The 115343-nt window shown below is 63.9% G+C and carries 100 protein-coding genes, 3 tRNA genes and 1 riboswitch (2 of these 104 cut by a window edge); of the genes, 59 read left to right on the top strand and 44 right to left on the bottom strand.

What is annotated here, in order from left to right; genetic code table 11:
• The 4 genes from J2D77_RS12715 to J2D77_RS12700 all read right to left on the bottom strand — a co-directional run.
• Window positions 1-484, bottom strand: part of the annotated coding region (locus tag J2D77_RS12715; protein WP_207846678.1) for a hypothetical protein (this coding region is incomplete at its 3' end). 218 nt of the annotated region lie to the left of the window's left edge; 484 of its 702 annotated nt are in view.
• Entirely contained in the window at window positions 481-1338 is an 858-nt protein-coding gene (locus J2D77_RS12710) for a hypothetical protein (protein ID WP_207846677.1), read from the bottom strand. The genes J2D77_RS12710 and J2D77_RS12715, both read right to left, overlap by 4 nt.
• Window positions 1338-1667, bottom strand: coding sequence for a hypothetical protein (locus J2D77_RS12705; protein WP_207846676.1), 330 nt, complete (start codon window positions 1665-1667; stop codon window positions 1338-1340). The genes J2D77_RS12710 and J2D77_RS12705 overlap by 1 nt, the downstream gene beginning before the upstream one ends.
• 338 nt (window positions 1668-2005) lie before the next feature.
• Window positions 2006-2614: a TetR/AcrR family transcriptional regulator gene (locus tag J2D77_RS12700; RefSeq protein WP_207846675.1), complete on the bottom strand. Its 609-nt coding sequence runs from the start codon at window positions 2612-2614 to the stop codon at window positions 2006-2008.
• Window positions 2615-2702: 88 nt separating this feature from the next.
• Between J2D77_RS12700 and J2D77_RS12695 the strand changes: the two genes are divergently transcribed.
• Complete coding sequence (locus tag J2D77_RS12695; protein WP_207846674.1) at window positions 2703-4121, top strand: coniferyl aldehyde dehydrogenase; 1419 nt, start codon at window positions 2703-2705, stop codon at window positions 4119-4121.
• Window positions 4118-4825, top strand: coding sequence for an NAD(P)H-binding protein (locus J2D77_RS12690; RefSeq protein WP_207846673.1), 708 nt, complete (start codon window positions 4118-4120; stop codon window positions 4823-4825). The genes J2D77_RS12695 and J2D77_RS12690 overlap by 4 nt, the downstream gene beginning before the upstream one ends.
• An 86-nt stretch (window positions 4826-4911) precedes the next feature.
• Here J2D77_RS12690 and J2D77_RS12685 read toward each other — a convergent pair whose 3' ends face one another.
• On the bottom strand, window positions 4912-5493 hold the full coding sequence (locus J2D77_RS12685; RefSeq protein WP_207846672.1) for a TetR/AcrR family transcriptional regulator: 582 nt from the start codon (window positions 5491-5493) through the stop codon (window positions 4912-4914).
• Between the two features lie 121 nt (window positions 5494-5614).
• Here J2D77_RS12685 and J2D77_RS12680 point away from each other — a divergent pair, with 121 nt between their 5' ends.
• The 3 genes from J2D77_RS12680 to J2D77_RS12670 all read left to right on the top strand — a co-directional run bounded on the left by J2D77_RS12680 (window position 5615) and on the right by J2D77_RS12670 (window position 8336).
• Window positions 5615-6595: an SDR family NAD(P)-dependent oxidoreductase gene (locus J2D77_RS12680; RefSeq protein WP_207846671.1), complete on the top strand. Its 981-nt coding sequence runs from the start codon at window positions 5615-5617 to the stop codon at window positions 6593-6595.
• A gap of 74 nt (window positions 6596-6669) precedes the next feature.
• Window positions 6670-7803 (top strand): metallophosphoesterase, encoded by a 1134-nt coding sequence (locus J2D77_RS12675; protein ID WP_230975769.1) that lies wholly within the window; start codon window positions 6670-6672, stop codon window positions 7801-7803.
• 191 nt (window positions 7804-7994) lie between these two features.
• Window positions 7995-8336, top strand: a complete 342-nt coding sequence (locus tag J2D77_RS12670; RefSeq protein ID WP_207846706.1) for a hypothetical protein — start codon at window positions 7995-7997, stop codon at window positions 8334-8336.
• A 537-nt stretch (window positions 8337-8873) separates the two neighbouring features.
• Here J2D77_RS12670 and J2D77_RS12665 read toward each other — a convergent pair.
• The 7 genes from J2D77_RS12665 to J2D77_RS12635 form a co-directional block, all read right to left on the bottom strand.
• On the bottom strand, window positions 8874-10133 hold the full coding sequence (locus J2D77_RS12665; protein ID WP_207846670.1) for an NAD(P)/FAD-dependent oxidoreductase: 1260 nt from the start codon (window positions 10131-10133) through the stop codon (window positions 8874-8876).
• Window positions 10134-10257: 124 nt separating this feature from the next.
• Window positions 10258-10497 carry a DUF3297 family protein gene (locus J2D77_RS12660; RefSeq protein ID WP_207846669.1) on the bottom strand — a complete coding sequence of 80 codons (240 nt, stop codon included), beginning with the start codon at window positions 10495-10497 and terminating at the stop codon, window positions 10258-10260.
• A gap of 101 nt (window positions 10498-10598) precedes the next feature.
• Window positions 10599-13940: an efflux RND transporter permease subunit gene (locus tag J2D77_RS12655; protein WP_207846668.1), complete on the bottom strand. Its 3342-nt coding sequence runs from the start codon at window positions 13938-13940 to the stop codon at window positions 10599-10601.
• A 286-nt stretch (window positions 13941-14226) separates the two neighbouring features.
• Complete coding sequence (locus J2D77_RS12650) at window positions 14227-15129, bottom strand: hypothetical protein (protein ID WP_207846667.1); 903 nt, start codon at window positions 15127-15129, stop codon at window positions 14227-14229.
• A 199-nt stretch (window positions 15130-15328) separates the two neighbouring features.
• Window positions 15329-16345, bottom strand: coding sequence for an efflux RND transporter periplasmic adaptor subunit (locus tag J2D77_RS12645; RefSeq protein WP_207846666.1), 1017 nt, complete (start codon window positions 16343-16345; stop codon window positions 15329-15331).
• Between the two features lie 16 nt (window positions 16346-16361).
• Window positions 16362-16562, bottom strand: a complete 201-nt coding sequence (locus J2D77_RS12640; protein WP_207846705.1) for a DUF1656 domain-containing protein — start codon at window positions 16560-16562, stop codon at window positions 16362-16364.
• Window positions 16563-16569: 7 nt separating this feature from the next.
• Window positions 16570-18654: an FUSC family protein gene (locus J2D77_RS12635; protein ID WP_207846665.1), complete on the bottom strand. Its 2085-nt coding sequence runs from the start codon at window positions 18652-18654 to the stop codon at window positions 16570-16572.
• Between the two features lie 308 nt (window positions 18655-18962).
• Between J2D77_RS12635 and J2D77_RS12630 the strand changes: the two genes are divergently transcribed.
• From J2D77_RS12630 to J2D77_RS12615, 4 genes are all read left to right on the top strand, one after another.
• Window positions 18963-20111, top strand: a complete 1149-nt coding sequence (locus J2D77_RS12630; protein WP_207846664.1) for a metallophosphoesterase family protein — start codon at window positions 18963-18965, stop codon at window positions 20109-20111.
• Complete coding sequence (locus tag J2D77_RS12625) at window positions 20108-22804, top strand: AAA family ATPase (protein ID WP_207846663.1); 2697 nt, start codon at window positions 20108-20110, stop codon at window positions 22802-22804. The genes J2D77_RS12630 and J2D77_RS12625 overlap by 4 nt, the downstream gene beginning before the upstream one ends.
• Before the next feature lie 156 nt (window positions 22805-22960).
• Window positions 22961-23515, top strand: a complete 555-nt coding sequence (gene moaB / locus J2D77_RS12620) for a molybdenum cofactor biosynthesis protein B (protein ID WP_207846662.1) — start codon at window positions 22961-22963, stop codon at window positions 23513-23515.
• Window positions 23508-24086 carry a DJ-1/PfpI family protein gene (locus J2D77_RS12615; protein WP_207846661.1) on the top strand — a complete coding sequence of 193 codons (579 nt, stop codon included), beginning with the start codon at window positions 23508-23510 and terminating at the stop codon, window positions 24084-24086. Before moaB ends, J2D77_RS12615 begins: the two co-directional genes overlap by 8 nt.
• 118 nt (window positions 24087-24204) lie before the next feature.
• Here the strand turns inward: J2D77_RS12615 and folE are convergent, their stop codons facing one another.
• From folE to J2D77_RS12585, 6 genes are all read right to left on the bottom strand, one after another.
• On the bottom strand, window positions 24205-24930 hold the full coding sequence (gene folE / locus J2D77_RS12610; RefSeq protein ID WP_207846660.1) for a GTP cyclohydrolase I FolE: 726 nt from the start codon (window positions 24928-24930) through the stop codon (window positions 24205-24207).
• 195 nt (window positions 24931-25125) lie between these two features.
• The gene (gene apaG, locus J2D77_RS12605; RefSeq protein WP_207846659.1) at window positions 25126-25596 is read right to left on the bottom strand and encodes a Co2+/Mg2+ efflux protein ApaG; all 471 of its coding nucleotides are present in this window, start codon (window positions 25594-25596) and stop codon (window positions 25126-25128) included.
• Window positions 25597-25931: 335 nt separating this feature from the next.
• On the bottom strand, window positions 25932-27137 hold the full coding sequence (metZ, locus tag J2D77_RS12600; protein WP_207846658.1) for an O-succinylhomoserine sulfhydrylase: 1206 nt from the start codon (window positions 27135-27137) through the stop codon (window positions 25932-25934).
• Window positions 27138-27239: 102 nt separating this feature from the next.
• Window positions 27240-27319, bottom strand: a riboswitch (SAM riboswitch).
• Window positions 27320-27444: 125 nt separating this feature from the next.
• Window positions 27445-28446 carry an 8-oxo-dGTP diphosphatase MutT gene (mutT, locus tag J2D77_RS17535; RefSeq protein ID WP_207846657.1) on the bottom strand — a complete coding sequence of 334 codons (1002 nt, stop codon included), beginning with the start codon at window positions 28444-28446 and terminating at the stop codon, window positions 27445-27447.
• On the bottom strand, window positions 28439-29557 hold the full coding sequence (locus J2D77_RS12590) for an aromatic ring-hydroxylating oxygenase subunit alpha (protein ID WP_207846656.1): 1119 nt from the start codon (window positions 29555-29557) through the stop codon (window positions 28439-28441). The genes mutT and J2D77_RS12590 overlap by 8 nt, the downstream gene beginning before the upstream one ends.
• Before the next feature lie 118 nt (window positions 29558-29675).
• Window positions 29676-30545 (bottom strand): ATP-binding protein, encoded by an 870-nt coding sequence (locus J2D77_RS12585; RefSeq protein ID WP_207846655.1) that lies wholly within the window; start codon window positions 30543-30545, stop codon window positions 29676-29678.
• Window positions 30546-30682: 137 nt separating this feature from the next.
• Here J2D77_RS12585 and yajC point away from each other — a divergent pair, with 137 nt between their 5' ends.
• Entirely contained in the window at window positions 30683-31042 is a 360-nt protein-coding gene (gene yajC / locus J2D77_RS12580; protein ID WP_207846654.1) for a preprotein translocase subunit YajC, read from the top strand.
• Window positions 31043-31082: 40 nt separating this feature from the next.
• Here yajC and J2D77_RS12575 read toward each other — a convergent pair whose 3' ends face one another.
• A complete protein-coding gene (locus J2D77_RS12575; RefSeq protein ID WP_207846704.1) occupies window positions 31083-33329 on the bottom strand; it encodes a primosomal protein N' in 2247 nt (748 codons plus the stop codon).
• A gap of 34 nt (window positions 33330-33363) precedes the next feature.
• Window positions 33364-33495, bottom strand: a complete 132-nt coding sequence (locus J2D77_RS17450; protein ID WP_269142554.1) for a hypothetical protein — start codon at window positions 33493-33495, stop codon at window positions 33364-33366.
• Here J2D77_RS17450 and J2D77_RS12570 point away from each other — a divergent pair.
• The 3 genes from J2D77_RS12570 (at window position 33494) to J2D77_RS17320 (ending at window position 36752) form a co-directional block, all read left to right on the top strand.
• Complete coding sequence (locus J2D77_RS12570; protein ID WP_207846653.1) at window positions 33494-34546, top strand: tyrosine recombinase XerC; 1053 nt, start codon at window positions 33494-33496, stop codon at window positions 34544-34546. The genes J2D77_RS17450 and J2D77_RS12570 overlap by 2 nt on opposite strands.
• 8 nt (window positions 34547-34554) lie before the next feature.
• Window positions 34555-35529 (top strand): prolyl aminopeptidase, encoded by a 975-nt coding sequence (gene pip, locus J2D77_RS12565; RefSeq protein WP_207846652.1) that lies wholly within the window; start codon window positions 34555-34557, stop codon window positions 35527-35529.
• Between the two features lie 209 nt (window positions 35530-35738).
• Entirely contained in the window at window positions 35739-36752 is a 1014-nt protein-coding gene (locus tag J2D77_RS17320; protein WP_230975767.1) for an aspartyl protease family protein, read from the top strand.
• 118 nt (window positions 36753-36870) lie between these two features.
• Here J2D77_RS17320 and J2D77_RS12555 read toward each other — a convergent pair whose 3' ends face one another.
• Window positions 36871-37344: a hypothetical protein gene (locus J2D77_RS12555; RefSeq protein WP_207846651.1), complete on the bottom strand. Its 474-nt coding sequence runs from the start codon at window positions 37342-37344 to the stop codon at window positions 36871-36873.
• A 418-nt stretch (window positions 37345-37762) separates the two neighbouring features.
• Between J2D77_RS12555 and J2D77_RS12550 the strand changes: the two genes are divergently transcribed.
• Window positions 37763-39076 carry an ammonium transporter gene (locus tag J2D77_RS12550; protein WP_207846702.1) on the top strand — a complete coding sequence of 438 codons (1314 nt, stop codon included), beginning with the start codon at window positions 37763-37765 and terminating at the stop codon, window positions 39074-39076.
• Window positions 39077-39230: 154 nt separating this feature from the next.
• Window positions 39231-40724 carry a galactose-binding domain-containing protein gene (locus J2D77_RS12545; protein WP_207846650.1) on the top strand — a complete coding sequence of 498 codons (1494 nt, stop codon included), beginning with the start codon at window positions 39231-39233 and terminating at the stop codon, window positions 40722-40724.
• Between the two features lie 7 nt (window positions 40725-40731).
• On the opposite strand, the gene J2D77_RS12540 is transcribed toward J2D77_RS12545, so the two are convergent.
• The 3 genes from J2D77_RS12540 to J2D77_RS12530 form a co-directional block, all read right to left on the bottom strand.
• Window positions 40732-41814: a glycosyltransferase gene (locus tag J2D77_RS12540; RefSeq protein ID WP_207846649.1), complete on the bottom strand. Its 1083-nt coding sequence runs from the start codon at window positions 41812-41814 to the stop codon at window positions 40732-40734.
• Window positions 41815-41887: 73 nt separating this feature from the next.
• On the bottom strand, window positions 41888-44143 hold the full coding sequence (locus J2D77_RS12535; protein WP_207846648.1) for an HAD-IIIC family phosphatase: 2256 nt from the start codon (window positions 44141-44143) through the stop codon (window positions 41888-41890).
• A gap of 329 nt (window positions 44144-44472) precedes the next feature.
• The gene (locus J2D77_RS12530) at window positions 44473-44811 is read right to left on the bottom strand and encodes a P-II family nitrogen regulator (RefSeq protein WP_207846647.1); all 339 of its coding nucleotides are present in this window, start codon (window positions 44809-44811) and stop codon (window positions 44473-44475) included.
• Between the two features lie 215 nt (window positions 44812-45026).
• On the opposite strand from J2D77_RS12530, the gene J2D77_RS12525 reads away from it, so the two are divergent.
• Together J2D77_RS12525 and cysE are read left to right on the top strand one after the other, a co-directional pair.
• Window positions 45027-46289, top strand: a complete 1263-nt coding sequence (locus J2D77_RS12525; RefSeq protein WP_207846646.1) for a UbiH/UbiF/VisC/COQ6 family ubiquinone biosynthesis hydroxylase — start codon at window positions 45027-45029, stop codon at window positions 46287-46289.
• 14 nt (window positions 46290-46303) lie between these two features.
• Window positions 46304-47161 carry a serine O-acetyltransferase gene (gene cysE, locus J2D77_RS12520; RefSeq protein WP_207846645.1) on the top strand — a complete coding sequence of 286 codons (858 nt, stop codon included), beginning with the start codon at window positions 46304-46306 and terminating at the stop codon, window positions 47159-47161.
• A gap of 145 nt (window positions 47162-47306) precedes the next feature.
• On the opposite strand, the gene J2D77_RS12515 is transcribed toward cysE, so the two are convergent.
• From J2D77_RS12515 to groES, 3 genes are all read right to left on the bottom strand, one after another.
• A complete protein-coding gene (locus tag J2D77_RS12515; RefSeq protein ID WP_207846644.1) occupies window positions 47307-48851 on the bottom strand; it encodes a hypothetical protein in 1545 nt (514 codons plus the stop codon).
• Window positions 48852-49045: 194 nt separating this feature from the next.
• The gene (gene groL, locus J2D77_RS12510) at window positions 49046-50695 is read right to left on the bottom strand and encodes a chaperonin GroEL (protein ID WP_207846643.1); all 1650 of its coding nucleotides are present in this window, start codon (window positions 50693-50695) and stop codon (window positions 49046-49048) included.
• Between the two features lie 52 nt (window positions 50696-50747).
• On the bottom strand, window positions 50748-51041 hold the full coding sequence (gene groES / locus J2D77_RS12505) for a co-chaperone GroES (RefSeq protein WP_207846642.1): 294 nt from the start codon (window positions 51039-51041) through the stop codon (window positions 50748-50750).
• Window positions 51042-51431: 390 nt separating this feature from the next.
• Between groES and J2D77_RS12500 the strand changes: the two genes are divergently transcribed.
• Window positions 51432-52100 carry a dienelactone hydrolase family protein gene (locus J2D77_RS12500; protein ID WP_207846641.1) on the top strand — a complete coding sequence of 223 codons (669 nt, stop codon included), beginning with the start codon at window positions 51432-51434 and terminating at the stop codon, window positions 52098-52100.
• A 167-nt stretch (window positions 52101-52267) separates the two neighbouring features.
• A complete protein-coding gene (locus J2D77_RS12495) occupies window positions 52268-52471 on the top strand; it encodes a cold-shock protein (protein WP_207846640.1) in 204 nt (67 codons plus the stop codon).
• Window positions 52472-52786: 315 nt separating this feature from the next.
• Here J2D77_RS12495 and J2D77_RS17315 read toward each other — a convergent pair whose 3' ends face one another.
• The 3 genes from J2D77_RS17315 to efp all read right to left on the bottom strand — a co-directional run bounded on the left by J2D77_RS17315 (window position 52787) and on the right by efp (window position 57508).
• Window positions 52787-55972, bottom strand: coding sequence for an ATP-dependent DNA helicase (locus tag J2D77_RS17315; RefSeq protein ID WP_230975766.1), 3186 nt, complete (start codon window positions 55970-55972; stop codon window positions 52787-52789).
• Between the two features lie 93 nt (window positions 55973-56065).
• Window positions 56066-56896, bottom strand: a complete 831-nt coding sequence (locus J2D77_RS12480; RefSeq protein WP_207846639.1) for an inositol monophosphatase family protein — start codon at window positions 56894-56896, stop codon at window positions 56066-56068.
• A 45-nt stretch (window positions 56897-56941) separates the two neighbouring features.
• Window positions 56942-57508, bottom strand: a complete 567-nt coding sequence (gene efp, locus J2D77_RS12475) for an elongation factor P (protein WP_207846638.1) — start codon at window positions 57506-57508, stop codon at window positions 56942-56944.
• 151 nt (window positions 57509-57659) lie between these two features.
• Between efp and J2D77_RS12470 the strand changes: the two genes are divergently transcribed.
• Together J2D77_RS12470 and J2D77_RS12465 are read left to right on the top strand one after the other, a co-directional pair.
• A tRNA-Ser gene (locus J2D77_RS12470) sits at window positions 57660-57749 on the top strand.
• 160 nt (window positions 57750-57909) lie between these two features.
• On the top strand, window positions 57910-59892 hold the full coding sequence (locus tag J2D77_RS12465; protein ID WP_331000112.1) for a DUF2075 domain-containing protein: 1983 nt from the start codon (window positions 57910-57912) through the stop codon (window positions 59890-59892).
• Between the two features lie 97 nt (window positions 59893-59989).
• Here J2D77_RS12465 and J2D77_RS12460 read toward each other — a convergent pair whose 3' ends face one another.
• A complete protein-coding gene (locus J2D77_RS12460) occupies window positions 59990-60130 on the bottom strand; it encodes a hypothetical protein (protein WP_207846637.1) in 141 nt (46 codons plus the stop codon).
• A gap of 301 nt (window positions 60131-60431) precedes the next feature.
• Between J2D77_RS12460 and J2D77_RS12455 the strand changes: the two genes are divergently transcribed.
• From J2D77_RS12455 to hflX, 14 genes are all read left to right on the top strand, one after another.
• Window positions 60432-61772: a UDP-glucose dehydrogenase family protein gene (locus tag J2D77_RS12455; protein ID WP_230975765.1), complete on the top strand. Its 1341-nt coding sequence runs from the start codon at window positions 60432-60434 to the stop codon at window positions 61770-61772.
• 131 nt (window positions 61773-61903) lie between these two features.
• On the top strand, window positions 61904-62389 hold the full coding sequence (gene gpt / locus J2D77_RS12450) for a xanthine phosphoribosyltransferase (RefSeq protein WP_207846636.1): 486 nt from the start codon (window positions 61904-61906) through the stop codon (window positions 62387-62389).
• Window positions 62390-62447: 58 nt separating this feature from the next.
• Window positions 62448-62524, top strand: a tRNA-Pro gene (locus J2D77_RS12445).
• Between the two features lie 22 nt (window positions 62525-62546).
• Complete coding sequence (locus J2D77_RS12440; RefSeq protein WP_207846635.1) at window positions 62547-62852, top strand: ETC complex I subunit; 306 nt, start codon at window positions 62547-62549, stop codon at window positions 62850-62852.
• Between the two features lie 37 nt (window positions 62853-62889).
• Window positions 62890-62966 (top strand) — tRNA-Arg (locus J2D77_RS12435).
• 197 nt (window positions 62967-63163) lie between these two features.
• Window positions 63164-64315, top strand: coding sequence for a UDP-galactopyranose mutase (gene glf, locus J2D77_RS12430; RefSeq protein ID WP_207846634.1), 1152 nt, complete (start codon window positions 63164-63166; stop codon window positions 64313-64315).
• 145 nt (window positions 64316-64460) lie between these two features.
• Window positions 64461-65615 carry a 2-C-methyl-D-erythritol 2,4-cyclodiphosphate synthase gene (gene ispF / locus J2D77_RS12425; RefSeq protein ID WP_207846633.1) on the top strand — a complete coding sequence of 385 codons (1155 nt, stop codon included), beginning with the start codon at window positions 64461-64463 and terminating at the stop codon, window positions 65613-65615.
• A 102-nt stretch (window positions 65616-65717) separates the two neighbouring features.
• Window positions 65718-66785 carry a tRNA dihydrouridine synthase DusB gene (gene dusB / locus J2D77_RS12420; RefSeq protein ID WP_207846632.1) on the top strand — a complete coding sequence of 356 codons (1068 nt, stop codon included), beginning with the start codon at window positions 65718-65720 and terminating at the stop codon, window positions 66783-66785.
• Window positions 66782-67906, top strand: coding sequence for a two-component system sensor histidine kinase NtrB (locus tag J2D77_RS12415; RefSeq protein WP_331000111.1), 1125 nt, complete (start codon window positions 66782-66784; stop codon window positions 67904-67906). Before dusB ends, J2D77_RS12415 begins: the two co-directional genes overlap by 4 nt.
• A 97-nt stretch (window positions 67907-68003) precedes the next feature.
• Entirely contained in the window at window positions 68004-69452 is a 1449-nt protein-coding gene (gene ntrC / locus J2D77_RS12410) for a nitrogen regulation protein NR(I) (RefSeq protein WP_207846631.1), read from the top strand.
• Window positions 69453-69478: 26 nt separating this feature from the next.
• A complete protein-coding gene (locus J2D77_RS12405) occupies window positions 69479-71725 on the top strand; it encodes a sensor histidine kinase NtrY-like (RefSeq protein ID WP_230975764.1) in 2247 nt (748 codons plus the stop codon).
• Window positions 71715-73106: a nitrogen assimilation response regulator NtrX gene (ntrX, locus tag J2D77_RS12400; protein WP_207846629.1), complete on the top strand. Its 1392-nt coding sequence runs from the start codon at window positions 71715-71717 to the stop codon at window positions 73104-73106. The genes J2D77_RS12405 and ntrX overlap by 11 nt, the downstream gene beginning before the upstream one ends.
• A 78-nt stretch (window positions 73107-73184) precedes the next feature.
• The gene (gene hfq, locus J2D77_RS12395; RefSeq protein WP_331000110.1) at window positions 73185-73469 is read left to right on the top strand and encodes an RNA chaperone Hfq; all 285 of its coding nucleotides are present in this window, start codon (window positions 73185-73187) and stop codon (window positions 73467-73469) included.
• On the top strand, window positions 73450-74769 hold the full coding sequence (hflX, locus tag J2D77_RS12390) for a GTPase HflX (protein ID WP_207846627.1): 1320 nt from the start codon (window positions 73450-73452) through the stop codon (window positions 74767-74769). The genes hfq and hflX overlap by 20 nt, the downstream gene beginning before the upstream one ends.
• Window positions 74770-74977: 208 nt before the next feature.
• On the opposite strand, the gene J2D77_RS12385 is transcribed toward hflX, so the two are convergent.
• The 3 genes from J2D77_RS12385 to J2D77_RS12375 all read right to left on the bottom strand — a co-directional run bounded on the left by J2D77_RS12385 (window position 74978) and on the right by J2D77_RS12375 (window position 79188).
• Entirely contained in the window at window positions 74978-75610 is a 633-nt protein-coding gene (locus tag J2D77_RS12385; RefSeq protein WP_207846626.1) for an NUDIX hydrolase, read from the bottom strand.
• A 100-nt stretch (window positions 75611-75710) separates the two neighbouring features.
• On the bottom strand, window positions 75711-78326 hold the full coding sequence (gene clpB / locus J2D77_RS12380; protein ID WP_207846625.1) for an ATP-dependent chaperone ClpB: 2616 nt from the start codon (window positions 78324-78326) through the stop codon (window positions 75711-75713).
• Window positions 78327-78579: 253 nt separating this feature from the next.
• Window positions 78580-79188 carry a superoxide dismutase gene (locus tag J2D77_RS12375; protein WP_207846624.1) on the bottom strand — a complete coding sequence of 203 codons (609 nt, stop codon included), beginning with the start codon at window positions 79186-79188 and terminating at the stop codon, window positions 78580-78582.
• A gap of 249 nt (window positions 79189-79437) precedes the next feature.
• Between J2D77_RS12375 and J2D77_RS12370 the strand changes: the two genes are divergently transcribed.
• The gene (locus J2D77_RS12370; RefSeq protein WP_207846623.1) at window positions 79438-80238 is read left to right on the top strand and encodes a squalene/phytoene synthase family protein; all 801 of its coding nucleotides are present in this window, start codon (window positions 79438-79440) and stop codon (window positions 80236-80238) included.
• A 44-nt stretch (window positions 80239-80282) separates the two neighbouring features.
• Here the strand turns inward: J2D77_RS12370 and J2D77_RS12365 are convergent, their stop codons facing one another.
• Window positions 80283-81158: an NAD(P)-dependent oxidoreductase gene (locus J2D77_RS12365; RefSeq protein WP_207846622.1), complete on the bottom strand. Its 876-nt coding sequence runs from the start codon at window positions 81156-81158 to the stop codon at window positions 80283-80285.
• 177 nt (window positions 81159-81335) lie between these two features.
• Between J2D77_RS12365 and J2D77_RS12360 the strand changes: the two genes are divergently transcribed.
• Window positions 81336-82055: a protein-methionine-sulfoxide reductase heme-binding subunit MsrQ gene (locus J2D77_RS12360; RefSeq protein ID WP_207846621.1), complete on the top strand. Its 720-nt coding sequence runs from the start codon at window positions 81336-81338 to the stop codon at window positions 82053-82055.
• Window positions 82056-82073: 18 nt separating this feature from the next.
• Here the strand turns inward: J2D77_RS12360 and J2D77_RS12355 are convergent, their stop codons facing one another.
• Window positions 82074-83531, bottom strand: coding sequence for a SulP family inorganic anion transporter (locus J2D77_RS12355; protein WP_207846620.1), 1458 nt, complete (start codon window positions 83529-83531; stop codon window positions 82074-82076).
• Between the two features lie 160 nt (window positions 83532-83691).
• Between J2D77_RS12355 and lpxB the strand changes: the two genes are divergently transcribed.
• Window positions 83692-84873 carry a lipid-A-disaccharide synthase gene (lpxB, locus tag J2D77_RS12350; RefSeq protein ID WP_207846619.1) on the top strand — a complete coding sequence of 394 codons (1182 nt, stop codon included), beginning with the start codon at window positions 83692-83694 and terminating at the stop codon, window positions 84871-84873.
• Window positions 84874-85024: 151 nt separating this feature from the next.
• Here the strand turns inward: lpxB and hisI are convergent, their stop codons facing one another.
• The 5 genes from hisI to J2D77_RS12325 form a co-directional block, all read right to left on the bottom strand.
• On the bottom strand, window positions 85025-85444 hold the full coding sequence (hisI, locus tag J2D77_RS12345) for a phosphoribosyl-AMP cyclohydrolase (protein WP_207846618.1): 420 nt from the start codon (window positions 85442-85444) through the stop codon (window positions 85025-85027).
• 2 nt (window positions 85445-85446) lie between these two features.
• Window positions 85447-86340: a CAF17-like 4Fe-4S cluster assembly/insertion protein YgfZ gene (gene ygfZ, locus J2D77_RS12340; protein WP_207846616.1), complete on the bottom strand. Its 894-nt coding sequence runs from the start codon at window positions 86338-86340 to the stop codon at window positions 85447-85449.
• A gap of 235 nt (window positions 86341-86575) precedes the next feature.
• Window positions 86576-88354 (bottom strand): asparagine synthase (glutamine-hydrolyzing), encoded by a 1779-nt coding sequence (gene asnB, locus J2D77_RS12335; RefSeq protein ID WP_207846614.1) that lies wholly within the window; start codon window positions 88352-88354, stop codon window positions 86576-86578.
• Window positions 88355-88358: 4 nt separating this feature from the next.
• Complete coding sequence (locus tag J2D77_RS12330) at window positions 88359-89426, bottom strand: glycosyltransferase (protein ID WP_230975763.1); 1068 nt, start codon at window positions 89424-89426, stop codon at window positions 88359-88361.
• Window positions 89423-90328, bottom strand: coding sequence for a glycosyltransferase family 9 protein (locus J2D77_RS12325; RefSeq protein ID WP_207846612.1), 906 nt, complete (start codon window positions 90326-90328; stop codon window positions 89423-89425). The genes J2D77_RS12330 and J2D77_RS12325 overlap by 4 nt, the downstream gene beginning before the upstream one ends.
• Before the next feature lie 299 nt (window positions 90329-90627).
• Between J2D77_RS12325 and J2D77_RS12320 the strand changes: the two genes are divergently transcribed.
• From J2D77_RS12320 to J2D77_RS12300, 5 genes are all read left to right on the top strand, one after another.
• Window positions 90628-91113 carry a hypothetical protein gene (locus tag J2D77_RS12320; RefSeq protein WP_230975762.1) on the top strand — a complete coding sequence of 162 codons (486 nt, stop codon included), beginning with the start codon at window positions 90628-90630 and terminating at the stop codon, window positions 91111-91113.
• Between the two features lie 253 nt (window positions 91114-91366).
• Window positions 91367-92065 (top strand): tetratricopeptide repeat protein, encoded by a 699-nt coding sequence (locus tag J2D77_RS12315; protein ID WP_207846610.1) that lies wholly within the window; start codon window positions 91367-91369, stop codon window positions 92063-92065.
• A gap of 4 nt (window positions 92066-92069) precedes the next feature.
• Entirely contained in the window at window positions 92070-93464 is a 1395-nt protein-coding gene (locus tag J2D77_RS12310; protein ID WP_207846602.1) for an outer membrane protein assembly factor BamB family protein, read from the top strand.
• Window positions 93465-93477: 13 nt separating this feature from the next.
• Window positions 93478-94884, top strand: coding sequence for a ribosome biogenesis GTPase Der (der, locus tag J2D77_RS12305; RefSeq protein ID WP_207846696.1), 1407 nt, complete (start codon window positions 93478-93480; stop codon window positions 94882-94884).
• 7 nt (window positions 94885-94891) lie between these two features.
• Window positions 94892-96421: an MFS transporter gene (locus J2D77_RS12300; protein ID WP_230975761.1), complete on the top strand. Its 1530-nt coding sequence runs from the start codon at window positions 94892-94894 to the stop codon at window positions 96419-96421.
• Window positions 96422-96715: 294 nt separating this feature from the next.
• Here J2D77_RS12300 and J2D77_RS12295 read toward each other — a convergent pair whose 3' ends face one another.
• Entirely contained in the window at window positions 96716-98152 is a 1437-nt protein-coding gene (locus J2D77_RS12295) for a glutamate--cysteine ligase (protein WP_207846601.1), read from the bottom strand.
• A gap of 62 nt (window positions 98153-98214) precedes the next feature.
• Window positions 98215-98991 carry a 16S rRNA (uracil(1498)-N(3))-methyltransferase gene (locus J2D77_RS12290; protein WP_207846594.1) on the bottom strand — a complete coding sequence of 259 codons (777 nt, stop codon included), beginning with the start codon at window positions 98989-98991 and terminating at the stop codon, window positions 98215-98217.
• Window positions 98992-99309: 318 nt separating this feature from the next.
• On the opposite strand from J2D77_RS12290, the gene ubiA reads away from it, so the two are divergent.
• The 14 genes from ubiA to leuB all read left to right on the top strand — a co-directional run bounded on the left by ubiA (window position 99310) and on the right by leuB (window position 113566).
• Entirely contained in the window at window positions 99310-100218 is a 909-nt protein-coding gene (gene ubiA, locus J2D77_RS12285; protein WP_207846592.1) for a 4-hydroxybenzoate octaprenyltransferase, read from the top strand.
• Window positions 100219-100335: 117 nt separating this feature from the next.
• A complete protein-coding gene (locus J2D77_RS12280) occupies window positions 100336-101031 on the top strand; it encodes a LolA family protein (RefSeq protein ID WP_207846590.1) in 696 nt (231 codons plus the stop codon).
• A gap of 123 nt (window positions 101032-101154) precedes the next feature.
• Window positions 101155-102525, top strand: a complete 1371-nt coding sequence (locus J2D77_RS12275; RefSeq protein WP_207846588.1) for a replication-associated recombination protein A — start codon at window positions 101155-101157, stop codon at window positions 102523-102525.
• A 10-nt stretch (window positions 102526-102535) separates the two neighbouring features.
• On the top strand, window positions 102536-103519 hold the full coding sequence (locus J2D77_RS12270) for an RluA family pseudouridine synthase (protein ID WP_207846586.1): 984 nt from the start codon (window positions 102536-102538) through the stop codon (window positions 103517-103519).
• A 28-nt stretch (window positions 103520-103547) separates the two neighbouring features.
• Complete coding sequence (locus J2D77_RS12265) at window positions 103548-105773, top strand: AsmA family protein (protein ID WP_207846585.1); 2226 nt, start codon at window positions 103548-103550, stop codon at window positions 105771-105773.
• Window positions 105770-106564, top strand: coding sequence for an ATP12 family chaperone protein (locus J2D77_RS12260; RefSeq protein ID WP_207846577.1), 795 nt, complete (start codon window positions 105770-105772; stop codon window positions 106562-106564). The genes J2D77_RS12265 and J2D77_RS12260 overlap by 4 nt, the downstream gene beginning before the upstream one ends.
• A 167-nt stretch (window positions 106565-106731) precedes the next feature.
• The gene (ffh, locus tag J2D77_RS12255) at window positions 106732-108132 is read left to right on the top strand and encodes a signal recognition particle protein (RefSeq protein WP_207846694.1); all 1401 of its coding nucleotides are present in this window, start codon (window positions 106732-106734) and stop codon (window positions 108130-108132) included.
• Window positions 108133-108192: 60 nt separating this feature from the next.
• Complete coding sequence (rpsP, locus tag J2D77_RS12250) at window positions 108193-108543, top strand: 30S ribosomal protein S16 (RefSeq protein ID WP_207846575.1); 351 nt, start codon at window positions 108193-108195, stop codon at window positions 108541-108543.
• A gap of 16 nt (window positions 108544-108559) precedes the next feature.
• Window positions 108560-109096: a ribosome maturation factor RimM gene (gene rimM / locus J2D77_RS12245; protein ID WP_207846570.1), complete on the top strand. Its 537-nt coding sequence runs from the start codon at window positions 108560-108562 to the stop codon at window positions 109094-109096.
• A complete protein-coding gene (trmD, locus tag J2D77_RS12240) occupies window positions 109093-109836 on the top strand; it encodes a tRNA (guanosine(37)-N1)-methyltransferase TrmD (protein WP_207846568.1) in 744 nt (247 codons plus the stop codon). The genes rimM and trmD overlap by 4 nt, the downstream gene beginning before the upstream one ends.
• 22 nt (window positions 109837-109858) lie before the next feature.
• Window positions 109859-110242, top strand: a complete 384-nt coding sequence (gene rplS / locus J2D77_RS12235) for a 50S ribosomal protein L19 (protein ID WP_207846563.1) — start codon at window positions 109859-109861, stop codon at window positions 110240-110242.
• Between the two features lie 153 nt (window positions 110243-110395).
• Window positions 110396-111799, top strand: a complete 1404-nt coding sequence (gene leuC / locus J2D77_RS12230) for a 3-isopropylmalate dehydratase large subunit (RefSeq protein ID WP_207846561.1) — start codon at window positions 110396-110398, stop codon at window positions 111797-111799.
• Window positions 111799-112422: a 3-isopropylmalate dehydratase small subunit gene (gene leuD / locus J2D77_RS12225; RefSeq protein ID WP_207846560.1), complete on the top strand. Its 624-nt coding sequence runs from the start codon at window positions 111799-111801 to the stop codon at window positions 112420-112422. Before leuC ends, leuD begins: the two co-directional genes overlap by 1 nt.
• Window positions 112423-112444: 22 nt before the next feature.
• Window positions 112445-113566, top strand: a complete 1122-nt coding sequence (leuB, locus tag J2D77_RS12220) for a 3-isopropylmalate dehydrogenase (protein WP_207846558.1) — start codon at window positions 112445-112447, stop codon at window positions 113564-113566.
• Between the two features lie 172 nt (window positions 113567-113738).
• Here the strand turns inward: leuB and rpsU are convergent, their stop codons facing one another.
• A complete protein-coding gene (rpsU, locus tag J2D77_RS12215; protein WP_003623949.1) occupies window positions 113739-113942 on the bottom strand; it encodes a 30S ribosomal protein S21 in 204 nt (67 codons plus the stop codon).
• 214 nt (window positions 113943-114156) lie between these two features.
• Between rpsU and def the strand changes: the two genes are divergently transcribed.
• A complete protein-coding gene (gene def / locus J2D77_RS12210) occupies window positions 114157-114687 on the top strand; it encodes a peptide deformylase (protein WP_207846556.1) in 531 nt (176 codons plus the stop codon).
• Window positions 114684-115343, top strand: the 5' portion of a protein-coding gene (locus tag J2D77_RS12205; RefSeq protein ID WP_207846555.1) for a ubiquinone biosynthesis protein COQ9. 9 nt of this gene lie beyond the right edge of the window; 660 of the gene's 669 nt are visible here — the first part of the coding sequence; its start codon is at window positions 114684-114686; its stop codon lies beyond the right edge, outside the window. The genes def and J2D77_RS12205 overlap by 4 nt, the downstream gene beginning before the upstream one ends.

Raw genomic sequence — 115343 nt, 5'->3', positions numbered from 1 at the left:
GCTCTGCCGCCAGCTTCGCGCCAAGCCATTGAGCGCCATTGAATGGTCCCCTTGATGCTGCGCTATAATGTTCAAGCGCGGCCTGAACTGCGCCTGTTCCGGCGAAATGATAGGCCTGTCCGGCCTCGGTAAACAGGTAAGAGGGTATCTCTGTACCTGCCCGCTGCCGATTTGCCTCGACCTGCCCGAGCGCGAGCAGATCCTTATGAATCTCCTCGCCTGTGGCTTTAGGCAGAAGTCTCTTCTTTCCGACAAGCTCTTCTCTCAGCGCCGGCAAGAGGTTCCATTCACTGTTTCGAGGCTCGGTCAGGCCGGAATACTTAAAACCCGCAATAAACTTTTCAGCGCTTAGACCTGGAACAGGAACCTTCTGGTAGATGGCAAGCGCCACGGCATCGGTCAGACTCTCGGCGCAGGCGAGTGCAGCAAGCGTCGTCGCTGTTCCCTCCGGCGTTCCATCGAGAAAGGAGGATAGGCGGCTCAAGCCTCCCCCCTGTCTGACCTGGCTTGCAGCCTCCAGAACAGCTTTGCGAGTCCTTCCTGGACGGCCAGAACCGAGTGGCCGTGGCTGGAGATTATGCCGTCTGCGGCCACACCCACTTCCTCCCGCATGTATCCGGCCTCTTCGAACAGACCAAGAATGTCATCATACACACAGTTCTCTCTGACCTCGTCACCTTCGATTGCCGTCGGCAGTGTCAGGCGCAAGCTTGGAGGCGGCGCATCAGCATGCGGACGATTGCCACATTTCGGGCCAACAAAATAAATGAGAAGCAGGCTTTGGCCGCCCGCCCTTTCTAGTCCGGCATACCAGAACTGCTTCCAGAACCTCGCCTGTTCGCCCTGCGTCATATCGTTCACGACCACCATGAAATGGCCACCGTCATTCACAAAGCGGCGCACCCCATCACAGACGGCCTCTATTCTTTTTCCTTGGGCGTAAGGCGATTGGTCGAATCCGTTTACAATCGTCAGCCCAGCTACGCTGATTGTAAGATCACCGCTCGCGCTGTTTTGTGACAAAACGTTTCCATCATAGGGCGCAACCTTGGGAAAATCGACAACAACCCCTCCTTCGCCCAGCTTCCTCGCGAATGCGTTGATCTGGTCGTCGACCGTATATGTCGTGCTCCATGCGTCATCTATGCGGAGTGACAGGCAACTCCCATTGCCAGGTGCCCGAAAATCTTCCTTCAGAATATGATTGAATTTTGAGGGAGCTGCATCCTCTGAGGTGAAATTGATCTGAACAACCCCTCCTTTTCCTTCGAGAAAGGGACGCAATCTCTTGAACTCGGACTCCCAATCGACACGAAAGACATTTGCCGCCGGAAACATCAAAACTTGCTGTCCGAAATATTAATCTTGACTTTACCTTCAGCCTTGTTTTCGGCAAGAACGGCCCCTTGGCTGCCAGTCGCGTCTACGTTATTTGCGATGATCTCCATATCTTCCCCGGCGTTATTCCCAGTGAGAATCTGCCGTGCTTTTTCGGAAGAATCCGGCTTGGCTCGCCTGAGCAGGTGGGCAATTACACCAGCACCAATAAGCACCGCCACAGCGGAGGCCCACTTCCACGGCGGCGCTAATCCCAACAGATAGGGTTCCAGTAGGGCAAAAAGGAATGCTGACGCCAGTCCGATAAGTAAGTCAGCAATAACACTCATTCTATTGTCTTTGGCATTTAAAAGGTAAAATACATATCTTTCCTTTTGCTACAAAATCGCAAGTCCTGTCAATATCGCGTCCTCCGTTGAATTTCCGTCGGATATTGTGCCGTTGCGTATCTGGCAAGCCTGTTTGACCAGCACCTAGGCGGACAGTGGCCGTCACACGCAGTTTAATGAACGGCAGAAAACATCGTCTAGCCGCTCCAAACCGGACATTCCGCTTCCCCCCCCTTAACTGCTTGTCGGAAACAGAGCAGACAGGCAGAAACGCCTGCATGCTGGTCATCAAGGAAAGCATTACTAGTTCCGAAAAGCGGACGGTGTGCGGTAGTCTATCACTTGCTGCAGCACATGCCGTCCAGCAACACATCCAGCGCGGCCGGAACCGGCGCTGATCCGACCTTATCTTCAAGCAACTGGTTACTGATCGCCAGCATGGCCAGTCCGTGCACCTGCGCCCAGCTTGCCGCCGCCAGGGCGCTGACGGCAACCGGCCGGAAGCTTTTATCGCGTTGTCCCCTTTCCAGAAGACCCAGAAGAATCCCGTAGGTACTCATGGCCGCGTCATGGAGTTGCGGATCTATCGTCTTGTCGGCATCGGAACTGAACATCAGGCGATAAAGACCGGGGTTTTGACAGGCAAACCCGATACAGGCCTGCGCCGTAGCCATGAATTGCGCGCGCGTGGAAGGAAGATCCGGGCACATGGCCTCGGTCATGCTCTCCCCAAGCCTGACGAAACCAATCCGGGCCAGTTCCCGAAGCAACTCCTCCCTGTCGCGGAAATGCTTGTAAGGGGCAGCGTGACTGACCCCCGTGCGTCGCGCCACTTCCCGCAGGGTGAAGGTCCAGTTCTGGTCCGCGGCCAGCATGGCAAGTGCTGTGCGGGTCAGGGCGCGGCGCAGGTCACCATGATGGTAGGGGCGGTCCTTGGTTTCACTCATTCGTGAGGTCCATGTTTACAGAAGAAACTTTTATTGACGCCAGATCGTCATACTCCATATTCTGCCAGCACAAGTTTCTTCTGTAAACATGGAGGCTGCAATGCCCGATGTTACGCCTGCCGACCTGCACCATATTCTTGACCGCCAGCGCGCCGCGTTCCTGCATGCCGGACCACCCGGTCTGAAACAGCGGCGGGCCGATCTGCGTCTCCTGAAAGCGGAAATCCTGAAACGGCGCATCGATATCGTACGTGCCCTGAAAACGGATTTCGGCCAGCGGTCGGAGCGGGAAAGTGCGATTGTGGAACTGATCCCGCTGGTGCAGTCGATCAATTACATGATCGCGCATGTGGGATGCTGGATGAAACCGGAACGTCGCCACGTATCGGCCTATTTCCAGTGCGGTCGCGCCTGGGTGGTCCGGCAACCGGTGGGCGTTGTGGGCATCATCGCTCCGTGGAATTACCCGCTCTCCCTCGCCCTTGTACCACTCGCGACGGCCATTGCCGCTGGCAACCGGGCCATGCTCAAACCATCAGAATTCACACCCGCCACATCAGCGATGATTGGCGAGATCGTTCAGGCCATCTTTCCGCCAGAACAGGTTTCTGTCGTGACCGGTGGTGGCGAGGTAGGGGCCGCGTTCTCAGCCCTGCCGTTCGATCATATCCTGTTCACCGGCAGTACGGCGGTGGGAAAAAAGGTGGCGGAGGCGGCGGCACGCAATCTCACCCCCGTCACACTCGAACTGGGCGGCAAGTCTCCCGTGGTGATCGAACCCGGCTTTTCCATGCGGCGGGTGGCGGACCGTGTGGCGTTCGGCAAGCTGACCAATGCCGGGCAGACCTGCATCGCGCCGGATTATGTGCTGGTTCATGAAAACGACAGGGAAGCGTTTGCCACGGCTTATCAGGCGGCCGTGAAAAAGCTGCATCCGGGCGGTTATGTGGCGTCTTCCGATTATACGGCCATCCTCAACCAGCATCACTATGAGCGGCTGAACGGTCTGATCCGTGATGCTGAGGAGCATGGCGCGCAGGTCATCCGGATGGGCAGCGATTCAGCCGCCAGCCATGTCCTTGCGCCGGTTCTCATCCTGAACGTCAAACCTGAAATGGCGGTCATGCAGGAGGAAATTTTCGGGCCTGTGCTGCCTGTGCTGACCTACGGGAACCTTGATGAAGCAATTGCCTTCATCAATGCCCGTCCCCGCCCTCTGGCCCTGTATTATTTTGGCGACAACCGTGCTGACCGCGACAGGCTTCTGAAGCGCACGGTTTCGGGAAACGTGACGATCAACGGCACATTGATGCATTATGTGCAGGACGATCTGCCCTTTGGCGGCGTGGGGGACAGCGGCATCGGGGCGTATCATGGAAAGGAAGGCTTCATGGCGCTCACCCATGCCCGTGGCGTGTACCGACAGGGGCGTTTCAATGCGGCAACGCTGCTTAAGCCGCCGTTTGGCAAGTTCACCGACACCATCACAAATCTGCTCCTGCGATGACAACGCGCGTTCTGCTTGTCGGGGGCACCGGCCTTATCGGGCGTCTCGTCGATGCGGACCTCGCCATGCGGCCCGATATTGTTGTGACCAGCCTGACGCGTCGGACCTCATCCGGCTCCGATCATGTCATTGATTTCGAGTACCTGTGCGCGGCACCCGAAACGACGTTGCGGGCTGTGGCCCCAACTGGCGCTGACGTGGCAATTTCCTGCCTGGGCACGACATTGCGTGCCGCAGGATCGCAGGCGGCGATGTTTCGCGTCGATCACGACTACGTCCTCGCTTTCGCCACAGCGGCACATGCGTCTGGCGCGCGCCAGTTCATTCTCGTATCCTCCGTAGGCGCGGGCGGTCCCGGTTTTTACCTCAGGACCAAGGGCGTGATCGAGCGCGACATCCGGGCGCTCGGTTTCAGCCGTGTGGACATCCTGCGCCCCGGAATGCTGCTGGGCCACCGTGCACAGGCACGCCCGATGGAGGCGATCGGTCAGCGCCTGGCGACGGCACTGGCACCGCTCATGGTTGGCAGACTTGCCAGATATGGCGCGATTGATGCGAAAACCGTCGCGAAGGCGATTGTCGGGCTCGTGGGGCAGGCGGCAGACGGATGCCAGACATATGACAATGCGGACCTGTGTCGCATCGCCAGTCAAACTGCCCGTTCACGAGATTATCCAGGTGGGAACAGCGGGATCACGAATTAAGCAGACAGGCAGCACTCGCCTTCCCATCCGACGTCGGGAACACACATGCGATGTGCAAAGCGGATAAACTCGTGGCGCGTGCGTCTTTACGATACCGACGAGCGCGAACCCGCGATGAGAATGTCGACGAGGCGCTTCGCACTGTTCTCCCAGCCGGGACCGGCGGAAAAATTCGAAACGCCCGCCAGAGCACGAAGCAGATCCAGGGGCTCGATATCGGCGCGTAAGTCACCGGATGCGATGGCAGCGGAGACAAGGCTGTTGACCGCGGCTTTGAGAATATCGCCGGAATGCGCGTAGAGAGCCCCCGTCCCCCCGACAAGCCCGTTGAGCGCAGGGGCGATGACCTGCTTGGCGGCGATGTAATCCACGAACAGACGCATCCATGCGCGCAGCGCCTCCACCGGCGGATGTTGCGCGGCCAGAACCGGGGCCGCTTCGGCAAGGCGGTCCAGTTCAGCGCGATAGACCGCCTCGATCAGAGCATCACGACTGGGAAAGTGACGATAGAGCGTGCCAATGCCCACACCCGCGCGCCGTGCGACTTCATCCAACGGAATGTCCACTTCGCCCATCGTAAACGCGGTTTTGGCCACTTCCAGAAGATGCTCCCTGTTGCGCCGTCCGTCGCTGCGCGGTCGGCGGCGAGGCTTTTTCACGTCAGTCACCTTTCCTCCCCTTGTTAAACGGAGTAATCCTCCGTATATATAAAACGGAGCGATACTCCACATAAGACATCCAATGCCGTTTCGGCAAGGAACGGATGCACCATTTCAGGGAGGTCCACCCATGACTCAGATTTTTGACGCAACCTCGACGACTGACGATGTTCTCTCCGGCGTGTCTCTGACGGGCAAGCGCGTTCTCGTGACCGGCGTTTCCGCCGGATTGGGTGTTGAAACGGCCCGGGCGCTGGCGGCTCATGGCGCGCATGTCGTGGGTGCGGTGCGCGATCTTGCAAAAGCGGAGCGCGCCACCGATCAGGTCCGCGCAGCCGCGGCGCAAGGAGGCGGTGCGTTCGAACTCACCGCGCTGGACCTTGCGGACCTGGCGAGCGTGCGCGCCTGCGCCGACCGTCTGAACGCACAAGGCGCGCCCTTCGACCTGGTTATTGCCAATGCGGGCGTGATGGCGACGCCGTTCGGGCATACGAAAGACGGGTTCGAGACGCAGTTCGGCACCAACCACCTAGGACATTTCGTCCTGGTCAACCGGATTGCCGGACTGCTGCGTGAAGGCGCGCGGCTGGTCAACGTGTCTTCGGCCGGACATCGCTTTGCCGACGTTGATCTGGATGATCCGAATTTCGAACATACGCCTTACGCACCGTTCGTGGCCTATGGGCGCTCAAAGACCGCCAACATTCTCTTCGCCGTCGCATTCGACGCGCGGCATCGATCACGCGGCGTGCGGGCGACGGCGGTTCACCCCGGCGGGATCATGACGGAACTGGTGCGGCACATGGCGCCTGGTGAGATCGAAGCCATGGTGAGCCAGATCAACGACCAGGCCGTTGCCGAGGGGCAGAAGCCCTTCCAGTTCAAGAGCATCCCGCAGGGTGCTGCAACCGCGGTATGGGCCGGCGTCGTGGCTGAAGCCGATCCGGTGGGCGCCCATTACTGCGAGGATTGCCACGTCAGCGATGTGATCCCGGACGGCCAGTCGATCGGTCTGGGCAGTGCGGGCGTACGCGCCTATGCTCTTGATCCCGCACGTGCCCAGGCCCTGTGGGCAAAGAGCGAGGAGATGGTCGGGGAACGCTTCGCCTGACGCGTTCGCGCGACCAATACTTCGGCACGGCCACTCTTACGGCTGTGCCGTGACGCTGACGGTTCCACCTATCCATGAGGGTGTCCATACTCGTGCGCATTATCGTATTCGGCCTGCTCCTGTCGATCGTGATCCTGAACTGGTTATGGCCGCTCCCTCTTCCGGGCGCCGTGAAACTCCTGGTGGCCGCCTTCGTCATCGTGGCGTCGCAGTACCAGTTCTGGAGCAGGCTTTCCTCCGGATCGGTGTTCGCGCCGGAATTCCCGAAACCGCTCATCATCCTGTTCAACTGGGCAGTCGGGACGATCCTGTTTCTCACGCTGCTTCAGCTCGCGCTCGATCTTGGCGCGCTGGTGGTCGCGTTGGTCGCATGGCAGCCGGTTCATATCGGCACCGAAGCCCGTGTCGCGGTGGCGGGGCTGGCCGGGGTGCTCGCGGCCATCGGCGTCACCAATGCGCTGCGGGTACCCCGTGTCAGGGACGTGACCGTCGCCATACGCGGATTATCCCCGCTGTTCGATGGATACCGACTGCTCCAGTTGAGTGATCTGCATATCTCGCGGCTCTTCTCTGCAGGATGGGCCGCTCGTGTCGTGGCGCGAGCCAACGCGGCGGGTGCCGATCTGATCGTCGTGACGGGGGATTTCATCGACGGGTCGGTGGAGATGCGCCGCGCCGATATCGCACCGCTTGCGGGGCTGCGCGCGCCTGACGGCGTAATGGCCGCTCCGGGCAACCATGAATATTTCTTCGATTATGCGGACTGGATGCGCCACCTGTCGGCACTGGGTTTCGATGTGCTGGAAAACCAGCACAGGATCATCACGCGCGGCGCGGCCCATCTGGTGATCGCGGGCGTGACGGATCGCTCGGCACGCAGACACGGTCAGGTCGCACCGGATCTTGACGCCGCGTTGGCGGACTGCCCAGCCGGTGCCGCGGTTGTTCTGCTCGATCATCAACCGGGTGACGCCCGGGCCGCGGCGGCTCGGGGCGTGGCGCTTCAGCTCTCGGGTCATACGCATGGCGGGATGATCCGCGGCCTCGATCATCTCGTCGCGCGGGGCAATAACGGCTTCGTCTCCGGACGCTACCAGGTGGGCGGCATGACGCTGTATGTCAGCAACGGCACAGGTCTATGGCCCGGCTTCGCGTTGCGCCTGGGCGTGCCAGCCGAAATCACGCGGTTTCATCTGCGGGCCGGATAGGGGGCGAGGGCGGAGCACAATTTCTTCCCGGCCCCCGACCCTTTCTGGGAAGGGGGCTATTCTCATTCTGCAGGCAGATCGGAAACGCAGGGCTGCACGAGATATCGAAATTACAATTATTAAAAAAGAACATAATGGGATGACTTACTATGTCCATACCGTTAAATTGTACTGATCATGAGTATCATGAAATGTTTCCGCGCTTGGGTAATCTCGGCACAGGCCCGTTCGGCGAAGACGCCGATACTTTTGGAGATACCCTAGCGGAAGTCATTCAGGATGAGCCGCAGACTCGTGGTCTTCCGTTCAAAATAGAAACGATCCAGGAATTAAGAACTTTACTTGCCGGCAGTGATGAAGAAATCGACCGTGTAACTCGGGCTTTGATTCGTATAGATCCCACGGCGGATGTTGAAGAACCACCCAACTGGGGACGATTTCCAAGCTTGCGGGCATTCTGGTCCGCTGTCCTGCACGTTTTTGAAAATGACCCCGAGGTGCAGGCGGGAAGAGAGATTGACCCCAACGCGTAGGGGCAGGTCGTTCGCCAATACGGATATCTGTTTTCATGCGCTGGCGTTCCTGAAGCGGGCTTTCCGCTATTCCGCCGAAACTGTCTGTCGGCATGACGGAAAGGGAGCGGCAGGCGACAGGCGTCCCCATTTCGGTCGTTTTAAAGTATTGTATCAGTGTCGGTTCGCAGATGCTTTTCTGACCTGATAAGCAAAGGTTTGGATAGAGATAAGATACTGCATATGCTGCGGTGACGCATAATCTTATTCATGAAATCTGGATGGACCCAGATAAAAATGGCCAGATGCTTCCGGGTCTCTGTCTTGCGGGACCAAGGGACATAGCCACGTAGTATATTTTTATTACAGCCGAGCAGATTGGAATGCCGAGAAACAATTTTTTTTGAATTACGGACTTGCTGCTTTCCCTATCCAGAACTGCTGAGGATACGTAGGAATACTCATGGAAAAAGAGCCGTCTCCATTAAAGGGGAAGGCTCTTTTGTATCGGGCGACTTGAGGGCAGGCCCACGCCGGTGGGCCATACCGAGGTTTTGGTCAGTTTTTTGCCCATTGTGGGTGGTGCGGCAGGTCGATATCGCGGCCCTTTAGCATCATGTCCCAATAGACACGGGGGAAAACCGTGGTTTTCAGGAACCAGGCGAAGCGGCTGGGCTTGCGCTGGTCGTAGGGGAAGCTGGGGGCGGGTTTGCCGCCGTACAGGAATTCCGCCAGCACGATCTTGCCGTATCCGACCGTAAGCGGGCATGCACCATAGCCGTCATACGTGCCGGACAGGGGCTTGCCATCCAGCGAGGCCAGGAGATTGGCCGTGACCACCGGCGTCTGCGCGCGGGCGGCGGCCATGGTCTTGGCGTTGGTGGTGTTCATGACATCGCCCGCGCCGAAAATGAACGGATAGCGCGTGTGCTGTAGCGTGGCGGGGTTGACTTCCAGCCAGCCACCGGCATCGGCCAGCGGGCTTTTCTTGATGAAATCGGGCGCACTTTGCGGCGGCGTGACATGCAGCATGTCGAATGTCCGCACCTCGTGCGTGACGGTGCCGTCGGGCGCTGTCACCGCGAAGGTGGCCTTGCGTTCGGGGCCGTTCACGGCAATCAGGTTGTGCTTGTAGCGCAGGTTGATGCCGTAATAATCCACCGCTTCCTGCAAGGACGGGCGGAAATAGGCAACGCCGAACAGCGCATCGCCTGCAAGGCAGAAATCCACATGGGTGCGGTTGAGCGTGCCCTGCTTGCGCCAGTAATCGGCGGCCAGATAGGCGATTTTCTGCGGGGCACCAGCGCATTTGATCGGCATGGGCGGCTGGGTGAACAGGGCCGTGCCGCCCGATACGGACTGAATGCAGGTCCAGGTATATTCCACCGTGTCCTTGGAATAGTTGGAGCACACGCCGTTGCGGCCCAGCGTTTCCTTCAGCCCTTCAATCTTGTCCCAGTCCAGTTGCAGGCCCGGGCAGACCACCAGCCGGTTATAGGCGATCACACGCCCGTCTTCCAGCGTCAGGGTATTGTCGTCGGGCTGGAAGCTGGCGGCGGCCGCGCGCAGCCATGTGCAGCCGGTGGGAATAACCCCGCCTTCCTGCTCCAGCGTGGAGCGCAGCTTCATGGCCCCGGCCCCCACCAGCGTCCAGCCCGGCTGGTAGGCATGGGTTGTGGCGGGTTCGATAATGGCGATGTCGAGCGATGGGCGTTCCCGCTTGAGGCGGGCGGCAACGGCAATCCCTGCTGAACCGCCCCCCACGATCACGACGGTAAACCGCAGATCGGGGGTCGCGCTGTCTTGTGTCTGGGTCATGGAGTATCTCCCTTTCCTGTCACGACGTTGTGCGCATTATCCTCAATATAAACAATTAAATAAAGTATTTAATTGTCTGCGTGGCATGTGCTGGGGGCAGGTCAGTCCCTGGGGCGGTCCCCATTCAGTCTTTCAGCCAGACCTCGACCGGGCCGGTCAGCTTCATGGTCAGCGGGTTGCCACGGCGGTCGACGGTCTTGCCCACCGCCACGCGCACCCAGCCTTCGCTGACGCAGTATTCTTCCACATTGGTTTTTTCCACGCCCTTGAAACGCACGCCAATGCCGCGCGACAGCAGGGCTTCGTTGTAAAAGGGGCTTTCGGGGTTAACGGACAGGCGGTCGGGCAGGGTATCGTCGGACATTTCGGTTCTCCTGTAGTGCCGGGCCGTATCCGTGCCCGGCTTCCTGGCCAGTCTCTTAGAATCTTTTGGCACGAAAGGCCATGTGGCGCGCGATCATGCGCCTAGCGGGGCTTGCAGGTGCTTTCGCGCCCGGGGCGGGGGCCGGGCAGGCGGCGGCGCAACGCGGCCCAGCCCCGCCGGGTTCGGGCGGAAAGCCGGTGCATGAGCACATAGACAGCCGGGGTGGAATACAGGGTCAGCAACTGGCTTGTCGCAAGGCCGCCCAGAATGGCAATGCCCAGCGGCAGGCGCAGTTCCGCCCCGTAGCCCCGGCCGAAAATAATGGGGGCGGCCCCGAAGGCGGCGGCCAGCGTGGTCATCAGGATAGGGCGAAAGCGCGTCAGGCAGGCGCTGCGGATGGCCTGGGTGGGCGAAAGGTTCTGCCCGCGTTCGACATCGAGCGCGAAATCGACCATCAGGATGGCGTTTTTCTTGACGATCCCCACCAGCAGGATCACCGCGATCATGGAGATCAGCGAAAAGGCCTGCCCGCACAGCCACAGCGTGAAAATGGCCCCCACGGCGGCCGAGGGCAGGGTGGACAGAATGGTTAAGGGCTGGACGTAACTTTCATACAGCATGCCCAGCGTCACATACATGGTCACGATCGCCAGCACGAACACCAGCAGTTCATTGACCAGGTCCTTGTGCAGGTCTCCCGCCTCGCCCGAAAACTTGCCGCGAATGCTCTCGGGCGCGTGCAGGTCGGCCAGGGCCTGGGTAATGGCGCGTTCGGCATCCCCCAGCGCCGCGCCCTTGGCCAGGTCGAAAGATATGGCCGCGGATATGGACCCGTCCTCATGGCTGACCTCAAGCGGGGCGGGCGTTGTCGCCAGATGCACCAGCGTGCTGAGCGGGACCATGGTTTCCGTGCTGGCGGAAACGGCAGACCCGTTGGAAGCCCCGTTGCCCCCACCCGCCAGCCTGTTGGCCGTGGCGTTGCGGAAGGACTGCTCGTTCAGGCTCGCGACACTGGAGGTACTGGTCTGCGTGCCGTCGCGCACGCGGATGGTGTTCGACGCCGCAGCCCCCGACGCCGTGCCCCCGGCGGTGGAAACCCGCAGGGTCTGCAGCGCCTGGGGCGTGTCGCGGAACGGCAGGGCCACCGACATGGTGACGTAATAGGTGGTGAAGGGCGTGGAAATGGTCGAGGCCACCCGCTGGCCATAGGCATCGTAGACCGAATTGCCGATCAACTGTGGGGTTATCAGGAAGCGCGCGGCCATGTCGCGGGCGATCTGCACATGCAGGGCGGTGGAGCCCCCGCTCAGATGGCTGCTGACCCCGCTCAGCACCGGGCTTGTGCGCAGGGCCTCGGTTATGCGGGGCACCCAGGTTTCGATCTCTCCATCCCGATCGCTGGTGAACACATAGCTGTACGTGCCTTCATGCTGTCTCTGCCCGCCGCCGTTGATATCCCCCGCGTTCGAAAGGCTGACATCCAGCCCCGCAATGCCCGACACGCGCTGGCCGATGCGCGCGGCAATGCTTTCGGGGGTGGCGGTGCGGTCGGCCTTGTCCTTCAACTGCGCGAAAATCTCGGCCTCGTTGGCGGTTTCCTCCCCCGTAAAGCCGATGACGTCGGCCACGTCCGGATCGGTCATGGCGGCCTGGATCACCGCGCGCGTCTTGTGCGCCATCACGCTGAAGGAGGTCGTCTGGTCCGTGCGCAGGGCACCCTGGACCAGGGCGATATCCTCGGCGGGCAGGACCTCCTTGGGCATGATGACCAGCAGCCCGATGGTGGCGGTAACGCTCAGCGGCAGGGATGTCACCATCAGCCACGGGCGGCGCAGGCTCCAGTCCAGCGTGCGGGCATAAATGGTCACCGCGCGGGCCAGCAGCCAGTCCGTGCCGTCGGCCAGCCAGTGCGCGGCACGCACGAACGGGTTGGTGGACGGCGTGGGCGGCGCATCGTGGTGGGCATGTACGCTCAGCAGGCGTGCGCACATCATGGGGGTGAGCGATATGGCTAGGAAAAACGAGAGCGAGACCGCAATGCTCAGCGTCATGGCGAATTCGAAGAACACCTTGCCCGGCACCCCGCCCATCAGCAGCATGGGCAGGAAGACCGCGATCAGCGATATGGTGATGGACAGGATGGTAAAGGTGATTTCGCGTGCGCCAAGCAGCGTGGCCTCCATCCGATCCATGCCGCCTTCCATGTGGCGGGCAATGTTTTCCACCACCACGATGGCGTCATCCACCACAAAGCCGGTGGCGATGGTCAGCGCCAGCAGGGAAAGCGTGTCCAGCGAAAACCCCATCATCCCCATGATGGCGACCGACCCGGCGAGAGAGACAGGCACGGTCACGGCGGGGATGAAGGTCGAACGCCAGCTTCGCAGAAAGGCTAGCACCACCACGACCACCAGCAGGACCGAGACAAGCAGCGTCTCCTGCGTGTCGGCCAGGGCCCCGCGAATGGAAATGGAACGGTCCGACACCAGCGTGAAGCTGACATCGGCAGGCAGGGTGTTGCGCAACTGGGCCGCGCGCGCGCGTATGGCGTCCGTCACCTCGATCACGTTGCTGCCGGGCTGGGCGCGGATAATGGCCAGCACTGCGGGCTTGTCGTTCAGCCACCCGGCCTTGCGTTCGTTCTGCGGGCCGGTGCGCACCTGCGCCACGCTGGCAAGCCGCACGGGCCTGTTGTCGCGATAGGCAATGACAAGGTTGCGGTACTGTTCGGGCGTGCGTGCCTGATCGTTGGTCTGCAGAACCATGCGCTGGCCGCCGGAATCGATGAACCCCTTGGGCGTATTGGCGTTGGCCGAAGCCAGGGCGGAGCGGATATCTTCGAACCCGATGCCGAAATGGTAGAGAAGATGGGGGTTCATTTCCACCTGCACGGCGGGCTTGTCCGACCCCACGACTTCCACCCAGCCAACACCCTTCACCCCGGCCAGTTGCGGCTTGAGCTGGGTCTCGGCCAGGTCGCGCAGCACGTAGGGCGGCCGCAGGGGCGATGTCAGGGCCGCTACCATGACCGGGCTGTCGGCCGGATTGGCCTTGTAGTATTGCGGCGGCATCAGCAGCGTCGTGGGCATGTCGGCACGGGCGGCGCGCAGCCCGGCCTCCACATCGCGCGCGGCCCCGTTGATATCGCGCGCGTTATCGAAGAACAGCAGGATGAAGACGCTCGAATCCGTGGTGGTGGAGCGCATGCTGGTCACCCCGGCAATGGAGCCCAGCCTGCGTTCGAGCGGGGTGGTGACCGCACTGGCCAGTTGCTGGGGCGAACTGCCCGGCTGCGTGGCGATGATATAGATGACCGGCACCGAGATATTGGGCAGGTCGGCCACGGGCATGGTGCGGTAGGCGAACAGCCCCGCAACCATGAAAGCCAGGGCCATCAGGGTGGTGCCGACCGGGCGCATGATGAACAGCCGACTGAATAACACCCTGTATTCTCCTTGCATTGGGGGCAGGAAGGGCAGCCTTCCTCTCTGGGGTCATGCCCCGGCCATGGCAGGGCATGTCACGCATGGGCGGGTGGTGCAACATGCGCGCTGCCCGCCTGGACGTTCGAGCCCGGCCCCGTCGGGGCCCCCGGCTAACGGTTAGTGGCCATCAAGCCCAGGCCATGGGGCCAGCCCGTCAGGCTCCGGTTCCACCATCAGGCCCGAACCGCTGCTCCATATACCGGCCCCTTGCTGCCAGCATCGCGCGGGGCAGTTCCTTTTTGCGTCAGTGGGCCGCGGTATGCAGTGTTGGGGCCTGCCCGCTCCCCGCCGGGTTTTCCGCCTGCGCATCATGTTCGGGGCTGGATGGTTCCGCGGGTTCGTTCACCTCGATCCGTCCCGGCCCGTCGCGTTCCGTAGCCAGCGTGCCGGTGGCCCTGTCCACCACTATGGCCCCGCCTGCCTGCACATGCAGGGCCGCAAGATCCGTCGTGCCGTGGAAAATCGCGTCATGCGTGCTGGCTGTGGTTATCTGCAACGCCTTGAGCGTGCCCGAACGCACGACAAAACTGGATGTCCCCCCCAGCGAGAGCATGAGCGCATCCGCCTTGACCTGCCCGATTTCAATGGGGGCGGAGCCCGTTGCATTCACCCGGGCCGAACCCGTCACCGCCCCGATGGTGATGGGCCCCGAACTGGTGGAGCCCAGGTCAAGCCCTCCCACAGCCCCGACCTGCACCGGGCCGGTTCCTCCCGCAAGCAGGGAGAGCGTGCCTTTGCGGTCCCCCACATGCAGGCTGGCGGCACTGGTGCTGTTGATGGCAAGCGGCATGTCCGGCGGGGTGCTGACGGCCAGAACGGTATTGCCCGCGCATGTCCGCTGGGCAATGCGAATGGTGCCGTCAGGGTCCGTGCCGTGGCTGACCCCTTGCGGCCATGGGCCCTGTATGTCCACCTGCCTGTCCAGCCCCGGGCGCACACTGACATCGAGCGAGCCGGGGCAGACAAGGCTGATTTCCACCCGCTGGCCCGCAAGGCTTGTGGTCTCCGCAGCCATTGCGCCAGCCGGCAGCAGGGCGAGGCTTATGCCAAATGCGGCGGCAAGGGGAGCAAGGGCAAAGGGGGCGGGCGGCCGGGCGGGCAGGGACCGCAGCACGGCCCCTATGCGGAAGGGAAGCGTATGGTGCATGCCCCGATCTTGCCAGCCAGTGACAGGCGCGTCTACCGCCACAATCCGGCTTACAATCCCCGCATGACACGGGCCGCAGTCAGGACCATAATCCGGGCGGCCATCACGGCCCCATCCGGGCAATTCTCGCTGCAGTTCCCGCCGCCGCAGTTCCATCACGGCTTCATTTTGCACGGGGCCAAGCGGCCAGGGCAGGGCCTTATTCGTGGGATTCCCGGGGTGGTTGTGGGGCGGCGACCGGGTGGGCGGTGTGGTCCTGATGTGTGCCGCTGCCGCCAGCACCGCCCAGCAGGGCGTCATGCAGCCGGTCGAACACTTCGGTCATGGTGTCGTGCATGCGCTTGCCGTCGCTACCGACAACGGTGACCGTGGTCGTCATGCCCGCGCTCAACTGCGCACCGGGGGGAATGCTGTCGATCTGTACGCGCACGGGCAGGCGTTGCGCCAGCCGCACCCAGGTGTAAACCGGATTGACCGAAGGCAGCCCCTGGGTGGATGGCGTGGCATTGGCGGTGGCGATGCCGCGCGTGATGCTGACCACATGCCCCCACATGGGTTTCGAATAGCCCATCAGATCAAGGCGGACCTTGTCGCCCAGATGCACGGCGTGGATCTTCGTTTCCTCGAAATAGCCGTCCACCCAGTAGGATGAGGCATCGATCACCCGTATGTTGGGCGCACCCGTGGTCGCATAGTCACCCACGCGCATGATCAGGTTGGTGACATAACCGGTCACCGTGCTGCGGACCTGCGTTCGCTCCAGGTTGATACGTGCCTGCGAAAGCTCCGCCAGGGCTTGCGCGTACTGGGCTTTCGACATTTCCGCCGTGACCCGGTAGACCTGTTTTTCCTCCTGCGATGCAGCGGCTTCGGTCAGGTTGTTGCGCCGTGTTTCCTGGGTGGTTTTCAGTGCCAGGTCGGCCTGGCGTTCATTGACCTTGGCGGTGGCGACAGCCAGGGCGACCTTGAAGTCGAACGGGTCGATTTCGTACAGCACATCCCCTGCGCGGACGAACTGGTTGTCCTGCACCTTCACGGCAATGATCTGCCCGGATACGCGCGGGGCGATATCGGCCACCTGCACGCGCACCTGCCCGTTCCGTGTCCAGGGGGCGGCGGTGTAATAATCCCACAGCACCAGCCAGACTATGGCGGCAATGGCCAGGATGATGCCGGTGGTCACATATTGCAGCAAGCGGCGTGCGCGCTCAAACACAGTCCAGAAATCCTTGTTACAAAAGAATGGTGTAAAGGCCGATCAGCCCCACCAGGATGCCGAACTCGGCCAAAGGCAGGTTCCAGATCACGCGGCGCGCGCGGATCTTGGCCAGAAGCGGGTTGATGGCCAGCAGGGTGGCAATGGCCATGCCCGCATGCACCACGAAGGAGGAGACAAGCAGGCCGCCCACGTCCAGGACCGGTTGCAGGTGCATCATCATGTCAGTAGGCCTTCCATCTGTTGGCGGGCGTGGGCAGCAGGTCGTACAGATGCAGGGCCGAACGGTTATGTTCGAGCAGGTGGATCGCCCCCACCATGGCGGAGACGGCGGCAAGGGCGGTGGCCATTTCCCCGTGCGGCAGGTTGATGGAATGGTCGAGCAGGATACGCGCCTTGTGCTTCATGTCGTACAGGGCCGAATCCACGTTGTAGATCCGGGTGGCGCGGTTGGCGGCATGGGCGTCGGGGCGTATGGCGGGAATGGTGGCGGCGCGCGACAGGTGGCGGTGGGCGCGGGCCAGTTCCAGGTTGAGCGAATCAAGGCTTGCCATGCGTGAGAACACGCGCTGGCGGGCCAGTGTGGCGGGCAGGTAGCGGTTCCATTCCAGAATGCGGTTCAGCCGGTCGTAATGGCGGCTGATCAGGGCCGAGCCCACCTGTTCGCCATGCCCTTCGAACTGGTTGCGCAGGTCGTGCCCGATGCTGATCCCCACGCGAAAGCGCCTGCGCGAGGCCGAGGGCGGCAGCAGCAGCACCAGCGAGATGAAGATGATGACAGCCGAGAACAAGTACAGCACGTTGCGGTCGATAAAGACCGAAGGTTCGTAGTTCTGGACGTTGTCCACCCCCATGATGACGAAAAAGAACACCCCGGCGTTGAAGCCCACCGCACTGGTCTTGGCGTTCATCAGCAGCAGGCAGCCGCCAAAAATGACGGGGATGATCACCATGGACAGGAACGGCATGTCCGCCCCTTTGACCAGCACGCCAAAATCCAGGAAGGCGGCGACCGCAATGGCCAGCGGCGTGCCGATCAGCGCCCCCATGCCAAAGCCGCGCGCGTTGTAGGTGGTGGCGGCAAGGGTCAGGATAATGGCCACCTGCGACAGGGCGGAATAGGTGGCGGGAATGTTCGAGATCACGCACAGCCCGGCCGCGACCGAAAAGCCGACAAGCATGCGCAGCCCGTTCAACAGCGCGGCGATCACGTCGTGATGCTGGTCGATCTTGAGTTCGGGCGCCTGCGTGCGGGCGCGCTGGCCGTGCTCGAACGCGTCCAGCCCGTCCTCGATCCAGCGGGCATCGGACAGAAGGGCCATGGAACGCTCGATCAGCCAGGCCTCGTCCAGTGTGGGGCCCATGCCCGCTTCGGCCGTATGGGCTTCGCGCGCCAGGTCTTCGAGGTCATGCACCGCCTGCTGGGGGGATGCCACGGCGGTGCCATCGCCAAAGGCTGCGCGAATACGCTCCAGCACGGTGTCCGAAATGGTGCTCCTGTGCAGCACCTGCGCAATGGCCTGGCTGCAATTGAGCATTTCCAGCAAGGACACCATGGCCGAGCGCGCCCCGGCCAGGCGCAGCCGCGCATCGGGCAGTTCGGTCCGGGCGTAGGAAACCTGGGTGGTCAGGGCGATGATCTCCCCCGCCAGGCCCGCGCAGGTCGTGTCGTCGGGAATGGAATGGCCCGCCATGGCGTCGCGCGCGATGCGGCGCACCATCTGGGCACAGTGGCGCAGGCTGGCGGTCAGTTTCTCGAACGCGGTGGGGGAGCCGAAAATATCGTTCACCGCCGCCGTGGCCGCGATCCCCACCACAATGCCCGACACGCGGTTGACCGTGACATCGAAAATGGTGTCCGGCGCGTCGATACAGTTGATGCCCACAATGGCCACCGTATAGCCCGACAGCATGGCGGCATAGGCGCGAAAGTCGCGCTCCAGCGTGCCCATGACGGTGCATAAGGTCAGCCACAGCGCCACCCCGCCCAGAAACACGCCGCGTTCCTGATTGAAGCACGCCGTCAGGAAAATGGCGACAAACGCCCCGATGATCGTGCCCGCCAGGCGGTACAGCGCCTTGGACAGCACCTGCCCGCGCAGGGGCTGGGCCAGGATCATGACCGTGACCGCCGCCGTGCCGGGGGATGAGAGCTGGAGCCAGAACGCGGTGGTGAGTGCGAGAACGGTCGACAGCCATGTGCGCAGGCAGAACGACAGCCAGCCCGGTGGGGCCACGCTGCGCGGCGGTGTAAGAAACCACCCGTGCCAGGCCGCCTTGTGGGGGGCTGCCGGGTTGTCTGCGGTCATAGTCTTCGGTGCTTTCTTCGTACGATGAACCTGAGGGAACCCCGCGGACTCCTTCCCCGGAGCCTGATATTAAAATAAAATATAATATTTGAAAGGCATTCTGCGCATAAACCCCTTGCCCCCAGCGCGTGGCAGCCCTGAGCCCGCCTGCGTGGTCCTGTTGTGGGACCGCCTGTGCCCTTCAATTTGGCCCCTTCTGGACCTCGGGTGCCAGTCTACCATGCCCGGGGTGCCGGTGTGGGACAGGAAAGGGTGTGGCACGTATTCGTGCTTGCCCGACCCCGCCGCTACGGGCAGAAAATAACGGCATGAAATTCCTTCACACATCGGACTGGCAGGTCGGCAGGACCTTCAGTTTCGTGGACGATGACACATTGGGCGCGCTCCAGGCCGAACGGCTGGAGGTCATCCGCCGTATCGGTGCGCTGGCCCGCGCCCAGGGTGCCGCCAGCGTGCTGGTGGCGGGGGACGTGTACGAACACGAAACCCCCACCAACCGCACCCTGCACCAGCCCATGGAGCGCATGCGGCAGTTCCCCGACGTGACGTGGCATCTCATTCCCGGCAACCACGATGCCGACACGCCCGAAGGGGTCTGGGCGCGCCTGGCGCGTGAAGGCGCCGTGCCGGAGAATGTGCGCATTCACCGCAAGGCGGAACCTGTCCTGATCGATGAGGCGCAGAATGCCTGGCTGCTGCCTGCGATCCTGCAACGCCGTCATACCTTGGCGGATCTGAGCGCTTATATGAACGATGCCCCCACCCCGCCCGGGGCCGTGCGCATCGGGCTGGCGCATGGTTCGGTCGTGGGTTTCGGCAATGCGGAAGAGGGCGAGCACAATCCCATAGCCCCGGACCGCGCGGCCCAGGCGGGGCTGGACTACCTGGCCCTGGGCGACTGGCACGGCTTCTGCCAGATCGATGCCCGCACCATCTACGCCGGCACGCCCGAGACGGACCGTTTCGGCACGGGCGGTGCCGGCGGGGGGGAGGTGATCGAGATCTCCCTGCCCGGGCATGGGGCCGCGCCCCACATCCAGCGCCACCGGACGGGCAAGTATGTGTGGCGCAAGTTCGAGAACACCATGCTGACAAACGCGCAGGATATCGCAGCGCTCGAAAGCCGGCTGCGCGGTATCCTGCCCGATAACCCCGGCGCCGTGCTGGCCTGGCTGGAGGTTTCGGGCCTGCTGGGGGTGGACGAACTCGCCCTGTACGAAAACACCATCCTGCGCCGCCTGGGCGGGGCGCTGGCCTGCCTGCGCGTAAGCGGCGCGCCCCAGCTTTCCGCCATGGCGGACGATCTGGACCGGCTGGGCTGCGGTGGGGCGGTGCGTGTGGCCGCCCAGACCCTGCTCGATCAGGCGCAGGATGGGGGCGAACAGGCCGACCTGGCGCGCGAGGCCCTGCAAAGGCTGTTCGTGTTCTGGCAGGACACGCAGGGGGCCAGGCCATGATCCTGACCGATATCCAGATCGAGGCGGTGCGCCGTTTTGCCTCCCCCGTGCGGCTTGAAGGGCTGGGGCCGGGGCTGAACGTGCTGGCCGCCCCGAACGAGACAGGCAAGACAACCCTGCTCATGGCCCTGCGCGCGGTGCTGATGCTGCGGCACGGTTCCCGCGCGCAGGCGGTCAAGGACCTGTTGCCCTATGGGGGCGGCGCGCCGCATATCGGCCTGGCGTTCCAGTGGCGGGATCGCGCCTGCTGGCTGGAAAAGCGGTTCTGGAACAAAAGCCTCGCCCGGCTCGACCTCGGGGGCGAGCGCTTCGATGGGGAGGAAGCCGAGGAACAGCTCCGCACCCTGCTGGAACTGGACCGCAACGGCCGGGGCGAGGCCTCGGGCCTGTGGAACGCCCTGCTGGTCCGCCAGGGGGAAAGCTTTGCCCAGCCAGAACTTGCCGGGGCGGGGCATGCCAGTGTCCAGGCCTGTCTTGAGCAGACCATGCAGGATGCGACAGGGGTCGCGGCCGCCAGCGCCCTGCTGGGGCGCGTGCGCGAACGCCTTGGCCAGTTGCAGACCGCCACCGGCAGGCCCACCGGCCGCTTCCGCCAGGTGCAGGAGGACCGCGACAGGGCCGAGCAGGATCTGGCGGCCCTGAAGGCTCGCAAGGTGGCGCTGGAGGAAGACCTGGGCTTTCTGGAACAGGACCGGCGCATGCTGCGCGAACACGAAAGCCCCGAACGCCGCCAGCAGGAGGAGGAAACCCTGCACGCCCTGCGCCAGACGCGCGAGCGCCTACGCGGCCTGGCGGTGGAGGAACAGGCCCTGCGCGCCACGGGCCAGGCGGTGGCCCAGCAGGCCCAGGCCGCGGCGGAGGAACAGGCCGCCCGGCGCGAAAGTGCTGCAAGCCTCGCCCGGCTGGAGCACGACCTGCAGACCCACGGGCAGGATGCGGCCCATCTGGTGCAGCAGGCGGAGGCCGCAAGCGCCCGGCACGCCCGGGCGCAACTGGCCACAAGCCAGGCCGTGCGCGCCCAGCAGCAGGCCCGTGCCGTCCTGCACCGTGTGACCCGCCGGCTGGAACTGGCCCGCCAGGCAGAAGCGCTGGGCCATGACCGCACCGTGCTGGCCCGCGCGCAGGACGCCTTTGCCTGGATCGAGCAGGCCCAGGTCGACCTGGCGAGCCTCAAGGTCGATACGGCCTTCATGCGGCGGCTGGCCAAGGCCACGCAGGCGGTGGAACAGGCCCGCGCCATCATGCAGGCCCAGGCCACCATGCTGGTGGCGCAGTTGCAGGACGGGGCGGCAGGGCGCGTCACGCTGAACGGCCAGCCCTGTCCTTCGGGCCGCACCCTGCTGGCCGAAGCCGCGGAACTGGTGGTGGAAGGCATTGGCCGGTTCGGCATTGTCCCCGCCATCGACCGCCGTGACCACGCGCAGAAAACCCTGGATGACGCGCAGGCCGCGCAGAGTGCGCTTCTGGCCGAGGTCGGCTGCGCCAGCGTGGCCGAGGCCGAAGCCCTGCATGACCGGCGCAGCACGGCCGAGCAGCATCTGGCCCAGGCGCAGGCGACCTTTGCCGCCATCCTGCCCGGCCATCCGGTGGAAAAAGCTGCCACCACCCTTGCCACACTCCGGCAGAACCTGGCGGAGGCCCAAGCCATCCATGAACGGGCGATGGCGGCCTTGCAGGCCGAAAGCGGGGCGGAAAGCGGGGCCGGGGCGCAGCAACCCGATCTCGACAATGCCCAGGCCAGCAGGGCGGAGGACGAGGCCGCCCAGCGCGCCGAGCAGGCCCGTGCCCAGGAACAGGCGGCTTTTACGCATGCGACTGCCGCCCAGGCCGCGGCGGAAAAAGCAGGGGCGCTGTGCCGCCAGCTTGAGGCAAGCTGCGCGCGCATCCGCCAGGACCTGACAGCCCGCCAGACCCGCGAGAGCGACCCAGATCTTGCGGCCCGGCTGGCGGCCCTGCTGGGCCAGCAGGCCACGCTCGAGGCCGATCTGGCGGCCAAGGTGCAACTGCGTGAGAGCGAGCCACCCCTGAGCGTGATCGAAAGCGGCATACGCCGCCGCGAAGAGGCGCAGGAGACCATGCGGGCCACCACCACCCGCCTGCGCGAGGATATTCGCGAGCGCGAAACCCGCGTGCGCATGGCCGAGGGCGACGGGCTGGATGAAGCCATTGCCGAGGCCACGCGCCATCTGGCCCGCGTGACGAGCGAGTGCGAGGCCTGCGCGCGTGACCGCGCGGCCCTGGCCCTGCTGGAACAGACCCTGGCCAATGCCGAAAAAGAACAGACCGAGCGCTACCTGGCCCCGCTGGTCCAGGCCATGCAGCCCGCGTTTTCGGCATTGTTCCCCGGTGCGAAGCTGGAAATGAACACGCGCTTCGGCCTGAGCGGGCTGACACGCCAGCGCTATGAGGAGGTGGAGCACCTGTCTGACGGCACGCGTGAGCAGATTGCCGTTCTGGTCCGGCTGGGCTTTGCCGAACTGCTGCATGCGCGCGGCATGCCGGCGGTGCTGGTGCTGGACGATGCACTGGGTTTTTCGGATTCCACGCGCATGGAATGCCTGTTCGACGTGCTGGCCGATGCCGCCACCCGCATCCAGATCCTGCTCATGACCTGCCGGGCCGAACAGTTCACCCCGCTGGGCGGCCGGGTTCTGAAACTGCGCCAGCACAAGGCGGTGGCAGCCCCGGGCTGAACGGCCGGCAGGCTGAAAGGGTTTGTGCCGGAGCAACCCCGAGGGGGGCGCCAGTGGAGTGGATTCAAGGGTGTCTCGGGCCCGGAATTTCCATTATTGAGGCAGAAGGCGGGTGCGGTTTCGTATCCCGCCCAGATGAGAAGAGCACAGGTGCAGATGTCCAGAATCGATACAAGCAGAGCCTTCCTTCCCGTGCGGATCGCGGTCATGACCGTCTCGGATTCCCGGACGATCGAGACCGATACCTCGGGTGCGACGCTGATCGCCCGGATCGAGGCCGCAGGCCACCATGTGGCGGACCGGGCCATTGTGCCTGACGATGCCGACGCCATCGCGGCCCGGCTGACCGACTGGATACGCGACCCCATGGTGGATGTGGTCATCACCAATGGCGGTACGGGTGTGACGGGGCGGGATGTCACGCCCGAGGCGTTCGAGCGGGTGCTGGAAAAGCGGATCGAAGGCTTCGGCGAGTTGTTCCGCATGCTGTCGTACAGCAAGATCGGCACCTCCACCATCCAGTCCCGCGCCCTTGCGGGGGTGGCGGGCGGCACCTACCTGTTCGCCCTGCCGGGCTCGACCGGGGCGGTCAAGGACGGGTGGGACGATATTCTGGTGCTGCAACTCGACAGCAGGCACACGCCTTGTAACTTTGTCGAACTGATGCCGCGACTGCGCGAAGGACTGAAAGAGGGCGAAAACCATGGCTGATGACGTCAAGCTGCTGATGCTGGCAGGCGATTATGTGGAAGATTACGAAATCATGGTGCCGTACCAGGCCCTGTCCATGCTGGGCTACAAGGTCGATGTGATCTGCCCCGACAAGAAGGCGGGCCAGACGGTGCATACCGCGATCCACGATTTTGAAGGGGCGCAGACCTATAGCGAAAAACCGGGCCACAACTTCGCCCTGACGGCCGATTTCGACAGTATCGACACCGATGACTATCTGGGGCTGGTCATTCCCGGTGGGCGCGCACCCGAATACCTGCGGCTTAACCCCAGGGTGATCGAAATCGTCCGCGCCTTCGCCGATCGCCCGGTTGCGGCCGTGTGCCATGGCGCGCAGTTGCTGGCGGCAGCGGGTATCATCAAGGGACGGCAGGTTTCGGCCTATCCCGCCTGCCGCCCGGAAGTGGAAATGGCTGGCGCCACCTACGCCGATATCGCCATGACGGAGGCCGTGACCGATGGCGAACTGGTCACCGCCCCGGCCTGGCCCGCGCACCCGGCCTGGCTTGCCCAGTTCGTAAAGGTGCTGGGCGCCAATATCAGCATCTGATGGCAGTTCCCCCCGGCGTACGCATGCCGGGGGCTTATCCGGGCCACAAGGCCAGGGAATTCCTCACCAGCCCTGACGCAGCAGGAGGCAAGGTCGCACCTTGGCCCCGAGGTCTGCCCTAGAAGTCGGCGGTGCCGGGGCGGTTGAGCATGGACAGCAATTCGCGCCGGGTGTCGGAATTGTTCCTGAACACGCCCAGCATGGTGCTGGTCACCATGGATACGCCGGGCTTGTGCACGCCGCGCGTGGTCATGCATTCATGCGCCGATTCGATAATGACCGCCACGCCGTGGGGTTCCAGCACCTCGTTGATGGTGTTGGCGATCTGGGCCGTCATGCGTTCCTGAATTTGCAGGCGGCGGGCGTAGGCATCCACCACGCGGGCCAGCTTGGAAATGCCGACAACGCGCTGGCGGGGCAGATACGCCACGTGTGCGCGGCCGATAATGGGGGCCAGATGGTGTTCGCAATGGCTTTCAAAGCGGATATCGCGCAGCAGCACGATTTCGTCATACCCCTCGACCTCCGAAAACGTGCGGCGCAGCAGGCTGGCGGGGTCTATGGCATAGCCCGAGAAAAAATCCAGATAGGCGCGCACGACCCGGGCCGGGGTGTCCAGCAGGCCTTCGCGCATGGGGTCGTCGCCCGTCCAGCGCAAAAGGGTGCGCACGGCCTGTTCGGCTTCCTCCCGGCTGGGGCGGTCGACACCCCCGGGCGGCACGTCCGCGGACAGGTCCTTCGGCGCGTTAACGGGGGTGCCCTTGCCGTCGGTCGGCGTGGCGGGTGCTCCCGCCTGGGGGGCGATGGGCGTGTCTGAAGGGCCGGTCGTGGGCGGCGTGGTCATGCCGTTCTCCTGCTTTGCAAACAATAAGGGCCAGCGCGTGATACGGCCGTGTGGTTTGGAACGCCCCCGTCAGGGCCCGCTGCCCCGGGTTTTGACGGGCGCGCCCCCCGCAGCCCACATGTGCGCCATACGCGGCCATGCGGCTTTTATGGCGGCGGGGCAGGGTATGGGCCGGGGTTGTATGGGCGGGGGTTTTCAATGAATCTGGTGGTGCAGAAAGGGGCTGTCCAGACTGAAGGGGGGAATGGTGACGTCGAAGCGCGTTCCATCCGTTCCGTGGCGCATGTGATAGGCCCCGTGCATGAAACCGCCCGGCGTGGGGAGCGACGCGCCCGATGTGTATTCGAATTCCGTGCCCGGCTGGATAACGGGCTGTTCGCCTACCACGCCGGGGCCATGCACATGTTCGGTGCGCCCGCGCGTGTCGGTAATGTGCCATGTGCGTTCCAGCAGTTGCACGGGCTTGGTCCCGTCATTGGCGATACGGATCCGGTAGGCCCAGCAATAGGTGTGTTCATCCGGTTCCGACTGGTCGGGCAGCCAGAAAACCTGAACCTGCACGCGCACGCCATCCGTCACCGCTTCATAGACCGGGAGGGAAGCGAACAGTTCGGCCACCGCGTCTTCGGGGTCCTGCGCATGGGGGGGAACGGCCCAGTCGGCCATAGTCGGGGTCTGCTCCTGATCAAGGCATGGGGGTGTGTAACAGATAGGCATGCTGCCCGCGCGTGCAGGTGGGCACCGCGCCGACACAAGCCGCCCTATCACGAAAGGGCGGTCCGTGCAAAGCACGGTGGATCAAACACCATACCCTGCGTGCAATACCTGCCCGGGGTGGGCGGGGTGTTCCGCCAGCTTGCGGGCCGGGGGTTCATGCCCCGCAAGCCGGGCTTGCCGGGGCCATCGCGCTCGGGGATCGGCGTAAGGTCGCACAGGCTTTTCCCCGGATCGGCCCGTCCTTGCGGGCGGGCTTTGGGGCCTGAGCGCGTGCGACCTGCTGGTCAGAGTGCCTTGAGTGCGGCCACACCCCGGGCCAGATCGTCGATCAGGTCGGCGCTGTCCTCAAGCCCCACGGAGAAGCGGATGGCGCCATCCGTAATGCCCAGTGTCGCGCGTTCGGCGGCGTCGATCTTGGAATGGGTGGTGGTGGCCGGGTGCGTCACCAACGAGCGCGCATCGCCCAGATTGTTGGAAATGGCAATCAGCTTGAGCGCGTTCATGAAGGCGAACGCACCTTTTTTACCGCCTTCGACCTCGAACGCCACCAACGTGCCCGCTCCACTCATCTGGCGTTTGGCCAGTTCGTATTGCGGGTGGTCGGGCCGGCCGGGATAGCGCACGCTGACAATGCCCGGCGCGTCGGCCAGGTAGTCGGCCACGGCGGCGGCGTTGCGGGCCATGGCGTCCACCCGCAGGGAGAGCGTTTCCAGCCCCTTGAGCATGACCCAGGCATTGAAGGGAGACATGGCGTTGCCGGTATTGCGCGTGAACGGCTGGAGGGTATCGGCAATCCAGTCCTTGCGGCCCAGCACGGCCCCGCCCAGCACGCGGCCCTGGCCGTCGATATGCTTGGTGCACGAATACACGACCACATCGGCCCCGAGTTCCAGCGGCCGCTGATAGATGGGGGAGGCAAAGACATTGTCCACCACCACGATCGCACCCGCCTTGTGGGCGCGTTCGGATATGGCGGCAATGTCGAGAATATCCAGCATGGGGTTGGACGGGCTTTCCAGCAGTACTGCCGCCGTAGGTTCGGACAGGGCCTTGTCCCATTCCGCCATGTTGGTGCCATCCACGAAGGCGATCTTCACGCCGTAGCGGGGCAGAAGGTTGGCGACAATCCAGTAGCACGACCCGAACAGCGCGCGCGAAGCCACGACCCGGTCGCCCGCCTTGACGTGCGAGAGCAGGGCGGAGGACACGGCCCCCATGCCGGTGGACGTGGCAATACAGGCTTCCGCCCCTTCCAGATCGGCCAGCCGGTTTTCAAGGGCTGCCACCGTCGGGTTGCCGAAACGGCTGTACTGGTAATGGGTGACTTCGCCGGTAAAGGTTTTCTCGGCCTGTTCGGCATTGTCGTAGACAAAGCCGGAGGTCAGGAAAATGGCTTCGCTCGTTTCACCGTATTCCGTGCGTTCCAGCCCGGCATGGAGCTGGCGCGTGGCGGGGCGCCATGTTTTGGCAGTGGTGTCGTTGGTGCTCATGGACTGTGGTATCCGGTTCTCTCTCGTCAGATAACAGGGCGGCCCGCGCGGTTTGCGGGTGGGGCCTGTCTCTTAAATTGACCGTGGAAACCTTGATGGCGGACAAGCGCCATCAGGGCCTCTTTAGCGCATTTCTTTTACCTCGCCGCAAGCCAGCCGGACAAATCACGAGGGGAGCCCCCTCGGGGCATCCGCATTCTGGTTAGGCGCATGGATCGGGGTTCGTCAAGCGCGTTGGCGGGCCAACGGCGTTGAACGGGCCCCTGTCCAGCGGCCCCGGAACGGCGCCGGGCTGCTTTTCGGGGCGCTAGAGCAGGTCCTGCAACAGCGGGATGAACGGCAGGTCTGCTGCTGGCATGGGGTAGTCATGCAGGGCCTGGGGGGCAACCCAGGCCAGTTTCTGCCCTTCGCGGCCGGTGGGCTCGCCCTTCCAGCGGCGGCAGATGTAAAGGGGCATCAGCAGGTCGAAATCCGCATAGGCGTGGGATGCAAAGGTGAACGGGGCCAGGCAGGCGCGCGAGAGATCCAGCCCTAGTTCCTCGCGCAGTTCGCGCACCAGCGCGGCTTCGGGCGTTTCGCCTGCTTCCAGCTTTCCACCGGGGAATTCCCATAGCCCGGCCATGCTCTTGCCTTCCGGGCGGCGGGCCAGCAGGATATGGCCGTGCTGGTTGATCAGCGCTGCGGCACTGACAAGCACCAGCCGCCTTGGGGCACCGGCTTGCGCATCAATGGGCATGCCAGGCGCTGACCTGTGGTCCAGATCGGCGCGTGTGGCTTCGAAAACGCCCACGGCAAGTTCGCTCCCCCGGGCGACAAAGCTCTGGTGGCGCGTGCCCACCTGCCGAAAGCCGATCCGTTCGAGCACCTTGATGGAAGCGGCATTGTCCTGTGCCGCCGTCGCGCGCAGGCTGGCTATGTCCAGATGGGCCAGCGCCCAGCGGGCCACGCGGGCCGCGGCCAGGCTTGCAATGCCGCGCCCCCAGTAGGGACGGCCCACCCAGTAGCCAAGCTGGCCCACCCGTGTGCCGCCGGGGGCCAGGGTTTCGATCCGCAGGCCCACGCATCCCATGAACGCGCCATCCGGCCCGGTAATGGCGAAATGATAGCCTTCGCCCCGGGCCTGCATGGCCTGGGTGGTGGCGATCCAGTCCTCCGCCAGGTCGCGGGGGTAGGGAAAAGGCGGGCGGCTGAGCATGCGCACCACCTCCCAGTCATTGACCAGGTGGTGCATGGCGGTGGTGTCGTCAGGGTGGAGCGGTCTCAGCCGGTAGGGAGGGGCCTCCAGGTAAAGGGATGCCGTATCAGGCATCGGGAGCCGGAGCGGGGGCCGCGACCTGCGCCGTGACCGAGGGTGCGGATGCGGGGGCCGGCGGCAGGCCGCATTCGGCCAGCAGGGCGCGCAAGGCGTTGATCACGGGGAAAACCTCCTGGTTGTGGTCCCCGCCCAGTTCGCGCCAGGCCTGCTGCTCCATTTCCACGATCTCGCGGTCCTCGGCAAAGATCCGTTCGGTAAACGCGATCAGGAACGGCCATGCCATGTCCAGCAGGCCCGGAATCTTGGGGCGCTTGACCGACAGCAGGCCGAAGGTGCGGTTGGTCAGTTCATCCGCACTTTGGGGGACATAGACAATCCACAGATCCATGACCGGGTCTTCATCCCCGGTCTGGATGCGCAGGGTCTGGTAGGGGTATTCCGTGCGGATGGTCATGACATCGCGGTGTTGGAACTGCTCGGAGGAATCGCGCCGTTCCCCGAAGATCAGCGCCTCGCCAATGGGCTGCTTGCCGCCGGTGCGGGCGAAGCTGTAGCTTGCCTCCACCATCGTGGCTTCTTTCTTCTGGCCCAGAAAGCGGGGCTTCATCTGGCCCATCTGCTTGGAATGCATGAACTGGTGGTTCATATCCATCAGGTTTTCATGCATGAAACTGTAATGGCAGCCCACCTGGCGGCCGAAATAGCGCGTTTTGTAACCAGGATCGCTCGCGCGTGCCAAGGCGGGCGGCAGAAGCGTGGTCTCGGCCTTTTCCGGATCGCCGGGGAAGACGAAGATCATGCCGTCCTGTTCGCGGCAGGGGAAGGTGCGCACGCCGTTGGGCAGCTTACCCTTGCCCAGATAAGGCACGTCGATGCAGCGGCCCGAGCGGCCATAGGCCCAGCCATGGTAACAGCACTTGACCGATGCGCCCGAGACCACACCCTTGCTGAGCGGTACCTGCCGGTGGGCGCAGCGGTCCTCCAGCGCGAAAACCGGGCCCTCGTCAGGGCGGACCAGGGCTATGGGCGTACCCGCGAAACGGGTGCCGATGGTTTTACCGGGCTTCAGCTCACGCGACCAGGCAACGGGGTACCAGTAATCCGGATGGGAGCGGACAGTTCGAAGATCGACCTTGTTCGCGCCGGGCGGGGTAGTTTGGTTCATGTCACCTCGAAGCTAGGATATCCCGTGCGGCCTCACGCTGAAGCCGCATTTGCATTTGCGAACGCTATCTCAACTCATCGTGACGCAAGACGCAAGACGGGACAACGTCTGGCGTTCATTATCGTGCGCAAAGTTCGGCACTTAAATCTTCAATGAACTGGAACGCCACCCGCCCGGACCGCCCGCCACGGGTAATGGACCATTCATTGGCGCGGGCCATGAGCTCGTTATCGTCCAGGGGCAGGTTGCGTTCGCGTGCATAGGTGCGCACCATCTTGGCGAAGGTATCCTGCTCGCAGGCATGAAAGCCCAGCCACAGCCCGAATCTGTCGGAGAGCGAGACTTTCTCCTCCGTCGCTTCGGACGGGTTGATGGCGGTGGCGCGCTCGTTCTCGATCATGTCGCGCGGCATCAGGTGGCGGCGGTTGGAGGTTGCGTAGAAGATCACGTTCTCGGGCCGCCCGGCAATGCCGCCATCCAGCACGGATTTGAGCGCCTTGTAGTCGCGGTCTTCCTTCTCGAAGGACAGATCGTCGCAGAACAGGATGAAGCGGCGCGGGTTTTCACGCAAAAGGCTGAGCAGCAGCGGCAGGGTGGCCAGGTCTTCGCGCTGGATCTCGATCAGTACCACGCGGCCCTGGCCGGGTACCGGGGGCTTGCCGTCCACCTGGTTGACCAGCGCATGCGCCCCTTTGACGAGCGAGGACTTGCCCATGCCGCGCGCCCCCCACAGCATGGCGTTGTTGGCGGGCAGGCCGTGGGCGAAATGGCGGGTATTGTCCAACAGGATCCGGCGTTGCAGGTCCACCCCCTGCAACAGGTCCACCGGCACATGGGCGACATGGGCGATGGGCAGCAGCCTGCCGCGTTCGGGTAACCACACGAAGGCATCGGCCCTGTCCACCCCGTCCAGTGTTGCGGGCGGGGGCGACAGGCGCTCCAGGGCCGCGGCAATGCGTTCGAGAACGGAATGCTGGGGGTCGATCATCGGGGTCTCCTTGCAGGCGGGATGGGGCTGGTGTTTTGTCGGCATGGATGCGTTATGGATGCTTGACGGAAAAGGATTGAAAACTATGGTCACTTCCTCAGTTTTCGCAACCGGCCTTTCCTGAAAGTGTGCATTCCATGTCCAATTTCCTTATTCCCGCAGCTTATGCGCAGTCCGCCGGCGGGGGTGGTTCCATGTCGGGGATCATGTCCTTCCTGCCGTTTATCGCGGTTTTTGCGATCATGTATTTCCTGCTCATCCGCCCGCAGCAGCAGCGCCAGAAGCAGCTTAAATCCGAACTGAAGGCCCTGCGCCGTGGCGACCGGATCGTGACGGCGGGCGGGGTGATCGGCGTGGTCCAGCGCAGCCGCGAAGATTCCGCAGAGGTCGAGGTCGAAATCGCCCCCAATGTGCGCGTCATGGTCCTGCGCGACACCATCTCCACCGTCCTGACCAGCACGGCCAAGCCCGCCAACGACGAATCCGCCAAGAAATAAGGTCTGTAACAGGCCCCATGGCATAGGCCCCCGCACGGTCCTACAGGAAGGAAATGGGGTCTATGTCCACGTCCACCCGGATCCCCCGCCCGGGTGCGACCATGGCCAGCCAGCGCCGCAGGATAGGCTGAACCGCAATCGTGCGCTGCGTGCGCAGGAGCAGGCGGCGGCGGTGGCGGCCGCGCAGCACGGCCAGCGGGGCGGGGGCGGGGCCAAGTACCTGAATGCCCTCGCCATAGGGTGCCGTGCGGCCGAAACGGGCTGCGACATCATCGGCATCGCGGGCGTTTTCCGCACTGATGACAAGGGCGGCCAGCCTGCCGTAAGGCGGCCAGAAGCCGGGGCGGCGCTGTTCGGCCTCCTGCTCCATGAAGGACTGGAAATCCCCTTCCAGCAACGCCTGCATGACCGGGTGTTCGGGCGTGTAGCTTTGCAGCACCACACGGCCCGGTGCCTCGGCCCGGCCCGCGCGCCCCCCCACCTGGTGCAGAAGCTGGATCGTGCGTTCGCCCGCGCGCAGATCGGCCCCGCCCAGCCCCAGATCGGCATCCACCACGCCAACCAGGGTCAGATGCGGGAAATGCCAGCCTTTGGCCACGATCTGCGTGCCGATGATCAGGTCTACCTCGCGCCGCGCGATTTTCTCCACCGCTTCGGCCGTGGCGGCGGGGCCGCCCAGCGTGTCGCTGGACATGACCAGAATGCGCGCATCGGGGAAGTGCATGCGCGCCTCCTCCGTAATGCGTTCGATCCCGGGGCCTATGGCCGTCAGGCTGCCCTCCGTCTTGCACGACGGGCAGGCATCGGGCAGGGGTTCTGTGTGGTCGCAGTAATGGCATGACAGGACACGGCGGGCACGGTGTTCGACCAGCCAGGCAGTGCAGTGCGGGCATTCCATGCGGTGCCCGCAGGTGCGGCACAGGGTCAGCGGCGCATAGCCCCGGCGGTTCAGGAACAGCATGGCCTGTTCCTGCCGCCCCAGGGTTGCTGCAATGTCTTCCACCAGTAGGGGGGAGAGAAACTGCCCGCGTGCGGGTGGTGTGTCGCGCAGGTCCAGCAGGTGGGTTTCGGGCATGGCCGCCCCGCCGTGGCGCGTGGGCAGCACAAGGTGGCGGTAACGCCCGGCCTGGGCGTTGACCAGGGTTTCCAGGCTGGGGGTGGCGGATACCAGCACAACGGGAAAACCGGCCAGCCGCGCGCGGACCACCGCCATGTCGCGCGCGTTATAGATCACGCCTTCCTCCTGCTTGAAGACGGATTCGTGTTCCTCATCCACGATAATCAGGCCCAGGTTGCAAAACGGCAGGAACAGGGCCGAGCGCGCGCCCACCACCACGCTGGCACTGCCATCGGCCGTGCCCAGCCATGTCAGCCTGCGGGCCCGCTGTCCGATCTCGGAATGCCAGATGGCGGGTTGCACGCCAAAGCGGCGTTTGAAACGGCCCATCCACTGGGCGGACAGCGCGATTTCGGGCAGCAGCACCAAAGCCTGCCTGCCTTCTGCCAGGCAGGCGGCAATGGCTTCCTGATAGATCTCGGTCTTGCCCGAGCCTGTCACCCCTTCGAGCAGCGTGGCGCTGAAGCACCCGTCACGCACGCTCTGGCACAATGCCCGGGCCGCAGTTTCCTGCGCGCCGTGCAGGGTGGGCGGGCTGTGGCTGGCATCGGGGCGGCCGAAGGGGCGTTCGGGCCCAAGCTGGACCGTGCGCAACGCCCCCGCATCGGCCAGGCCTTTCACCACCCCGGCACTGACCCCGGCGGCGCTGGCCAGGTCCGTCGTGCTGCGGGCGGTGCCATCTTCCAACAGGGCCAGCACTTTCTGGCGCGCCGGCGTCATGCGCAGGGTCTCGGGCGGGGGGGTAACGGCCAGCCAGCCGGTGGCGGGCGTGGTCGTGCCATGCATGTGCAGCCGTAAGGTCATGGCCAGCACCATGCCGGGGGGGGACAGAGTATAGGCCGCCACCCAGTCGACAAAACGGCGCAGTTCGGCGGGCAGAGGCGGCAGGTCCAGCCGGGCGGTGACGGCGCGCAGGCGGCTTGCGGCCACGGGGGCGGATGTCTCGGGCGCTGCAAGGTCGGGCGGCAGGGTGGCGGTGCTTTCCCACACAACCCCGGTTTCGCGCCGGTTGCCCAGCGGGACGGTCACGATATCCCCCGCGGCAAGGGCCAGGGATGGCGGGGCCTTGTAGTCGAACGGGCCGGGGAACGGCAGCGGCAGCAGGACCGGCACGCGCTGAATGGCACCGGCCTCGGGCACAGGTGGGGCGGGGGCCGGATCGTCGGGCATGCAGGGCAGGGAAGGCTGGGCCATGCCTGTCTGTTTAGGCGTGCCGTGCGGCAAAGAACAGGGTATCTTTGACCGGCACGGCCTGGCTGGCGCTTACAGGCTGCGCGTACAGGGACCGGCGACAGGAACGGATGACGGGGGCCGGGGCGATACGGGATGCGAGCATGACGGCGCAAGAGGCGGTCCAGCAATTTCTGGAATGGATGGCGGTTGAAAAACGGGCCTCCCCTTTGACGGTCGAGGCCTATCGTGGCGACCTGGCGCGTTTCCTGGCGTTCATGGCGGTGCATCTGGATGGCCTGCCGAGCATGGCGGGGCTGGGGGCCATCACCCTGAGGGACCTGCGGGCCTGGCTTGCGTATGAGCAGGAGCACGCGCTGCAAAAGCGCGGGCGGAACAGGGGCGCGCCTTCCACGCCCGACCAGGCGGCGCGCACGCGGGCCCGTCGGGTTTCCGCCCTGCGGTCATTCTTTCGCTACCTGGCACGCCGGCAGGGGGTGGACAATCCGGCCGTTTCGCTGCTGGGCACGCCGCGCACCAAGAAGACCCTTCCGCGCCCCCTGCCCAGGCCCGAAGCGCTGGCAGCCCCCATGGACATTGCGGAACTGGCCCGCACCCCGTTCGAACAGCAGCGCAACGCAACATTGTTCATGCTGCTTTACGGCTGCGGCCTGCGCATTTCCGAGGCGCTGAACCTCAATGTGGGGGACCTGCATTCCGTGGCCTCCGGCGGGGTGCTGCTGATCCGCGGCAAGGGGGGCAAGGAACGGCTGGTGCCGGTGCTGCCGCAGGTGGCGCAGGCCCTTCAGGCCTGGCGGGCCCGGCACCCCGCGCCCGATGCGCAGGCCCCGCTGTTTTTAGGGGTGCGCGGCGGCCGGCTTCAGGCGGCGGTGGCGCAGAAAGCCATGCGCGAATGGCGCGTGCTGTCCGGCCTGCCGGATCATGCGACACCGCATGCGCTGCGCCATTCCTTCGCCACCCATCTAATGGAAGGCGGGGCGGACCTGCGCGTGATCCAGGAACTGCTGGGCCATGCCAGCCTGTCCACCACCCAGCGCTACACCCTGGCGGATGAGGCGCATCTGGTGGATGTCTGGACGCGCGCGCATCCGCGTGCACAATTAGGCGCACAAGCAGGTGCGACATCGGGCAGGGCGGAGAAAACGGCCCCCGCCGCCGCACCCGCAATGGTCCACACGCAGGCAGAAAAGGACTGAACACCGGCATGATCGAGGCATATCGCGCCCCATGGCCCGCCATAGAACCCTATGCGCATGGCTATATGGAAACGGGTGAAGGGCACCAGGTCTACTGGGAAGAATGCGGCAACCCGGCCGGTATCCCCGTCGTGTTCCTGCATGGTGGGCCCGGTGGCGGGTGTTCGCCCGCCCAGCGGCGGCTTTTCGACCCCGCGCGCTACCGGATCGTTCTGTTCGACCAGCGCGGCTGCGGCCGCTCGCGCCCCCATGCCTCGCTCGAGGCGAACACCACCTGGCATCTGGTGGCCGATATCGAACGCCTGCGCGTGCTGTGCGGGGTGGATAAATGGGCGGTATTCGGCGGTTCATGGGGTTCGACCCTGGCCCTGGCCTATGCGCAGGCCCACCCCGAACGGGTGACTGCCCTGATGTTGCGCGGTATTTTTACCCTGCGCCGGGCCGAACTGGCCTGGTACTATCAGGAAGGAGCGTCGTGGCTGTTCCCCGACAAGTGGGAGGACTTCCTGGCCCCCATTCCCCCGGCCGAAAGGGGGGACATGATGGCCGCGTATCGTCGCCGGCTGGTGGGGGACAACGCCGCCGAACGGCTGGAGGCCGCCCGGGCGTGGAGCCTGTGGGAAGGCCGGACCCTGACGCTTCTGCCTTCCCCCGATCTGGAAACCCAGCATGACGAGGCCGATTACGCCCTGGCCTTCTCCAGAATCGAGAACCATTATTTCGTCCATGGCGGCTGGCTGGAGGAAGGGCAGTTGATCCGCGATGTCGGGCGGATCAGGCATATCCCCACGGTGATCGTGCAGGGGCGCTACGACATGGCCACCCCCGTGCGCACGGCCTGGGACCTGCACAAAGCCTGGCCGGAGGCCGAACTGAACCTGGTCGATGCCGCAGGCCACGCCCTGTTCGAACCCGGTATCCTGACAGCCCTGCTGAATGCGACAGACCGCTTTGCCCGGGAACTGGCCCGAGAACCGGGCTGAGCATGCGCGCGCGGGTGTCGGCGGCCATGCGACATGCCCACGAACCCCGTCTGCCGTGTTCTTTCGAGCGTTGCGCGGGGCCTTCAACTTTGCGCGGCATCGGGCGGCGGGTCGGCCATGACATCCGGCGCGATGTTGGGCGGGAGCGCGCACGGAGCGTCACGGCGGGGCGGATAAAGGCTGCCGCATCATGCATCGGGCTGGCTGCCATGCTGGCTCTGTGCGTCGGCTGCTTGCCCGCCCGTGCGGCGGAGGGCTGCCAGCACCTGGTGGCGCGCGTTCCCCTTTATAACGATGCCGGTTTTTTAAACATCGCGGCCAGCATCAACGGCCATGCCGTGCGCATGATCGTGGATACCGGGTCCGAAGGCAGTCTGCTCTCGCCCGAAGCGGCCGCCTTGTTCGATACCCAGCGAGACAATTCGACCCATACGGTGGTGCAGGGCACGGGCGGGATGGGGCGCATCGTGCCCAATGTCATTGTCCGTTCGCTGGCGGTCGGGGCGGTGGAGTTCGGCCCTGTTTCCATGCCGCTGAGCGCGCTGCCCGCCACCCCCCGGACCGAACCGGGCGTGGAAGGGCTGATCGGTGGGGACCTGCTGTCGCGCTTCGATATCGAAATGAACGTGGCGGAAGGGTGGATGGCGTTCTGGGCAGCGCCGGCCCCAACGATGGGCCCAAACATGGGAGCAGCGACGGAGGTAGCCCCGGAGACAGCCACGGGGACCGCGCCGGGGGCTACTCCAGCGGCCGTTATGGGGAGTGTTCCGGGGGCCACCATGGGGGCGGGATGTTCGGGCCCGGTGGGCTGGCGGTATATCTACCGCGCCATCCCCCTTCAGGCCACCGCCCGCAGGCGGGTGATCGCGCAGGTGCAACTGGATGGCTGGCCCCTTCAGGCCCTGGTGGATAGCGGGGCACGCTCGCGGATCGTGGCGGACAGGGCAGCCTTGCGCATGGGTGTATCCCCTCAGGCTCTTGCGCAGGACCCGGGGGGGGTAACAACGGGGGTGGACGGGCACGAACAGCCCTATCGCTGGCATCAATTCCACCTGTTCCAGATCGGGCAGGAACAGGAGCACGCCCCCGTGCTGACAGTCGCCCCCATTCACGACAGGGTGGATATGCTGCTTGGTTCGGACTGGTTCGCAACCCACAGGGTCTGGATTTCGTACAGCACCAGCACGCTGTATGTCATGCCATCCGCCCGGCGGGGCGGCTGATCAAGCCGGATAGCGATTGCACACGGGCCGCCCCGATGGCCTTTCCAGCCAGAAGCCAGAAGCCAGAAGCCAGAAGCCAGGGTGGGGTTCAGCCTGCCCTGGCTTGCGGCAAAGGGGTTCAGCCTTTCAGGCGCTTGTTGCATTCGCTGTAATAGCCGCCACCCTTCTGGATCCATTTCAGGCCGCCATTGGCGTTGTTCGCCTTGTTGGCCTTGTACTGGTCATCGCAGGTCTTGCGGCGGGCCGTGCCAGCGCTGAGCGAGGAATACTGCGATGCGATCGCGGTGGGGAAGACCGCGCCGGATGCGCTGGTCGTCGGGGTGGGGGTGGTTGTCGCGGCTTCCTTGGGCTTTTCAGCGGTCGGGGCCGGGGTGGTGGTGGGTGTTGCACTGGCGGGTGCGGCGGCGGCATCGTCACAGCTTGCGGCCTTGAAGGCCTTGAAGCTCTGGCCGTTCAGCGTGCCGTCGGTTTTCGCGGCCTTGAATTTTTCGTGGCATTCCTTCGCGCTCAGCGCGTGCGCGCCGGGGGCTGCCAACACGGTGGCGCCACCCAGCAGGAGGGACGCCAGACCAATATGCGCAAATAACTTCATGACGACACCTTGTACTGAAATCAAGTGGAACCAGCCCGGGCAAGGCAGACTCGTCTATAACCGCCTTTGTCTTGACCGGTTGCCGATCAGCTTCGAAGGCTATGGTAAAAAAATGAAATGATAAAGGCCCATAAATGCGTGAAAAGAAAAAGGCAGGTCGCGCGGGGAAAAAAGGGGCCGGCAGGCATGCAATGGCCCCCTGTGCGGGCAGGCGGTGCAACAGCCGGGCAAGTGTTTTGTTGCGCTTGAGACACGAGTGAAATAATGGCACGCTGAAAATCAGGCCATGGGCTTGGGCTCGAATTGCGTTGTGTGAGGGGATATCTCATATATGTTTCTATCGTCATCCAGGGCAGTGTCCGCCGCCCGGCGCGCGGGCGGGCCTGCCTGCCTTTCGCTTGCAACAGCTTTTGCGGCCATGGTGGCGGGGAGCGGCCAGGCTTTAGCCGCTGATGCCGCACCCGCGATCGATACGGGCGATACGGCCTGGATGCTGGTCAGCACGGCACTGGTGCTGATGATGACCATTCCCGGCCTGGCCCTGTTCTATGCGGGTATGGTGCGCAAGAAAAACGTTCTGGCAACATTGATGCAGTCCTTCGCGCTGTGCTGCATCATGTCCATCGTGTGGATGGTGGCCGGGTATTCCCTGGCGTTCACCACCGGCACGCCCTGGATCGGCGGGGCATCGCGCCTGCTGCTGAACGGGCTGGGCGAACATATTCACAACGGGGTGGATGTGCCTTTCGTGCTGGGTGCGGATTCCCCCAACGCCACGACCATGACCATTCCTGAGAGCGTCTTCATGATGTTCCAGATGACGTTCGCCATCATCACCCCGGCCCTGATCTCCGGCGCGTATGCCGAACGCATGAAGTTCAGCGCCATGTGCGTGTTTTCCATCGCGTGGTCGCTGCTGGTCTACGCCCCCATCGCCCATTGGGTCTGGAGCCCCATCGGCTGGCTGGCCGGGCTGGGTGCGGCCGATTTCGCGGGGGGCACGGTCGTGCATATCAATGCCGGTATCGCGGGCCTTGTCTGTGCACTGGTTCTGGGGCGGCGCAAGGGGTTCGGGCATGACGATCTGGCCCCCTTCAACCTGACATATGCCGTTATCGGCGCATCGCTGCTGTGGGTCGGCTGGTTCGGCTTCAACGCGGGGTCCGCCGTGGGGGCTGGCGGCCGGGCGGGCATGGCCATGGTCACGACCCAGATCGCCGCCGCCGCCGCCGGTGTGGCCTGGATTGCGATCGAATGGATCCGCGCGGGCAAGCCGACGGTGCTGGGCATTATTTCGGGGGCTGTCGGCGGTCTTGTGGCCATTACGCCCGCGGCGGGCTTTGTGCTGCCCGGCAGCGCGCTGGTGATCGGGCTGATTACCGGCTTCGTGTGCTACTGGAGTGCGACATCGCTCAAGCACATGCTGGGGTATGACGACAGCCTGGACGCCTTTGGCGTGCATGGTGTGGGCGGTATTATCGGTGCGTTGCTGACTGGCGTGTTCGCCTATGGCCCGCTTTCCGCGACCGATGCCAACCCCACCGGCATTGTCGGCTCCGCCCACCAGTTGCTGGTGCAGGCCGAGGCAGTGATGGTGACGGTCGTCTGGTGCGCGGTTGTCAGTTTCGTGCTGCTCAAGCTTGTCGATGCAAGCATTGGCCTGCGTGTGACACCGGACCAGGAACTGGAAGGCCTGGATACCTCCTTGCATGGTGAACAGATCAACGCATGACCTAATGCTCCCTGCCTGCATGGGCAGGGCATGTCTTTACCCGGGCCTCTGTCGCAGTATTGCGGCAGGGGCCTTTTTTATGCCCGCCGTTCATCTGTCGTGAACCCTGCACGCCTTACCCTGCGATGTCGGAGCGGTTCAGGGGGCGAATGGCATGGCCAGTTCGGATACAGCGCAGGGTTTGTCGGCCGGGGGCACAGGCAGGCGAGCCTGCCGGATCTACGATTGTTTTCCTTTCTTCAACGAACTGGAAATACTGGATCTGCGCTTTCGCCTGCATGACCCGTATGTGGATTTTTTCGTGATCGTGGAATCCACCACCACGTTTACAGGCCTGCCCAAGCCCCTGCTTTTTGCCCGGAACCGCGAACGGTACGCAGCCTTCCTGGACAAGGTCATTCATGTCGTGGTGGAGGACACGCCCGACACACCCGATTTCTGGGTGCGCGAACATTACCAGAAAGACCAGATCCGCCGTGCCGTGGCGGGGGCCGACCCACATGACCTGCTGCTGATCTGCGATGCGGACGAGCTTTTGCGGCCCCAGGCCATGGAGCAGGCGGCGCAGTTCGACGGGTTTACGGAATTCGATATGCCCATGTACCAGTTCTACATGAACCTTTGCGCCAGGAAGGCGGGCTGGTCGGCCGCCTATGCGCTCAAACGCCACATGCTCGACGATTTTGCCAACCTGTCCGAAGCGCGTTTCAGCCGGGATTTCCAGCACGCTTTGTCGCAAAAGGGCCAGTTCCAGCGCGTACATGACGCCGGTTGGCATTTTACCCATCTGGGCGGGATAGAAAGGCTGAAAAACAAATACCGGTCCTATTCCCACAAGAACGATCCCTGGCCGCGCGCCATGGCGTGGGACGGTGCGTTTGAGCGGCATATCGCCACAGGGGGCGTGGTGGGCGATTTCCGGGACCGGGCCCGTTTTGTCACGATCGATAAAAGCTTCCCCGACGAAATCCGGTTTAACGCGGAATATTATACAAAAATCGGCTTCCTGAAGGACATGACCGAGGCCTTCGCCCAGCTACAGGACCTGTATTTCGATCTGCGGACCCAATTCGCCCTGAGGGTGCTGCACGAAGACGCGCCCGAGGATATGCTGTTTCGCATAACACCGCAGAATTACCTGAAAATGGCCGACATACACCCGCCTTATCCGCATTGGGATGCTCAAAAAATTGCGCCTTTTGCCGGAACGCTCATCAGTGCCGGGCAGCCTGCCAGCCAGAGTTCGGTCTCGCCCTGGGCTACAGGCAACACACCGCAGGAGGATGCGCAGGGCGGTGTCGATGGTCACAAGGATGGCGGTTTCGGCTTTCATACCCACGAAGAAGACAATCCGTGGTGGATGGTGGACCTGCAAGCCGTGCGGTCGATCCGGGGGGTGCGGCTTTACAATCGCCTTTTCCCTGTCGAATGCATGATCAGGGCCAACCATATTCGGATCGAAATCGGTGACGACACGCAGGACATGCGCCTGGTTTACGCACGCCACGAAAACACGCCTTTCGGCGGGGTGGATGGGCGGGTGCTGGATGTGGTCTTGCACCCCGAACACCATGGCCGGTTCGTGCGCATAAGCCTGCCGGGTTTCAACACGCTGCATCTCGACCAGGTGGAGGTCTATGCACCGTAGCGGGTTTTTATAAAACGACCGGCAGCGTCTCCTGCGAATAATGGCGGCCGAAAAAATCGGTATGATTGGCAACACAGGAATATACCAGGCCGGATTTTTCTGAATCGAAAAATCTGTGTCCGTAATGACGCAGCATGTTATGGATCGCGAACGTATAGGCGTAAGGCCCGGTCACACGCAAAACGCCCAGCCGCCCGGTGCCATACAGTTCGGGCGTATAGTGATCGATCCTGTTCAGAACGGTCTCGATACAGGATGCAAGGAACGGGTGCCCGGCTGCGGCCATGATATGCCATTGCTGGTATTCTCCCCCAGCTACAAAGCCGATTTCCGGCCCCAGCCCCCAACCGCTGAACGCCTGCCCCGGGCCGTTATTCCATTGCGAGAGCAGATATTCGTCATCATCATGGATCAGGCTGTCGAGCGGGCGGTTTACGCTGGATTTAAGGTCCAGATACACGCCACCTAGCTGGTATATGCACAGATATCTGAACAGATCGGCCTTTGCCGCCCCATATCTGGGGTTTATGGCCATGTATCGGCGCAGGATATTCCAGCCGTAATGGTCGTATATGAAATCGTGCCGGGCCTGTTCACCCCAATAGCGGTAACACCATTGCGGGTTCAGGCTTTGAAGATGGACCACGTTGTGGAAAAAAATATCTGGCAGGCAGGGCGAATTTCCGATCTGGTGGATAATTCTGCTGATACGGCGCGCCCGGCGTCTTGTGGGTGGCCGCCGTTCATGCGCATGTACCTGCACGCTGCGCCATGCCTCGTCACGGGGTGTGGTTGTGCGAAAGATTTCCCAGGTTGAAACCTCGTCCCGAAAAGCCACCGCTCCTCCCGGTTCGGCGCAAAGATAATATCCTTCACGATGGATGCAGACCGTTCCCTGTCCCACGTCATGCGGCTGGGCAAGCAGGCCGGCCAAGCCCCTTTGTGTGCGTAGGGTTCCATCGGCCATAAAGACAAGATCGTCCTGCGGTGCCTCATTGAGCAGGCAGTGGAACAGGATACCCGAAGGGGCCAGGCACAGGACCGTTCCCAGATGGGTCAGGATAATCGGATTTTGCGTGGTCTCATACACTGTTTGCTCCAGAAGGGATGCGGCACAGGGGAGGGAGCCGGCAGACAAAAAAAGTTTTGTCGGCTTTGCGGGTTCAGGAAAATTCCGGTTCGGCTTTTGTAATATGCGGCGGGCATCGCGGTACGTCCTGCGCGGGCAGGATAAAATGCCTGCTGCTATCCTGGCTTTGGGTTTCGCGAAAACCGCAGCGCAGATAAACATCCCGGCAGGGGGTGTTGTCCTTTGTTTCGATAAGGCTGGCGGTAATATCGGTCGGTGTTTCAGACATGTCGCGCAACAGGGATACGGTCTGGGCGATGACGAATTCTTCGATCTCCATGCCCAGCACACGGCAGCTCATCACATATTGGACAATCTCCGCCGCGCGCAGGTACAGCACGCCTACCAGCCCGTAGGTCGTGAACCGGTCGGTTACAAAAAAGGCCAGAATGGTGCCGCCTTCGCTGATGTATTGGGAAATTTCCTCGAAATTCCATCGTTTTCCCGTGGTGTTGAACTGGTTGGTCTTGTTTGTCAGTTCCAGCACGCGGCTGAATTCCGGCTGCCGGGTGGATGTGATGGCAAGAAATGAAAGGGTCGTGCCCAATGTTGCCAGAAATGTCTCCCGGTCCATCGTGGTCCGGCTTTCCTCGCGCCGGATCTGCTGGCGTACCATGTCTTCGCGACGGGCTGATTCGTCGCTTATATGGGCGATCTGCGTTTCCGCCGACCACAGCAGGATGCGGCGCGTCAGGTAGGGGTTGCCGCCAATGGCGCGTATGTCCGCAAAGGTCGCCGTGACAGCAGCCCGTTCCACCGGATTGTCGTCAACGAACACCACGCTCTTGGGCTTGATGTGAAATTCGCTGCAGATTTCGGCAATGTTCTGGGTCTTGGGTGCCCAGTTTATCTTGACGCAGGCAAAATCCTCCAGTGCCAGAAACGGCGGATCGACCACTTCGGCCCATCTTTCCTGCACGAGCGCAAGATCGTTCTTGGAACATACCGCTACCAGAATACCGCGTGCACGCAGGAAATGGATGCATTCCCACACGCCCAGCGGCCATCCATCCGTTCGGGGCCAGGGGCGGGTGTCGGGCCGGTAATGTTCGGCGATCTGGCCCCGCCACAGCGTGTTGTCGAGGTCGAAAATAACGGCCTTGACCTGATCGACCTGCCCGATCGTGCGCCAGGCACACAGGACCTGGCGAAAAATACAGGCCACGAAATCCGCCTGCCTGGTCGGGTAGAGCGTGTGCAGCGCGGGAATGGGCTCGTTACGGGGAATAGCCCCGAAATCATCCCAGTCCTGATAGGTTACGGCGCCATGGGCGTAAAAATACACCATGTCATCCAGGACGAAACGCTTGCCGATGGATGATGCCACGGCATCCACATCCATGAGATAGGTGTTGTCGTAATCGGCAATTTTGCGGGCCAGATGGGCATTGAGCTGCCGGACGATGCCACACAGGTCGCCCGCCCCCCCAATGCCGCGCAGGCTGGGGGCGGCACTGCGTTGCGGGACGATAAAGCCCGAGACGAAACTGAGTAGCCCGTGCTGGCGATTATAGCGCATGGCCGCATCCAGCATGACATCGATCACGTCGCATGCGTCATCCACTATGGTTCTTGCAAACTCCGGGTCATTGAAACGCATTCCCTGCACGACCCGGTCTGTCAGGACGGAGCGAAGGGGGATCTGGATATATTGAAAATCGTAGTCCTGCGCGGGGCAGGGCGGGGCCTCTGGCAGGATGCTGACGAAATTATAGGGAATATAATCGAAAGAAGTTTCTGGGTGCCGCGTTCTGAACTGCTCGACATACAAGGCTGTCAGGCACGAACCGATCATGAGCACGCGTGAAGGAATGGTGGGCGTGACTTCAAGATCGGACGGGAACAGATAGGCCGGGTCGCTCAGCCCTGAATGATGTGGGTTCTCGTGCGGGGCGTCTCTCTGCTGTGGTGCGCTTGTCTGGGGGGCGCCCAGGTATGCCCCGGCTGGGTGGGGTGGGGTGTCTGCCGGTTCCTGCGCCAGTTCCTGGAGAATGAAATGCGTCTGGGGAGAAGGCGGGTGGATCAGCAGAAAGGTGAGCAGGCCATCCTTGTCCGTGCTGACGCTGACAGGCCGCCACATCACCCCGCCATTGCAATCCAGAATACGGAAATGCTCCGCCCCGATATCCCAATAGGCTTCGTTGGTGTGCGAATAGCCCTCTATTTCTCCATTCGGGCCGAAGCTGAGGTTTTCCGTCAGGCGTGGACCATCGGCCGGACCGAAGGCGAAACGCCTGCCCGACAACCGGGAGGAAAGAATTTCAAAAACGACATTCTGATCGAAATCCATCGTCGTGTATTTCCGCCTTTAGCCTGCGCGCCAGAGGAAATGATACGGTTATTGTCTTGCTAAATCGTAACCGCGACAGAAGCCCTGACGCCTGACGCCTGACGCCTGACGCCTGACGCCTGACGCCTGACGCCTGACGCCTGACGCCGCGCAGCCATGTGGCCGGCAGGTCGTGCTTTGCCTGCCGCGTTAATATGCGGGGATACAGCGAAGCCGCGGCCTAGGCCCATGGCGGGTGCCGCCACGCGTCATGGACATGATGCAGTTTGCGCTGAACTTAGGGGAGAAGTGCCGGAAATACCCCGTCGGGGTCTGTCACGCCGGATGTGTCAGAGCGCGGCAGTGCCCGTTTCACGCGTGCGGATCCGGATGACACGGTCAAGCTCGCTGACAAAAATCTTGCCGTCGCCAATCTTGCCGGTATGGGCGGAATCCAGGATCGCCTCGATCACCTGGTCCACCAGGTCGTCCGTGGTGGCGATTTCCACCTTGATCTTGGGCAGGAAGCTGATGCGATATTCCGCACCGCGATAAATTTCGTTCTGGCCTTTCTGGCGGCCGAACCCTTTGACTTCCGAAACGGTAAGGCCCTGCACACCCAGCGGGGCCAGCGCCTCGCGAACATCACCCAGCTTGAAAGGTTTGATAATGGCGGTAATCAGCTTCATCTAACCTTCGCTCCGTGCCGCAGGTCGTCTCTATTCCACGCAAAGACTGACATATTTGCGCAGGCCGCGCTAGGGCTTTATGCAACCATGCATCTTCGCGCATCTGGTTTTTCAAGGCGCGGGGGAGCATATAGTAACGTCTTGCCACCCCGTTCCGTGCCGCCCAGGTGCCGGTCCGGGGGCGATATGAATGCGATGAAGGAGCCCGTTACCCCATGCACCAGTCCGCCCATAAGAAAGGCAACACCCTTGCTGGGGGTGAACACGCTGCGGGCACACCCATCGCGGATGTGGATGTCTGTATCGTGGGCGCGGGGCCAGTGGGGGCAACGCTTGCCTGCCGCCTGGGGCGGGCGGGGCTCAAGGTCGCGGTGATCGATCGCCTGGCCCTGGCCCCCATGGAACATCCCGATCTTGACGGGCGCGCCTATGCCATAGCAGCAGGGCCCAAGGAATTTCTCGAAGCAGCCGGCGTGTGGGATTACCTGCCCGAGCCCGCCTGCCCGATCGAGGATATTCTGGTGACCGACGGCAGGCCGGGGGAGCCCGCATCCTCGCTGTTCCTGGAATTCACGCGTGAAGACGCCACCCAGCCCTTCGGGTGGATGATCGGGGCGCGTTCCCTGCGCGTGGCCCTGAACGCGTGTCTGGAGAACGTGCCGGGCGTGCGGGTGCTGGCCCCGGCCGATGCCACCGTGACCCGCAAGGCGGAAGGCGCGCACATACGTCTGGCCGACGGACGCAGTTTTGGCGCGCGCCTGATCGTTGCGGCAGATGGCCGCAAAAGCCGGTTGAGATCGGATGCGGGCATCGGCCTTACCCGCCTGCCTTACGGGCAGACCGCCATTGTCTGCACCATTGCGCATGAATTCCCGCACGATAACAGCGCGCTGGAGCATTTCCTGCCCGCGGGCCCCTTCGCGCAACTGCCGCTGGCGGGCACTGCGGAGCACCCGTACCTGTCCGCCATCGTGTGGAGCGACAAGGACGGTCTGGCCCAGCGCTTTGCCGCCCTGCCGGATGATGTCTTCGCCCGCCAGCTTGAAAAGCGGATGGGCACCAACCGCCTGGGCCATGTCACCCCTGTCGGTCGGCGCTGGACCTATCCTTTGTCCGCCCAGTACGCCCAGCGTTACACGGCCGAGCGGATGGTGCTGGTGGGGGATGCCGCACACGGGATCCACCCCATTGCCGGGCAGGGTCTGAACCTGGGGTATCGCGATATCATCCATCTGGCGGCACTCTTGATCGAAGCCCATGAACAGGGGCAGGATATGGGATCGCCTGCCCTGCTGGCCCGTTACCAGGCAGCGTGTCGCCCGGCCAATATGCTCATGCTTGCGGCAACCGACGCGCTGGACAGGCTGTTCAGTAACGATAATCCGGTTTTGCGCCTGGCCAGGGATATCGGGATTGCGGGGGTGCACCGTATTCCGGCCCTGCGCCGGGCTTTTGTCAGACACGCCATGGGGGTGTAGGAACGGAGGACAGCATGCGCGACCAGGGACGCCCCGCCGTAATGGCAAGCCAGTTCGATGCCAGCAGCACGCTTTGCGCGCCGCAGCTTGGCGTGTTGTGGCAACAGATGACGCAGCAGGCCTGTTCCTGCAACGACCCGCTGGTGCGCGGGCTGCTGGCCACCGGCGTGCGCAGCCATTCCGATTTTGCCTCTGCCCTCGCGGCGTTGCTGGGGCGCAAGCTGGGGGACCGGTCCGTGGCCGCCGCGGCCCTGGGCGAACTGGTGCAGGAAGGCTTCGATGCCGAACCCGATATTGTCTGTGCGGCCGCGGCCGACCTGCTGGCCATTCGCGAACGCGACCCCGCCTGCCCGGATTTTGTAACGCCGTTCCTGTTTTTCAAAGGGTATCAGGCGGTGCAGACCTATCGCGTGGCGCATTGGCTCTGGCACGAAGGCCGCAGGCACCTGGCGCTGCATCTGCAAAGCCGGGCGTCCGAATTGTTCGGGGTGGATATTCACCCCGCCGCCAAGCTGGGCAGGCGCATCCTGTTCGACCATGGCAGCGGCATTGTGGTGGGGGAAACCTCCGTGATCGAGGATGACGTCTCCATTTTGCAGAACGTGACGCTGGGCGGCACCGGCAAGCATAGCGGGGACCGTCACCCCAAGGTGCGCCGGGGCGTGCTGATCGGCGCGGGGGCCAAGGTGCTGGGCAATATCGAAATCGGGGAAGGGGCCAAGATCGGCGCGGGCTCCATCGTTCTCGAACCCGTACCGCCCTTTACGACGGTGGTCGGCAACCCGGCCCGCAAGGTGGGCACGCGCCATGTCGGCAGCATGCCCGCCCTGAGCATGGACCAGACGCTGCCCCCCATCGATTATATCATCTGAACGCAAAGTGCCCTTTACCCGTCCCGATCCGGGATGAGCGCGGTTTCTTCTGGCTTGGGCCGCTTTGCGAACGCATGCCCGGAATGGCTGGATGCCTGCGGGCAGTCATGTGCGGCGGCCCCGACAGGCGAACCCGCGTACCCTGCTAGGTGGCCGGGGCTGTGCCGCCTTGGGTTTCGGCCGACCAGAGCAGGATTCGGCGGGTCTGGTAGGGATCAGCCCCCAATACGCGCAGGCGGGGCAAGGCAGCCTGGGCCAGCGCGCGCCGTGTGGGGCAGGCTTCGACCAGCACGACCTGTTCGGGGGGCACGGCCAGTTCGGTGCAGATCACGGCCATGCTCTCCTGCACGGGGGCCTGATCGATGCGCAGGCAGGCGAAGTCGTCTGGTTGGATGAAGCGGGGTGTGACAATCCGCGCCCACAGCGCACGCATGCTCTCAAAATCGCCTTGCGCGCATAGGGCAACGGCAATGCCGCGGCCTTTCAGCACATGAATGGCCTCCCACACGCCCATTGGCCAGCCGTCCTGGCGGGGGGTGGGGCCATCGGGCGCCATATTGGCCGCTACGCCGCGCCATAAGCTGTTGTCCAGCCCGAACACCACCGCCCGAACCGGATCGTTATGCCGGATGGTCCGCAGGGTCCAGACCATCTGGCGGAACAGGCAGCGCATCAGGCTGGCGCGTTTGGGGGCGTAGGTTGTCTCGATCGCGGGGGTGGTGGCGCAATCATCCCAGTCCTGAAAAAGTGCGCCGTTATGGCTGTGGAAATAGACCGTATCGTCCTGCACGTAACGCTTGCCGATCACCCCGGCCACGCTGTCTACATCCAGTAGCCTGGCCTGCGTATAGCGCGCGATAATACCGGCCAGCGCCATGTTCAGGCTGCGGACGATATCGCCCGGATCGAAAAGCCGCTGTCCCATGGCATGGCCCGCCACGGGCAGGGTGCGCATTTGCGGCACCATGAAATTGGCGACCAGAACCGGAATATTCCCCCATTCGGTACAGGCCAGCAGGTGGGCCATCATGGTTTCCAGCCGGGCCTTGGCCTGCGCCAGGGTAATGGCAGCAAAGCCGGGGGCATTGAAGCGTTCGGCCCAGATAACTCCATCTTCCAGCACGGCGCGCAGGGGGGGCTGAATGACGATGGCGTCGTAATCCGCCAGCGGGGCCTTCGGGTCGGGCAGGGGGGCGGAAAATTCGTATTCCACGTAATCCGAAACCGCACCCGGCAGGTGGGTGCCAAGCTGTTCGTGGCACAATGCTGCAAGGCTTGCGCCGATAAACAATACCCGGCGCAGGACAGTCGGGTGCCGTTCCAGTTCGGGGGGGAAGAGAAACTCCGCATCCGACAGCCCCGCCTCTTCCGGGGGGGCTTCTTCCAGCACAAAGAGCGCATCCTGCGTGGCATGTTCCAAGGCGAAGGCAAGCCGCCCGTCCTTGCGCGGTTCGCGCCGTATCGTGCGCCAGGACAGTGTGCCGGTTTCCGACAGGATCAGGATCTGGTGGTTCTCGATCCGCCAGAAGCGTGCCGCTTCATGCGCATAGCCGGTAATGCGCCCGCTGGGGCAGAGCATGAGCGTGCGGGTCAACGGTGCGCCACCCAGCGGCCCGAAAGCCCACACCCTGTCCGTTACCGGAGGGTGGATGCGTATGGGTGCGCCGCGAAAGGTTTTTGTCTCAAGCATGATCCGGCCCGGCTGGAGCAGTGGCAGGCCCGAAGGCCGGGTCCGTATTCTAGGGGGCGAGTCTTTGCAATTCGATAATGCCCGGGTGTTTTACATACAAAAAACGGCCGCAAGCCAGGGGCCTGCGACCGTCTTTTGTAAAAGGAGAGGCTGAAACCAGCCTCTCCCTTCCTGCTGTCATGAAACGGGCTGGATCAGAAATCCATACCGCCCATGCCACCCATGCCACCCATGTCAGGGCCGCCAGCGGGTGCGGCTTTCTTTTCGGGGCGTTCGGCCACCATGGCTTCGGTCGTGACCAGCAGGCCGGCAACGGATGCCGCATCCTGCAGGGCCGTGCGCACAACCTTGGCCGGGTCGATAATACCGGCTTCGACCAGGTTCTTGTATTCGCCAGCCTGTGCGTCGAAGCCGAAGTTGTAGTCTTCGGTTTCCAGCACCTTGTTGGCGACCACGGCACCGTCTTCACCCGCGTTCAGGGCGATCTGGCGCAGCGGAGCCTGAAGGGCGCGGCGGATGATGTCCCCACCAACGCGCTGGTCGTCATTGTGGTAGTGCAGATGGGCCAGGGCCTTGGTCGCACGGGCCAGAGCCGTGCCGCCACCGGGCACAATGCCTTCTTCAACGGCTGCGCGGGTTGCGTGCAGGGCGTCGTCCACGCGGTCCTTGCGTTCCTTGACTTCCACTTCCGTGGAGCCACCGACGCGGATCACGGCCACGCCGCCAGCCAGCTTCGCCAGGCGTTCCTGGAGCTTTTCACGGTCGTAGTCCGAGGTGGTTTCCTCGATCTGCGCACGGATCTGCTTCACGCGGCCCTTGATGTCGTCAGGGTTGCCGGCACCATCGACAATGGTGGTGTTTTCCTTGTCGATCTGGACCTTCTTGGCGGTGCCAAGCATGGCCAGCGTCACGGTTTCCAGCTTGATGCCCAGATCTTCGCTGATCACCTGGCCACCGGTCAGGATCGCGATGTCTTCGAGCATCGCCTTGCGACGGTCACCGAAGCCAGGCGCCTTGACGGCGGCAATCTTCAGGCCACCACGCAGCTTGTTCACGACCAGCGTCGCCAGGGCTTCACCATCGACATCTTCAGCGATGATCAGCAGCGGCCGGCCGGACTGCACAACGGCTTCAAGCAGCGGCAGGATGGGCTGGAGGGAAGACAGCTTCTTTTCGTGGATCAGGATATAGGGGTTTTCCAGATCCGCCGTCATCTTTTCCGGGTTCGTCACGAAATACGGAGAGATGTAGCCACGGTCGAACTGCATGCCTTCGACAACGTCCAACTCGGTCTGGAAGTGCTTGGCTTCCTCAACCGTGATGACGCCTTCGGAGCCGACCTTCTGCATGGCTTCGGAGATCATCTTGCCGATTTCGGTTTCACCGTTGGCGGAGATGGTGCCGACCTGGGCGGTTTCCGCCGGGGTGGTCACTTTCTTGGCGTTCTTCTTCAGTTCCTCGACGACCACGCCCACGGCCTTGTCGATACCGCGCTTGAGGTCCATCGGGTTCATGCCGGCGGCAACCGCCTTCATGCCTTCACGCACGATGGCCTGGGCCAGCACGGTGGCGGTGGTGGTGCCGTCACCCGCGACGTCATTGGTCTTGGACGCCACTTCGCGCAGCATCTGCGCACCCATGTTCTCGAACTTGTCGGCCAGTTCGATTTCCTTGGCGACAGACACACCGTCCTTGGTGATGCGCGGTGCGCCGAAGCTCTTGTCCAGAACCACGTTACGGCCCTTGGGACCCAGCGTTACCTTGACGGCATCGGCCAGAATATCGACACCACGCAGCATGCGCTGGCGGGCGTCACCACCAAACTTTACGTCCTTGGCAGCCATTGAATTTCTCCTGTGAAGATCGTTCTTAAAGGGGAGTGCGGATCAGGACAAATCAGGCGGAAATCACGCCCAGAATGTCGCTTTCCTTCATGATCAGCAGCTCTTCGCCGTCGATCTTCACTTCCGTGCCGGACCATTTGCCGAACAGGATGCGGTCGCCTGCCTTGACATCAAGCGCAACAACCTGCCCCTGCTCGTTGCGGGCACCCGGACCCACTGCCACGACTTCGCCTTCCATGGGCTTTTCCTTGGCGGTATCGGGAATGATGATGCCGCCAGCCGTCTTCTGTTCGCCTTCAAGGCGACGGACAACTACCCGGTCATGTAAGGGACGAAATTTCGTCATTATGGATCGCTCCACATTCTTTGCTGTGACGGCGCCCTTTATCAGAAAGCAGCGCCATCAGTTTTAACCGCGCGTAACAGAACGCCGCGTCGCGTTAGCACTCCCACCCCGGGAGTGCCAGAACAGGAGATAGGTTCTGGCACTGCGGGTGTCAAGGAACGGGGCCCAGTTTCTTTTTTTGGTCATATCCGGCCAATAATCGGCAAATTGTCGGACCATTACGGGCCTGCACCGGACTTGCTGCAGGCCATGGTCGGCACCAAGGCTGGCTGGTATACCATGTCGCAGGCAAGCCGGCAGGGTGCGCGGTAACGCTATGGGCCGGGTAGTGAGCGGGTACCAGGACGCGGGCCCGGGCCACGATCGATGGTGATGAGAGGGGAGAATGAAATGGGACAGATGGTGACATTGGAGGCGGCGGACGGCCACCGCCTGAATGCCTGGGAAAGCGAAAGCCATGCCCACCCCTATGCGTTGGTCGTGCTCCAGGAAATCTTTGGCGTGAACCATCATATGCGCAGGGTTTGCGACACATTGGCCCAGTCCGGCTTCCATGTGATCGCACCTGCCCTGTTCGACCGAGTCGAACCCGGTCTCGAACTGGGCTACACGTCCGATGACGTAAAAAAGGGCCTTGCGGTCCGCGCCCAGATCCCGCTGGAGAAAACGCTGCTCGACATCGCGGCGGCGGCCCGGGCGCTGCAACCGCGTAAAATCGGCGTTATCGGTTATTGCTGGGGCGGCACGCTGGCCTGGCAGGCAGCCTGCCGCGACATGGGGTTTGACGCCGCATGCTGCTGGTATGGCGCGGGTATTGCCGCGGCCAGCGCGCTGGAGCCACGCTGCCCGGTGCAGATGCATTTCGGCGGGCTGGACGCCACGATCCCGCCAGCGGATATCGCCACCATTCGCGCGGCCCATCCGCAGACCGAACTTTATGTCTATGACGACGCCGATCATGGTTTCGGCTGCGCGGATCGCGCCACATTCAACCCCAGGGCCTATGCGCTGGCGCAGGAACGCAGTATTACTTTTCTCAAGAGCTGCCTGAACCCGTAACGCGCCCTTTGGGGCCTTTGCGGCGCGGGTCTGTGATAGCAAGATATGGGTGGGGCGGATATTCTCATTGACAATCCGGCCCGCACATGAGCGGATAAAGCTTACCTGAAAGCACATATCGTGCGGCAGGAAAGTTGTGTAGAGAAAGACAAGGATTAACTCCGTCCATGCCGAACGGTACTGTCAAGTGGTTCAATGCCACAAAGGGTTATGGTTTTATTGCTCCCGATGATGGGGGGAAGGATGTGTTCGTGCATATCACGGCGGTTCAGGCTGCCGGGCTGCGCGGGCTGAACGACGGCCAGAAGGTCACCTATGACCTGGTGGAAGAGCGCGGCAAGGAGGCCGCAACCAACCTCCAGGCGCTTTAACAGGCGGCACGTCCGCCCGCCCGGCCCCGTTGGGGTCGGCGGGCCTGCTGTGCGTTGGCACCGCAGGCGTGATCTGCATGGGGGCTGCATTGTCCGGCCCCCGGCATACTTGCTTTTTACCTATGGGCTGGCCACAGGCGCTGTCCCATTGCGGTGTTGCAGGTTTTATAGCGTGCGTTCACGGCGCGTCTGTACGGCCCGTGCCTTCACGACGCTTCAATTAAACAAGCCAGGCGCCTGATTGCCCCATGTAATGCGGCTTCCTTGCGCGTGCTTTTCTTATCCTCTGCGTCCTGGCCTATCCCGGGTTTGCTTTCAGCCGCCCTGATCGGGGCTTGAGAGAAAGGCCGTGATGTCACGCGCGGTTTCGGCCAGGCCGGCGCGGTGCACCTCCACCCCTTCGGGAAAAGCCGAAAGCAGGCGCGTGGGCGTGCGGCGGTCCAGCAGAACGAAAACCCCCCGGTCCGACTGGCGGCGTATCAGGCGGCCAAAGGCCTGGCGCAGCCGCAGCCGGGCTATACGGTCGTCGAATCCCTTGGGGTCCCCGCCGGACAGGTGAATGCGCCGCTCCCGGTGCAGAATATCCGGGCGCGGCCAGGGCACGCGCTCGAACACTACCAGCCTGAGCGCATTGCCCGGTACATCCACCCCGTCGCGCATGGCGTCGGTCCCCAGCAGGCAGGCATGTTCCTCCGTGCGGAAAATATCCACCAGCGTGTTGTTGTCCATCGCATCCACATGCTGGGCGTAAAGGGGCAGCCCGCTTTGTTCCAGGTCGGGGGCAATGCGTTCATGCACGCCGCGCAGGCGCGATATGGCGGTGAACAGGCCAAGCCCACCCCCGCCGGAAGCCTGGAACAATGTGCGAAATGCCGCTGAAAGATCGACAATACTGGTATTGTCCACGTCAGAGACGATAAACGCGCGGGTCTGCTGGCGGTAGTTGAAGGGGCTGGCCAGGCTTGCGCGAATGGCGGGGGAGGGAAAATGGTTGGCCCCCGTGCGCGCTTCCGCCGCTTCCCACGCGGTTTCGTTATCCGAATCGGTGCTGTTCGCCTGCTGGTCGCGCAGGGTGGCTGAGGTAATCAGCATGCCATGGGCGGGCAGGGCCATGATCCCCGCAAAGGGAATGGTGGGGTCCAGCCAGTGGCGGTGCAGCCCCACATCCTGTTCCCCCATGCGCTGGCGTTCGCGCCGTTCCAGCCGGATAAAATGCACATGCGACGGGGTTGCCCCCGCCTGGGGTGGCTCGTCCAGGGCCGCTAGCATGGTAATCCATGCATCCAGGCGGGAAATGGCGCGGCGGCGCAGGGCGCGGGTCATGGCTTCGATCCGCCCGCGCGTTGTGGAATCCAGCGTATCGGCTTCGTCCTGCAAGCGGGCCTGCAAACGCTCCGTCAGGGTGCGCAGGGGCTCGACCAGGCGGCTGAGTGCCCGGGCAAGCTGCTGCCCGGCCTCGGCCAGTTCGGGCAGGAGGGGGTGCAGGTCGCATTCCAGCGCGCCGAAAGCATGCTGCTTGCCGCCATCGCGCGTACGGGCCAGCACCTGCTGGCGGAGCAGGCGCAGGAAGGCTTCCGTCGGGTTGGTCATGACCGGCTGTGCGCCGTCCACGGCCGGAAAAAGCGGTGTGCCCGCCAAGGATGCGCCGAATGGGCCCCCACCGGTCGGCGGGATCTGGGGTGCGGACGGGCCTGCCGGAGGTTCCTGCCCTGACATGCCGCTTTCCTGCGGCGGCGTTGCGGGCCTGTCGGCCGGTGTTTCCTGTTCCCCCGCCCCGTTCGCGTCGTCCGAATCCGCTCCGGCGGGGGAGGGGGCGCTACCTGCCGCCAGGCCGGGATGGGAGGGGCGCAAGGCGGGGGCTTCATACGGGGCGATGTCGGGCGGTTCCGCGCTGGGGGGGAGGTCCGCGTCGTTCATGCGGGTCGACCAGCCGGGTGCGGGCAGGGCGTGGGCTGCCATCAGGGCCGCGTCCAGTGGGCTTTCCAGCTTGGGGTGGCCCACCACCAGGTCGTCCAACCGCCGTTTAAGCCCGCGCGCGCGGGAGCGGCGGCCCTCCGCCCCCAGCAGCCAGCGCCGGAGTTCGGCCGTTTCCAGCCCCGACAGTTCGGCGCTGAATGCGCCATCGGCCGCATCGGCCAGGTGGTGGCCTTCATCGAACACGTAGCGCGACGGGGCCGTGGTTTCCGCGCTGTCATCGGCATCGTCACTCATGCCGGCCTGGGCGTAGGCGGCCTGCGCCATGACCAGCGCGTGGTTGGCAATGACCAGATCGGCATCGCGGGCGCGACGAATGGAATGTTCCACAAAGCAGCGCTGGTAATGCGGGCATGCGCCGTGAATGCACTCACCCCGCCGGTCGGCCACGCCGGTCAGGTTGCCCTGGCCGAACAGGTCGCCGAACCAGCCGGGCAGGTCGCCGCCCATCAGGTCGCCATCCGCCGTGGCCAGCGCCCAGCGCGCCAGCATGACCAGCGCTATGGTAATGGCCGCCGGGCGGGAGGCGGCACTGTTCACCGCCTCTTCCATGTTCAGCAGGCACAGATAGTTCTCGCGCCCCTTGCGCAGCACGATTTTCTGCCGGTGTGTGGCGCTGTCGGGGTAAAGGCGGCGGGTTTCCTGTTCGATCTGGCGTTGCAGGTGGCGCGTATAGGTGCTGATCCACGCCGTGCCGCCATTGCGTTCCGCCCACAGGCTGGCGGGGGCGATATAGCCCAGCGTCTTGCCCGTGCCCGTTCCGGCTTCGGCCAGCACGACGGCGGGGTCGCCCTGCACCGCGCGCGGGACGAAGGCGGAGGCCGAAACACTGGCGAAATCGGCCTGTCCGGCCCGGCTTTCCGCCTGCGGGCCCAGCAGTTCAGCCAGGCGCGTGCGTACTTCGGCCACGCTGATGGGGTGCGATGCCGGGGGCGGGCGCTGGGCGGCGTCTTCCCATTTGGGCAGGACGCGCCACACGCGCAGCGCATCGGCGGGTTGCAACGCATCTTCGGGCAGCATGCCGCGCGGTGTCAGCCGTTCGGGCAGGTTCAGCGTATCGGCCACGGTGCCGCTCCACACCCAGCCCGCCTGGCCCAGGCGCAGGCAGAAGGCTGACAGATAGGCGACCTCCCCCCCGTCCTTGCCGCGCTGCATCAGATCGCCCAGCAGGCAGGACAGCAGCCTTGGCAGCAGATCCGCCTCCGCCCCGCCGATCGTGTCGTGATCGAGCCCCAATGCAAGGGCAAGCCCCCGTGGCGTGGGGGCCGCCGTGCGGGCGGGGTGGACAAAGGCGAACAGTTCCAGCAGGTCCAGCCAGGGGCTGGGTTGGCCCGGTGGGGGCAGGCCCAGCCTGCGCGCGAGCGAGGGTGCATGCACCACCAGCAGGGCGGGCATAGTGTGCAGGCGTTCGCGTATCTCGCCCGCGTTCAGGCAAAGCAGTTCGCCGTCTTCGGTCAACAGGGAGAACAGACCCCGATGGCTGACCAGGGCCGGTGCGTCGTGAGCGGAGGGGAAAGAAGGCGACATGGCCTTCCTAGATGGGCCATTCCCGCACGTAATGCCAGAGGCCGTGCACACAAAAGCCCGCCACGGGGTGCGGGGCGGGCTTTGGCGGTATCGTCAGGCCGGGTCTTTCAGGCTGTCGGCCACGGTTTCAAGCAGCCTGCCATAAAGATGGGCATTGCCTGCAACCACCATGATATCATCGGGCAGGTCATCCAGGTCGAGCCCGGCGGGATCGGTCGCCTGGCCACCGGCTTCGCGCACCAGCAGCAGCCCTGCCGCACAATCCCACGGCTTGATGCCGAATTCCCAATAGCCTTCGTACCGCCCGGCCGCGACCCAGGCCAGGTCGAGGGCAGCGGCACCAAAGCGCCGGATACCCGCCACGCGCGGCATCAGGTTGCCCATGACGCGCGCAAAAGGCAGACGCATGCGCGCGGGCACCTTGGCGAAGGGAATGCCCGTGGCGAACACGGATTCCTGCATGTCGCGCCGGGCCGACACGCGCAGCCGCCGTTCGTTCAGGAAGGCGCCAACGCCTTTTTCCGCCCAGAACATCTCACCCGCCGCCGGGTTGTACACCAGCCCCGCCGCCAGTTCGACCCGGCCATCGGGCAGGCGACGTTGCAGGCCGATGGAAATGGCCCAGTGCGGAATGCCGTGCAGGAAGTTGGTAGTGCCGTCCAGCGGGTCCACCACCCAGCGCCAGGTCCAGTTGTCGCTGCCCGAGGCACCGGATTCTTCCATGAGGAAAGCATAGCCGGGGCGCGCGCGCTCCAGCTCTTCACGCAGCGTCTGTTCCGCGCGCAGGTCAGCCTGGGAGACAAAGTCCCCCGGTCCCTTGATGCTGACCTGAAGCTGCTCGACTTCGTTGAAGTCGCGCAACAGACGCTTGGCCGCCTTCTGGGCTGCGGTTTGCATCACCATCATGACGGGGGAAAGACGCATGGCCACTGTGTTTTTTGTCCTGCTCTGGGTGTAGGGGCGGAAAGATCAGTTCTTGGCGCGTTCCACGTAGGAACTGTCTTCCGTACGCACCACGATACGCTCACCCGCTTCAATAAAGGGGGGTACCATGGTCTTGACGCCGTTGGAAAGCTTGGCAGGCTTGTAGGACGAGCTTGCGGTCTGTCCCTTGACCACCGGGTCGGCCTCGACCACTTCCAGCGTGACATGCGGCGGCAGGTCCACACTGACCGGATCGCCTTCCACCAGATGCAGGTTCAGCGTCATGTTGTCCTGGATGAAGGGGGCCTGGTCGCCCAGGATGGACACGGGCAGGGTCAGCTGCTCGAAGGTTTCGGGGTCCATCAGCACCAGCATGTCACCGTCGGTATAGGAATAGAGATATTCCTTGTCCTCGGTCATCAGCCGTTCGACCGTATCGGCCGTGCGCCAGCGTTCGTTGGTCTTGTTGCCGGTTTTCAGGTCGCGCATTTCCACCTGGATGAAGGCGCCACCCTTGCCCGGGGTAATGATCTGCTGCTTCAGCACCGTCCACCGGCGACCGTCATGTTCAATGACCTGACCGGCGCGGATCAGGTTTGCCTGCTGTTTCATACTTCAGTTCCCAAGAGGAATGGCTATTTAGGATGGGGCTTGTACAGTCCCCACGCCCGAAGGGCAAGCGCCCAGGTGCCCCGGCCCGCAGTCTTCCCCCGCTGGACAGCCGCCGCACATCCTGCTTATAAGGCCCTCACCTCCATGGCGAGGATGGGTGTCCGAGCGGTTTAAGGAACTGGTCTTGAAAACCAGCGTGCGGGGAACCGTACCGTGGGTTCGAATCCCACCCCATCCGCCAGTTCGATGTCGATTCTAAATATAGTCGCCTTCATGAAACGGGTTCTTTCAGCGCTGGGATGGTCATTGCCGATTGGTTTTTAGATATGGATTTGCCATTTCTTATACCTGACTGGACAATTGATATCGTGGTTTGTTTTTGCTGCGCGGATATATGAGCTGTGGGTATTAAAGCCTATTACCACGGTGCAATCCGGCAATTTTGCGAGGATGATGAGGCCCGTATTCTTGGAATACTGACTAGTTGCCATCATCATGACCTTGATAAACAGCAGCGTTTTGCTTGGACGGAACAAATCAGAATCCTAAAAGCCGCTCTTTCACGTTTGGCAGGCACTCTTTTTTTAGAATGTTACATCCCGCGTATGGGTAAGCGTGCAGACGCTGTAGTTTTAGTGGGTGGAATTGTTTTTGTTCTCGAGTTCAAAGTTGGCGCGCAAGATTATGGGCGTGGGGGACTTATCCAGGTTGAAGATTATGCTCTCGATCTGAAAAATTTTCATGAAGGAAGCCATGGATTACCGGTTGTGCCGGTTCTGATTGCCACCGCAGCCGGTGCCGTCCCGTTTCAGTCGCCAATTTTTGCACAGGATATGGTGGCACAACCCATGCGGACCAACGCTGCTGATCTTGGCGCTTTTTTACGTCATGTTATTCATTGCCAAGCCTTTCCAGCGTTAGATGAGCACTGTTGGAGGGATGCGGGCTACAAACCCACGCCGACAATTATTGAAGCAGCCCAAACGCTTTATCGCACCCACAATGTTGCTGATATCGCCCGTTCGGATGCCGGTGCGAAAAATCTTCGGCAAACTAGTGCTAGTGTAAGTGCCGTAATTGATGCCGCTCAGCAGACGGGGCGGAAGGCGATCTGCTTTGTTACGGGAGTGCCTGGATCTGGTAAAACCCTAGCTGGGCTTAACATTGCAACCCATCGCGGCGAAAACCACAGCGACGAACACGCCGTGTTCCTATCGGGCAACGGCCCCTTGGTGGATGTGCTGCGGGAAGCCTTGGCGCGCGATAAAGCTGCTCGGGATGATATTTCCAAGGCGCAAGCCGAACGCGAGGTACGCAGCTTTGTACAAAATATTCATCATTTCCGCGATCATTATGTCGGTAATCAAGTTGTCCCTGTTGAGAAGGTCGTGGTCTTTGATGAGGCGCAGCGTGCTTGGACCCGCCAGCAGGCATCTGCCTTCATGCAGCGTAAACGCGGCCAAGCAGACTTTAATGTGTCAGAGCCCGAATTTCTGATTAGTGTTATGGATCGTCATCCAGACTGGTGTGTCATCGTCTGTCTAGTTGGGGGCGGGCAGGAGATTAACACTGGTGAGGCCGGAATATCGGAATGGATTCATGCGCTGGAGACACGTTTTGGGCATTGGGATGTATATGTGTCGCCGCGCATCACCTTGCCGGACTATAACGCTGGCGCCGAAGTGGCGCGCTTCCTTCTCTCGGCACGCGTGCATCAAGATGAGCATTTGCATTTAGCGGTATCAATGCGCTCTTTCCGTGCAGAAGCTTTATCTGATTTTGTGGGGCATGTTGTCGATAACAACCCAATAGCCGCTCGGGCCACTTACGCTCAAATCCTGAAAAGCTACCCCATTTACCTTACTCGTGACATTGGCGCAGCACGCGCCTGGCTTCGCCAAAAGGCGAGGGGGACAGAGCGTTACGGTTTGATCGCATCTTCTGGTGCGCAGCGTTTACGACCCATCGGCATTTATATAAAAGCTGCGATTGATCCACCTAATTGGTTCCTCAATGATGCCTCTGATGTGCGGTCGTCTTTTTATATGGAGGACGTGGCAAGCGAATTTGCCGTGCAAGGGCTCGAACTTGATTGGGCCGGCATATGCTGGGATGGTGATTTGCACCACAACGGCGAACATTGGGTTAGCCAAGCATTCAAAGGCAGTAAGTGGCAAGCCATCAACGACGTGAATCGAAAGCTTTATCTTAAAAACGCTTATCGCGTTATTCTAACGCGCGCACGGCAAGGTATGATTATTGTAGTCCCGCCCGGCGACACTAACGATTGGACACGGCCGCCCCATTTTTATGATGAGACGTACCGCTTCCTTCAACGCTGCGGCTTACCCCTTTTACATGATACGAGTGAAGCAAAACGTTGATTTGTAAGGGGCTAATTTTCTCGTAAAAACGAGTTAAGTGTAGACTCGTTTTTAGTAAAATTTCCCGTCAAATATTTCATTGTTAGAGTTTATTTTCTTAAGGTTTAGTATTCTTTTCGATGTTCTTGTCCGGATCTTCGTGTGACGGAGGGTCACTGGCGGGAAAGCTCTCTTCCAGGGCTTCGTCCAGATCGCGTTCTTCCTTGGATGGCGGGGGGTCTTTTTTCGGTTTGGTCATGGCTTGGTCCTCCTGCAGTTATAACGCCCCGTATGGGGCAGGGTTGAAGCCGGGGAATATAAATTTGCGAAGTTTGGTCTGTGTTCGCGGTGAGGACGCGGAGGCTCGCCATTGCCCTTTGGGCGGGGCTGTGTGTGGGGCGTTCGTGCGGGGTTGCTGCCAGGTGCTTGCCTGGGGGCTGCTTGGGCGAGCCATTTTATGGTGTGGGAAATAGCTCTGACGCATTGCGCCCGGCGGGCATTGCGGGCATGTCTGCCGGGGTCGGGCTTTCTGGTTGGCACGACGTGGTACGGGTATCGGAATGGGAGAAAATCTCGTGCGCATAGCCATGATTGGTGGCGGATATGTCGGGCTGGTTTCTGCGGCGTGTTTTGCCGAATTCGGCATGCATGTCTCTGTGGTGGAAACCAATCCGCAGCGGCTGGCCGCATTGCGCGAAGGGCGCATTCCCATTTATGAACCAGGGCTGGACGCGCTTGTCATCTCCAATACCCAGGCCGGGCGGCTTGTATTTGGCGATGATATCGCCACCGCCGTGACCGGGGCGCAGGCGGTTTTCATTGCAGTGGGCACGCCGCCGCGCAATGGCGATGGGGCTGCCGACCTGCAATATGTGCATGCCGCGGCCCGCCAGATTGCCCAGGCCCTGACCGGTTATGCGGTGATTGTCACCAAATCGACCGTGCCGGTGGGCAGCAGCCGCCGGATTGCCCAGATTATTCGCAACGTGCGCCCGGACCTGGATTTCGACGTGGCGTCCAACCCCGAATTCCTGCGCGAAGGCAGCGCCATTGACGATTTCATGCGCCCCGACCGCGTGATCATCGGTCTGGACCAGACGCAGCCTGAACGGGCGGGGCGGGCTGAAAATGTCATGCGGCAGGTTTACCGGCCACTGGTGCAGGCGGCGGCTCCCCTGGTGTTTACCGGGCTGGAAACGGCGGAACTGACCAAATACGCGGCCAATTCCTTCCTGGCGATGAAGATTTCCTTCATCAACGAAATGGCCGATCTGTGCGAGAAACTGGGCGCGGATGTGGAAGACCTGGCCCGTGGCATGGGGCTGGACGCGCGTATCGGTCGCCGTTTTCTCAGCCCCGGACCGGGCTATGGGGGGTCGTGCTTCCCCAAGGATACGCTTGCCCTGTCGCGTATCGCGCAGGAAAACCAGAGCGGGTGCCGCCTGGTGGAAACCACGGTGCAGGTGAACGAAGCCCGCAAGGCCGCCATGGCCGGGCGCATTATCGCGGCCTGTGGTGGCTCGGTCGTTGGCCGGACCATTGCCGTGCTGGGCCTGACCTTCAAGCCCGAAACCGATGACATGCGGGAATCCGCCTCCATCCCCATCCTGCATCGCCTGGCCGAGGCAGGAGCCACCCTGCGCGCCTATGACCCGGTGGGCATGGACGCCGCCCGGGCGCTTCTGCCCCCCGACGTGATATATTGTGCAGACGCCATGGAGGCAGCGCAGGACGCGGATGTGCTGGTTGTCCTGACGGAATGGAACATTTTTCGCGCCCTTTCGCCCGAGGTTCTGGCACAGCGGATGCGCACGAAAGCCATTGTCGACCTGCGCAATATTTTTGACCCGGCTGCCATGCGGGCCGCGGGCTTTCTCTACCAGTCCGTGGGCCGGCCCTAGGACGACAGGCCTGCGCGGACGGCCCCGGTCGCTGCGGGCGCACTGGGTTGCCCATGCACGTCCATGCGGCATAGCCTGTAAGCAGGCCCCTGGCATGGCCTGCGGGTGTTTACGAACAAAGGGCACGAAATATGGCTGTCACCTACGCCACCGTCACATGGGACCAACTGCACCGCGACGCGCGCAGCCTTGCCAGCATGCTGGTGCCGCGCATGCCGCTGCGCGGGATTGTGGCGGTAACGCGCGGCGGGATGATCCCTGCGGCCATTGTCGCACGTGAACTGGGGTGCCGCCTGGTCGAGACCATATCCGTCGTAACCTATGACGAGGAAGACAAGGGCGAGCCCAGTATCGTCAAGCAGCCCGAAGCAGCAGGCAATGGGGATGGGTTCCTGGTCATCGATGACCTGGTGGATTCCGGTGTGACGGCCCGTCTGGTGCGCGAACGCCTGCCCCATGCATGCTTTGCCTGCCTGTATGCAAAGCCTGCAGGGCGCGCGCTGACAGACCTGTTCGTGACCGAAGTCCCGCAGGAGACATGGGTGCTGTTCCCGTGGGATACGGCACCCCTTTTCGTGCCGCCACTCGTTGCGGGACAAAAACCCTCCGCTGGCTGAATTTTTACCCGACCGGCCCTTGCCACAGGTGCAATAGGGGCCTAGGTTCCGGCTCATTCGGGGCGTGGCGCAGCCTGGTAGCGCGCGTGTTTTGGGTACACGAGGCCCCCGGTTCGAGTCCGGGCGCCCCGACCATAGACAAAGCGGGAGGCACACCATGGCCGCGCGTATCTATAGACAATCCAAGCCAGCAGGTCAGTCCGGTCTTGCGGGAACGCGGGAATGGATTTTGGACTACGGACAATCTGCCCCGCGTCGGCAGGACGCGCTCATGGGCTGGACCGGCAGCGCCGATCCGCAATCGCAGATCAGGCTGTTCTTCGACACATGCGAGGCCGCCCTGGACTACGCCGCGCGCGAGAATATCCCCTGCGAGGTCGAAGCCCCGAACCCGCGCATTCGCCGCCCCAAGGTTTACGCGGACAATTTCCGTTCGGATCGTATCCAGAACTGGACGCATTGATTTTCCGCCATTTCCCGATTATTCGAGAAACGCGGCTGCGCCCTTAGCTCAGTTGGATAGAGCAACAGCCTTCTAAGCTGTGGGTCGCTGGTTCGAATCCAGCAGGGCGCGCCAATTCCCGTACAGCTTATTCGGGCCGTATCCCGCCCCCGCTTATTGCGGCGCAGGCAGGGTGCGGCCCTGTTGTATTTTGCACGCTGTCAGGGGAACCCTGGCAGGCGTACGTTGGCATGGGGCGGGTGGTCAGCCCGCGCGAACGCCCGCACTATCGGGCCAGGAAAACACACGAACAGACAAGGTGGGGGATTCGTATGGTGTTTTGTGTCGTCGGGGCTGGTTTCAGCGGGGCTGTCATTGCCCGCCATCTGGCCGAGCGCGGGCATAAGGTCGTGGTTGTGGATGAACGGCCCCATCTGGGCGGCAACTGCCATACCGAACGCGACGCGCAGACCGGCGTCATGGTGCACCGCTACGGGCCGCATATCTTCCACACCGCCGATGAACGCACCTGGGCTTACGTGCAGCGTTTTGGAACTTTTCGCCCCTATATCAACCGGGTCAAGGCCATATCGGGCGGCCGGGTCTATACGCTGCCGGTCAACCTGCTGACCATCAACCAGTTCTTCGGCACCACGCTGGGGCCCAAGGATGCGCTGGCCTTCATTCAGGCCAAGGCCGACCGCTCCATTACCGACCCGCAATCGTTCGAGGAGCAGGCGCTGAGCATGATCGGCCCGGAACTGTACCGGGCGTTCTTCTACGGTTATACGCGCAAGCAGTGGGGGCTGGAGCCGACCGAACTGCCCGCCTCCATTCTCAAGCGCCTGCCGCTGCGCTTCAATTATGACGACAACTATTTCAACCATCCGTACCAGGGCATGCCCGAAAACGGCTATACGGCGATTGTCGAGAACATTCTGGCGGTGGACGGGGTCGAGGTGCGGCTGGGCTGTTCCTTCGAAAGCCTGACCGACACGTTCGAGCATGTGTTCTACACCGGCCCCATCGACCGTTATTTCGGCTTCAGGCTGGGGCGGTTGGGCTATCGCACGCTGGATTTCGAACGCTTTGTAGATGACGGGGACCATCAGGGAACGGCCGTCATCAATTACTGCGACGAGCAGGTGCCCTATACCCGTATTTCCGAGCACAAGCATTTTGCCCCGTGGGAGCAGGACCAGTTTTCCAAGACCGTCTGTTTCCGCGAATACAGCCGCCTGGCGGGGGAAGGGGACGTGCCTTATTACCCCATCCGCCTCGTGCATGAAAAACGCATGCTCGACAGCTATATCGCCCTGGCGCGGGAAGAAAAAGCCGTCTCCTTCCTTGGGCGGCTGGGCACGTATCGCTACCTGGACATGGATGTCACCATCAAGGAAGCGCTGGCCGCGTGCGATCTGATCGATACGCAGCTTGCCGCCGGAACATGTGACCTGCCCGCATTTTTCGTCGATCCCGGCTGATCTGCGGCGCTAGGCAGGGGGGGCTGGACAGCGCGCGGGCCCGAGGCCGGGCGGGGCAGGGCTCGCGTAACGGGCGGGGCATTTGGGGCAGGGTCGCGCAGTTTGGCTCTTGACGCGTTGGTGGCATCGCCGCATTGCTTCGTGCATGCGAGTTGCCGCCATTCTTCTGGCTGCCGGAACGGGCAGTCGCTACGCCGCCACCACAGGGTGCGCCACCCCCAAGCAGTACGTTCTGCTGGCGGGCCAGCCTGTCATTCGTCATGCAGCACAGGCCCTTTTGCCGCATGTCACCTGTATCCAGCCGGTGGGGGATCCCGCATCCCTGGCCCAGGCGCTGGATGGGCTGGCGGTGCTGCCGCCCGTGGCCGGGGGTGACACCCGCCAGGCCAGCGTGCGCGCCGGGCTGGAAGCGCTGGACCTGCTGCCCGAAGGCGAAAAGCCCGATCTGGTGCTCGTGCATGACGGCGCCCGTCCCTACGTTACGGCGGAACTGGTGGGCAATGTGGTGCAGGCCTTGGGCGAACACCCCGGCGCCATTCCCGCCGTGCCGGTTGCCGATACGCTCAAGAAGGGCGAACACGGCGTGATCGAGGGCACGGTCCCGCGCGAACATCTGTATCGTGCCCAGACGCCCCAGGGTTTCCGCTTCGGCCTGTTCGTGGACCTGCACCGCGCCGCGGCATCGACCAGTGCGACCGATGACGCCAAGCTGCTGGAGGACGCGGGTTTCAGCGTCGCGCTGGTGGCGGGTGATGAAGACAATATCAAACTGACTTATGAGGGTGATCTGGTGCGTCTGGAACGGCTGATCGGCCCCACGCTTCTGCCGCGTGTGGGGCTGGGCTACGATGTTCATGCTTTCGAGGAAGGCCGCCCCCTGATCCTGTGCGGCATTACCGTGCCCCATACGCTCGGGCTTGCCGGTCATTCCGATGCCGATGTGGGCATTCACGCCTTGTGCGACGCCATTTACGGCGCGCTGGCCGAAGGCGATATCGGGCGGCATTTCCCCCCCAGCCAGAACGAATGGAAAGACGCCGACAGCGCGCGCTTTCTTGTGCATGCGGGCCAGCGCATTCGCGAACGCGGCGGCATGCTGATCAACGCCGACCTGACCCTGATCTGCGAACGCCCGAAAATCGGCCCGCACGCCCAGGCCATGCGCCAGCGCCTTGCCGATCTGCTGGAAGTCGATATCGACCGGATTTCGGTCAAGGCCACGACTTCCGAACGGCTGGGCTTTACCGGGCGTGAGGAAGGCATTGCCTGTACCGCCACGGTAAGCGTGCTGGTGCCCTGAACGAAGGGGCAAACCGGGCGCAGGCCGGTCCGGTATTAAAATATTGCACGGGGCGCGTTGGCCCGGTATCTCTGCCTAATCTCTAGGCAAATGGAAGTGACCGTGCAAACGCAACCCCTGCTGCGTCCGATCGATCTGGGCGGCGTCCGTCTTGAAACGCCCGTTATTCTCGCACCCATGTCAGGGGTGACGGACCTGCCGTTCCGCAAGCTTGCGCGCAGGCTGGGGGCGGGGCTTGTCGTATCCGAAATGATCGCCTCCTGGGCGCTGGTGCGTGAGAACGACACCACCCTGCGCATGGCCGAAAGTGCGGATGCGCAGGGCCCCAATGCGGTGCAGCTTGCTGGCTGCGACCCCGAAGCCATGGCCGAGGCCGCGCGCATTGCCGTGGGGCGCGGGGCGGACCTGATCGACATCAACTTCGGCTGTCCGGTCAAGAAAGTGGCGGTGGGCCAGCAGGCGGGTTCCGCCCTGATGCGCGACGAAGCCGCCGCCGCCCGCCTTCTGGACCATGTGGTCAAGGCCGTGGCCGTTCCCGTAACCCTGAAAATGCGCATGGGCTGGGACCACCAGCACCTGAACGCACCCGCGCTGGCCCGCATTGCACAGGATGTGGGCATTCGCATGATCACGGTGCACGGGCGTACGCGCCAGCAGTTCTACAACGGTGTTGCCGACTGGGCTTTCGTGCGCCAGGTCAAGGACGCGGTCAGCCTGCCCGTTATCGTCAATGGCGATATCCTGAGCGTGGATGACGCCCGCAAGGCCCTGGCCCAGTCCGGGGCGGACGGTGTCATGATCGGGCGGGGGTGTTACGGCAGGCCGTGGTTCCTGGCCCAGGTGGCGCAGGCGCTGTGCCACGGTGCGGACGTGGCAGATCCCACGCTGGTGGCGGAAAAAGCCATCGTTTTGGAACATTACGCCATGATGCTCGCGCATTTCGGGGACCGGCCCGGCCTGCGGCTCGCGCGCAAGCATGTGTCCTGGTATTCGGCCGGGCTGCCGGCTTCCGCGCAGTTCCGCGCGGCTTTCAACCGGATCGACACGGCGGAGGAAGCGGTGGCGAGCATCACCGCGTTCTACGACCGCCAGATCGAAGCCGGAGCCGTGCGCGACAGCCGCACTTCCCGCCATGAAGGGGGGCAGCAGGCCCGTGCCTGCGCGGCGTGAAGGAACGCGGACACAGGCCGGGCGGGCCGGGGGCTGACAGCCTGCTGGACAGCCTGCCGGTCCCGTTCCTGGAGGTAGGCCCGCAAGACGAGGTCCTGGCGGCCAACGTGGCGGCGGAAGAATTTTTCGCCATGTCGCGCCACCAGATCATGCAAGGTGGGCTGCGCGGCCTTGCCCCGCCTGACCACCCGCTTTTTCTGCTTATGGAGCATATACGCCAGCGCGGCGGCCGGGTGACCGAACATGACGTGGTGTTCGATTCCCCGCGCTTTCATCATGCCAATGTCACGCTCCAGGCCGCCGATGTGCCCGATCATCCTGGCATTACGGTGCTGACCTTCCATGCCTCCATGGCCGCGCGGGCATTGGACCAGCAGATGAGCTATCGCTCCGCCGCCCGCAGTGTCGCGGGCATGGCGACCATGCTGGCGCATGAAATCCGCAATCCGCTCTCGGGTATCAAGGGGGCGGCGCAGCTTCTGGAACAGGCCGTAACCCAGAGCGACAAGGAACTGGCCACCCTGATCTGCGAGGAAGTGGACCGGATCGATGCGCTGGTCGAACGCATGGGCATGTTCGGCGAAGCGCAGATGCATTGCCGCGCGCTGAACATCCACAGGATTCTGGAGCATGTGCGCCTGCTGGCCATGAACGGCTTTGCGCGCGGTATCCAGATTGTGGAACGCTACGATCCCTCGCTCCCCCATGTCTGGGGCGACCGGGACCGACTGGTGCAGGTGCTGATCAACCTGATCAAGAACGCCGCCGAAGCCGTGCGCGAATCAGGGCGTGAAGGGCAGATCACGCTGCTTACCAGTTACCGCCCGGGCATACGGGTGGCGGCACCGGGCACCACGCAATGGCGGCACCTGCCGCTGGTCGTGACCGTGCGCGACACCGGGCCCGGTATTTCGCCCAGCGTGCGCCCGCACCTGTTCGAGCCCTTTATTTCCACCAAGGCCAATGGCCGGGGGCTGGGCCTTGCGCTGGTGGGCAAGATCATGGACGATCACGGCGGCACCATCGATGTCGAAAGCAGGCCCGGGCGCACGGAAGTAAGCCTGTTCCTGCCCATAGCCGATGACGCGGGGGGAATGATGCATGCCATGCCACCGGCCTGAAAGATCGACCGGGCCCGCCTTGCCCCCGTTCCGGGCCGGTGGGCATTTTCCGGCATTTCGTCCTATCTGAGGCCCGTTTCAAATTGGTTTTGCAGCCATGACCCCGCCCCCCACCATTCTTGTTGCCGATGACGACCGTTCCATTCGCACCGTGCTGGGCCAGGCCCTGGGGCGCGCGGGCTACCAGGTGCTCAGCACCCCCTATGCGTCCACCCTGTGGCAATGGGTGGAGGAGGGGGAGGGCGACCTGGTCATTACCGACGTGGTCATGCCCGATGGCAGCGGGCTGGACCTGATCCCGCGCATCCACCAGATGCGGCCGGACCTGCGCATTATCGTCATGAGCGCGCAAGCCACCCTGACCACCGCCGTCAAGGCCACGCAGCGCGGGGCGTTCGAATATCTGGCCAAGCCGTTCGACCTCAAGGAACTCCAGGCCGTGGTGGCGCGGGCACTGACCGCAACCCGGCAGGATACCGACCGCGCCCAGCCCAATGGCGCGACCCAGGTGGAAGAACGCCTGCCGCTGATCGGGCAGTCCGTGGTCATGCAGGCGATTTATCGCTCCATCGCACGGTTGACCACCTCGGAACTGACGGTCATGATCACGGGCGAAAGCGGCACCGGCAAGGAACTGGTGGCGCGCGCCCTGCATGAATACGGGCGCAGGCGCAGCGGGCCGTTCGTGGCCGTGAACATGGCCGCCATCCCGCGTGAGCAGATCGAAAGCGAACTGTTCGGCTACGAACGCGGCGGCACGCAGGGCCGCATGCCCGGCCGTTTCGAGCAGGCCAGCGGCGGCACGCTCTTCCTGGACGAAATCGGCGACATGCCGCAGGAAGCCCAGACCCGGTTGCTGCGTGTGTTGCAGGAAGGGGAGTTCACGACCGTGGGCGGTGCCCAGCCCCTGCGGGCCGATGTGCGGATCATTGCCGCCACCCACCGCGACCTGCGCCAGTCGATCCAGCAGGGCACGTTCCGCGAGGATCTGTATTACCGCCTGAATGTCGTGCCCCTGCGCCTGCCGCCCCTGCGCGAACGCCGTGAGGACATTCCCCTTCTGGCGCGGCATTTCCTCAACCAGTGCCGTGATGAAGGTGGCGGGCAGCGCCATCTGGACGAGGAAGCCATGGCCCGCCTTCAGGCATGGCGCTGGCCGGGCAATGTGCGCGAGCTGGAAAACCTGATCCGGCGTATTGTCGCCCTGCATTCGCAGGACACGATCACCCCCGAACTGATCGATGCCGAACTGGCCGAGCCCTGGGCGGGGGAGGTCGCGGTGGAAAAATCCGCATCCGCCGAACCGCTGGTGGACGCGCTTTCACGCCATATCGCGCGTTACCTGGCTGCCGGGCGGGAAGGCATGCCCATGGTGGACCTGCATGCCCGTATTGTTGCGGAAGTCGAACGTCCGTTGATACAAATGACCCTGATGGAAACCAAGGGCAACCAGATCAAGGCGGCCGCCATGCTGGGGCTGAACCGCAACACGCTGCGCAAGAAGATACGGGATCTTGAAATCCCGGTCGTGCGCGGCGCGGTCTGAGCACGCCTATGACACACGGCGCCCCCATGCTTCGCTCCTTCCTGTCGGCCAACAGGCTGAGCTGGCTTTTGCGCTCGCTCGAACGGCGCAGCGTGGGTCTGATCCTTGCGGCCCTGGCTTTGTGCCTGGGCTTTGCAACGTTCGTCGTACTGTCCGCAGGCATGTCGTTCGGGCATTACGCGCTGATGGAGCCGGCCCTGCTGGTCCTGAACGGGCTGGTGCTGGCCCTGCTGCTGCTGGCCCTGGCCATTCGTGTCTGGCCGCTGCTGGCCGAACGCCGCAAGGGGCTGGCGGGGGCGCGCCTGCATGTGCGCCTGATGACGCTGTTCGGCATTGTCGCAGTCGCACCCACCCTGGTGGTGGGGGTGTTCGCCACGCTGTTTTTCCATTTCGGGATCCAGATCTGGTTCTCCGACAAGGTCAACACCGCGCTGAACGAGGCCTTGCAGGCGTCACGCGGGTATCTGGCCGAACATAACGCCAATATCCGCACCGATGCGTTTTCCATGGCCAACTACATCATGGGTGCGCAGAACGAACTGGCCGCCAGCGGCACCGACCTGTTCCAGGATCGCGATGCACTGGCCCAGATGCTGGACAGCCAGACCACCATGCGCGGCCTGACCGAAGCCGTGGTGTATGACCCCATCACCAACAAGGTGGTGGCTGTCGGCGGGTTGATGAGCCGTGCGGGCTACCCGCAGGACCTGCCTCCCCCCAACGCCACCGTCATGGCCCGTTCGAGCGATGTGGCCATTCTGGATTCCCCGGACGAACGGACAGTGCGCGCCGTGGTCGAACTGTCGCAGACACCCGCATTGATGCTGGTCATCACCCGGCTGGTCGATCCTGAAATTCTCGAACATATGCGCCGCACGGAAAACGTGGTGGCCGACTACAAGCGGCTGAACAGCAACAAGGCCAAGATCCAGCTTACCTTCATCATGATCTTCGTGCTGGTGGCGTTGCTGGTGCTGGCGGCCGCGGTGCTGATCGGGCTTGCCCTGGCCAACCAGATCGCACGCCCCCTGGGCCTGCTGAGTGTGGCCGCCCGCCGGGTGAGCGAGGGCGATCTGGGTGTGCATGTGCCCGAGGTCAACCGCGATGACGAAGTGGCCTCCCTGTCGCGCGCGTTCAACCGCATGACCGAGGAACTGGCCAGCCAGCGTGCGGAACTTATGTCCGCCTACAGCCAGATCAACGAACGGCGGCGCTTTACCGAGGCCGTGCTGTCCGGCGTGTCGGCCGGGGTGGTGGGGCTGGACATGGAGCAGCGCATCGAACTGCCCAACCGCGCCGCCTGCGTGCTGTTGCAGACCGACCTGATGGACGCCATAGGCGAACCCCTGGCCCAGCGCGTGCCCGCCTTCGCGCCCCTGCTGAGCGAGGCCCGAACGGCACCCGACCGCGTGCTGACGCGTGAAATCCAGACCGGCCCCGTGGCCAGCCAGCGCACGCTATTGGTGCGGATCGGCGCGGACCTGCGCGGCAGCGAGATCGAAGGCTTTGTCATTACCTTCGATGACATCACCGCCCTCCAGCAGGCCCAGCGCAAGGCTGCGTGGGCGGATGTCGCGCGCCGCATCGCCCATGAGATCAAGAATCCGCTGACCCCCATCCAGCTTGCGGCCGAACGGCTCAAGCGTCGTTTCCTCAAGGAAATTACATCCGACCCCGAAACGTTTTCACAATGTGCGGATACGATCGTGCGCCAGGTGGGGGATATCGGGCGCATGGTGGATGAATTTTCCGCTTTCGCGCGCATGCCCCAGCCGGTCATGAAAAACGAGGATGTGACCCGTATTGCGCGCGAAGCGCTGATCCTGCAACGCAACGCCCATCCCGAAATTCTGTTTCATTACCTGCCCGCCCAGGATGCGGTGATCGCCCTGTGCGACCGGCGGCTTATCAGCCAGGCTCTTATCAATCTTCTGCAGAATGCGGCCGATGCTATTGCCATGACCGAACGAGGCGCGGATGCTGGGGGCGAACCCACGGCCCTGAAGGGGGAGGTATGGGTGACCATCACGCCCGAGGGCGGGCATATCGCGCTGGCGGTGGCCGATAACGGCGTCGGCCTGCCGCGCGATGACCGCAGCCGCCTGACGGAACCCTACGTCACCCACAAGGCCAAAGGTACGGGATTGGGATTGGCTATTGTGAAAAAAATCATGGAAGATCATGGTGGAACGGTGCGTCTGGAAGACAGGGCGGAGGGAAAGGGAACTGTGGCTACTCTGATTTTGCCGGTGAAGGACGACCATGGCGCATGAAATCCTGATTGTTGACGACGAACCCGATATCAGGATGCTGATAGAGGGTATCCTGAGCGACGAAGGGTATGAAACGCGTGTCGCCGCCAGTTCCGATGCCGCGTTGGCGGCTTTTCGGGTCCGCAGGCCGGCATTGGTTATTCTGGACGTGTGGTTGCAGGGTTCCAGCATGGACGGGCTGGAAATTTTGCAGACCATGAAGGCGGAGGAACCCTCCGTGCCGGTGGTGATGATTTCGGGCCATGGCACGATCGAGACGGCTGTGGCGGCCCTCCAGCATGGCGCCTACGATTTTATAGAAAAACCGTTCCAGGCAGACCGGCTGCTGGTTGTGGTGCGGCGCGCGCTCGAAGCCTCCCGCCTGGCGCGTGAGAACGAGGAACTCAGGCTGCGTGCGGGGCAGGATACCGAACTCTTCGGCGCCAGCACCCAGATCGCCACCATCCGCGCGCAGATCGAAAAAGTGGCCCCCACCGGCTCACGCGTGCTGATCAGCGGTGGCCCGGGCTCTGGCAAGGAAGTGGCGGCCCGCACCATCCATGCCCGTTCCCGCCGGGCCGATGGGCCGTTTGTGGCACTGAACTGCGCCATCCTGGCCCCCGGCCGGTTCGAGGAGGAACTGTTCGGCCTCGAAGGCGGGGCTGATGGGGTGGGGCGGCGCACCGGCGTACTCGAACGCGCGCATGGCGGCACGCTCCTGCTCGATGAAGTGGCGGACATGCCCATGGAAACCCAGGGCAAGATCGTGCGCGCCTTGCAGGACCAGACGTTTGAGAGGCTGGGTGGTGCCGCGCGCGTAAAGGTGGATGTGCGGGTCCTGGCCACCACCAACCGCGACCTGCAGGCCGAAATCATGGCCGGGCGTTTTCGTGAAGACCTGTATTACCGCCTGGCGGTGGTGCCCCTGCGCATGCCCGCCCTGAAGGAACGGCGCGACGATATTCCGGGCCTTGCCGCCCTGTTCCTGCGCCGGGCGGCGGAAATGGCGGGCCTGCCCTCGCGCGTGCTCTCCCCCGATGCGGTGGCGGCGTTGCAGGCCTATGACTGGCCGGGCAACGTGCGTGAGTTGCGCAACCTTATGGAGCGGGTGCTGATCATGCAGCCCGGCGGCAGCAATGAGCCGATCAGGGCTGAAATGCTGCCGACCACGGTGGGGGAAAGTGCGCCCGCCCTGCTGAAGTTCGACGCTTCCGCCGATGTCATGAGCCTGCCCCTGCGCGAAGCGCGCGACCTGTTCGAAACCCAGTACCTTCAGGCACAATTATTACGTTTTGGCGGCAACATCAGTCGCACGGCGTTGTTTGTGGGAATGGAACGCAGTGCTTTGCATCGCAAACTCAAGCAGCTTGGTGTAACCTCCGAAGAACGGAGCGCTGGCTGACATGCCTGCATGGGCAGGCCAAGAACAATCAGGACCTGTAAAAGACAGGGCCGAGAGCATGGGATAGGGTTTCACACTGTGGAAAAAGAGAATGTACACAATGTACAGGACGTATTTTTAAGCCAGATCCGCCGTGCGCGTGCGGCCGTGACGGTATTTCTGGTCAACGGTGTCAAGTTGCAGGGCTATATCACGTGGTTCGACGAGCAGGTCGTGCTGCTCCGGCGCGATGAGCAGACCCAGTTGATCTACAAACATGCCATCAGCACGGTCATGCCGAGCATTGCTGTCAATATTCCCGATTTCAACGGGGCGGACGCGAAAGCTGACAGGGACGTGACACTTGGCGACGAGCTTATTTGAGCAAAACCGGTCGCCTGCTACGCGCGCGGCCATTATCCTGCCCTGGGAACGTTCGGCCCACGGGCAGGACATGCGCGCCGCCGAATCCAGGCTGGAAGAAGCCGTGGGGCTGGCGGCATCCATTGGCCTGATCATCGTGCGCAAGGCGGTTCTGCTGCTGCGCGCGCGCCGTTCCGCCACCCTGCTGGGCAAGGGGCAGATTGAATCGCTCCAGGTCGCGGTCAAGGCCGACGGGATCGATGTGCTGGTGGTGGACTCGCGCCTGACTCCGGCCCAGCAGCGCAACCTTGAAACCGAACTGGGCTGCAAGGTCATAGACCGGACCGGGCTTATCCTGGATATTTTCGGCGCGCGCGCCGCCACCAAGGAAGGCTCGCTCCAGGTGGAACTGGCACATCTGGAATATCAGCGTTCACGCCTGGTCAGGCTGTGGACCCATCTGGAACGCCAGCGCGGGGGCTTCGGCTTCCTGGGCGGGCCGGGTGAAACGCAGATCGAGGCCGACCGCCGCATGATCGGCGAGCGTATTGTCAGGCTGAAAAAGGACCTCGAACAGGTGCGGCGCACCCGTGGCCTGCACCGCCAGGCCCGCCGGCGCGTGCCGTTTCCCGTCGTGGCCCTGGTGGGCTACACCAACGCGGGCAAGTCCACCCTGTTCAACGCGCTGACAGGGGCCGCCGTCTACGCGCAGGACCAGTTGTTCGCCACACTCGACCCGACCATGCGGGCCATTACCCTGCCTTCGGGGCGGCAGGTTATCCTGTCGGACACGGTGGGGTTCATTTCCGACCTGCCGACGGAACTGATCGCGGCCTTCCGCGCCACGCTGGAGGAGGTGGCCGAGGCCGATATCATCCTGCATGTGCGCGATATCGCCCACCCCGACAGCGCGGCCCAGAAAAAGGACGTGCTGGGTGTGCTCGACGGCATGGCGCGCGACAACATGCTGGAGCAGGACTGGCCGGGCCGCGTGATCGAGGTGCTGAACAAGGTCGACCTGCTGGGTGGGCCTGGCGCCCTGCCTGGAACGGGGGAGACGGTTGCCATCTCGGCCATTACGGGCGACGGACTGGACCGGCTGATGGCGCGGATCGACCAGCGCATTACCTCGGGCATGGAGGTCATACGCTACCGGCTGGCGGCATCCGACGGGGCCGCACTGGCATGGCTGTACCAGCACGGAGAGGTGGTGGAGCGCACCGATCTTGAGGAAGAAAGCGATATTACCGTCCGCCTTTCCGCCGAAGATCGCGCACGCTTCGAACGCCAGTTCACCCACGTGACCCCCTGCCTGGTCTAAGAGGCTGTTTCGAAAGTCGGCGGCTGAGGGCTGGCGAGGGATTTTTTGGCCTGAAAAGGCGAATTCGAAGCCACGATGCGGGGCATCGGGGCAAGAAGCCAACGCATTCAGGCCGGAAAAGACCCGCTCAGACCGATCCGACTGACTTTTGAAACAGTCTCTAAGGGCCTGGGGCGTCAAAAGCGGGAGAACGCCGGGGCAGGGGAGTTCAGTCGAAATCCGCTGGCAGGGTCGGGTCTGCATAATGGGCGAACAGGCGGGTGATCTCGTGGGGCGTTATGCGCCCGGTTGAAAGATCGGGCGGGATTTCGTCTGGCCCGAAAAAGGCGATCTCGCTGGTTTCTATGCTGGTCGTGGCCGAACCGCCGGTAATTTCGCCCAGGAAAAACAGCTTGGTGACCGAAAACGGTTCGGGCGGTTCATGGCCCTGCCGCGCGCGGTCCAGCGCCATGGCCAGGCGGGTGATGCGTACGGTGTAGCCCGTTTCCTCCCACGCTTCCTTGGCGGCATTTTCGGCGGGGGTCAGGTTTACATCGGCCCAGCCGCCCGGCACGGTCCAGCGGTTGTCATCGAGCACTTCGCGCACCATCAGTAGCCGCCCCTGCGGGTCGAACACGCCTATGCGCACTTCCAGCTTGGGGGTGGCGTAGCCGCTTTGCGCGTCAAACAGCTTCTGTATGGTCGCAGCGTCGGTGGTGCAGCCATCCGCCATCATCCGGGCGGCCAGGGCCGTCAGGGCCTGGTAGCGTTCCTTGTCGAACGGGTCCTGCACATAGGTCAGGCCCGTCTGGGCAATGGCCTGTATGTCGCGCGCCCAGACAAGCCATGTCGGTTCGGGCATGCCTCTTCTTTCCTGCCTGCATAAAAAAACGGGAAGGCATCAGCCTTCCCGTTCGGTTGTGCGGCGGATAACCGCCGCCGTAAAGGCCCTGGCCGCAGGATCAGGACTGGGCTTCCATTTCGGCATCGGTCTTGCCGTTGATCAGCAACCCGTCGCCATTGGCGGAAACGGTGATCGTATCTCCGTCATGGATACGCCCTTCAAGCAGCTGCTCGGCCAGCGGGTTCTGCAAATTGCGCTGGATCACCCGCTTGAGCGGACGCGCGCCGTAGACCGGGTCATAGCCTTCATTGGCCAGCCAGGCTTCGGCCAGCGGGTCAAGCTTCAGGCCGATCTTGCGATCGTCCAGCAGGCGTTGCAGGCGGGCCACCTGGATATCGACAATCTTGGTCATGTCGGCCTTCTGCAACCGCGAGAACAGGATGATCTCGTCCAGACGGTTCAGGAATTCGGGGCGGAAATGCTCGCGCACCACCTTCATTACCTGGGCCTGCACCATGTCCGGGGTTTCGCCATCGGGCAGGTTGGCCAGATATTCCGAACCCAGGTTGCTGGTCAGGATAATCAGCGTATTGCGGAAATCCACAGTACGGCCCTGGCCATCCGTCAGCCTGCCATCGTCAAGCACCTGAAGCAGGATGTTGAAAACGTCTTCATGGGCTTTTTCAACTTCATCGAACAGGATCACCTGATAGGGGCGGCGGCGCACGGCTTCCGTCAGCACCCCGCCTTCCTCATACCCGACATAGCCGGGGGGGGCGCCGATCAGGCGGGCCACGGCGTGTTTTTCCATGAACTCGCTCATGTCGATGCGCAGCAGGGCCTTGTCGTCATCGAACAGGAAGCGGGCCAGCGCCTTGGTCAGTTCCGTCTTGCCGACACCCGTGGGGCCAAGGAACAGGAACGAGCCTATGGGGCGGTTGGGGTCCTGCAAACCGGCACGCGCGCGGCGCACGGCATCCGCCACGGCCTTGAGTGCCGGTTCCTGCCCCACCACCGAACGCCGCAGTTCATCTTCCATGCGCAGCAGCTTGGCCCGCTCGCCTTCAAGCATGCGGTCCACCGGAACACCCGTCCAGCGCGACACGACGGCGGCCACACCCTGGTCGGTCACGGCTTCAGACACCAGGTTGTCTTTTCTCGCGGCGTCTTCTTCCGTTTCGCGGGTCTGCGCGATCTGGGCTTCAAGATTGGGAATAACCCCATACATCAGTTCGGACGCGCGACCCAGGTCACCCTTGCGCTGGGCGACTTCCACATCGGAACGGGCCTGGTCGAGCTGTTCCTGAAGTTTCTGGATCACATGCACGCGGTCTTTTTCCGCATGCCATGCCGCACTCAGCGTGCCGGATTTTTCTTCCAGATCGGCCAGTTCGCTCTCGACCGCTTCAAGCCTGTCCTTGCTGGCGGAGTCTTCTTCGCGGCGCAGGGCCTCCCGCTCGATCTTGAGCTGGATGATCCGGCGGTCCAGTTCGTCCAGTTCCTCGGGCTTGCTGTCGATCTGCATGCGCAGGCGGCTTGCGGCCTCGTCAATCAGGTCGATCGCCTTGTCGGGCAGGAAGCGGTCGGTAATGTAGCGGTTGGACAGGGTGGCAGCCGCCACAATGGCGCCATCGGTAATGCGCACCCCGTGATGGAGTTCGTATTTCTCCTTGATCCCGCGCAGGATGGAGATCGTGTCCGCCACGCTGGGCTCACCCACGAATACCGGCTGGAAACGCCGCGCCAGCGCTGCGTCCTTTTCGATATATTTGCGGTATTCATCCAAGGTGGTCGCACCGATGCAGTGCAGCGTGCCGCGCGCCAGCTCGGGCTTGATCAGGTTGGACGCATCCATGGCACCGTCGGTGCGGCCCGCGCCAACCAGCGTGTGCATTTCATCGATGAACAGGATGACCTGCCCTTCGGCGGTTTCGATTTCCTTGAGGACGGCTTTCAGCCTTTCCTCGAACTCGCCGCGATATTTCGCACCCGCGACAAGGGCCCCCATGTCGAGCGAGAGCAGTTTCTTGTTCTTCAGCGCCTCGGGCACGTCACCGTTCACGATCCGCTGGGCCAGGCCTTCCACAATGGCGGTCTTGCCCACGCCGGGTTCACCGATCAGCACGGGGTTGTTCTTGCTGCGCCGGGCCAGAACCTGGATGGCGCGGCGAATTTCCTCGTCACGGCCGATCACGGGGTCCAGCTTGCCCTGCTGCGCCACTTCCGTGACATCGCGTGCATATTTCTTCAGGGCGTCAAAATTCGCTTCAGCGCTTTCGCTGGTCACGGTCCTGCCTTTGCGTAGGGTGGTAATGGCTTTTTCCAGCGCCTCGGGCGAAGCACCGTTTTCTTTCAGGGCGCGCCCGGCAGGGGAATCGGATGCGCTCAATGCGGCAAGCAGGCGGTCCTGCGCCACAAAGCTGTCACCGGCCTTCTGGGCGATCTGTTCGGCGGAATCGAGTGCGCGCATCAGCTCGGGCGTAGCCGCAGGCTGTCCCGCGCCACCGCCCTGCACCTTGGGCAGCTTGGCCAGGGCCTGCTCGGTCGCCGCCTTCACGGCTTCGGGGTTGCCTCCGGCGGCACGAATCAGGGAGGACGCCGCCCCTTCGGGGTCGTCCAGCATGGCTTTGAGCAGGTGCTCAGGTGTTAACTGCTGATTGAAGTCGCGCAGGGCAATGGTCTGTGCCGCCTGCAAAAAACCGCGCGAACGTTCCGTAAATTTTGCAATATCCATAATATTCCCTCTTGTCCCTTTTTTGTCAGGCGACTGAAGGCCCTTTGTTCCGTCCCATCAAAGGCAACGGTTTCAGGCTCTCTGGCTTCCTTTTTAAGATTGGAAATCGCGGGCCTGTAATCAAGGGGCAGGCGTCATGCGCTGGGGTGGACAGGCCGAAGGTGCGCGGGCCTTCGGCAGGGGCAAAAGGCACAAAAAAGGCGGAACCCCGTAAGGTTCCGCCCCTTGTCTTTTCCTGGAAGGGAAAAGGGTCTCAGGCAGCGCTGAGCTGGGCTTCGGCGAATTCATAGTTCGCCAGCTTGTCCAGGTAGTTGGTCACGTAGTCGGGGCGACGGTTGCGGAAGTCGAGGTAGTAGGCGTGCTCCCACACGTCCAGGCCCAGCAGCGTGGTGCCCTGGTTTTCGGCCAGCGGGTTGGAGCCATTGGCCGTCTTGGTGACAACCAGCTTGCCCGAAGGGTCCAGCACCAGCCAGGCCCAGCCGGAACCGAACTGCGATGTCGCGGCTTTCTTGAAGTCTTCCTTGAAGGTTTCGACGCTGCCGAAATCTTCCTTGATCTTGGTTTCAAGCTTCGTGGGAATGGCCCCACCCTTGGGGGAGAGGTTGTTCCAGAACAGGATGTGGTTCCAGTGCTGGCCCGCATTGTTGAAGACGGGTGCCAGGGCGGCATCGCCACGCACGGCCAGGATGATTTCGTCCAGGGACTTGCCCTGCAATTCCGGCTTGGCGGCGACAAAGCCGTTCAGCGCCGTCACATAGGCCTGGTGGTGCTTGTCATGATGGAGTTCAAGCGTTTCCTGGCACATGCCGCGGGCTGCAAGCGCATTGGTGCTGAAGGGAAGGGCAGGCAGTTCAAAAGCCATTATACTACTCCATGTAAAATAACTGGTCGTACGCTTGGCGCGTCTGTTCCAGAGCTATGAGCCCAGGCCGGGCACGTCAAGGGAAAGGGGCGTGACACCGTTATTCTCCTGCGGACGTTCACGGAAACTTGCCCTTCTGGTCGGGTGGGTTGCCGGGCAGGGTCTGTCCGCGGTATCGCGCGGGCGGGGCTACACTAGTTACGCGCAAGACGGGGCAGGGTTGCACCCACCCCTGCAAGGCAGGCCCGCATGGCGCGAGAAAAGGAGAGAACGGGCATGGGCATGAACGCGACGGAGCTTGCGGATGACGCGGTTTTTTCCCTGGCCGCGGCAGACCCCGACCGCACGCTGTGCGCGCGTTTCCTGCCCGCGCCATGCCGGCCTGCTGCGTGGTGCGTGCTGGCTTTCCATAACGAAGTGGTGCGCGCCTTGGCTCCGGGGCGTTCGGGGGCGGTGGCCGGTCCCATGGCGGGGTATATCCGCCTGCAATGGTGGCGCGACGTGCTGGAAGGCACGCGCGGGCCCGAACACGAACTGGCCCCCCGGCTTCTGGCACTTGTCGAACAAAGGCGGGTTGCACGCCAGACGTTGCTCCGCCTCGTTGCCTCGGCAGAGGCCGAACTGGCCCACCGGGACGAGCCAGACCCCAGCATTGCCCAGTGGCGCGCCATGCTGCGCGATGGTGCCGGGGCGGTCCAGCGCGCCATGGGGGAAATACTGGGCGTGCAGGACAACAACATCCTGCTGCGGCTGGAGGCCTGCGGCATGGCGTATGGGGCCGGGGCCCTGCTGCGCCACGGTGCGGTGCTGGGGCGGGCGGGACGGTTCCTGTTCCCCGGCCCGGTGGAGGATTTGCGGCGCGAAGGGCAGCGCCTTTTGGCCGAACTGGCCGGGCCGGGTCTTGCCAGAAGCTGGCGGGCGGCGGCCCTGCCCGCCGTGCTGGCCCGGCGCGACCTTGCGCGCGGGGGCGAGCATGCCGGCCACCCACGCGGGGTGGGGGACCGGCTTGCCGTCATGCTGGCGGGCATGGGGCTGACCCGTCCGTTCTAAGCGGCCTGCCCCGCCGTCAGACCCTCCGGCCTGTTTTTGGGGGCTTAGGCGTCGTTGGCGACGATTTTTTCCATCACCCCGATCAGGGCGGAATAATCGGCATCGGGGGCGGCGCGACGTGTCAGGGAGAGTTGCTGTGTCACGGCGCCCATGGTGGGAACGGGAACGGCCAGCCGGGCCGCAGCATCCAGCAGCAGGCGCATGTCCTTCTGCATCAGCCGGGTGGGGAACTGGGATGAGAAATCCCCCGCCTTGGCCATGCGGATCTTGCGCTTGTGGTGGGGGGAAATCACGGCAAGTTCGTCCATGGCGTCGAACAGCATGGTGCGGTCCAGCCCTGCTGCCAGCCCGTAGGCAATACCTTCGGCCACAGCGGCCAGGCCCGCGCCCATAATACCGTTGACCACCAGTTTAAGCCGTGCGCCGCTGCCAGCCGGGCCCGCATGGATGGTCATGCGCCCGATCGCGTCGAACACGGGCTTGGCGCGGGCAATGGCATCGTCGGTGCCACCTGCCAGAACCAGCAGGTTCGCGCTTTCGGCTTCGGGCGTGCTGCCCGATACGGGGCAGTCGATCACGCAGATTTCCCTGGCGGCACCTGCGTCGAACAGGGCTTTCGTGGCCTCGGGCGAGACGGAGCTTGTGTTCAGCAGCAGCCCGCCCGCACTCATGCCCGCAAGCGCACCTTCGGCCCCGTACATGCTGGCCTCGAGCGCTTCATCATCAGGGACGCAGACCAGAACGATATCGGCCTTGCGCGCGACCTCGGCCGGGCTGGGCAGGAAAGGCGTGTCGCCATTTCCCCCCTTGCCCGAAGGGGTATAGGCCACGGCGGCAAAGCCTGCCTTGGCAAGGTTTTCGGCCATACGGCTGGCCATGGCGCCAAAACCGATAAATCCTATTGTTTGTTTGGATGACATGGTGCGCTAAGACTCCTGTATGGTTTAGGTTACTATAAAGCGATCAAGGCAGAAGTCTTCCCTCAGCCGCTATCCATCCCAGATATCGTGGGCAAGATCTCGTGGCGGGAGTACGAGCTGGATCTGCCAGCGCAGATTGCCGTTGGGCAAACGCCCAGGGGCGGGAAAGGCCGGGTCATGGAGCATCGCAATACTCAGGACCGCGCGCAGGCGGGGCGGCCGCGCAGGCGGTCACGATTTTCGCCCTTCATGCGCCAGCTTCTGTTCTACCTGCTGTTCATGGTGCCTGCCGTAACCGACGTAGCGGCTTTATGGCTGGGCTGGGCCGGGGCCATGTCCTGGCAGCAGACCTTGCATGAATTCGGGCGCTATGCATTCCGTTTCCTGCTGGCGTCCCTTCTGGTGTCCCCGCTGCGGCGTTTTTTCAAGCTGAACTTCATGGTCTATCGGCGGCCGTTGGGGCTGCTGGCGTTCAGCTACGCGCTATTGCACGTGGCCATCTATGTATGCGGTGCTGCGCGGCTGGACCTTATGCGGATCGTGCATGATTTCCTCACCCGTCCGTTCCTGATCTGTGGCGCGCTGGCCCTGTTGTGCATGATGACACTGGCCCTGACCTCCACCCGCACCGCGATCATGCAACTGGGGCGCAAATGGACCGAACTGCACCGCTTGGCCTATATGGCCATGGTGCTGGTCTGCCTGCACTACAGCCTTGCGTTCAAGACCTGGCGGATCGAACCCCTGTTATACGCAGCCTTCGCGCTGGCTGTCCTGGCCACGCGCCTGTTCAAGCCCGGACGGGGCGAACAGACAGGCGGCGATCCGACGGGGGCTGCACATGCAAGGGGTAAATCCGGGGGTAAAGCGGGGGGCGACAAGTCCAGCCGGGCGTAATGCTGTATGCCTTGCCCATCAGGACAGGACGGCACCCCACCCCACGGCGGAACACAGGGCTGCGGCGCGCGGGTTGGCATGGATGACGGACACCGCCTTGCCCCGGTCCTGTAACCGCGAGACGGTTTTGCCCAGCGTGTCGGCAGCGCTGATATCCCAGATATGGGCGTCGGCCAGGTCGATGATGACACTGGGGGCTGGGTCCTGAAAATCCACCGTGTCGGGCAGTACGCTGGCGGAGGCAAAAAACAGCTCGCCCCGCACGCGGTAGAGCCGTGTCAGCCCATCGGGGCTGGTCTCGGGTGTGACGCTCACCAGTTTCATGACCTGGAAGGAAAAGAACAGCCCGTTCAGCAGCACGCCGCAGGCCACACCGGCGGCAAGGTCATGGGTCGCCACCACCACCGCCACGGTAACCAGCATGACAATGGAAGACAGCCGGGGATGGCGTGCCAGATCCCGCAGCGACCCCCAGGAAAACGTGCTGACCGACACCATGATCATGATGGCGACCAGGGCCGCTACCGGCACGCGGGCGACAAAACGGTGCAGCACCACCAGCAGCAGCAGCAGGAACGCCCCGGCCGTAAAGGTGGAAAGCCGTCCCCGCCCGCCATAGCGCAGGTTGCCCACGGTCTGCCCGATCATCCCGCACCCGGCCATGCCACCGAACAGGCCGACCAGCATGTTCGAAATGCCCAGCCCCGTGCATTCCATGCGCTTGTTGCTGTGGGTGTCTGTCAGTTCGTCCACCACCGCAGCCGTCATGAGCGATTCCAGAAGCCCGACCATGGCCATGGCGAAGGCATAGGGCAGCACTACGCTGAACGTGGTCATATTCAGCGGCACATGGGGCAGGACCAGTTGCGGCAGGCCTTCGGGCAGGGGGCCGAGGTCGGCCACCACATGCACGGGCAGGTTCAGCGCCATGCTCAGCCCGGTCAGCACCAGAATGCACACAAGCGGGGATGGGATGGCCGTGGTCAGGCGGGGCAGCAGGTAGATAATGGCCAGCCCCACGCCGATCAGCGCGTAGGTGTGCCAGGTGACATGCAGCATCTGTGGCAGTTGGGCGGAAAAGATCAGAATGGCCAGGGCGTTGACAAAGCCCGTCTCCACCTCGCGCGAGACGAAACGCATTATGTTCTGCATGCGCAGCAGCCCGAACACGATCTGGATGAACCCGGCCAGCAATGTCGCCAGCAGCAGGTACTGGTAGCCATGGCTGTGCACCAGGTCGGCGGCCACAAGTGCTACGGAGCCCGCAGCCCCCGAAATCATGCCCGGCCTGCCCCCTGTTATGGCGATCGCGATGCTGATGACGAAGGACGCGAACAACCCCACCTGCGGCGCCACGCCCGCGGCGTAGGAAAAGGCGATCACCTCTGGAATAAGGGCGAAGGTGCCGACCATGCCGGCCAGGACATTGCGAACCGGCTCATCCGTCCATTCGCGAAGATACTGCTGAACTCTCACGCCGCTTCTTGTTTCCTGTGCTGGGGTAAAAAAAACGCTCTCCCCCCGAATAGACCGCGTGCGGATATGCGCAAAGGCCCTTTATGGGCGAGCATGGGCCGCGGCTGGTGCTGGGGCGGGGGAATTGTGCTGCACAGCCAAGCCCTTTATGCCATGGCTCATGGCTGTTTCTTCCAATCCTTCCCCCCTGATCTGGATTCTGGCCGGTGAGGCCAGCGGCGACGTTCTTGGCGCGCGGCTCATGCAGGCGCTGCGCGCGCGCGCGCCTGCCATCCGCTTTGCGGGGGTGGGTGGGGCACGCATGGCACAGCAGGGGCTGGACAGTCTTTTTCCCATGCGCGACCTGGCGGTCATGGGGCTGGTCGAGATCCTGCCCCGCCTGCGGCACCTTTCCCGCCGGCTGGATGAGGCCGTGGCCGATGTCGCAGCCCAAAAGCCCGATCTGGTCATAACCATAGACAGCCCGGGTTTTGCCCTGCGGCTGTTGAAAAAAATCAGCGGGCTTGGGGTGGCGCGCATGCATTACGTGGCCCCGCAGGTCTGGGCATGGCGGCAGAAAAGGGTGAAGGAATTTCCCGGCCTGTGGGACGAGCTTTTGTGCCTTCTACCCTTCGAGGAAGATTTTTTCAGCCGCCACGGGCTGAAAACCCGCTTCGTGGGCCACCCGGTCATTCAGTCCGGCGCGCGCGATGGGGACGCGGCGCGTTTTCGCGCCCGGCACAAGCTGGCGGACGGCGCGCGTATTCTCGTGCTCATGCCCGGCAGCCGCCGTTCGGAAGTGCCGCGCCTGCTCCCGGTTTTCGGGCAGATGCTGGCACGGCTTTCGGCCGTCATGCCCGACGTGGTGCCCGTGGTGCCGGTTTCCAGCGTGGTCGCCCCCGCCGTGGAACGCGCAACCCGCGACTGGCCCGTGCGCCCCATTGTGGTGACGGACCTTGCCGACAAGCACGATGCCTTTGCCGCCGCCGGTGCGGCTTTGACCAAATCGGGCACCTCCACGCTGGAACTGGCCTTGGCGGGCGTGCCCATGGCCGTGACCTACCGCGTCAATCCCGTGACCGCCTTTATCGCCCGGCGGCTGATCCGCGTGCCGTATGTGGCCATGGTGAACCTGCTTGCGGGCCGCGCCGTGGTGCCCGAACTGTTGCAGGAAAACTGCCGCCCCGACGTGCTGGCCCGCGCGGTCCGGACCCTGTTCGAAGACAGGGCCGCAGCCCAGGCCCAGAAGGACGCCTTCGCCAGCGTGCTGCGCGGACTGGAAGGGCCGGGGGGCGTGCTGCCGGCCGATGCCGCAGCCCAGGCGGTGCTGGACCTGCTGGCGCGCAAAGGGCAGGCGGCCTGAGCCAGCTTGTGGGCATACAAATATTCCGCAACTTTTCTAAAAGTTTCCGGGTATCGCCTTTTTTCAGAAAGGTGACATTGTCTGAAGCTTTTTGAAAAAAAGCTTCACCAAAAACTTTTATCTTTTTTATCGTCGGTTGTTTGAAACGGTTTCAGGCGTGGGAATGGTAGAGTTTTGCCGGGTCGATCAGCGGCTTGCTCAGCTCCGTCAGCCCTTCGGGCGTGAAGGCGCGGTAAAAGCAGTTGCGGCGGCCCGTATGGCAGGCCACCCCGATCTGGTCCACCTCCAGCAGCACGGCGTCTGAATCGCAGTCCAGCCGGGCCTGTATCAGATGCTGCACCTGGCCGGATGTCTCACCCTTGCGCCACAGCCCCTTGCGGCTGCGCGAATAATAGCACACGCGGCCGCTCTGCAAGGTCTCGCGCAGGGCCTCGGCGTTCATCCACGCAATCATCAGCACTTCGCCGGTATCATGCTGTTGGGCGATGGCCGCGATCAGCCCGGCGGCATCGTATCTGATGCCCTCCAGCATGGTGTCGAGCACGGCGGGGGCGGGGGCGGTGTAGGGCATGGTCATTCCGGTGGGCTGGTGGATTCCGGGGGTGCCTTGTCGGCGGGCTTGAGGGCTGGCGCCAGCCAGGCCGGCGGGCGGGCGGTCAGCGCATGGCCGTTGCATTGCAGGGGTTTCTCCGCTGCCTCCACCTTCAGCAGGGCAAGCCCCACATGATCGTGGGACGAGCGCAGCATGCCCACTTCCTGCCCGTCATGGGTGATGGGCGTGCCGGGTGCGGGCAGGGGGTGGCTGCTGGCAATAGGGACCATGCGGCGTTTGAGCAGCGTGCGGTAATGCATGCGTGCCGTGACCTCCTGCCCCAGAAAACAGCCCTTCTGCCACGAAATACCGCCCAGCAGGTCCATATTGGCCTCGGCTGGCAGGGTGCGCCCGGGCTCGCAATCCTGAACCCCGTCGGGCAGGCCGAGCAGGAGACGGTGCAGGTCGTAATCCAGTGCGCTTGCATTGGTTGGCGTATCGGGGGCGGGGTCGATCAGCCGCCAGCCCGCATCCTCTACCCGGGGGTCGCGGAAGCTGATGGCGTTTTCCAGAATCGCGCTGTCGGGATCGTTCCCCCACGCGGCATAGACGGACAGGCCGGTCAGTTCCAGTTGCACATCGGCCCGCAGGCGAAAGCGCAGCAGCAGCGTGCGCAACTGTTCCGCCTGACTTGCCGCGCAGTCCAGCAGCAGGCAGGTCTCATCCGGGTCGGCGGTGACAAAGAAATCGGCCTGCCAGCGGCCTTGCGGTGTCAGGCAGGCGGACCACGCCGCACGCCCCGGCTCCAGCGTGGCGATATCGGCCGTTACCAGCCCCTGGAGAAAACGGATACGGTCCGCACCGGCAAGCTTGAGAACGGCGCGGTTGCCAAGTGGCGCGACATGGGCCTTGGCGATGGGGGCCGGGGCGGACATAGGGGGTATCTCCCATAAAACAGGCGGTCAGTGGGAACTGGCGTGCAGCCTACATCCGCGCCGGGGGCTTGGCCAGTGGTGTGCCGCGCATGGCGTGCCCGCTCTCGTATCCGGGGCTTTCGCACAGCCATGGCAGGTGGCGGGCAGGGGTGAACACGCCTATGGGCCAGGTCAGGCAGTGGTGGGAACAATGGCTGCGCCCGTTACGGATAACCGCTGGCGGGGGCCGGGGGTTTCAGTGGCTCAGGGTTTCGAACACATCGCCCAGCGGGGCAAGGGCGCGGATATGCGTGCGGTGCCACAGCGCGTAGAACAGCAATGTCCACGCGGCGGCCCCGGCCCGTGTATCGTCCGCCGCCTTGAAGATATCGCGCACCCTTTCGGGCCGGGCGATTTCGGCAACGCAGTCCTGTCGCGCCACAAGCTCGCCCAGCCGCGCACCTTCCTGGGCGATCCATGCCCCTATGGGCACGCTGAACCCCTGTTTGGGGGCGAACGGGCGCGCGCTGGCGTTATGCCGTGCCAGCCATGCGCGCAAAAGCCACTTGCCCCTGCCCTGGCGTGTGCGCAGGTCGTCTGACAGATGGGCGGCCACCTGTGCCAGCGCAGGGTCCAGCAGCGGGGTACGACCTTCCACGCCATGGGCCATCAGGCAGCGGTCCAGCTTGACAAGCAGGTCATTGGGCAACCACTCGGCGGTGTCCACGGCTTGCAGGCGCGCAAGGGGCGTGGGGGCATTGTGGGCCGCCATTTCGGCCGTGGCAATGCCGTCGCGCCAATGGGTGGTCTGCGGCCCGTCCGGATCGCGCAGCACACCCAGCCCCTCGAACATGCCGCGCCGCCACATGCGTTTGCGCCCGCGCCACCACGGGCGGGCGGCGGCACGGTAGCGCCCGTAACCGCAGAACAGTTCATCCCCTCCTTCGCCCGAGAGAATGACCCTGACATCCTTCGCGGCCTCGCGCGCCAGCAGCCAGGTGGGAATAATGGCGTAATCCGCCACCGGGTCGTCCATGCAGGCGACGATCGCGGGCAGATTCTGCCACACCATGGCGCTGGTAATGCGCAATGTCCGGTGTTCGGCCCCCGCATGCCGGGCCAGATATTCGGCGGCCTCGGCCTCGTTGGCGGCGTTGCGGGCGTCGAACAGGGCGGTCCATGTCCGTAGGGGGGCCTTGCGCGGCAGGCGGGCCATGGCGCTCAGCAGGCATGCGCTGTCTATGCCGCCGGACAGGAACAGGCCAAACGGCACATCCGCGCGTTCATGGGCGCTCACACTATCCATCAGTGCCGCATCCAGCCTGTCCAGGGCTTCCGTCTCGGAAGTGATGAGGGCGGCAGGTTCCACGACCGGCAGAGCGGGCAGGCGCGTGCGCTCCATCATGCGGCCCTGGGCGATACGCAGGGTTTCCCCGGGCAGCAGGCGGCGAATGCCCGGGAAAATCGTGTCCCGTCCGGTGGTGAACTGTAATTGCAGCAGTTCCGTGCGCGCGGCAGGGGCCACCGCGCGCCGGGCCAGGCCCGCATGCAGCAGCACCCCGGCTTCGGATGCAAACGCAACACCGCCCGGTATGTCGGTATAGTAAAGCGGCTTGATCCCGAACGGATCGCGCGAGAGCAGGAGGTCCTGGCGGGTGGCGTCGTACAGGGCCATGGCGTACATGCCGCGCAGGTAGCGGGCATAATCCGCCCCATGGCGCGCCCACAGGACAAGGGCGGATTCGCAGTCGCTGCCGGTATGGAACGCCCCCGGCCCGATTTCGCTGCGGATCTGCGGGTCATTGTAGATCTCGCCATTGGCGATCAGCGTACCGCCCTGGCCGCACAGGGGCTGGTCCCCGCCCGCGATATCGATAATGGACAGGCGCGTATGCACCAGGTCGACCGGCCCCAGGCGGACCGTATGCGCACCGTCCGGCCCGCGATGGGCCAGCGCTTCGGCCATGGCTTGCAGGGTCGCGGGCGCGCAGGCCGGAGTGGATGGGGCATAGATCAGCCCGCCAATGCCGCACATGGGTTCAGCCCTCCACGGTTGCGAGGAAGTGGCGCCATGCGGCAAGGACCGGGGGTGCCGCAAAGGTGCTGTCGTAGTCCTGCCGTCCGGCGGTGGCGATCTGGTGCGCGCGGGCCGGGTTTTCAAGCAGTTCGGCAATGCCTGCCGCCAGGGCCTGTGCATCCTCCACTGGGGCGAGAAGACCGTTCTCCCCCGTGCGGATCAGTTCGGCCGGGCCATCGGCGGCAGCGGCTACAACGGGTTTTGTCGCGGAAAATCCCTCGATCACGACATTGCCAAGTGGTTCATGCCGTGACGGGCAGACAAGGATCGAACATGCGCGTATCAGCCCGCCGGGATTGTCCGCCCAGCCGGGCATGATCACGCGCGCGGCTACTCCTTCGCGCCGGGCCAGGGCTTCCAGCCCCGCGCGTTCGGGGCCTTCCCCCGCGATCACCAGCGGGATGGAGGGGATATGCCGCATGGCGCGGATCAGCACATCGAAGGCCTTGTTCTCATGCAGCCGCCCCAAAGCGAGCAGGAAGGGCGCACCATGGGGCACGCCCTTGGGCCATACGGCGGCCACCTGCGCCAGGTCCGTTGCAAAATTGGGCAGGTAATGCGCGCGGGCCGGATCCCAGCCCTGCCGGGCCATCCACTGCACCAGGCCACGGGTGTTGCCGATCAGGTGCGAACAGCGCCGATAGTACGACAGGTCGTAAAACCCGCCCAGACGGCCAGCAAGAATCCAATCCCCCTGCGGGGTGAAGCGCGCGGCACGGTTCATCCAGGCCACGGTCACACGTGGGCGAAAGGCCTTGAGTGCGCGGCGCAGGGCGGGGCCGGTGCGCAGGTCCAGCAGGCCGCCAAAGGGCAGTTCCAGCGGGCGCGTGCCCCCATCGCGCAGGCGCTGGCTGCGTGCTCCGTTGCGGCGGATGACAGGCAGGACATCCAGCCCCGTATGCGCCTGCGCGGTGCAGAGCCGTTCAAAGAACAGTTCCGCCCCACCCGCGGCAGAGCCGGCCATGACATGCGCGACTTTCAGCGCCCCGCATGCGGGGGTGGGGCTGCCGGGTGGTGCGGGCTGTGTCATGGGGTGGTGTCTTCCAGCAGGCTTAGCGCTGCATGGGCCACGGCATCGGGGGGCAGGCCGGTCATGGGGGCGGCACCTTCCGGGCCGGGGGCTGCGATCCAGCGCGCCCGGGGCCCGGCGGGCGCGTATTCCGATGCGCGTGAGGGGCCGAACAGCCCCAGCGTGGGAATGCCCGTGGCCGCCGCAAGATGCATGAGCCCGGAATCGTTGCCGATATAGAGCGCGCAACGGGCCAGCATGGCCGCGGTCTGGGTCAGGGTGAAACGCCCGCCCGCGTCAATGGCGTGGGGCAGGGCGTCCAGCACGGGCCGGGCCAGCCGGGCTTCCTGCGCGCCGGGGCCGTAGAAAATGGCCGGGCGGGCCTGCGGGTGGTGGCCCTGCAAGCTATGCCATAGCTGCGTGTAACGTTCGGCAGGCCATATCTTGCCTTCCCAGTTGGCGGTGGGGCCAAGGGCTATGATCGTCTGCCCGGCGGGTATAACATCTGCCGCGCCGTCGCGTTCGGCCTGGGTGATCCAGACCGTGGGCAGGGGGGCGGGGGCGAGGTTCAGCACAGCCGCCAGGTGGTCCGTGCGGCGGCCGGGGCGGCGGCCACCGCGCATGATGTGGCGCTGGCCCGAACGCAGGAAGAAGCTTGTGGCAGAGCCGCGCAGGTCCACGGTGATGTCCCATTTCCGGCCCGCGCAGGCCCGCCACAAATCCAGCCAGTGCAGGTCGAAGCGGCGCTTGTCCATGACAATGATGCGTTCGAGTCCCGGCACGTTGCGAAACAGTCCGGCCGCAACGGGCCCGCAGGCAATGGTCAGACGCGCATCCGGGTAACGCCGCACCAGCGAGGCAAGAATACCGGTTGAGAGCACGGCATCGCCCAAGCGTGTGGCCGTGATGAAAAGAATGCGCATTACCATGACTCTATAACGACATCGGGCGTGTTTTCCAAGCAACCCGCCAGGGACACCGCCCCTTTGCAACCCGCCTTCCTCCCGCTTTGCGGGCCACCCGCCAGCGTAGCTGCGGTGCGAACACATGGGGGATATGGACTTTTGCGCGGCCTGTGTCAGAACTTCTGGGCATGGCGGCCAGGGCTGGATGCAGGGCATGCGCTCGGGCCTGAAGGCAGGGACGCCCGCACCCCGCAAGGTGGGGAAAAACCGGCCGCCGGTCAGGAAAGGCCCGCCGCAGGGCATGAAAGGATAAAAATATGATGCGCAAAGGTTCGGTTGTCGTGGCGGCCCTGGCATTGGCGGGCAATGTGTCGCGCGGGGTGGTGCCCGCGTTGATGGTGCCTGCGTTGACGGTGTCGGGGCTGGTGGCTTCCGGTGCGGTGGTGGCGGGCCTGGAGCTGCCGGGCCTTGTCGCGCCCGCCAACGCCGCGGAGCGCGGCTGGAGCGCAACGGGCTGCGGGGATGAGCCGACGGCCCCCACGCTCGATGTTTCCACGGTGCAGCATTACAATGCCAGCGTGGATCAGGTGGATGCGTATGAGAAAGCCGCACGCACCTATAATGCCTGCGTGACCCGCGCGGCCCTGAAGGACGAGACCGCAATCAGTGACGAGGCGCGGCAGAAAATCGCCTATGTCCATGACAGCAGTGCCGCCATCCAGGCGCGCATCGCCTCCAACTTCACGCGGCTGACGACGGCGCTCAAGACCGCGGGGGCGAAGTTGCAGAAGGACACGCCCTGAGCCTGGCCTGAACGTGCTCTGAACGCGCCCTTGGGCCTTGGTCCCTGCTGACAGAATGCCGCCGGCAGGTGCGGCGTAGGGTGCCCGCCCGCAGCCCGCTGTGCCGGCAGGCGGGGGCATATGGTCGGTTTGCGGGGCGCATGCGGGGGCTTGCGTCCAAGTTGTGCCTTGTATGATGCGCCCGGCTGGGGCAGATAGCGAAAGACGGATCAGGCGGGGGCACCCGCAATACGCAGCAGGAACAGACCGGATCGTGGCAGAGGATCTTTTCAGGGAAGTCGACGATGAAATGAAGGCCGAGCGCCTGCGTGTCATGGCGCGGCGCTATGCCGGAGTGGCGGCGGGGCTCGTTCTCGTGGTTCTGGCGGGTGCCGGGGCATGGTCGTGGCGGGCGTCGCAGCACAAGGCGGCGGCCGTGGCCGCGACCGGCCAATATCTGACCGCCCTGCGCCAGACCGACAACCTGCCCGTCTACCAGCCTGGCCCCCCCGTGACACCGCTGAGCGGCAACGCCCAGACCGGGCTCCAGACCCTGACCCGCCTGGCATCGACCGGCCCCGAAGGCGTGGCGGTGCTGGCCCGCATGCAGGAAGCCGCCGTGCAGGCCACGCGTGGCGATCTGAAGGCCGCACTGGCCGCATGGGACGCGGTGCAGGGCAACGAAAAGGCCGATCCGGCCATGCGCGACCTGGCCATGCTGCTGTGGTGCCAGCAGCAGATCGACACCGGCGACATCGCGGTGCTGCGTTCGCGCCTGTCCGTGCTGGTGGGTAAGGGCAAGACATGGTACGGCCTGGCGACGGAAGCATTGGCCATGCTTGACGTGCGCGAAGGCCACCTTGAAGACGCCCGCAAGAAATTCGCCGCTCTTGTCATGGCGGCCGATGTGCCACCCGGCGTGCGCAACCGCGCGCAGGACATGACACAGGCCCTCGATCCGTCAGCAGGATAAAAGCATGAGCAGCAAGACAAATATCCCCGCCGAGCGGCGTTTCGGATTGACCCGCAGGAGCCTGGTGGCCGGTGGCGCGCTGGCCCCGATCCTTGCCGCCTGCGACGATGATGACGACAAAAGGCCGATCATGACCGGCCACCGCAAGGATGTCCTGTCATCGGGTGCCGGGCTGGAAGTGGATAAGGAAGACAAGACCCCCATCACCATTCCGGCCCCAATCACGGTGTCCGAATGGCCGGTGAACGGGCGCGTGCCCACCCATGTCGGGGCCAATTTTGCCTGGGGCGGGCTGCACCAGCGCTGGCGCAAGAGCATCGGGGCCGGTATTTCCGAACCCGACCTGCTGGCCTGGGCGGCCCTTGGTTCGCTGGGGCGCGGCATTATCCTGACACCGCCCGTCGTATCGGGCGGGCGCCTGTTCGCGGCGGATGCGCAGGGCGTGATCAGGGCGTTCGAATGGCCGGGCATGCGCCATTTGTGGACCTTCAACCCGCGGCCGCGGAAAATGCCGTCCTCCAACCTGGGCGGCGGCCTGGGCGTGGACGGCGACACGCTTTACGTGGTCGATGGTATTTCCCAGGCCCTGGCACTGGACGCCGCGACCGGCAAGGTCAAATGGCGCGTCGACCTGGGTACTCCCGGCCGTTCCGCCCCGACCATTGCCGATGGGCGCGTGTTTTTCGGCACGATCGACGAGCGGTTCTTCGCCCTTGATGCAGCAACCGGCCACCAGTTATGGAGCTATGCCGCGACATCGGTGGAAACCACCATTTTCGGCCAGCCCGCCCCGGCGGCCGCCAATGGCGTGGTGATCGCGGGCTTTGGCGGCGGTGACCTTGTCGCCTTCCGCGCCGAAAGTGGCGAGGTGGTGTGGAGCGTGATGCTCGGCAACGTGAACAGCCAGGCCAGCACGCTGAACCTGACCTGCGTGCGCGGGCTGCCGGTGATTGTCGGCAGCGTGATCTATGCCGTCAGCATGGCGCAGGTTCTTGCCGCGATCGATATCCGCACGGGCCGTCGGGTGTGGGAACGCTCGATCACCAGTCTGAACAACATCCTGTGCGTGGGGGACTGGCTGTTCGTGCTCTCGCTGGATGAACAGCTTGTCTGCGTGGACCGCCTGTCGGGCCATGTGCGCTGGATCACGCAGTTGCGCAAGTTCCGCCTGGTGCTGCCCATGAAGGATCTTGTAACCTGGATTGGCCCCGTCATGGCCGGGGGCAAGCTGGTCTGCCTGAGCACCCTGCCCGAAAACGGCATGGTCCGCCTGGACCCGGCAACGGGCGCCATTCTTTCGGTCGATGCCATGAACGGCGTGTCCTTCATGCCGCCCACGATCGTTGACAACCAGATGCTGGTTGTCACCAACGACGGATACATCAATTCTTATGGCTGATCGCTACAAGCCCATGCGGCCTGTCCCGCCTTTACCAACGGCGGATCTGCCTGTTGTTGTTATTGCCGGTCGCCCCAACGTGGGCAAATCCACCCTGTTCAACCGCCTTGTCGGGCGCAGGCAGGCGCTTGTGGCCGACACGCCCGGTGTCACGCGCGACCGCAAGGAAGGCGTTGCCCTGATCCGGGGCCGCTACGTGCGCCTGATCGATACGGCCGGGCTGGAAGAAGCCGCCCCCGACAGCCTGTTCGGCCGCATGCGGGCCTCGTCCGAAAGTGCGTTGCACGAAGCGGACCTGATCCTGTTCTGCATCGATGCGCGTTCGGGCATTACCCCGGCGGACGAGCATTTCGCCCAATGGATCCGCCGCCAGAACCGGCCGGTCCTGCTGCTGGCCAACAAGGCGGAAGGCCGCCAGGGCACGGCCTCGGCACTGGAAGCCTATGCGCTGGGCCTGGGTGAGCCGGTAGCCCTTTCCGCCGAGCACGGCGAAGGCGTGACCGACCTGATGTGGGAAATCGCCGAACGCCTGCCGCCCGAACATGCGAGCGAGGACAGTGCCGAAAACGCACCGGACACGGATGGGGACGAGGAGGATACGCGCCCGGCCGGCCCCCTGCGCGTGGCCATTGTGGGGCGGCCCAATGCGGGCAAGTCCACCCTGCTGAACACCCTGCTGGGTGAGGAACGGATGATTACCGGCCCGGAACCGGGGCTTACGCGCGATTCCATTGCCGTGACCCTGCGTGATGAGGACGGCGAGTTCGAAATCGTCGATACGGCCGGTTTGCGCAAGAAGGCGCGGATCGATGAAACGCTGGAGAAAATGTCTGTCTCCGCCTCCATCGAAGCACTGAAAATGGCCGAGGTGGCCGTGCTGGTGCTGGATGCGACCCTTGGCGTGCATGAGCAGGATCTCCAGATCGCCCGGCTGATCGAGCGCGAGGGCCGTGCCTGTGTCCTGGCCCTGAACAAGTGGGACGCGGTGGAAGACAGGACCGCCACCCGCAAGGCCATTCTGGACCGGCTGAGCATTTCGCTGGCCCAGATGCGCGGCGTGCCGGTCGTGACCTTTTCCGCCCTTACGGGCAGTGCCGTGCACAAGCTGCTGCCCGCCGTGCGCGAGGCGGCAGAGGTCTGGAACGCCCGCGTGCCCACGGGTGAGCTGAACCGCTGGTTCGAATCCATGCTCGAACGCCACCAGCCCCCGCTGGTGAACGGCAAGCGGCTCAAGCTGCGCTATATCACCCAGGTCAAGTCGCGGCCGCCCACATTCGTGATCTTCGGCACCCGTGCGGAACAACTCCCCGAGGATTACAAACGGTACCTGGTCAACGGCCTGCGCGACACGTTCGACCTGCCCGGTGTGCCGATCCGCCTGCAGACGCGTGGCACAAAAAATCCCTACGCGGAGTCCTGATCGGCGCATGCAACATCCGGTAACACCCTCACAGCCTACCCCCCCCGCCACCGGGGGTGCGCGTGAGACCGATGCCAAAAGCGCCTCACCCACCGCCACTGACGACCCTGGCGGCGATGTAAGCACGAACACTACGCCCGAAAATGCAGGCAAGGGTGGCGGGCTTGCGCCGCAAAATCTGCCCGGCACCCATCAGGGCCTGTATGGTGCGGCCCGGAACTGGGCCATGCTGGCGGTCTCGCTTTCGGTCTTTCTGGCGTTGCTGGACTATGCCATCGCCAATGTGGCCCTGCCCGATATCGCGCGTGATCTCAAGGCGTCGTCCTCGGCTTCGGTGTGGATCGTCAACGCCTACCAGATGGCAAGCCTGATCTCCCTGCTGCCGCTGGCCGCTCTTGGCAGCCGCGTGGGTTTCGCGCGGTTGTGCCGGGCGGGGATTATCCTGTTCATGGGGGCGTCGCTGCTCTGCGCGACGGCCACTACACTGCCTATCCTTGCGGGCGCGCGCGTGCTGCAGGGCATAGGTGGCGCATGTATCATGAGCGTGAATATCGCGCTGGTACGCTTCATCTATCCGCATGCGGAAATCGGCAAGGGCGTCGCGCTGAACGGCGTGGTGGTCGCCCTTGGCGTGGCACTCGGCCCCACGACGGCGGCCGCGATCCTGACCGTTGCCTCCTGGCCGTGGCTGTTCTGGATCAACCTGCCCTTGGGGGCGGCGGCACTGGCCATGGCCTACCGCGCCTTGCCGGTCACCCCGCGCACGGGCAGGATGCCCGATCCGCTGGGCAGCGTGCTGTGTATTGTGGCGCTGGGGGCGTGCATCATGGGTGGGGACGGCCTGGCCCATCAGGAAGGCTGGCAGCTTTCCTCCGCCCTGCTGCTGGTGGGGCTGGTGGCCGGGGCTGTGCTGGTCCGCCGCGAAAGCGGGCTGACGCACCCGATCCTGCCGGTCGATCTGCTGCGGCGTTCGGATTTTACGGTGGCGTTCCTGACCGGGTTCGGGGGCTTTGTGTCCTCCAACCTGTATATCGTCTCCATGCCGTTCATGCTGCATGACACGCTGGGCATGAGTTCGGCTGCAACCGGCCTGCTGATCACGCCCTGGCCGATCGGCATCATGCTCTCGGCCCCGGTCATCCGCCGTGTGGCGGACCGGGTTTCCGCCGGGGTGCTGTCTTCCATCGGGTTGGCCATTACGGCGAGCGGGTTTTTCCTGCTCTGGCTGCTGCCTGCCCACCCATCCGTGTTCGATATTGCCTGGCGTACTGCCGTGGCGGGGTGGGGGTTCGGTTTCTTCCAGCCCCCCAATAACCGCGCGATGATGGTTTCGGTCCCGCATAACCGCGCGGGGGGTGCCAGCGGCATGGTGCAGGTCGCCCGCCAAGCCGGGCAGACCATCGGCGCCATGGGGGTGGCAGCCTTCTTCACCTGGTCGCTTGCGGGGGCGACGCATCGCTGCCTGCTCATGGCGGGCTGCGTGGCCCTGTGCTCCGCCCTGCTCAGCGCCAGCCGGCTGGTGAAAAAGCCACGCTGACCGTGCGTTCTCCGTAAAGATGCCTGTAAAAAAGCCCCGTAAAAGGGGCCCTGGATAAGGGCTGCGCAAAGGGATTTCGTAAAAGCCCACCGCTACCCGTCGGCGCATTACTCGCGCACCTTGGAGGCTGAACCGAAAGCCCGCCCCAAAAATATTACGCAAAGGATCAAAAGTTTTTGGTGAAGCTTTTTCCAAAAAGCTTCAGGGAACGTCGCCTTTTTGAACAAAGGCGACACCCGAGACGTTTAACACTTTATCTCGACAGGCTGGCCTGAAATGGTCTTTCAGGCCGGGTCAGATCTCGCTTTCGAGGAAGATCCGGCTCGTATCCCCCATCCATGCCCCGTAATAGCGGTCCAGCCAGTGTTCGGCCTGTGTGGGCGCGCCGGCGGCAAGGGCCGTCAGCGGGGCGAGGTATACCCATTCGCTGGCCTGGCTTTCCTCATCGATCATGTCGCGCGCCTGCAACCCGTCCATCGAGATCGCCAGCATCTGGGCGGCCAGGTCGCGCACGGTGCCTTCGCCCCAGGGGGTGTCGAGCCCCATCATGGGCACGAGTTCGCGCAGTTTCACGTAGTCTTCCCACGGGCGGGCGCGCACCAGTTCCCATGCGGATTCCAGGGCTGCGGAATCATAGAGCAGGCCGGTCCACAATGCGGGCAGGGCCATGGTCATTTCGGGCGATCCCGCATCCGCGCCGCGCATTTCCAGGAACTGCTTGAGCCGCACATCTGGGAAAGCGGTGGTGATATGGTCTTCAAAATCCCCGATCGTGGGGGTCAGGCCTTCCAGCCCGTCCTGTCGGTCGCCGTTCAGCCACGCGCGGAAGGACCGGCCCGCCACATCCAGCATCTTGCCATCGCGCATGATGAAATACATCGGCACGTCCAGCAGCCATTCCACGTAGCGTTCGAAGCCGAAACCCGGCTCGAATACGCAGGCGGGCATGCCCGAGCGGTTATTGTCGGTATCGGTCCAGATTCTGGCCCGGTTGGACAGGAAATTGTTGGGCTTGCCTTCCACGAAGGGGGAATTCGCGAACAGGGCGGTGGCCACCGGCTGCAAGGCCATGGAAACCTGCATCTTGCGCACCATGTCCTGTTCCGAGCCGAAATCCAGGTTGACCTGCACGGTGCAGGTGCGCTGCATCATGTCCAGCCCCAGGCTGCCGACCTTGGGCATGTAGTTGCGCATGATCGCGTAGCGCGACTTGGGCATCCACGGCATGGCCTCCCGCGTGGCGGTGGGGTGAAAGCCCAGCGGGGCAAAGCCCAGACCCAGCTTGCGCGCAAGCATGCGCACCGTGTCGTAATGCTCGTTCAACTCGCGTGCCGTGTCGTGCAGGCTGCGCAGTGGCGCGCCCGAAAGTTCGAACTGCCCGGCAGGTTCGAGCGAGATCGCCGCCCCGACCGCCGCCCCCTGGCCCTTGAGGCCGATGATGTTCCCGTTATCGAGAACGGAGGTCCAGTCATCCGGCTCGGCTTTTTGCAGCCCGCTCAGCAATGCCTCGATCCCCTGCGGCGCGTAGGGCGGGGCTGCGTAGGCGGGCCGGGCCGCATCGGGGGCACCCGCATTGCCACCCACCCCGTCCTGGGGCCGGATAAAGCCGAACTTTTCATGTTCGGTGCCAATACGCCAGGCGTCGCGCGGTTTGCAGCCCTGGGCAAGCAGGTCAGCGAGTTCGCGGACAGAGCGGATTGGGGTCTGGTCTGCTGCACCGGGGTTGGACATCTGGCTTATCTTATCCTTGAAAAAAAGCCCCGGCCGTCAAGAAGCCAGGCAAATCCAATACGCTATTGTGACAAAACAATGCCTGAACGCAACCCGTCCCCCATAAGGGCCAGGCCCGCGGCCACGGCGGTATCGGCCCGTAGAATAAGCGGGCCGAGCGATACGGGAACCACGAACGGACGGTTGAGCAGAAGCTGGCATTCCGCCTCGCTCAGCCCGCCTTCGGGGCCGACCAGCAGCCCGTCTCCCGGTTGTGCGTCGCGCAAGGGGTGAAGCCCCGTCCTGTCGGCGCCCCCTTCACGCATGTCCATGCGTTCCATGGCGGTGAACAGCCTGCTCGTCTGCGGCCAGCCACCCAGCAGGGCGGCGAGGGACTGTGGCTGTGCCACATGCGGTACGTCAAGGCGTTCGCATTGTTCCGCCGCTTCCGTGGCGATTGCGCACAGCCTTTGCGGGTTAATGCGGTGGGTGTTCGTGCGTTCCGTCATGACGGGCAGGAATTCGCTCACCCCCAGTTCCGTGCCCATGCGCAGGACCAGGTCGGTCGCATCGCGCTTGAGCAGGGCGAAGGCCAGTTTCAGCCCCGGCACGGGGGAAGGGGCGCGCAGGGGGCGTTCAAGCCGGAATTCGCCCCGGTCCTTGCGGATATGCACAATGCTGGCCCGCCATTCCCCCGCCACCGCGTTGAACAGCCGCACCTCATCCCCCGGCTGGCGGCGCAGCACCGTGCCCAGGTAACGCGCATGGTCGGCCTGCATGGCGCAGGTGGCCCCGGGCTGGGCCACGGGCAGCGCGTCAGGTGCCATGAAAAGGCGCGGGAGAAGGATAATATCGGTCATGTCGGACGTAATCGGGGGCCAGGGCTGGAGGATGACAAAGCAATGCTGGGCCCTGTTTAGGCACGAAAGCCCCGTCTTTGCCAAGAGCAGCCACGCAGGCACCCTGGGCGAAGCCATTGATGGAACGTGCTTGTCCCAGGTCTTTGCACCTGCCGCGGGCCCCCGCATGGTGGTGCGGGCCGCAAGGCCAGGGTGGCAGGGTACCCGCTCGCCATGGCAGGGCCGGGCGTTCGGGTGCTTATGGCGCGGCCCGCTTTGTGGCATAGACAGCGGACCTTGTTTTTCCGCCAGCCGGGAGCCCATAGCAGCGTGCCGAGCATGATCAGACATACCGATATCAGGGTTACGGGCTGGATCGCCCGCCTGCCGCCTTCCATGCAGGCCTATGTGCTGCTGGCCCGGCTTGACCGGCCGATCGGCACATGGCTGCTGTGGCTGCCGGGCATATGGGGTATCCTGCTACCCCAGGGTGTCGCTCCCTTCGAACGGGTCAGGCTGATCGTGCTGTTCGGGATCGGCAGCCTGGTCATGCGGGCGGCGGGCTGCGTGGTCAACGACATGTGGGACCGCGACATAGACCGCCAGGTGGCGCGCACTGCCGGCCGGCCACTGGCCAGTGGCGCGCTGAGCATGAAGCAGGCCACGGCGTTCCTGGCGCTGTTGCTGCTGGCGGGGCTTGGGGTGCTGGTGCAGCTCAACCTTCTGTCCTGCCTGCTGGGGGTGTCATCGCTTGTGCTGGTGGCGTTCTACCCGCTGGCCAAGCGCTATACGTGGTGGCCCCAGCTTGTCATGGGCTTTACCTTCGGCTTTGGCGCGCCCATGGGCTATGCGGCAGCGGCTGGGGCCCTGTCCTGGGCGCAGGCGGCGCTATATGCCGCAACCATCGCCTGGCAGCTTGGCTTCGATACGATTTACGGCTTCCAGGACATGGAGGATGATGCGCGGATCGGCGTTAAATCCACATCCCGGCTGATGGTGGGGCGGGCCCGGCCGTTCCTTGCGGCCTGTTACGGGGTGGCTGCCCTGTTCCTTGCTCTTGCCGCCATTCTGGCCGGGGTTTCGTGGCTGTTCTGGCCCGTTCTGCTTTTGCCGCTGGCGCTGCTGGCCCGGCAGGTGGCGGGGCTGGACCCGGCCAATCCCGCCGCCTGCCTGCGCCAGTTCCGCGCCAACCGCGAGGTGGGGCTGGCCGTGGCCCTTGCCCTGGTGGCGGGGCTGCTGCACCCCTGATGGCGCCGGGCTGTTCGCCTGGCGTGAAATACCCTAGTGTTGAGCCCTTCCGCCCCCAGGCTGGCGGGGCGTTCTGTCCCGCCCTGGCCTGATAGCCCGATACGAGTTGCCGTGCCGATGAAATCCGTTTTCCGCGCTGTCCTGCCCTTGTGCGTTACCTTGGCTGCCCTTGGGGGTGCGGCACCTGCCCGGCAGGCATTCGCGCAGGCAGGGCCGGGGTCCGAACAACCGCAGGCGGGCATGCAGGCGGGCGCGTCCGCAGCACCGCAGGCCGCATCTCTTTCCAGTGCGGACAGGGCATGGCTGCAAAAGATCGAACAGGCCCTGAACCGCTCCCCCACCTTCCAGGCGCGCATCCAGCAGATCGATGCCAATGGCAAGCGCACCACCGGCACGGTGTGGATGAAGCGGCCCGGCCAGATGCGCCTGGCCTATGATGCGCCATCCCCCCTGCTGCTGGTGGCGACCGACGGCAAGGTGGTGTTCCGCGATAACCAGTTGGACCAGACAACCGTCATTCCCATGGAGCGCACGCCGCTTGGCCTGCTGCTGCGCCAGCATGTCAGCCTTTCGGACGATGTGACGGTAACCGACTTCCAGCACGCCCAGGGTTTCGTACAGGTCACGCTGACACGCACGTCCTCCCCCGGCGATGGCACGCTGACACTGGTGTTCTATGAAAAACCGGTGGCCCTGCGGTCATGGAGCGTGGTGGACGCGCAGGGCCGCCAGACCCAGGTGACGTTGTTCGATGTGCATGAAGGGGGCGACCTGCCCGCCAGCCTGTTCGTGCCGCCGGCCGATCCCCAGTAGGGGCCGATTCCCAATAGGGTAAAGTCCTCAACAGGGAAAGATGGCGCGCAGTGGTCTGGAAAAACCGGCCACCGGGCGCGATATAGAGCAGGACAGATAGCTTGAAGGATAGGCGCGCAGGGTATGGCCGCAGGGCATGACAATCCTATGATGGGGGGCGACCTTTTCGGCCAGGCGGCCCCGCCTGCCGGGGGAGCTTCCGCTGGCGGTGGTGGGGGCAGGCCCGCCCCCACGCAGCCGCTGGCCGATCGGCTGCGCCCCAACAGGCTGGCGGATGTCGTGGGCCAGGGCCACCTGCTGGGCCCCGATGGCGCGCTGACCCGCATGCTCGAACGCGGCTCGCTCGCCAGCCTGATCCTGTGGGGCGGGCCGGGTGTCGGCAAGACCACCATCGCCCGGCTGCTGGCGCAGGCGGCGGGGCTGACCTTCGTGCAGTTATCCGCCGTGTTTTCGGGTGTGGCCGATTTGAAAAAGGCGTTCGATACCGCCCGCCGGCTGGCCCAGACCGGGGGTGGCACCTTGCTGTTCGTGGATGAAATCCACCGTTTCAACCGCGCCCAGCAGGATGGTTTTCTGCCCGTGGTGGAAGATGGCACCGTGGTGCTGGTCGGGGCCACGACGGAAAACCCGTCCTTCGCGCTCAATTCCGCTTTGCTGTCGCGCTGCCAGGTCATGGTGCTCAACCGGCTGGACGACCCCGCACTTGAGGCCCTGCTGGCCCGCGCGGAGGAAGAAACAGGCCGCCCCCTGCCTTTGACGGAGGATGGACGGGCCACGCTGCGCGCCATGGCCGATGGGGACGGGCGCTACCTGCTGAACATGGTGGAGCAGATTTTAAGCCTGAAGACCGATACGCCGCTGGACGCCCAGGCCCTTGCCCGCCTGCTGGCCCGCCGCGCCGTTTTGTATGACCGGGACCGGGAAGAACATTACAACCTCATTTCTGCGCTGCATAAATCCATGCGTGGATCGGACCCCGATGCGGCGTTGTACTGGTTTGCCCGCATGCTCGAAGGGGGGGAGGACCCGCGCTACCTGGCCCGCCGCCTGACCCGCTTCGCGGCCGAGGATGTGGGCATGGCCGACCCGCACGCCCTGCCGCTGGCGGTGGCGGCGTGGGAGACCTATGAACGCCTGGGCTCGCCCGAGGGGGAACTGGCGCTGGCCCAGCTTGTCGTGCATCTGGCCACGGCCCCAAAGTCGAATGCGGTCTACAAGGCTTACGGGGCGGCAAGGCGTGCGGCGCGCAGCACAGGCAGCCTGATGCCGCCCTCACATATCCTGAACGCGCCCACCAAGCTGATGCAGGATATCGGCTACGGCAAGGGGTATGAATACGACCACGATGCCGAGGAAGGCTTTTCGGGACAGAATTATTTTCCCGATGGCATGCGGCGGCAGAGCTTCTATACCCCCACCGGCAGGGGGTATGAACGCGAGGTCCGGCACAGGCTGGAAACATGGGCCCGCTTGCGCGATCGGCGCCAGTCGTGAATATCGCAGCATGAGCGTTGTCAATCTTACCGTAACGGAGGACGAGGCCGATATCCGCCTCGACCGTTATTTCCGCCGCCACTACCCGCACCTGACCCAGGGTGCCTTGCAGAAACTGTGCCGCACGGGCCAGATCCGTGTGGATGGCCGCCGGGTGGAGGCATCCACCCGGCTCGAGCCCGGGCAGAGCGTGCGCGTGCCGCCCATTCCCATGGCTGCCAAGCCCGCGCGGGATGTGCCGCGCCCGCTGGACGAACGGCTGGTGCGCGATATTCGCGCCATGGTCCTTTACCAGGACCAGCATGTCATCGTGCTCAACAAGCCCGCGGGCCTTGCCGTGCAGGGTGGCCCTGGCATTGCGAAGCATGTGGACATGATGCTGGACGGCCTGCGGGAAAAGGCGGACGACCCCCGCCCCAGGCTGGTGCACCGGATCGACCGCGACACGTCGGGCCTGCTGCTTCTGGCCCGCACGCCGGGGGTGGCGGCCAAGCTTGCGGCTGCGTTCCGTGGGCGCGATGTCAAGAAGATCTACTGGGCGGTCGTGGTCGGCAGGCCGGACCCGCTTTCGGGCGAGATCGACCAGCCGCTGGCCCGGCTGGGTGCGGGGCCGGGGGCGATTACGGTCGCGGCTGACCGCAAGGACCGTGACGCGCAGGTGGCCCGTTCCGCCTACGAGGTGCTGGATTCGGCAGCCCGCAAGTTCTCATGGGTGGAACTCTCCCCGCTGACGGGGCGCACCCATCAGTTGCGCGTGCATTGCGAATCGCTGGGCACACCTATTCTGGGCGACCCGAAATACGGGGGCGAGGCAGCCCACCCGTCAGGCTTTGCCGATCAGTTGCACCTGCATGCCCGCATGCTGGACATGCCGCACCCCGCAGGTGGGCGCCTGATCGTTTATGCAGACCTGCCCGCCCATATGCGCGAGACATTCCGCGACCTGGGCTTTACCGCCGGGGCCACACCCAAATCCGTGCGCCGGGGCGGCTGAACCCGGCCCCGTGGGGGAGTAAAGACACATGCGTGTGAAATGGAAGATCGGCCTGCTGGCCGGTGCCGTGGTTCTGGCCCTGGGTGGGGGCAGCATTGTCTCCGCCACGCAGGAGGCCGGGTGGCTCAAGACCCGGCTGGTCGATGCGATCGAGGTCAGGACCGGGCGGCAGGCCAGCATAGGCTCGCTGCATGTCTGGCTGCTGCCCTACCCCTGGGTGGAGGCGCGGGATGTGCGCCTGTCCGGCATCGCGCAGGACGGGGTGGACATGCTGGCCGTGGGCGAGGTGCGCGCGCGCCTGGCCTTGCTGCCGCTGTTTTCGCACCGCATCGCCTTTGGCGATATCAGCGTGATTGCGCCCAAGATTGTTCTGCGCCGCTTTGCCGACGGCCGGGCGGACTGGCATTTCACCCCCCGGCAGGCGGATATGCAGGGAACACCCGGTGGCAATGCCCCATCGGGCGGCATGCACTGGAACCTCGATATTTCGGATGTGACAATCCGTCAGGCCGACCTGCGCTGGGCCGATGCCATCAGCCGGCTGTCCGGCACGGTGGCGCTGGACAAGGCGAGTGCTGCCGGGCTGGACGGGACAGCCCCGCAATTTGACATTCACGGCACAAAGGGGCGGGGCGGGTTCGGCATTACCGGCCATACCGGCCCGCTTATGCCCCCGGGCTCGCCCCTGCCGGTCGAGTTGCGGCTGTCCTATACGGTGGACGGCCATGCGGCGGGGCTGGCCCATCTGGACGGCGTGCTGAAAGGGGCCCAGGGCTCAGGCGGGGCGGCTTTGCGGTTTGGCGGCTCGGTCGGTCAGTTGCGCGACCTGAATGAACTGTTCCCGCATGCCAACCTGCCTGACGGGCAGAATATCTCGCTCGACCTGGCCTGGGCCGACAGCGCGGATGGTGCGGCCGCCCCACAGGTGCAGGTGCTGCATGTGCGCACCGGCAAGCTCGATCTGGGCCGCTGGGTGCCCGGGGCCACGTTGGCAAATGCCGCGGCCGACGCCGCCAGCCCGGCGGATGGGCTCGCACTCAAGCTGGACGGGCAGATGAACGGCCAGCCCCTTGCCCTGGCCGGCACGCTGGGCACGCTGGGGCAAGTGGCGGCCCAACTGGCGGCCTTTGTTCCCATGCCGGGCCAGCAGGCGGGTGCGGCCACGGACGGCGGTGCCCCGCAGGCCACGCTGCCGGTTGACCTGACCCTCAGCCAGGGGGGCTCCAGCGTGCAGGTGCACGGCGGTGTCAGCCCCACGCGCACCTCGCTCGACGGGCATGGCACGCTGGACCATGTGGCCATGGGGGCCGACCTGCCGGTATTCACCGCCATGGGGGTGAACGGCCATGTCGATATTGCCGATACACGCCGGCTTGTCGCCCATCCCGATATTCCCACAGCCCTTGCGGTGGTGAACGCAACGGCCGATGTGCAGGCGCAAAGCGTGCAGTGGCAGGGCGTGGACTGGACGCAGCTTGTCTCGCACGTGGTGGTGCAGAATGCGCGCGTGACGTTCGACCCGGTAACGGCACAGGGCAACGGCACGCCCCAGGCCGGGCGCATGGTTTACGACCTGTCGGGCCCCACGCCGCAGATCGCCCTGGAGGCGCATTCCGTCTTCCTGCCGCTTGCGGCCATCCAGGGCTGGTTCGGCCTGCCGCCGGACATGCGCGGAACGGTGCAGTTCGTGGGGGCGATCTCCACGCAGGGGGCCACCACGCCGGACAGGCGGGCCAACCTTACGGGGCATCTGGGGGCGTCTGTCGTCAATGGCAGCATCAGCGGGGCTTTTCTCAAATCCCTGCTGGGGCCGCAGGTGCCGGTCAAGGGCTCCATGCCGATCCGCTGTTTCGGCACGCATATGCAGTTCGCGGATGACGCGGCCCATATCGACCTGCTGGGGTTCGAGAGCGATATCGTCAGGCTGAGCGGGCACGGTACCATCGCCATGGGCACGCAGGCGCTGGACATGCATCTGGCGCCGCAAGTCCTGCTGGGCGGGGCCTCTGCCGCGTCCGACATCGCTGTCACCGGCACTCTGGCCAACCCCCGCCCGGCGCTTGAGGCCGGATATGGCGGCGGGCGCTACGGCATTACAATCGGCGGCAATGGGGCAGGGGGGGACGAGAACACCTGCCCGGCCCTGCTGTCCGCCGCGCGTGAAGGCGGGGCAGGCCCCGCAGCGCCCGAGAAAAAAGCCAGCAAGGCGGACAAGGTCATGAACCTGCTGCACGGGCTGGGGCTGTTCCGATGAGTGCTCCCCCCCCTTCGGGGCAGATGCCCCCGCGCCAGCAGGCAGGGCGCAAGCGGTTCTGGAAACAGGTGAGTGTAGTGCCCGAGGCCCTGCCCGAAAGCCTGTCCCCCGCTGGCACCCCCACCGGCTTTGCCGTGCAACTGGACGGGCGCAGCGTGCGCCTGCCCGGCAAGGCGGCATTATGCGTGCCCTCCCACGCGCTGGCGCAGGCACTGGCGGCCGAATGGCAGGAGGCCGGGCAGGCGGGGGAAGGGTATTTCACCCCCGCCGACCTGCCGCTGACAGGGATCGCGGGCTCCATGATCGAGCGCATTCCCGCCTCGCGCGAAGGCGTGGTTTCCAGCCTTCTGGCCTACGTGGAAAGCGACCTGCTCTGCTACCGCGACGGAGCGAATCCCCGCCTTGCGGCCCAGCAGGCTGCCGCGTGGGATCCATGGACGCAGTGGCTGGAACGGGCATTTGGTGTGGAACTGCGCGTGACATCCGGCGTCATGCCCATTTGCCAGCCCGCCGAGACGGTGCAAGCACTCGGTGCGGCGCTGGAGGCGCTGGATCTGGGTGAACTGGCGGCCCTTGGCGTGGCAGTTCCGGCACTGGGCAGTCTGGTGCTGGGGCTCGCATTGCTCAGGGATGCGGGCACGCCGGGCGAACTGGTAGCCTGCGCCACCCTGGACGAACGCGCCCAGATGGCCATATGGGGTGAGGACACGGAAGTGACCGACCGTATCGCCAGCATCCAGGCCGAAGTGGAGCACGCCGCGCGCTTTCTGGCACTGATCCGGGCGGGCTGAACCCGCCGAGCTATCCCTTGGGGTATCGATCGGGGCGTCCGTTGGGGAACCTGTCGGCACGAAGTTTCTTGACACGGGTGGGGTGATGCCGTAACCCCGCCGTAAATCAGGCCCGTCACTTCGCGAAGGTTCGCGCAGTGACGCGTTTTGTTATGGGGTTGCTGCTTTTGTTCGAGGCTCTTTCAGGCAGGCTTTCAGGGGTTTTCGACGGGCTCGCCAAGCGTGGCGCGCTGTCCGAAGCCGATGTCATGGAGGCAATGCGCGAAGTCCGTCTGGCCATGCTGGATGCCGACGTCGCCCTGCCTGTGGTCAAGGACTTCGTCAACAAGGTCAAGGAACGCGCCGTCGGGCATGAGGTGCTGGACAGCATCTCCCCCGGTCAGGCGGTTGCCAAGATCGTCAATGACGCGCTGATCGACGCATTGGGCGGGGCGGGTGCGGTTCCCCTGAACCTGAGCGCCGTGCCCCCCGTTCCGGTGCTGATGGTGGGTTTGCAGGGGTCCGGCAAGACCACGACATCGGGCAAGCTGGCCCTGCGGCTGAAGAACCGCGACCGCAAGAAAGTGCTGCTGGCCTCGCTCGATACGCAGCGCCCGGCCGCCCAGTTGCAGCTGGCCCAGCTTGCGCAGCAGGCGGGGGTCACCTCCCTGCCGATCGTGGCGGGGCAGACCCCGGTCGAGATTGCCCACCGCGCACTCGATACCGGGCGGCGCGAAGGGTATGACGTCGTCATTCTCGATACGGCGGGCCGCCTGTCCATCGACGATGCGTTGATGGAGGAAGTGCGCCAGATCAGGGATGCGACCCAGCCGGCGGAAACGCTGCTGGTGGTCGACGCCATGACCGGGCAGGACGCGGTGAACACCGCCAAGTCCTTCAACGAGGCGGTGGGCGTGACCGGCGTTGTCATGACCCGTATGGATGGTGACGCGCGCGGTGGCGCGGCCCTGTCCATGAAGGCGATCACGGGTGCGCCCATCAAGCTGACGGGTTCGGGCGAAAAGCTTGACGCGCTGGATGAATTCCATCCCGAACGCGTGGCGGGCCGTATCCTGGGTCTGGGCGACATTGCCGGGCTGGTCGAAAAGGCCGCCGACACGCTCGACCATGAAGAAGGCGAGCGCCTGGCCCAGCGCATGATGGCCGGCAAGTTCGACCTGGACGACTATGCTTCGCAAATTCGCCAGATCAACAAGCTCGGCTCCATTTCGGGCATTCTGGGCATGCTGCCGGGCATGGGCAAGATCAAGGACGCCATTGGCGACAAGGATCTCGACCAGTCCGTTCTCAAGCGCCACCTTGCCATTATTTCCTCCATGACCCGGGCGGAGCGCAGCAAGCCCGCCATTATCAAGGCGTCGCGCAAGAAGCGTATCGCCGCGGGGTCTGGAACCACGGTTCAGGACGTCAACAAGCTGCTCAAGCAGTTCGACATGATGTCCTCCATGATGAAGCGCTTCAACAAACTGGGCTTGAAAGGTCTCATGCGCCAGGGAATGTCCGCGCTCATGCCAAAGGGAATGGGTGGAGGTCCGCCGGGTGGTCCCGGGGGTCGTCCCTTCCGCTGATGCGGCCTGTTTCTGCGAATAGTTTTTCGGATTTTTGTTTTTGGGTCTGGAGTAGTCTGAATGAGTCTTAAAATTCGTCTCGCCCGCGCGGGTGCAAAGAAGCGCCCTTACTACCACATCGTGGTGGCCGACAGCCGCAGCCCGCGTGATGGCCGCTTCATCGAGAAGGTTGGCGCGTACAACCCGATGCTGCCGTCCGAGCACGCCGATCGCGTGCGCCTGACCGCCGAGCGCATCACGCACTGGCTGTCCCAGGGTGCGCAGCCGACCGATCGTGTGGCCCGTTTCCTGGGCAATGCGGGCCTGGCCGAAAAGCCTGCGTTCCGCGAACAGCCCAAGAAGTCCGCGCCCAAGAAGCGCGCTCAGGAACGTGCGGCGGCAGCAGCCAAGGCTGCGGAAGCAGCAGCCTAAGCTGGTATGATCCGCCATGCGTCCTGATCTCATCCTGATCGGTGTTGTGGGTAAACCGCATGGAGTGCGCGGCCTTGTGCACGTACGCTCCTATGCGCAGGACCCGCAATCGCTCGCGCAGTATGAGACCTTGCTGGATCAGCAGGGCCGCCAATGGTCCCTGCGCTGGCGCGGGGCGGATGGTATTGCGCAACTGTCCGATGCGCAGGGCAGGGTCATTGCCGATCGCACGCAGGCGCAGGAACTGGTGAATACCCGTCTGTACGTGCCGCGTGAGGCATTGCCCGAACCGGAGGAAGATGAATTCTACCATGCCGACCTGATCGGTATGGAAGCGTTCGAAAACGGTCTTTCGCTGGGGCGTGTGCTGGCGGTGCATGACTATGGCGGCGGGGCCAGCCTGGAACTGCCCGGCGGCGTGCTGGTGCCGTTCACCCGGGCCTGCGTGCCCGAGGTCGATCTGGTCCAGCGCGTGCTGGGCATTCATCGGCCGGGGGAAATCTCGGGCGAGGAAGGGCACGGCGCGGGCCGGCAGGTGGCTGCAGGGGCATGAGCTGGCAGGCCACGATCCTGACCCTGTTCCCGGAAATGTTTCCGGGGCCTTTGGGCCTGTCCCTTGCCGGGCGGGCCTTGCAGGCGGGGACATGGACGTGCCAGGCGGAAGACCTGCGGCGGTTTGGCCTGGGCCGTCACCGTGCGGTGGACGACACCCCTTTCGGGGGCGGGGCGGGCATGGTGATCCGCCCTGACGTGGTCGATGCGGCCTTTTCCGCCACGCAGGCGGGGGTGGACGTGCCACGGGTGTATCTGTCGCCACGCGGGCGGCCGCTGACCCAGCAGGACGTGCGGCGTTATGCCGCGGGTCCGGGCATCATGCTGCTATGCGGGCGGTTCGAAGGGGTGGATGAGCGCGTTTTGCAGGCGCGCGGTGTCGAACAGGTCTCGATCGGGGATTATATTCTCTCCGGTGGGGAAGTGGCGGCACTGGTCCTGCTCGATGCGTGTGTGCGCCTCCTGCCCGGCGTGATGGGGTGCGAGGAAAGCGGCGTGGAGGAAAGTTTTTCCGACGGGCTGCTGGAATACCCGCATTATACCCGCCCCGCTGTGTGGGACGGGCATGCGGTGCCGGATATCCTGCTTTCGGGCAACCATGCGGCGATTGCTGCGTGGCGGCACAGGCAGGCGGAAGAAACAACGCGGGAAAGACGGCCGGATCTGTGGTCGGCCTGGCTGGCTCGCAAGGAAGCAAACAAGGCTGTCGCTGTGGGCGGGACCGCACAGGCAGACCATTAGGGGTTTGAGGAAGGATACCGAGATGAACATTATTCAGCAGTATGAGGCCGCCGAAATCGAGCGCCTGACAGCGCAGCGCGCAGTGCCCGAATTCGAAGCCGGTGACACCGTGCGTGTTTCCGTGCAGGTGAAGGAAGGCGAGCGCGTGCGTCTGCAGGCGTTCGAAGGCGTTGTGATCGCCCGTTCCAACAAGGGCCTGAACAGCAATTTCACCGTGCGCAAGATTTCCAACGGTGAAGGCGTGGAACGCGTGTTCCCGCTCTATGCCCCCACGGTTGCCGAAATCAAGGTCGTGCGTCGTGGCAAGGTGCGCCGCGCGAAGCTGTATTACCTGCGTGGCCGTAGCGGCAAGTCCGCCCGTATCGCCGAACGTCCGCGTGACGTTGCGGCTCCCGCTGCCAGCTAAAAGTGTGTCATGGCCGCGCAGTACGCGCGGTCTGAGCCGATCTGCTGAACCCGGCTGGAGACATGCCAGCCGGGTGTTTGCAATCGTGGCAACGCTGGAACGCGCTCCCATATCTGGGCAGGAGCGCTCGTCAAGATAGTGAAGGAGGAGGCCATGGCGCCGCGTACGTTGTTCGACAAGATCTGGGACGATCATGTCGTGGAAACCCTGCCGGACGGGACCTCCATCCTTTATATCGACCGCCATCTCCTGCACGAGGTCACCAGCCCGCAGGCGTTCGAAGGCCTGCGCCTGGCCGGCCGCCGCCTGCGCCACCCGGACAAGACCATCGCGGTGGTGGACCATAACGTGCCCACATCCGATCGCACCCAGCCGATCGAGGAGCCCGAAAGCCGCAACCAGATCGAAACGCTGGAACGCAACGTCAAGGAATTCGGCGTTCCGTATTTCCCCCTGCTTTCGGCCAATCAGGGGATCGTGCATGTGGTGGGGCCCGAACAGGGCATTTCCCTGCCGGGCATGACCATCGTGTGCGGTGATTCCCATACCTCCACCCATGGCGCGCTGGGCTCGCTGGCCTTCGGTATCGGCACCTCCGAAGTCGAGCATGTCATGGCGACGCAGACCATCCTGCAACGCCCGGCCAAGAACATGCGCGTGACCGTCGAGGGCACGCCGGGGCCGGGGGTTACGGCCAAGGACATCATGCTGGCCATTATCGGGCATATCGGCACGGCCGGTGGCACCGGCCACGTGATCGAGTTCGCGGGTTCGGCCATTCGCGGGCTGGACATGGCCGGTCGCATGACGATCTGCAACATGTCGATCGAGGCCGGGGCCCGCGCGGGCCTGGTCGCCCCGGACGAGACGACGTTCGAATACGTGCGTGGCCGCCCCTTCGCCCCCAAGGGCGAGGATTTCGAGAAAGCCGTGGCCTGGTGGAAAACCCTGGCCACCGATGAAGGGGCGCATTTCGACAAGGAAGTCACCCTGCGGGCCGAGGATATCAGCCCCACCCTGACCTGGGGCACCAGCCCCGAGACCGTGCTGCCCATTACCGGCACCGTGCCGGACCCCGCCGCCCAGACGGATGAGGCAGCCCGCGCGCAGATGCAGCGCATGCTCGATTATATGGGCCTGCAGGCGGGCCAGCCGATCGCGGGCACGCCGGTGGATGTCGTGTTTATCGGCTCATGCACCAACAGCCGGATCGAGGATCTGCGCGCCGCAGCGGCGGTGGCCGCCGGGCGGCACGTGGCCGAGGGCGTGCGCGCCATGATCGTGCCCGGTTCAGGCAACGTGAAGCGGCAGGCGGAAGAAGAAGGGCTGGACCGGATTTTCCTGGATGCCGGGTTCGAATGGCGCGAGGCCGGGTGTTCCATGTGCCTGGGCATGAACCCTGACAAGCTTACCCCGGGGCAACGCTGCGCCTCCACCTCGAACCGTAATTTCGAAGGGCGTCAGGGCCCGGGCGGGCGTACGCACCTGCTCTCGCCCGCCATGGCGGCGGCGGCGGCGGTTACTGGATGCCTGACGGATGTGAGGGAACTGGCCTGATGGAAAAATTCACCACACTTTCGGCGGTGGCCGCGGCCCTGCCCGAAGCCAATATCGATACCGACAAGATCATTCCCGCGCGGTTTTTGAAAACCACGCAGCGCACCGGCTTGGGCAAGCATGCATTCGACGCCATGCGCTACAACCCCGACGGTACCGAGAACCCGGACTTCGTTCTCAACCGTGAGCCATGGCGCAAGGCCGAGATCCTGATCACCTATGAAAACCTGGGTTGCGGGTCTTCGCGCGAGCATGCGCCCTGGGCGCTGCTGGATTTTGGCATTCGCTGCGTGATCGCACCGTCCTTTGCCGATATTTTCTTCAACAATTGTTTCAAGAACGGCATTCTGCCCATCCGCCTCCCGCGTGAGATCTGCGACGAGCTGATGGGCGATGCCGCCATGGGTGCGAATGCGCGGCTGAGCGTGGATCTGGAACGCCAGGTGGTGATCCGCCCCGACGGGCAGGAAGTGCCGTTCGAGATCGATCCGTTCCGCAAGCACCTGCTGCTCGAAGGGCTCGACGATATCGGGCAGACCCTTCAGCACGAACGCGACATCGACGGTTATGAAAGCCGTGAAAACCAGGAAAAGTCCTGGATGCCCACCATTCATATCGATTGATCTTTCATTTCGGAGCGCTGCCATGAGCGAACAGACCCCCCCTGTTAAACTTCTTGTCCTGCCTGGCGATGGGATCGGCCCGGAAGTCATGCACGAAGTCGGGCGGGTTATCGCCTGGCTGGAAAAAAAGCGGGGCATGGCGTTCGACATCACGCATGACGTGGTGGGTGGGGCATCGCTGGCAGAATACGGCGTGCCGATCCGCGACGAGGTCATCGAAAAAGCCTGGGCGGCCGATGCGGTGCTGTTCGGTTCGGTGGGTGACCCCAAATGGGGGCATGTCGGCTTTGAAAAGCGGCCGGAGGTCGCCATTCTCAAGCTGCGCCAGGAACTGGGCCTGTTCGCCAACCTGCGCCCGGCCAAGGTGTTCGACGCATTGGTGGATGCCAGCACCCTCAAGCCCGAGGTCGTGCGCGGGCTCGATATCATGATCGTGCGCGAGACGGTGGGCGGCATCTATTTTGGCGAACCGCGCGGTATCGAAACCCTGCCCGATGGCAGCAAGCGCGGCATCAACACCGAAGTCTACACCACCTCCGAAATCGAACGCGTGGCGCGCGTGGCCTTCGACCTGGCCCGCAAGCGCGACAACCGCGTCTGTTCGGTTGAAAAATGCAACGTGATGGAAAGCGGGCTTCTGTGGAAGGAAGTCGTGACCGCGGTGCATGCGCGCGAATTCCCCGATGTGGAACTCAGCCACATGCTGGCCGATAACTGCGCCATGCAACTGGTGCGCAACCCGCGCCAGTTCGATGTGCTGGTGACCGGCAACCTGTTCGGCGACCTGCTGTCCGATCTGGCTTCCATGCTGACCGGCAGCCTGGGCATGCTGCCTTCCGCCACACTGGGTGCGGTGCAGGAAAACGGCAAGCGCCCCGCTTTGTATGAGCCCATTCATGGCAGCGCGCCCGATATCGCGGGCCAAGGCATTGCCAACCCCATTGCCCAGATTCTGTCCTTTGCCATGCTGCTGCGCTATTCGCTCGACAGGCAGGACGAAGCGGCGCTGATCGAACAGGCAGTCTCCAACGTTCTGGCGTCGGGCCTGCGCACGGCCGATATCATGGCCCCCGGCATGGCCCGGGTCAGCACCTCCGTCATGGGTGAGGCCATTGTGCTGGAACTGGACAAGCTCCACAAATAAAAGGCCCACGCTTTTCAGCCTGTTCCATGCAAAAGGCCGTATCACCTTGGTGATACGGCCTTTTTTCGGGCCACGGTTCGCGTTGCATTTGCGGGGTAGGGAAGCAGGCAAAGAAAAAGGCCGACGCCTGATGGCTGGTCGGCCTTGCTCTGTCCTGAACTGGCGTTAAGGCTTAGAAGCCTTCGCGTTCCAGGCGCTTACGTTCCATCTTGCGGGCACGACGCACGGCTTCAGCCGCTTCACGGGCCTTGCGCTCGGACGGCTTTTCAAAATGCCGACGCAGTTTCATTTCGCGGAAAATGCCTTCGCGCTGCATTTTTTTCTTGAGCGCCTTGAGAGCCTGATCGACATTGTTGTCACGGACGAGAACGTGCACTTGGTTACTAACCCCTGTTCAGAAAATCCGGTCACCCGGCTTTTGTAAGGCCAAAAAGAAAAAGAACCCCGGCGTATCCTTGCGGACACCCCGATTCCTCTGTTGGGGCCCTCTATAACATGGGCTTCGCGCAAGATACAATTTGTTCTTGCACTTCTGCTCTGCACGAGCCTGTGTTTTATGGGGGTGGTGTAGCACAGAGGACAACAGAGCAATGGCCGTTCTGGCAATAGCCCGCATGGGGCACCCCGTTCTTTTGCAAGTCGCCCAGGAGGTCGCCGATCCTTCGGCGCCCGAAATCCGGCGTCTGGTCGCGGATATGCGCGAAACGCTTGAACAGAGCGGGGGTGTGGGGCTTGCGGCCCCGCAGGTTTATGTCCCGGCCCGGCTTTTCCTCTATTCCGTGCCGGAATCGCGCAGCGAAGGGGCGGAAGATCCGCCGCTCCCCGTGCAGGTCATCGTCAATCCGGTGATCGAACCGATGGGCGATGACAAGGTCCTGCGCATGGAAGGCTGCCTGTCCATTCCCGGCCTGCGTGGACAGGTGCCACGCTATCGTAAAATACGTTATAGAGGGCAGGATGAAAACGGCCACGCGGTGGACGGTGTGGCTACCGGCTTCAGGGCGCATGTCATGCAGCATGAAATGGACCATCTGGACGGTATTCTCTACCCCATGCGCATGACCGATCTGGCCTGCCTGGGGTTCGATGCGGAAATCATGCGGTACGGGGTAAGGGTATGAGCAGTCTACCGGGCAAAGCCGAACAGATGGTGTCTGTCGCCGTGGCGGCGCTGGCCATGGGCGTGATGCCCGTCCCCCTGTCGCGCGACAGCGATCGTGATGGCGCGCTGGACAGGCTGGCGGCGGTGGCCGGCCAACGTGGCTGGGGCATGGATGTGCTGCGCGATGTCGCCGGGCCGCAGGCGGACCTGCTGTTCCCCGGTGGTGAAACCGAGATCCTGGAAGCCTGGTCCGATTTGTGCGACCGCAGGATGCTGGAGGCCATGCAGGAGACAGAGGAACCCCGGCTGAGCAGGCGGGTGCGCCAGGCCATCCTGTACCGCCTGCCTGCGGATGACACCAGGCGTGCGGCGGCGGCCAAGGCCATGGCCATTGCGCTGACACCGCGCGGGCAGGCGGCGTTCCGCAGGGCGTGGCTGCGCACGGTCAACGCGCTGTGGCAGGCAGCCCGCGACGACTCCACGGGGGTCACCTACCTGACCAAAAGGCTCAGCCTGGGCCATATCTATGCCATGGTGTTCCTTTACTGGCTCAGCCGTGGCAGCGACGGCGCCGCCATGGCCGCCTTCGTCGACCGCCGTCTGGCCGGGGTAGCGCGGTTGGGGCGGTTGAAGGCCCGCATGACCGGCGGGCAGGGGGCGTCGCCAGCCAGGGCG

This window comes from Acetobacter garciniae, assembly GCF_017377735.1.
Taxonomy (GTDB): Bacteria; Pseudomonadota; Alphaproteobacteria; order Acetobacterales; family Acetobacteraceae; genus Acetobacter; species Acetobacter garciniae.
Note: the sequence above shows the minus strand (reverse complement) of the source record. Positions and strands in the feature narration are given on the sequence as shown.

What these genes read in the sequence shown, in the direction of transcription:
- J2D77_RS12710 (WP_207846677.1), bottom strand. Translation starts at nt 1,338, where the DNA reads ATGTTTCCGGCGGCAAATGTCTTTCGTGTCGATTGGGAGTCCGAGTTC.
- J2D77_RS12705 (WP_207846676.1), bottom strand. Translation starts at nt 1,667, where the DNA reads ATGAGTGTTATTGCTGACTTACTTATCGGACTGGCGTCAGCATTCCTT.
- J2D77_RS12700 (WP_207846675.1), bottom strand. Translation starts at nt 2,614, where the DNA reads ATGAGTGAAACCAAGGACCGCCCCTACCATCATGGTGACCTGCGCCGC.
- J2D77_RS12695 (WP_207846674.1), top strand. Translation starts at nt 2,703, where the DNA reads ATGGAGGCTGCAATGCCCGATGTTACGCCTGCCGACCTGCACCATATT.
- J2D77_RS12690 (WP_207846673.1), top strand. Translation starts at nt 4,118, where the DNA reads ATGACAACGCGCGTTCTGCTTGTCGGGGGCACCGGCCTTATCGGGCGT.
- J2D77_RS12680 (WP_207846671.1), top strand. Translation starts at nt 5,615, where the DNA reads ATGACTCAGATTTTTGACGCAACCTCGACGACTGACGATGTTCTCTCC.
- J2D77_RS12675 (WP_230975769.1), top strand. Translation starts at nt 6,670, where the DNA reads ATGAGGGTGTCCATACTCGTGCGCATTATCGTATTCGGCCTGCTCCTG.
- J2D77_RS12670 (WP_207846706.1), top strand. Translation starts at nt 7,995, where the DNA reads ATGTTTCCGCGCTTGGGTAATCTCGGCACAGGCCCGTTCGGCGAAGAC.
- J2D77_RS12665 (WP_207846670.1), bottom strand. Translation starts at nt 10,133, where the DNA reads ATGACCCAGACACAAGACAGCGCGACCCCCGATCTGCGGTTTACCGTC.
- J2D77_RS12660 (WP_207846669.1), bottom strand. Translation starts at nt 10,497, where the DNA reads ATGTCCGACGATACCCTGCCCGACCGCCTGTCCGTTAACCCCGAAAGC.
- J2D77_RS12650 (WP_207846667.1), bottom strand. Translation starts at nt 15,129, where the DNA reads ATGCACCATACGCTTCCCTTCCGCATAGGGGCCGTGCTGCGGTCCCTG.
- J2D77_RS12640 (WP_207846705.1), bottom strand. Translation starts at nt 16,562, where the DNA reads ATGCACCTGCAACCGGTCCTGGACGTGGGCGGCCTGCTTGTCTCCTCC.
- J2D77_RS12635 (WP_207846665.1), bottom strand. Translation starts at nt 18,654, where the DNA reads ATGACCGCAGACAACCCGGCAGCCCCCCACAAGGCGGCCTGGCACGGG.
- J2D77_RS12630 (WP_207846664.1), top strand. Translation starts at nt 18,963, where the DNA reads ATGAAATTCCTTCACACATCGGACTGGCAGGTCGGCAGGACCTTCAGT.
- J2D77_RS12625 (WP_207846663.1), top strand. Translation starts at nt 20,108, where the DNA reads ATGATCCTGACCGATATCCAGATCGAGGCGGTGCGCCGTTTTGCCTCC.
- moaB (WP_207846662.1), top strand. Translation starts at nt 22,961, where the DNA reads ATGTCCAGAATCGATACAAGCAGAGCCTTCCTTCCCGTGCGGATCGCG.
- J2D77_RS12615 (WP_207846661.1), top strand. Translation starts at nt 23,508, where the DNA reads ATGGCTGATGACGTCAAGCTGCTGATGCTGGCAGGCGATTATGTGGAA.
- folE (WP_207846660.1), bottom strand. Translation starts at nt 24,930, where the DNA reads ATGACCACGCCGCCCACGACCGGCCCTTCAGACACGCCCATCGCCCCC.
- apaG (WP_207846659.1), bottom strand. Translation starts at nt 25,596, where the DNA reads ATGGCCGACTGGGCCGTTCCCCCCCATGCGCAGGACCCCGAAGACGCG.
- metZ (WP_207846658.1), bottom strand. Translation starts at nt 27,137, where the DNA reads ATGAGCACCAACGACACCACTGCCAAAACATGGCGCCCCGCCACGCGC.
- mutT (WP_207846657.1), bottom strand. Translation starts at nt 28,446, where the DNA reads ATGCCTGATACGGCATCCCTTTACCTGGAGGCCCCTCCCTACCGGCTG.
- J2D77_RS12590 (WP_207846656.1), bottom strand. Translation starts at nt 29,557, where the DNA reads ATGAACCAAACTACCCCGCCCGGCGCGAACAAGGTCGATCTTCGAACT.
- J2D77_RS12585 (WP_207846655.1), bottom strand. Translation starts at nt 30,545, where the DNA reads ATGATCGACCCCCAGCATTCCGTTCTCGAACGCATTGCCGCGGCCCTG.
- yajC (WP_207846654.1), top strand. Translation starts at nt 30,683, where the DNA reads ATGTCCAATTTCCTTATTCCCGCAGCTTATGCGCAGTCCGCCGGCGGG.
- J2D77_RS12575 (WP_207846704.1), bottom strand. Translation starts at nt 33,329, where the DNA reads ATGCCCGACGATCCGGCCCCCGCCCCACCTGTGCCCGAGGCCGGTGCC.
- J2D77_RS12570 (WP_207846653.1), top strand. Translation starts at nt 33,494, where the DNA reads ATGACGGCGCAAGAGGCGGTCCAGCAATTTCTGGAATGGATGGCGGTT.
- J2D77_RS17450 (WP_269142554.1), bottom strand. Translation starts at nt 33,495, where the DNA reads ATGCTCGCATCCCGTATCGCCCCGGCCCCCGTCATCCGTTCCTGTCGC.
- pip (WP_207846652.1), top strand. Translation starts at nt 34,555, where the DNA reads ATGATCGAGGCATATCGCGCCCCATGGCCCGCCATAGAACCCTATGCG.
- J2D77_RS17320 (WP_230975767.1), top strand. Translation starts at nt 35,739, where the DNA reads ATGCTGGCTCTGTGCGTCGGCTGCTTGCCCGCCCGTGCGGCGGAGGGC.
- J2D77_RS12555 (WP_207846651.1), bottom strand. Translation starts at nt 37,344, where the DNA reads ATGAAGTTATTTGCGCATATTGGTCTGGCGTCCCTCCTGCTGGGTGGC.
- J2D77_RS12550 (WP_207846702.1), top strand. Translation starts at nt 37,763, where the DNA reads ATGGTGGCGGGGAGCGGCCAGGCTTTAGCCGCTGATGCCGCACCCGCG.
- J2D77_RS12545 (WP_207846650.1), top strand. Translation starts at nt 39,231, where the DNA reads ATGGCCAGTTCGGATACAGCGCAGGGTTTGTCGGCCGGGGGCACAGGC.
- J2D77_RS12535 (WP_207846648.1), bottom strand. Translation starts at nt 44,143, where the DNA reads ATGGATTTCGATCAGAATGTCGTTTTTGAAATTCTTTCCTCCCGGTTG.
- J2D77_RS12530 (WP_207846647.1), bottom strand. Translation starts at nt 44,811, where the DNA reads ATGAAGCTGATTACCGCCATTATCAAACCTTTCAAGCTGGGTGATGTT.
- J2D77_RS12525 (WP_207846646.1), top strand. Translation starts at nt 45,027, where the DNA reads ATGCACCAGTCCGCCCATAAGAAAGGCAACACCCTTGCTGGGGGTGAA.
- cysE (WP_207846645.1), top strand. Translation starts at nt 46,304, where the DNA reads ATGCGCGACCAGGGACGCCCCGCCGTAATGGCAAGCCAGTTCGATGCC.
- J2D77_RS12515 (WP_207846644.1), bottom strand. Translation starts at nt 48,851, where the DNA reads ATGCTTGAGACAAAAACCTTTCGCGGCGCACCCATACGCATCCACCCT.
- groL (WP_207846643.1), bottom strand. Translation starts at nt 50,695, where the DNA reads ATGGCTGCCAAGGACGTAAAGTTTGGTGGTGACGCCCGCCAGCGCATG.
- groES (WP_207846642.1), bottom strand. Translation starts at nt 51,041, where the DNA reads ATGACGAAATTTCGTCCCTTACATGACCGGGTAGTTGTCCGTCGCCTT.
- J2D77_RS12500 (WP_207846641.1), top strand. Translation starts at nt 51,432, where the DNA reads ATGGGACAGATGGTGACATTGGAGGCGGCGGACGGCCACCGCCTGAAT.
- J2D77_RS12495 (WP_207846640.1), top strand. Translation starts at nt 52,268, where the DNA reads ATGCCGAACGGTACTGTCAAGTGGTTCAATGCCACAAAGGGTTATGGT.
- J2D77_RS17315 (WP_230975766.1), bottom strand. Translation starts at nt 55,972, where the DNA reads ATGTCGCCTTCTTTCCCCTCCGCTCACGACGCACCGGCCCTGGTCAGC.
- J2D77_RS12480 (WP_207846639.1), bottom strand. Translation starts at nt 56,896, where the DNA reads ATGCGTCTTTCCCCCGTCATGATGGTGATGCAAACCGCAGCCCAGAAG.
- efp (WP_207846638.1), bottom strand. Translation starts at nt 57,508, where the DNA reads ATGAAACAGCAGGCAAACCTGATCCGCGCCGGTCAGGTCATTGAACAT.
- J2D77_RS12460 (WP_207846637.1), bottom strand. Translation starts at nt 60,130, where the DNA reads ATGACCAAACCGAAAAAAGACCCCCCGCCATCCAAGGAAGAACGCGAT.
- J2D77_RS12455 (WP_230975765.1), top strand. Translation starts at nt 60,432, where the DNA reads ATGGGAGAAAATCTCGTGCGCATAGCCATGATTGGTGGCGGATATGTC.
- gpt (WP_207846636.1), top strand. Translation starts at nt 61,904, where the DNA reads ATGGCTGTCACCTACGCCACCGTCACATGGGACCAACTGCACCGCGAC.
- J2D77_RS12440 (WP_207846635.1), top strand. Translation starts at nt 62,547, where the DNA reads ATGGCCGCGCGTATCTATAGACAATCCAAGCCAGCAGGTCAGTCCGGT.
- glf (WP_207846634.1), top strand. Translation starts at nt 63,164, where the DNA reads ATGGTGTTTTGTGTCGTCGGGGCTGGTTTCAGCGGGGCTGTCATTGCC.
- ispF (WP_207846633.1), top strand. Translation starts at nt 64,461, where the DNA reads ATGCGAGTTGCCGCCATTCTTCTGGCTGCCGGAACGGGCAGTCGCTAC.
- ntrC (WP_207846631.1), top strand. Translation starts at nt 68,004, where the DNA reads ATGACCCCGCCCCCCACCATTCTTGTTGCCGATGACGACCGTTCCATT.
- J2D77_RS12405 (WP_230975764.1), top strand. Translation starts at nt 69,479, where the DNA reads ATGCTTCGCTCCTTCCTGTCGGCCAACAGGCTGAGCTGGCTTTTGCGC.
- ntrX (WP_207846629.1), top strand. Translation starts at nt 71,715, where the DNA reads ATGGCGCATGAAATCCTGATTGTTGACGACGAACCCGATATCAGGATG.
- J2D77_RS12385 (WP_207846626.1), bottom strand. Translation starts at nt 75,610, where the DNA reads ATGCCCGAACCGACATGGCTTGTCTGGGCGCGCGACATACAGGCCATT.
- clpB (WP_207846625.1), bottom strand. Translation starts at nt 78,326, where the DNA reads ATGGATATTGCAAAATTTACGGAACGTTCGCGCGGTTTTTTGCAGGCG.
- J2D77_RS12375 (WP_207846624.1), bottom strand. Translation starts at nt 79,188, where the DNA reads ATGGCTTTTGAACTGCCTGCCCTTCCCTTCAGCACCAATGCGCTTGCA.
- J2D77_RS12370 (WP_207846623.1), top strand. Translation starts at nt 79,438, where the DNA reads ATGGCGCGAGAAAAGGAGAGAACGGGCATGGGCATGAACGCGACGGAG.
- J2D77_RS12365 (WP_207846622.1), bottom strand. Translation starts at nt 81,158, where the DNA reads ATGTCATCCAAACAAACAATAGGATTTATCGGTTTTGGCGCCATGGCC.
- J2D77_RS12360 (WP_207846621.1), top strand. Translation starts at nt 81,336, where the DNA reads ATGGAGCATCGCAATACTCAGGACCGCGCGCAGGCGGGGCGGCCGCGC.
- lpxB (WP_207846619.1), top strand. Translation starts at nt 83,692, where the DNA reads ATGGCTGTTTCTTCCAATCCTTCCCCCCTGATCTGGATTCTGGCCGGT.
- hisI (WP_207846618.1), bottom strand. Translation starts at nt 85,444, where the DNA reads ATGCCCTACACCGCCCCCGCCCCCGCCGTGCTCGACACCATGCTGGAG.
- ygfZ (WP_207846616.1), bottom strand. Translation starts at nt 86,340, where the DNA reads ATGTCCGCCCCGGCCCCCATCGCCAAGGCCCATGTCGCGCCACTTGGC.
- asnB (WP_207846614.1), bottom strand. Translation starts at nt 88,354, where the DNA reads ATGTGCGGCATTGGCGGGCTGATCTATGCCCCATCCACTCCGGCCTGC.
- J2D77_RS12330 (WP_230975763.1), bottom strand. Translation starts at nt 89,426, where the DNA reads ATGACACAGCCCGCACCACCCGGCAGCCCCACCCCCGCATGCGGGGCG.
- J2D77_RS12325 (WP_207846612.1), bottom strand. Translation starts at nt 90,328, where the DNA reads ATGCGCATTCTTTTCATCACGGCCACACGCTTGGGCGATGCCGTGCTC.
- J2D77_RS12320 (WP_230975762.1), top strand. Translation starts at nt 90,628, where the DNA reads ATGATGCGCAAAGGTTCGGTTGTCGTGGCGGCCCTGGCATTGGCGGGC.
- J2D77_RS12310 (WP_207846602.1), top strand. Translation starts at nt 92,070, where the DNA reads ATGAGCAGCAAGACAAATATCCCCGCCGAGCGGCGTTTCGGATTGACC.
- der (WP_207846696.1), top strand. Translation starts at nt 93,478, where the DNA reads ATGCGGCCTGTCCCGCCTTTACCAACGGCGGATCTGCCTGTTGTTGTT.
- J2D77_RS12300 (WP_230975761.1), top strand. Translation starts at nt 94,892, where the DNA reads ATGCAACATCCGGTAACACCCTCACAGCCTACCCCCCCCGCCACCGGG.
- J2D77_RS12295 (WP_207846601.1), bottom strand. Translation starts at nt 98,152, where the DNA reads ATGTCCAACCCCGGTGCAGCAGACCAGACCCCAATCCGCTCTGTCCGC.
- J2D77_RS12290 (WP_207846594.1), bottom strand. Translation starts at nt 98,991, where the DNA reads ATGACCGATATTATCCTTCTCCCGCGCCTTTTCATGGCACCTGACGCG.
- ubiA (WP_207846592.1), top strand. Translation starts at nt 99,310, where the DNA reads ATGATCAGACATACCGATATCAGGGTTACGGGCTGGATCGCCCGCCTG.
- J2D77_RS12280 (WP_207846590.1), top strand. Translation starts at nt 100,336, where the DNA reads ATGAAATCCGTTTTCCGCGCTGTCCTGCCCTTGTGCGTTACCTTGGCT.
- J2D77_RS12275 (WP_207846588.1), top strand. Translation starts at nt 101,155, where the DNA reads ATGGCCGCAGGGCATGACAATCCTATGATGGGGGGCGACCTTTTCGGC.
- J2D77_RS12270 (WP_207846586.1), top strand. Translation starts at nt 102,536, where the DNA reads ATGAGCGTTGTCAATCTTACCGTAACGGAGGACGAGGCCGATATCCGC.
- J2D77_RS12265 (WP_207846585.1), top strand. Translation starts at nt 103,548, where the DNA reads ATGCGTGTGAAATGGAAGATCGGCCTGCTGGCCGGTGCCGTGGTTCTG.
- J2D77_RS12260 (WP_207846577.1), top strand. Translation starts at nt 105,770, where the DNA reads ATGAGTGCTCCCCCCCCTTCGGGGCAGATGCCCCCGCGCCAGCAGGCA.
- rpsP (WP_207846575.1), top strand. Translation starts at nt 108,193, where the DNA reads ATGAGTCTTAAAATTCGTCTCGCCCGCGCGGGTGCAAAGAAGCGCCCT.
- rimM (WP_207846570.1), top strand. Translation starts at nt 108,560, where the DNA reads ATGCGTCCTGATCTCATCCTGATCGGTGTTGTGGGTAAACCGCATGGA.
- trmD (WP_207846568.1), top strand. Translation starts at nt 109,093, where the DNA reads ATGAGCTGGCAGGCCACGATCCTGACCCTGTTCCCGGAAATGTTTCCG.
- rplS (WP_207846563.1), top strand. Translation starts at nt 109,859, where the DNA reads ATGAACATTATTCAGCAGTATGAGGCCGCCGAAATCGAGCGCCTGACA.
- leuC (WP_207846561.1), top strand. Translation starts at nt 110,396, where the DNA reads ATGGCGCCGCGTACGTTGTTCGACAAGATCTGGGACGATCATGTCGTG.
- leuD (WP_207846560.1), top strand. Translation starts at nt 111,799, where the DNA reads ATGGAAAAATTCACCACACTTTCGGCGGTGGCCGCGGCCCTGCCCGAA.
- leuB (WP_207846558.1), top strand. Translation starts at nt 112,445, where the DNA reads ATGAGCGAACAGACCCCCCCTGTTAAACTTCTTGTCCTGCCTGGCGAT.
- def (WP_207846556.1), top strand. Translation starts at nt 114,157, where the DNA reads ATGGCCGTTCTGGCAATAGCCCGCATGGGGCACCCCGTTCTTTTGCAA.